Below are 113,456 nucleotides of genomic sequence, written 5' to 3' on the forward strand. Positions count from 1 at the left end.
GCTTGATGTGCGCGCCGACCTGCCGTTCGCCGTAGGCCAGGTGGGAAGGGACGAACAGCCGTCGCTTGCCGCCGACCTTCATGCCCATCAGGCCCTGGTCCCAACCCTTGATCACTCGTCCGGTGCCGATCACGCACTGGAATGGCCGGCCGCGCTCGTAGGAGGAGTCGAACAGCGTGCCGTCTTCCAGGGTGCCCTTGTACTGGGTGGTGATCAGCGCACCCTTCACCACCTCCTTGCCGTCGCCCAGGAGGAGGTCTTCGATTTGCAGTCGGTCGTTCATGGGGCGGTACCTGCGCGGTTTGCGGAAAGCCGCGATTCTGCCAGCAAGCGCGCCGCCTGTCGCCGAGCCGGCGGACCAGGGCATTGCCAGGCGGTCCGCGGCACGGGCATCATGCCCGCGCCTTTCCGCCGGGAAGGCTACCGCGTTCCGCGATGTCGCGCGCATCGCGGCTGGACACATATCTCAGGGATCATACGAGAACATATCCGCATGCAAAGACTGTCGCGTATCGGCCGCAACACCCTCGCCGTCTCCGTTTCCACCTTGCTCCTCAGCGCCTGCAACCAGGGCGACGATGCGCCGAAGCCTGCGGCGGTCGCGCCGCAACCGGCCGCACCGAGCATGGCTGCACTGAGCATCCCGCTATGCCTCAACGGCCAGTGCGCGGTGATCGACCAGGACGCCAAGCTGCTCGTGCCGTTCGACAACGACTACGACAATATCGTCGCCAGCGCCTACCAGGGCACCCTGATGGCGGCGCGCGAGGAGCGCTGGAACCTGATCCAGGCGAAGGACGGCAAGGTGTTGCGCGACGATATCGGCGAAGCCCTGTCGCTGCTCACCCCCAACCTCTATGGCTTCGTCCGCGATGGCAAGTACGGCGTGGTCGACGGCCAGGGCAAGGAAGTCCAGGCGCCGCGTTTCGACGACATCTACCCCAACAGTGCCAACGAATTCATCATCTACGAGATCGATGGCAAGCGCGGCATCCTCGATGCCAAGGGCAAGCAGCTCACCGAGGCGCTCTACGACACCACCCTGGTCAACGGCAGCGTCGCCGAACACGGCGGCTTGATCAGCGCCGAGCGTGGCGAGGAGAAGTGGATCATCAACCTCGCCACCGGCGAACAGAAGGCCGTGGCCTACGAGAGCCTGGGCGACCTCCACGACGGCGTGATGAGCGCCAGCGTCATCGGCAAGGGCTCCCAACTGGTGGATGCCAAGGGCGACGTGGTCGGTGGCGGCCAGAGCTACGATTACCTGGGCACCCCGGCCAACGGCCTGGTGGCGTTCCGCGAGAAGTACGACAGCCCCTGTGGCTACCTCGACTACCAGGGCAAGGTGGCGATCGCCGCCCAGTTCGCTGGTTGCGGCGCCTTCGGCAAGCAGGGCGGGCTGGCCCAGCAGCGCATGGAAGATGGCTCGTCGGGCAAGTACGGCCTGATCGATCGCAGCGGCGCCTGGAAGGTGCAGCCGCAGTACGATTCGGCCGACAGCGCCGGCCTCACCGCGCTTGGCTACACCGTCGACGTGCCCGGGCTGGCTGCCGTCGGCGTGAGCACCGGCCTGTTCAGCGCCGACTTCGGCATCTTCAACCTCGACGAAGGCAGCGAGTGGGTGAAGCCGGGTTATGCGCAGATCGGCGCGCTGGGCAACGACCTGTTCGTCGTGGCGAAGAAGGGCGGGCCGCAGAAGACCGTCAGCTTCATGGGTTCGGAAAGCCAGGTGCCGGCGGTGGGCCTGATGGACCGCAGCGGCAAGATGCTGCTGGAGCCGGGCGAACTGATCAGCATCCAGTCTGCGTATGACGGTCGTTTCCTGGAAGGTCTCGACGGTATGGACAACGCTGCCCGCACCGTGTTGCTCGATCGCCAGGGACGCACGCTGGTTCCGGCGCTCTGGCAGAAGCTGGAGGTGAATCCGCAGCAGGGCTACATCCTGGGCTACGAAGTCAGCGGTACTGGCGACGAGGCGACGGAAACCCTGCGCGCACTGTACGACCTGAACGGCAAGCCGCGCTTCACCGTGGCCACCACCGATTGCGGCGCCGAACAGTTGCTCGACGGCAATGGCAAGGCGATCTGGCCGCAGGACCCGACGCCGTATTGCCAGTCGGACGACGAGCAGGGCGACGAAGGCGAGCCGGAGCAGGAGCCGGCGCCCGCCGAAGAGAGCGAGGAAACCAGCGAGAGCTGAGTTCCCTGCGCGCGTCCGCCCCTTGTGGCGGGCGCGCGGTTCCGCTGTTTCGCCGTGGCTGGTGGCCACGGCCTTCCCTCACTGGCGATGCCAGAAGTCCGAATACTCCTCGAACGGGTAGCGCTCGCCGTCGTAGCGCAGCGTGCGCTTCACCGCGCGCAAGGGTTTGCCGTTCTCCATTTCGCCGTCGCTGACCCGCGAGGTGACGACCAGGTCGGCAAAGCCGTTGGAGCGTCCACGGCCGAGTTCCAGGGTCAGGTGCGAGACTTCCTGTTCGAACCCGGGCTCGGCGGAGCAGACCGAGCCTTTCAGCGTCCTCCACTGGTCCAGGTAAGTGTTGAGCACCGGCCGCAGCTTGCCGTCGCCGGCCGGCACCACCAGGGTCAGCAGGTTGTCGAAGCCGGCTTCCGGACAACTGGCGCCACGCGCCACGCTATGGAACACCACGCCGAAGGCGCGCACCGTCGGGCTCAGGCGGTAGCGCGCGGTGTCCAGCCAGAGGCTGTCGCTGCCGACGGCGACGGATGCGTCTTCTTCGAAGTCGCTGTCGTAGCGTTCGAGCAGCTTGCCGCTGCGGCTGTCGGCCTTGGCCAATAGCAGATGCGGCTGGCGTTCGCCTTCCACGGCGGTGTCGCCCGGATCCAGGTAGGCCATGGCGATCACCGTCTGCGCGGGGTCGTCCGGCCAGGGCTTGCAGGCCACGGCGAGGAACGGACCGGAAGATTCGTACGAAGGGGCTATCCAGCCATCGTGGCCGACCTGCCTGGCTACGGCGTCAAGCAGTCGGGACGCGCAGGGCTGCGGTTCGCGGGCTTCGGCCTGGCTGGCGAGTCCCAGCAGCAGGAGGCAGAGTCGGGCGGAGAGGCGGCGGTTACGGTCCATGTCGAAAGAGTCCTTTGGCGGAGGCGGGCACGGAAGGCGCCCGGCGCTGCGGGACATTCTAGCGGCTGCGCGGACCTTGCGACGCGGGCTGGCGAGGCGGACATATCGCGGTCGCGCTGTTCAGGCCAGGCCGTTTTCCCGGATGTAGAGAAAAAGTCCGGCATTGCTGTCCAGGCCAAGCTTGCGCATGGCGCTGCTCTTTTGCGCGCTGATGGTCTGCTTGCTGCGGCACAGTCGGATGGCGATTTCCCCGACCGCCAGGCCGCTGCCGTACAGGCGCAGCACTTCCACTTCGCGCGGGGTGAGTTGTTCGAGGCTGGCCAGCGGCTTGCCGTGCTCGGCTTCGCCCACTTCCAGCAGGTGTGCGATGGAGCCCGAGATGAATGGTCGACGGCCGGCGTGGCGGATCGCCTTGGGCAGATCGTCGAGCATGCCGCGTTTGCTCACCAGGCCGTGAATGCCCAGCTTGAGCAGGGATGAAACGAGTGCCGGGTTGCCGAGCATGGTGACGACGACGATCGGCAGGTCCGGATAGCGCCGCCGGACCTTCTGCACCAGGCGCAAGCCGTCGGCCTGCCGGCTGCCGGGCATCATCAGGTCGGTGATCAGCAGGTCGCAGGGGTGCGCTTCGAGCTGCGCCAGCAAGCCATCGGCGTCCTGGGCCTGGGCGACGATCCGCAGGTCGTCGTACGCACTCAGCAGATAGCGCATGCCGATCAGGGTGAGGGCGTGGTCGTCGACGAGGATGACGCGTGTTTTCATGAAATCGAACCCGATCGAGGTGGAGGTTTCCGCGGCGGCTACCGGCAACGCCGGCAGGCGGATAATCCGCCAGGAGGCAGCTCCGGACGGGCTCGAATTCTAGCGATGGTGTCTGTCGGTTTAATCAGGACTTTTCTGAATTCTAGTAGGAAATTTCCTATGTGTTTTCCCTGGGTTATTTCGAGGGGAGGCCGAGAAACATAGGGTCGTTGAACGGCTTTCGTGGAGTAGGGATTGAAATCGCTGTCAGTACATTTCTGTCAGTCTTGCTGGACATCGGAAGGGCGCGACGGCAGCGCGGGTTCCGCTGCCGTCGCCGTCCTTCAACCCAGTTCGCGGACTGCCCGCACCGCCTGGTCGATGGCGGCATGGGCGTAGGCATCCCAGGCCGCATCCGAGTTGGCGATGGTGACATTGCCGACCTTGCTTCGCGCCAGTTCCATCAGCGCTTCGCTTTCCGCCTCGTCGTCGTAGAGGGTATTCATGAAGTAGGAGTAGCCGTGCGACCAGCGGTTCACGGTGATGCCGGTGATGTCGCGACGGTGGTCAAAGCCCGCCGGGCCGAGCATGGCCTGGAGCTGGTCGCGGATGTCCTTTTCCAGTTGCTCGAAGCTCATCGCGTAGAGCTTGCTGCGGCCTACGCGAGCCTGGGTGCGGGCGTCCATGCCGGCGTTCGGGGTGGTCGGCACGTAGACCATGTGCACGCCGATCGGCTGCCGCGGGTCGCGTGGATGCCGGTAGCTGCCGAGGTCGACCGGGAAGTCCAGCTTGATCCGCGAGTAGGGCAGGGTCGGCGCGTAGATCTCGTGGATGCCGAGGGTCTTCCAGGCCTGCCAGTTGCGCAGCAATACCTTGGTGTACACCAGCGGGAACTTGACGTTCTGGCTCAGCGCGTGGGCCTGCTCCTCGGAGAGGTCGCGCAGCAGGTACGGCACCATCATGTTGTAGCAGGCCATCACGCAGTGCTTGCCGCGTACCCGGTGCAGGCGGCCGGCGCGGCTGTAGCCGACATCGACGCCGCCGGCGCGGTTGCGCACGCTGACGGCGGTGCTGTTCAGGCGCAGGCGCACCGGGTGCCCGGCGAGGTCCAGCTTCGAGTAGTCGAAGCGGGCCATGACGATGTCCTCCATGCCTCGGCCCGGCGCCACCGCGGGGATCAGGTCGCGCACCATGAGCCGAGCCAGCGAGGCGTTGCCGTCGGGGAAATGGTAGATGTACGGCTCGTCCATTTCCGCCTGGGCCTCCTCGCTGGGTTGCGGCAGGCCGAGGGCGTCGAAGCCGGGGAAGCCGGCGGCGTATGCATCGGCCGCCGGCAGGGCGTCGGCGCCGAGGGCAGAGAAGTCGTTGCTGCGGCCCTGGAAGTACTTCACCGAGGTTTCCGAGAGCCCGACGTTCTTGAGCAGGTAGTCGCGGTAGCTGGTCTTCGCCAGGTAGGTTTCCTTTTCTTCCACGCTCTTGCCGGCAAGATAGTCGCGAGGTGATTCGTACAGCGCGATGAGCGCCTCCCGGTCTTCGCGGCTCAGCGGGAAATCGCCGATGAAGGCGCTCCAGGAGCGGGCATTGAGACGATCGCGGGGGACCTCGTCGGCAACCATCGGCGTCGGGTCGCCGCTGACCAGCTTGTCCACGCCGAAGCTGGCCTTGTCGAAGAACACCGCGCGGGACAGGCCCAGGCCGGGGTAGAAGTCGGTGTCGAAGGCTGTCTCGAAGCGCTTGAACTCGACGCCCAGGCGTTTCAGCAGGTGTTTGGCGTCTTCGCTGTAGAGGGCGTTCGGCGATTGCAGCGACTCGCTGCCGCCGTAGCCGAGGATGGTGCGCCCGCCGGCCTGGAATTCGTTGCGCTTGGCATGGCCGCCGAAGTCGTCGTGGTTCTCGATGACGAGGATGCGCGCCGCGGGGTGCCGTTCGCGATAGAACCAGGCGGCGGCGAGGCCGCTGATGCCGCCGCCGACCACCACCAGGTCGTATTCCTCTTCGATCGGCAGGTGGTCGACATCGAAGGTCTTCTTCTCCCAGCCCATCTGGTGTGCGACTTCGAAGGCGCCCGGATGGCTACCGCGCAGGCCGGTGAGCGCGGGCGGATAGTAGCGGCCGCCGGGGGCGGCGCGGAGGATCTCGGCGGGGGTCAGGCCTGCGGCGATGGTCAGGGCTACGCCGTTCAGGAAGTCGCGGCGGGAGATGGTCATGGGAAGTCCTTTGCGAGGCAGTGGGTGGCTCGGGGGAGCCATGTTCACAGATTGCTGTTGCGAATGCGCGCGGAGCGGCTGGCGTCGGACGCCGACCCGCAGTCGCGGGCGGGCGCGGAGTTTAGAGGGCCATGCCGGCGCGTCGAAGGGCTTTCTGCTGGCACTAGGCCTCTATCTGGAAAAATGTGACATGCGTCGCGCTTTGCCACGGTGTCCGCGGAGGCCGGCAATATCTCGAAGCAAACTCCCGGCGGGCAGCGCGGACGCGAAGGGCTAGAGTCGGTCGAATCCGGTTGTTACCGAACGTCCTGGAGGTACCTCATGAATACCCGTGGTTTGCTCGACCAATTGCTCAAGTCCGGGCAGGAAATGTTGCAGAACAAGACCGGCGGCAAGCCCGGCGCCAGCGGCGGCGGACAGCTCGGCAGCCTGCTTTCCGGCGCCGGCGGCGGAGCCCTGGCGGCCGGCGCCATCGGCCTGCTGCTGGGAAACAAGAAGGCGCGCAAGTTCGGTGGCAAGGCGATCACCTACGGCGGCCTCGCCGCGCTCGGGGTGATCGCCTACAAGGCCTACAACAACTGGCAGCAGCAACAGAACGGCGCCGCGCCGCAGGCGCAGCCGCAGACCGTCGACCGCCTGCCGGAAGCCCAGGCCGAAGTGCATAGCCACGCGATCCTCCAGGCCATCGTCGGTGCGGCCAAGGCCGACGGCCACATCGACGAGCGCGAACGGCAGATGATCGAAGGCGAGGTGGCCAAGCTGACCAGCGACCGCGAGGTGCAGGGCTGGCTGGAGCGCGAGTTGAACAAGCCGCTGGACCCGGCCGAGATCGCCCGTGCCGCGAGCACCCCGGAGATCGCCGCGGAGATGTACCTGGCCAGCCTGCTGATGGTCGACGAGGAAAGCTTCATGGAGCGCTCCTACCTCGAGGAGCTGGCGCGGCAGCTGCGCCTGGAACCCTCGTTCAAGCTGGAGCTGGAGAACCAGGCCAGACAGGCGCTGCAGCGCCTGGCCTGAGACGGCGGAGCGTCGTTCCGCGGATAACCGCCGCCATCATGGCGGCGGCGTCGCCGAAGGGCCGAGCAGAACCTCCCGCTCGCGCTGGCACAGCTCCAGCAGGAAGTCCCAGACCACCCGCAGGCGCACCGAGCGGTGCAGCTCCCGCCGGGTGCTCATCCAGTACTCGCGCTGGATGCTTTCCTCGGGCAGCACCGGTACCAGCAACGGATCGCGGCTACCCATGAAGTGCGGCAGGATCGCCAGGCCGATGCCGGCCTGCGCCGCCTGCTGCTGGGCGACCACGCTGGTGCTGCGGAACACGACCTGCGGGTGGCGGCAGAAACTGTGGTGGAACATCAGTTCCTGGCTGAACAGCAGGTCGTCGACGTAGCCGATCCACTGGTGCCTGCCGAGGTCGTCGCGGTCGCGTAGCGGCGGCGCCTGTTCCAGGTAGGCGGGGCTGGCGAACAACGCCAGGCGATAGCGGGTCAGCAGGCGGGTGATCACCAGGTCGGCGCTCGGCCGGTCTAGGGAGATGGCGATGTCCGCTTCGCGGTTGGTGATGCTGACGAAGCGCGGCACCGAGACCAGCTCGACCTCCAGGCCCGGGTAGTGGCGCATCAATTGCGCCAGGCGCGGAGCGAGGAAGACGCTGCCGAGGCCTTCGGTGACGCCGATGCGGATCTGCCCCAGCGGCGAGATGCTCTGGCTCATTTCTTCCTGGGCGAGCAGCGCGGTGTTCTCCATCGCCTCGGCGTGCTTGAGCAGCGCCTGGCCGGCCGGAGTCAACTGGTAGCCGCCGGTGTGCTGGGCGAACAGTTGGGTGCCGAGGTCGCGCTCGATGTTCTCGATGTGCCGGGCCACCGTGGCGTGAGTGGTGCCGAGACGCTTGGCGGCGGTCAGCAGGCGACCGCTGCGCTGCAACTCGAGGAAGAAACGCAGGTCATTCCAGTCGAACATGGGGAGCGCCTTCTGCCGGGCCGAGGGGGCGTTGTTAGAAAACGAACAATAGCTGCCCCGAAACGTTTGTTTTTTTATCGCGAATGAACGACTAGCCTCAAGCCGTTCGAGACTTGCCGGTCATCCGCAGGTCCGACGGCCCATCACAAGAACGACAAGACGAGGCTCGCCATGCCCGAGGTACTGGATACCTACGACTACCTCATCGTCGGCGCCGGACCTGCCGGCTGCCTGCTGGCCAACCGGCTTTCCGCCGACCCTGCCAACCGTGTCCTGCTGCTGGAAGCCGGCGGTCCGGACAACTATCCCTGGATCCACATTCCCGTCGGCTACCTCTACTGCATCGGCAACCCGCGTACCGACTGGTGCTTCGACACCGACGAGGTCCCCGGGCTCAACGGTCGTTCCCTGAAGTACCCGCGCGGCAAGGTGCTCGGAGGATGCTCCTCGATCAATGGCATGATCTACATGCGTGGCCAGGCCCGCGACTACGACCAGTGGGTGGCCGAAGGCAATCCGGGCTGGAGCTGGAGAGAGCTGCTGCCGCTGTTCCGCAGGATGGAGGACCATTTCGCCGGGACCAGCGAAATGCACGGCGCCGGCGGCGAATGGCGGGTAGAACGCCAGCGGCTCTCCTGGAAGCTGCTCGATGCCTTCCAGCAGGCGGCGGCGCAGACCGGAATCGCCAGCGTCGAGGATTTCAACGGTGGCGACAACGAAGGCTGCGGCTACTTCCAGGTCAACCAGCGCGGCGGGGTGCGCTGGAATGCCTCGAAAGGCTTCCTGCGCGGCATCGCCCAGCGCGCCAACCTGACGGTTCTGACCCATGCCGAAGTCCAGCGGGTGCTCCTCGAGGACGGCCGCGCCAGGGCCCTGTCGGTCCGTTGGCAGGGCCGCGAGCAGCGCTTCGAGGCGCGCCGCGAGATCGTCCTGAGCGCTGGCGCGATCGGTTCGCCGTGCCTGCTGCAACGCTCCGGGATCGGCCCGCGGGACCTGCTGGAGCGGCTCGGTGCCGGGGTCGTCCACGAGTTGCCCGGGATCGGCGGTAACCTCCAGGATCACCTGCAACTGCGCATGATCTACAAGGTCGACGGCGTTCCCACCCTCAACCAGATCGCCGGCAGCCTATGGGGCAAGCTGGGCATGGGCCTGCGCTACCTGGCGAGCCGCAGCGGGCCGTTGTCGATGGCGCCGAGCCAACTGGGCGCCTTCGCCCGCTCCGATCCGCAGCAGCCCTCGGCCAACCTCGAATACCACGTCCAGCCGCTCTCGCTGGATCGCTTCGGCGAGCCGCTGCATGCCTTCCCGGCGTTCACCGCGTCGGTCTGCGACCTGCGTCCGCACAGCCGGGGAACGGTGCGCATCCGCTCGCTCGACCCGGGCGAGGCGCCGTCGATCCAGCCCAACTACCTGAGCGATCCGCGCGACCTGAAGGTCGCTGCCGACGCCATACGCCTGACCCGCCGCATCGCCGCCGCGCCGGCGCTGGCCGCCTTCCGTCCGCAGGAGTACAAGCCCGGCCCGGAATACCGCAGCGAAGAGGATCTGCAGCGCGCCGCGGCGGAGATCGGCACCACCATCTTCCACCCTGCCGGCACCTGCCGCATGGGCCAGGGGCCGCAAGCGGTGGTGGATGCGCAATTGAGGGTGCACGGAATCCCCGGCCTGCGTATCGCCGATGCCTCGATCATGCCCAGCCTGACCTCCGGCAACACCTGTTCGCCGGTGCTGGTGATCGCCGAGAAGGCGGCGCAGATGATTCTCGCCGAGCGCCGCCGCGAGGCCGCGCCGCAGGTCGTCGAAAGCGCCATGGCTACCGGCGGCAAGGAGGCGGTGGAGGCCTGAGGATCGCTACACCCCGTATCGCGTGGCGCCCGGCGCCGCAGCGGTCGACGCTGAAAACGGAAATGGCAGACAACAATAAGAGCCCCCACAAGGGGCGGGAGAGCCGCAATGACCGAGTACGCAACGACCCCTTCCTACACAGTGCCTGCGACCACGCCCCAGGAGGAGCGCAAGGTGATCTTCGCCTCCTCGCTGGGCACGGTCTTCGAGTGGTACGACTTCTTCCTCTACGGCGCCCTGGCGGCGGTGATCAGCAAGCAGTTCTTCGCCGGCGTCAACGACACCACCGCCTTCATCTTCGCCCTGATGGCCTTCGCCGCCGGCTTCCTGGTGCGGCCCTTCGGCGCGCTGGTGTTCGGCCGCCTGGGCGACATGATCGGGCGCAAGTACACCTTCCTGGTGACCATCCTGCTGATGGGGCTGTCGACCTTCGCCGTCGGCCTGCTGCCCACCTATGCCTCGATCGGTGTCGCCGCGCCGATCATCCTGGTCACCTTGCGCATGCTCCAGGGCCTGGCCCTGGGCGGCGAGTACGGCGGCGCGGCGATCTACGTCGCCGAGCACGCCCCGGCGAACAAGCGCGGTAGCTACACCAGCTGGATCCAGTCCACCGCGACCCTCGGCCTGTTGCTCTCGCTGCTGGTGATCCTGGCTTGCCGCCAGTTGACCGGCGACGAGTTCGAGACCTGGGGCTGGCGCCTGCCATTCCTGCTGTCCATCGTCCTGCTGGGCATCTCCACCTGGATCCGCCTGTCCATGCGCGAGTCGCCGGCGTTCCTCAAGATGAAGGCCGAGGGCAAGGTCAGCAAGGCGCCGCTGCGCGAGTCCTTCACCCAGTGGGGCAACCTGAAGGTGGTGCTGACCGCGCTGTTCAGCATCAATGCCGGCCAGGCGGTGACCTTCTACACGGCGCAGTTCTACGTGCTGTTCTTCCTCACCCAGGTGCTCAAGGTCGATGGCGGCACCGCCAACGGTCTGCTGATCGTCGCCCTGGTGCTTGGCGCGCCGTTCTTCATCGTCGCCGGCTGGCTGTCCGACCGCATCGGCCGCAAGCCGGTGCTGCTGGCCGGCCTGCTGCTCGCCACGCTGTTCTACTTCCCGCTGTTCAAGGGCTTGACCCACTACGCCAATCCGGCCATCGACCAGGCCAGCCGGCAGTCGCCGATCAGCGTGGTGGCCGACCCGGCGACCTGCACCTTCCAGTTCGACCCGGTGGGCAAGGCGACCTTCGACAGCCCCTGCGACAAGGTCAAGACCTTCCTGGTCAAGTCCGGCCTGCCCTACTCGACGGTGGCGGCGCCCGCCGGCAGCGACGTCAGGATACGGGTCGGCGAGACCGAGATCGCCGGCTTCGACGCCGAAGCGATGGCGGCCGCGGTGAAGGCGGCAGGCTACCCGCAGCAGGCCGACGGTAGCCAGGTGAACAAGCCGATGGTGATCGCCATCATCTTCGCCCTGGTGCTGATCTCCACCCTCTGCTACGGCCCGCTGGCGGCGCTGATGGTCGAACTGTTCCCGACCCGCATCCGCTATTCCTCGCTGTCCCTGCCGTACCACATCGGCAACGGCTGGTTCGGCGGCTTCCTGCCCACGGTCTCGTTCGCCCTGGTGGTGTACACCGGCGACATCTTCTACGGCCTCTGGTATCCGGTGCTGATCACCGGCGGCAGCCTGGTCTGCGCCTTGCTGTTCCTCCGCGAAACCCGCCATACCGATATCCACCGGTGACATCGCGCCCCGTTCCCGGCATGGGGACGGGGCGCACATTCCCTCCGTGATGTGCCTGTCTTCTCAGAAAAGTCTGGCTTGCCAGTTTTCTTTCTTTGTCTTTCTGCCACACTTCTGGCGTCAAAAAACGCCTTTCCAGCGCCTACAATAGCGGGAAAACCCTATGGCGCTGCTTGCCGGTGCCGGGGACGGCCTATACAGTCCGCGCGATTGACGGGCCGTTGTGGCGGCAGGAACGAATCCGGACTCGAGTCTTGGGGAAAAATGTGAAGAACTGGACTGTTCGCCAGCGAATCCTGGCAAGTTTCGCCGTGATCATCGCGATCATGCTGCTGATGGCCGCTACTGCGTACGTGAAGATGTTGACGGTGGAAAAGGGCGCCTACCGTGTCCAGGACGACGCCATGCCGGGGATGTACTTCATCACCCTGGTACGCAGTTCGTGGACCGACAACTACCTGCAGACCCAGGAACTGTTCGGCGTCACCGACGACCACGAGCTGAGCAAGGCCGAGGCTGACAGCATCCTTGCCAGCGAGGAGCGCCTGGACCAGCAGATCGCCTCCTACCAGAAGACCATGAACCCGGACGAGGCCCGCGACCACGAGCTGCTCGCCGGTTTCCTGGGTGTGCGCAAGGCCTACCTGGAGCAGCACGACAAGGTGCTCGAGCTGTATCGCGAGAAACGCTTCGAAGAAGCCGGCAAGCTCGTCGCCGGCCCGTTGACCGAGCACTGGCGCGACGGTCGCAAGTACCTCAACGAGCTGATCGAGCTGAACAAGGACATCGCCGATCGCGCCTCGGAGAACATCGTCAACGCGGTGGACGACGCCGAACTGAGCATGCTGGTGACCCTGTTGCTGGCGGTGGTGGTAGCCGGCATCTGCGGGTTCCTGCTGTTGCGGGCGATCACCCAGCCGATCCAGAAGATCGTCCGCAGCCTCGACCTGATGGCCGGCGGCGACCTCACCGCGCGCCTGAACCTTGGCCGCCGCGACGAGTTCGGCGCCATCGAGACCGGTTTCAATGGCATGGCCGAGGAACTCAAGGGCCTGGTGTCGCAGGCCCAGCGTTCTTCGGTGCAGGTCACCACCTCGGTCACCGAGATCGCCGCGACCTCCAAGCAGCAGCAGGCCACCGCCACCGAAACCGCTGCGACCACCACGGAGATCGGCGCCACTTCTCGCGAGATCGCCGCCACCTCGCGCGACCTGGTGCGGACCATGAGCGAAGTCTCCGGTGCCGCCGAGCAGACTTCGACCCTGGCCGGTTCCGGCCAGTTGGGCCTGGCGCGCATGGAGGAAACCATGCACCACGTGATGGGTGCGGCCGACCTGGTCAACGCCAAGCTGGCGATCCTCAACGAGAAGGCCGGCAACATCAACCAGGTGGTCACCACCATCGTCAAGGTCGCCGACCAGACCAACCTGCTCTCGCTGAACGCCGCCATCGAGGCGGAGAAAGCCGGCGAGTACGGCCGCGGGTTCGCCGTGGTGGCCACCGAGGTGCGCCGGCTGGCGGACCAGACCGCGGTCGCCACCTACGACATCGAGCAGATGGTGCGCGAGATCCAGTCGGCGGTATCGGCCGGGGTGATGGGCATGGACAAGTTCTCCGAGGAGGTCCGCCGCGGTATCGCCGAGGTCGGCCAGGTCGGCGAGCAACTGTCGCAGATCATCCAGCAGGTGCAGGCGCTGGCGCCGCGGGTGCAGATGGTCAACGAGGGTATGCAGGCCCAGGCTACCGGTGCCGAGCAGATCAACCAGGCGCTGGTGCAACTGGGCGAGGCCACCGGGCAGACCGTGGAGTCGCTGCGCCAGGCCAGCTTCGCCATCGATGAGCTGAACCTGGTGGCGAACGGGCTGCGCAACGGCGTATCCCGCTTCAAAGTCTGAGGCTGTGACCGTGTCCCGCTCCACCGGCGATCATCGACGCACCAGCAAGCTGTTCCTGCTGTTCCGCATGGAAGGCGACCGCTATGCCCTGGATGCCCGCGAAGTGGTCGAAGTGCTGCCGCTGCTGCGCCTGAAGCGCATTCCGGAGGCGCCGGAATGGGTCGCCGGGGTGTTCTCCCATCGCGGCGTCCTGGTCCCGGTGCTCGACCTCTGCGCAATGGCCTTCGGCCGCGCGGCGCTGGCCCGCACCAGCACGCGCATCGTGCTGGTCGAATACCGCGCCCGCCAGGAGCGGGAGCCGGTCTGGCTCGGGCTGATCCTCGAACAGGCCACCGATACCCTGCGCTGCGAACCGTCGGCGTTCCGCGACTATGGCCTGGACAACGGCGGGGCCCGCTATCTCGGCCCGGTCTATGAAGGACCACGGGGACTGGTGCAATGGGTGCGGGTCGAGGCATTGCTGCCCGACGAAGTGCGCGCCCTGCTGTTCCCGCCGGAGTGCGGCGAGGGGGCGGCATGAACGATCGCTTCGAACGCCTGCTCAAGAGCAGGATCGGCCTGGATGCCAGCTCGGTGGGCAGCGCGGTGATCGAGCGCGCGGTACGCCAGCGCATGAGCGGCCTCGCGCTGCACGACGAGGACGAATACTGGATGCGCCTGAACGGCTCGCCGGGCGAGGTGCAGGCGCTGATCGAAGCGGTGGTGGTGCCGGAGACCTGGTTCTTCCGCTACCCGGAGTCGTTCACCACCCTCGCCAGGCTGGCCTTCGAGCGCCTGCCGAGCCTGGGCGGCGGACGCGCGCTAAGGATCCTCAGCCTGCCCTGTTCCACCGGCGAGGAGCCGTATTCCATCGTCATGGCCTTGCTCGATGCCGGGCTCTCCGAGTACCTGTTCGAGGTCGACGCCCTGGACGTCAGCGCTCGGGTGATCGAGCGCGCCAGCCTCGGGGTGTACGGCAGGAATTCCTTTCGCGGCGATGAACTGGGGTTTCGCGACCGCCATTTCAGCGAGGTTGCCGATGGCTACCAGTTGGCCGAGCAGGTTCGCCGCAAGGTGCGCTTCCGCTGCGGCAATTTGCTCGATCCCGGGCTACTGGCGGGCGAGGCACCCTACGATTTCGTGTTCTGTCGCAACCTGCTGATCTATTTCGACCGCCCGACCCAGAGCGAGGTGGTCGAGGTGCTCAAGCGCCTGTTGCGGCCGGACGGCGCGATGTTCATCGGACCAGCCGAGGCGAGCCTGCTCAGCCAGCATGGCATGCAGCCGATCGGCGTGCCGCTGTCTTTCGTGTTCCGCCGGACCAGCGAGGCGCCCCGCGGCGCGCGGCCCAAAGCGGTGAGCGACGGAGCGCGCCCGGTCGTTGCCGCCGCCGTGGAGCGTGCGAGTATTCGGCCTCCGCCGCCGCCACCGGCGAAACCGCGCCAACGCCTGTCCAGCCTGGTTCCGCCAGCCAGCGGCCAGCCCCTCGCCAGTCCCGTCGGCGAGTTCGACGAAATCGCCCGCCTGGCGGATGCCGGCCAGCACCGCGAGGCGCGCGCCGCCTGCGAGCGCCAACTGGCCGCGCGTGGGCCGTCGGCCACGGTCTTCTACTGGCTCGGGCTGCTCAGCGATGTCGCCGGGCAGGAGCAGGAAGCCCAGGATTTCTACCGCAAGGCCCTGTACCTGGAGCCGCAGCACGCCGAGGCGCTGGCGCACCTGGCGGCGCTGCTCGCCGCCCGCGGCGACCATGCCGGCGCCCGGCGCCTGCAGCAACGCGCGGCCCGTGGAGTGAACAAAGATGGTTGAGGCGAGCCTGACCTTGCTCGATACCCAACAGGTGGATGACTGCTGGAACCGCATTGGCGTGCATGGCGACAAGTCCTGCGAACGCCTGGCCGAGCATGTCCATTGCCGCAACTGCGAGATCTACGCTGCCGCCGCGACCTCTCTGCTGGACCGCATCGCCTTGCGCCAGGACCAGCTCGACAGCGCCGAAACGATGGACAGCCAGCGCGAACAGAGCGACCTCGGCGAGACGCGCTCGATCCTGGTGTTCCGCCTGGGCGAGGAGTGGTTCGGTCTGGCCACCGGCAGCCTGGTGGAAGTGGCGCCGATGAACCCTATCCATTCCCTGCCGCACCAGCGCTCGCGCGCCCTGCAAGGGGTGACCAACGTGCGCGGCGCGCTGGTCGCCTGTCTTTCCCTGGGCGAACTGCTGGATCTCGAACCCGGCGCCGCGCCGGTCAGCGAGCGCCGGGTGGTTCCGCGCATGCTGATCATTTCCGCCGCCGGCGGTCCGGTGGTGGCGCCGGTGGAGGAAGTCGACGGCATCCATGCGATTCCGCTGGCGCGGATACTGCCGCCCAACCACGCCGACGGCCAGGCCTCGCGCCGGCACGTGGCCGGCGTGCTGCAATGGCGTGAGCGGAGCATCACCCTGCTCGACGAAGGCCCTCTCCTGCAAGCCGTAGCGCGGAGCCTGGCATGACCCCGGACCAGATGAGAGACGCGTCGCTGCTCGAGCTGTTCCGGCTCGAGGCGGAGGCCCAGACCCAGGTGCTCAACGCCGGCCTGATGGCGCTGGAGCGCAGCCCGACCCAGGCCGACCAACTGGAAGCCTGCATGCGCGCCGCGCACTCGCTGAAAGGCGCGGCGCGGATCGTCGGGCTGGACGCCGGCGTGCGCGTGGCGCACGTCATGGAGGATTGCCTGGTGGAGGCGCAGGACGGACGCCTGCTCCTGCAATCGGAACATATCGATGCGTTGCTCCAGGGCTGCGACCTGTTGCTGCGTATCGGCACCCCGCCCGCCGGCGACGCAGGCTGGGCCGAAGGCGCCGGGCGGGAAGAGATCGACGGCCTGGTGCAGCGCCTCGAAGGCCTGGTGCGCAGCGGCCTGCCGCTGGCCCGCGCGGAGCTGCCGGCGACGACTCCCGGCTTGCCGGAAGCGGCCCCCGAGGCGCCGCCAGCGACGACAACGACGAGGAGCCCGCCGGGCAGGCGGGCGGCGAACAGGCCGAGGAGCGCCGCAGCCGGGTCCTGCGGGTCACCGCCGAGCGCCTGGACCGGCTGCTGGATATCTCCAGCAAGTCGCTGGTGGAGTTCCAGCGCATCAAGCCGCTGGCCGATTCCCTGCAACGCCTGCGTCGCCTGCAGTCCAGCGCTAGCCGCGCGCTCGACGTGGTACGCGAGACGGTCCAGGAAACCGCCCTCGACCCGCAGGCCCAGGCCATGCTCGGCGAGGCGCGGCAACTGATCGGCGAATGCCAGCAGATGCTGGTGCAGCACATCGCCGATCTCGACGAGTTCGCCTGGCAGGGCGGCCAGCGCGCCCAGGTGCTCTACGACGCGGCGCTGGCCTCGCGGATGCGACCGTTCGCCGACGTCCTTAGCGGCCAGGCGCGGATGGTTCGCGACCTGGGCCGCTCGCTGGGCAAGCAGGTGCGCCTGCTGGTCGAGGGCGAAAGCACCCAGGTCGACCGGGATGTCCTGGAAAAACTCGAAGCGCCGCTCACCCACCTGCTGCGCAATGCCGTCGATCACGGTATCGAGGCGCCGGAAACCCGCCTCGCCGCCGGCAAGGCGGCCGAGGGCAGGATCACCATCCGCGCCCGCCACCACGCCGGCATGCTGGTCCTGGAACTGAGCGACGACGGCGGCGGCATCGATCTGCAGCGCCTGCGCGAGACCGTGCTCAATCGCCAGTTCGCCACCGCCGAGACCGCGGCGCAATTGAGCGAGGAGGAACTCCTGGCGTTTCTCTTCCTGCCCGGCTTCAGCATGCGCGAGCAGGTCACCGAGGTGTCCGGTCGCGGCGTCGGACTGGACGCCGTGCAGCACATGGTCCGCCAGTTGCGTGGCGGCGTGCGCATGGAGCAACGCCAGGGGCAGGGCACGCTGTTCCACGTCGAGGTGCCGCTGACCCTGTCCGTGGTGCGCAGCCTGGTGGTGGAGATCGGCGAGGAGGCCTACGCCTTTCCGCTGGCGCACATCGAGCGCATGTGCGAGCTGGAGGCGGAGGAGATCGTCCAGCTCGAAGGTCGCCAGCACTTCTGGTACGAGGGGCGCCATGTCGGCCTGGTCTCGGCTGCGCAACTGCTGCAGCGGCCCGAGAGCAGCCGCACCGAAGGGGCTATCCCGGTAGTGGTAGTGCGCGACCGCGATGCGGTCTACGGCGTCGCCGTGGAGCGTTTCGTCGGCGAGCGTACCCTGGTGGTGATGCCTCTCGATCCGCGCCTGGGCAAGGTGCGCGACGTTTCCGCCGGCGCCTTGCTGGACGACGGTTCGCCGGTGCTGATCCTGGACGTCGAGGACCTCCTGCATTCGGTCGGCAAGCTGCTCAGCAGCGGCCGCCTGGAGCGCATCGATCGCAGCCGACGGCAGGCCGGCGGGGCGCAACGCAAGCGCATCCTGGTGGTCGACGACTCGCTCACGGTGCGTGAGCTGGAACGCAAGCTCCTGCTCGGCCGCGGCTACGACGTGGCAGTGGCGGTGGATGGCATGGACGGCTGGAACGCCCTGCGCTCGGAGCATTTCGACCTGCTCATCACCGATATCGACATGCCGCGCATGGACGGTATCGAACTGGTCACCCTGGTGCGTCGCGACAGCCGCCTGCAGTCGCTGCCGGTGATGGTGGTGTCCTACAAGGATCGTGAGGAGGACCGTCGGCGCGGTCTCGACGCCGGCGCCGACTATTATCTGGCGAAGGCCAGTTTCCACGATGAGGCCTTGCTGGATGCCGTCGTCGTCCTGATCGGAGAAGCACAGGGTTGAGGATCGGAATCGTCAATGACATGCCGTTGGCCGTCGAGGCGCTGCGCCGCGCGCTGGCCTTCGAGCCGCAGCACCAGATCGTCTGGGTCGCCAGCAACGGTGCCGAGGCGGTGACCCAGTGCGCCGCCGATACGCCCGACGTGGTGCTGATGGACCTGCTCATGCCGGTGATGGACGGCGTCGAGGCAACTCGTCGGATCATGGCGGAAAGTCCTTGCGCGATCGTGATTGTTACCGTCGATATCGAGCAGAATGTGCACCGGGTTTTCGAAGCGATGGGATATGGGGCGCTCGATGCGGTGAACACGCCGGCGCTGGGCATCGGCAACCCGCAAACGGCGGCGGCGCCGTTGTTGCGCAAGATTCAGAACGTCGGCTGGCTGATCGGCCAGCGCGATAACCGTGGCAAGGTCCAGGTGGTGCCGCCGAAGGCCGGCGGGGCGCGCCAGCGTCTGGTGGCGATCAGCGCCTCGGCTGGCGGTCCGGCGTCGCTCGCGGTGTTGCTCAAGCAACTGCCGGCCAGTTTCAATGCCGCGGTGGTGCTGGTGCAGCATGTCGACGAGGTCTTCGCCGCCGGCATGGCCGAATGGCTGGCCAGCGAATCGAAGCTGCCGGTGCGCCTGGCGCGCGATGGCGAGCCGCCGATACCGGGGCAGATCCTGCTGGCGGGGACCAACAATCACATCCGCCTGTTGCGCAACGGTTCGCTGGTGTACACCGCCGAACCGCGTTCTTTCGTCTACCGGCCGTCCATCGACGTGTTTTTCGAGAGCGTGGCGAACTACTGGCGTGGCGACGCCGTGGGCGTGCTGCTGACCGGCATGGGCCGCGACGGCGCCCAGGGCCTCAAGCAGATGCGCGAGCGCGGCTTCCTCACCATCGCCCAGGACCAGGCCAGTTGCGCGGTCTACGGGATGCCGAAGGCCGCGGCGGCGATCGATGCCGCGGTGCAGATCCTTTCCCTGGAAAAGATCGCCCCGCGCCTGGCGGAGGTATTCGATTAGCCGGGCGCGAGTCCGGTCAGGCGCCAGGGTAGGCGCCGGCGCCCGCCGTGGCGGTGCGTGGAACAGCATTCAATTTGATACGAGGGGCCCCGGTCCCGGAGAGAAACATGCACAACCCTCATGAGAGCAAGACCGACCTGGGCGCCCCTCTGGACGGCGCGGTCATGGTACTGCTTGTCGATGATCAGGCCATGATCGGAGAGGCTGTGCGTCGCTCGCTGGCGAGCGAGGCGGGCATCGACTTCCACTTCTGTTCCGATCCGCAGCAGGCGGTGGCGGTGGCCAACCAGATCAAGCCGACGGTGATCCTCCAGGACCTGGTGATGCCCGGCGTCGACGGCCTCACGCTGCTCGCCGCCTACCGCGGCAACCCGGCGACCCGCGACATCCCGATCATCGTCCTGTCGACCAAGGAAGAGCCGACGGTGAAGAGCGCGGCGTTCGCCGCCGGCGCCAACGACTACCTGGTCAAGCTGCCGGACGCCATCGAGCTGGTGGCGCGGATCCGCTACCACTCGCGTTCGTACATCGCCCTGCAGCAACGCGACGAGGCCTATCGGGCGCTGCGCGAGAGCCAGCAGCAGTTGCTGGAGACCAACCTGGTGCTGCAGCGGCTGATGAACTCCGACGGCCTGACCGGGCTCTCCAACCGTCGTCACTTCGACGAATACCTGGAGATGGAGTGGCGCCGCTCGCTGCGCGAGCAGTCGCAACTGTCGCTGCTGATGATCGACGTGGACTATTTCAAGAGCTACAACGACACCTTCGGCCACGTCGCCGGCGACGAGGCCCTGCGCCAGGTCGCCGGGGCCATCCGCGAGGGCTGCAGTCGCTCCTCGGACCTGGCGGCGCGCTATGGCGGCGAGGAGTTCGCCATGGTCCTGCCGGGCACCTCGCCGGGCGGCGCGCGGCTGCTGGCGGAAAAGGTCCGGCGTACGGTGGAGAGCCTGCAGATCAGCCACGACCAGCCACGCCCGGGCTCGTACCTGACCGTCAGCATCGGCGTCAGCACCCTGGTGCCGGGCGGCGGCGGACAGACCTTCCGGGTTCTCATCGAGATGGCCGACCAGGCGCTCTACCAGGCCAAGAACAATGGCCGCAACCAGGTTGGCCTGATGGAACAGCCGGTGCCGCCAGCCCCGGCGGGCTGAGCGGCGCGCGGCGGCCATGCGTCGCCGGCCGGCATTAAATAGAGGCCGGCGTACTGCCCGCAGGGCGCAAGTGCAGTATACTTCGCAGCTTTTCGACGTTTTCCCGCGAGTGAGCGCCAGCCATGGAAATCAACCCGATCCTCAACAGCATCAAGGACCTCTCCGAGCGCACCCAGACCATTCGGGGGTATCTTTGACTACGATCAGAAGCATGATCGCCTGGTCGAAGTAAACCGCGAGCTCGAAGACCCCAACGTCTGGAACAACCCCGAATACGCCCAGAACCTCGGCCGCGAGCGCGCCCAGCTGGCGCAGGTGGTGGAAACCCTGGACGACCTGACCAGCGGCCTGGCCGATTCCCGCGACCTGCTGGACATGGCGGTCGAGGAAGACGACGAGGGCGCCGTCGACGACGTTGCCAACGAAGTCGAGCGTCTGCGCGAGATCCTCGAGAAGCTGGAATTCCGCCGCATGTTCAGCGGCGAGATGGACCCGAACAACGCCTACCTGGACATCCAGGCCGGCTCCGGCGGCACCGAGGCCCAGGACTGGGCCAACATGCTGCTGCGCATGTACCTGCGCTGGGCCGACAAGCACGGCTTCGACGCCACTATCATCGAGCTGTCCGAGGGCGAGGTCGCCGGCATCAAGGGCGCCACCGTGCACATCAAGGGCGAGTACGCGTTCGGCTGGCTGCGCACCGAGATCGGCGTGCACCGCCTGGTGCGCAAGAGTCCGTTCGACTCCGGCAACCGTCGCCACACCTCGTTCACCGCGGTGTTCGTATCGCCGGAAATCGACGACAACATCGAGATCGAGATCAACCCGGCCGACCTGCGCATCGATACCTACCGCTCCTCCGGCGCGGGCGGTCAGCACGTGAACACCACCGATTCGGCGGTGCGGATCACCCACGTGCCGACCAATACCGTGGTGGCGTGCCAGAACGAACGCTCCCAGCACGCCAACAAGGACACCGCGATGAAGATGCTGCGGGCCAAGTTGTACGAGCTGGAAATGCAGAAGCGTACCGCTGCGTCCCAGGCCCTGGAGGACTCCAAGTCCGACATCGGCTGGGGCCACCAGATCCGCTCCTACGTGCTCGACCAGTCGCGGATCAAGGACCTGCGTACCGGTATCGAGCGCAGCGACTGCGACAAGGTGCTCGACGGCGATCTAGACGAATACCTCGAAGCCAGCCTCAAACAGGGGCTGTAAAGTTGCTGCGCCTGGCCAGGCCGCGTTGGAAAATGGTTCGGACTGCTCGTTTACGATCGTGAACGCCGCGTCCTCGCCATTTCCCGCCTTGCCTGGCCGGCGTTCGCTACGCTTTTCGCCCCTGTTGCAATCCGTTTCCACAGGCAAGAGAGCCTAACCAGGAACCACCAAGACCATGAGCGACCAACAACTCGACCAGCACGAACTGCAACAGGAAGAAAACAAGCTGATCGCCCAGCGCAAGGAAAAACTTGCCGCCGTGCGCGAAGCCCGGGCCATCGCCTTCCCCAACGACTTCCGCCGCGACGCCTACTTCGCGGACCTGCAGAAACAGTACGCCGACAAGACCAAGGAAGAGCTGGAAGCCGCAGCGATCCCGGTCAAGGTGGCCGGTCGGATCATGCTCAACCGCGGTTCCTTCATCGTCCTCCAGGACAGCAGCGAGCGCCTGCAGGTCTACGTCAACCGCAAGACCCTGCCGGAAGAAACCCTGGCCGAGATCAAGACCTGGGACCTGGGCGACATCATCGGCGCCGAAGGCGTGCTGGCCCGCTCGGGCAAGGGCGACCTGTACGTCGACATGACCAGCGTGCGCCTGCTGACCAAGTCGCTGCGTCCGCTGCCGGACAAGCACCATGGCCTGACCGACACCGAGCAGCGCTACCGCCAGCGCTACGTCGACCTGATGGTCAACGAGGAAACCCGCCACACCTTCCGCGTGCGTTCCCAGGTCATCGCCCACATCCGCCGTTTCCTCAGCGAGCGCGGTTTCCTCGAAGTGGAGACCCCGATGCTGCAGACCATCCCCGGCGGTGCCGCGGCCAAGCCGTTCGAGACCCATCACAACGCGCTGGACATGGCCATGTTCCTGCGCATCGCCCCGGAGCTGTACCTCAAGCGCCTGGTGGTCGGCGGTTTCGAGAAGGTCTTCGAGATCAACCGCAACTTCCGTAACGAAGGCGTCTCGACCCGGCACAACCCCGAGTTCACCATGCTCGAGTTCTACCAGGCCTACGCCGACTACGAAGACAACATGGACCTGACCGAGGAACTGTTCCGCGAACTGGCCCAGGCGGTACTCGGTACCACCGACGTGCCCTACGGCGACAAGGTCTTCCACTTCGGCGAGCCGTTCGTGCGCCTGTCGGTGTTCGATTCGATCCTCAAGTACAACCCGGAGATCAGCGCTGCCGACCTCAACGACGTCGAGAAGGCGCGGGCCATCGCCAAGAAGGCCGGCGCCAAGGTCCTCGGCCACGAAGGCCTGGGCAAGCTGCAGGTGATGATTTTCGAGGAACTGGTGGAGCACAAGCTGGAGCAGCCGCACTTCATCACCCGCTACCCCTTCGAGGTTTCGCCGCTGGCCCGCCGCAACGACGAAGACCCGAGCGTCACTGACCGCTTCGAGCTGTTCATCGGCGGCCGCGAGATCGCCAATGCCTATTCCGAGCTGAACGACGCCGAGGACCAGGCCGAGCGCTTCATGTTGCAGGTCAAGGAGAAGGACGCCGGCGACGACGAGGCGATGCACTACGACGCCGACTTCATCAATGCCCTGGAATACGGCATGCCGCCGACCGCCGGCGAAGGCATCGGCATCGACCGCCTGGTGATGCTGCTGACCAACTCGCCGTCGATCCGCGACGTGATCCTGTTCCCGCACATGCGCCCGCAGGCCTGAGCGCCGCAACAGTCCATGGAAAAGCCGCCTTCGGGCGGTTTTTTCATGGCCGCGCGGTGTCCCGGCCGCCGGGCCAGGGGCCGATAGCCGCCGATCCGCCGGCTGACCACGGAAGGTGCGGGTGGGATCGGAGCTTCCCCGATAGCGGCCGATTGATTCCACGCGAAAAAGTCCGAACAATGCCCCATCGTCCGCGAGCGGAGGAAACACCGTGTCCCGAGTAGCTCCCAGAGACAGCGCCGCGCAGGCCGCCAGCGCGGTAGCCGAAAGCGTTCGTTACCAGGGCCGCAAGGCCAGCCGCCAGGGCAGCGAGCAGCGGCGCCAGGCGATTCTCGATGCCGCCATGCGCCTGATCGTCCGCGACGGCGTACGGGCCGTGCGCCACCGCGCGGTGGCCGCCGAGGCCCAGGTGCCGTTGTCGGCCACCACCTACTACTTCAAGGACATCGACGATCTCATCACCGACACCTTCGCCCTCTTCGTCGAGCGCAACGCAGAGGCGCTGTCGGCGTTCTGGAGCAGCGTGGAGGGCGACCTCCAGGAGATGGCCGCGGTGCTGGCCGACGACCCCGGCGCCCGTGGCTCGCTGGTGGAACGGATCGTCGAGCTGGCCGTGCAGTATGTCCAGGTCCAGCTCACCGAGCGCCGCGAGCACCTGCTGGCCGAACAGGCCTTCCGCCAGGAGGCGCTGCTCAACCCGCGCCTGCGCGAACTGGCCGATGCCCACCAGCGGATCCTCTCCCTCGGCGCCGTGCATTTCTTCCAGGTGCTCGGTTCCGGGCAGCCCGAGCAGGACGCCAAGGTGTTGACGTCGATTATTCTGCAGATGGAATATCAGGGCCTCGTGGACGGGGTCGAGCAACTGGCCGTGGACGAAATGCGCGCCATACTCAGACGGTACCTGAATCTGGTCATGGGCCTGTGACCTGAGCGTCAACCCCGCCATGGCGGGGTTTTTCATACCCGAACCTTCCCTCGGCCAGCCGGTCGCAGGTTGCGGAGGGTTCCTAAGGAGCGTGTGATGAAAGCCTGGCGTTGCCTGGTGGTCCTGAGTTTCCTGCTGTTGGGCGGTTGCCTGGTCACCTTCAAGGAGCCGATACCGCCGCGCGAGGCGGCGCCGAGCCACCTGCTCGGGACCTGGAGCCGCGAGAACGAGTGGAAGGAAGAACAATTCCTGGAGATCACCCGTTCCGGCAGCAATGTCTACCGCGCGCTCAGCTACGTGGACAGCAAGGACAATACCGAGAGCCTGGAGGACTACGGCTTCACCGTCTCCCACCAGGGCAAGCGCTGGTACCTGTCGGCCGGCCTGCCGAAGAGCCTGGGCGGCAACTTCGTCATCGCCGGCTTCGAGATCACCGACGGTGACGAGCTGGTGATCTACAACCTCGACGTCGAGCGCATCGTCGAGGACCTCGGCGCCGGCCAGCTCGACGGCGAGACCGTCGACAGCGAGCAGGGCAAGGGCGCGCTGGTGCGCAGCCCGTTGGAGAAGGTCTTCGCCTACCTGAACGATCCCGCCAATTCCGACGTGTTCGTCGAGGCCGCCCGCTTCCAGCGGGTCACCCAATGAGATTGCCGATGAGCCAGCGCAAGGCGCAGAACGACTACCAGAAGATCATCCGCTCCCTGTCCGATCGCATCGTCGAGGCGCAGACGCCGATCCGCGTGCTGGATGCGATCAAATGGGACGACGGGATCCGCCAGGACTTCCTCAAGGGCCGCGGCAAGCATGCGCCGAAGGTCGACCGCGGCTACTACGACAGCCGCCCGCTGGCCTTCGACGCCAGCGCCAAGAAGCAGGAATTCCAGAACATCGAGCGCGACATCACCCGCCAGTTGGGCCAGTTCAACCCGGTCGGGCAGATCATGCGGCGGATGTGCAAGGAATACCGGATGGTCATCCGCATGCTCGAGGCGCGCGGCACCCCGGACCTCGGGCTGATCTCCCAGGAACTCTACGGCTCGGCCTCGGACGCCTTCCATGCCGGTGATCCGACCCTGGCCGACCTCGGCCTGATGCTCTCCGACTACCTGAACAACATCGCCGACCGCGGCGATCTTAAGGACGAACCCAAGACCCTGACCGCCAAGGAGGTCGTGCCGATCCTCCAGGCGCGGCTGAACACCGTGTTCGGCGAGGAGGAGGGCACCATCCGCGTGTTCGAGTCCGACGGCATCGTCGCCGACGCGGCGGCCGGCGCCGACTACATCAAGGTGCGCGCCGACGCCCTGTTCAACGAGCGCGACGTGCGCGCGCTGGAGGTCCACGAGGGCCTGGTGCACGTCGGCACCACCCTGAACGGCCTGAGCCAGCCGATCTGCACCTTCCTCGCCAAGGGGCCGCCGTCCTCCACCGTGACCCAGGAAGGCCTGGCGATCCTGATGGAGGTGATCGCCTTCGCCTCCTACCCGACCCGCCTGCGCAAGCTGACCAATCGCACCCGGGCGATCCACATGGCCGAGGAGGGCGCCGATTTCCTCGACGTATTCCACTTCTACCGCGAGCAGGGCTACAGCCTGGAGGACAGCTACCAGAACGCCAGCCGGGTCTTCCGTGGCTCGACCCCGGATGGCCTGCCGTTCACCAAGGACCTGTCCTACCTGAAGGGCTTCATCCTCATCTATAACTACATCCAGCTCGCCGTGCGCAAGGGCAAGCTCGAACAGATCCCCCTGCTGTTCTGCGGCAAGACCACCCTGGAAGACATGCGCACCCTGCGCCAACTGGTGGACGAGGGCCTGGTGGCGCCGCCGAAATACCTGCCGCCGCAGTTCCGCGACCTCAACGCGCTGTCGGCCTGGATGTGCTTCTCGAACTTCCTCAACCACCTCAGCCTGGACCGCATCGAAGCGGACTACGCGAACATTCTCTGACCGCTCCCCGCCGTGCCGGTCTTTCCCGGTGCGCGCGGGCGGTCGGCCGGCAAGCAAGGAGAACGGCGATGGCCAGCCACGAACTCGACTACCGCATCCTCGGCGAATCCATGCAGACCGTGGAGATCGAACTCGACCCCGGGGAAACCGTGATCGCCGAGGCCGGGGCGATGAACTACATGACCGGCGACATCCGCTTCACCGCGCGGATGGGCGACGGCTCCGACGGCAGCCTGCTGGGCAAGCTGTGGAGCGCCGGCAAGCGCAAGCTCGGTGGCGAGTCGGTGTTCATGACCCACTTCACCAACGAAGGCCAGGGCAAGCAGCACGTGGCCTTTGCCGCGCCCTATCCGGGCAGCGTGGTGGCGGTGGACCTGGACGATGTCGGCGGGCGCCTGTTCTGCCAGAAGGACTCGTTCCTCTGCGCGGCCTATGGCACCCGGGTCGGCATCGCCTTCGCCAAGCGCCTGGGCGCCGGTTTCTTCGGCGGCGAGGGCTTCATCCTGCAGAAGCTCGAGGGCGATGGCCTGGTCTTCGTCCACGCCGGCGGTACGCTGATCCGCCGCCAGTTGAATGGCGAGACGCTGCGGGTCGACACCGGTTGCCTGGTGGCCTTCACCGATGGCATCGACTACGACGTGCAACTGGCCGGCGGCCTGAAGAGCATGCTGTTCGGCGGCGAAGGATTGCTGCTGACCACCCTCAAGGGCAGCGGCACCGTCTGGCTGCAGAGCCTGCCGTTCTCGCGCCTGGCCGGGCGCATCTACGACGCCACCTTTCGCGCCCGCGAAGAGGTAAGGACCAACAACGGATGAAGCGCCTGCTGATCCCGCTGCTGGTACTCGGCGCGCTGTTCCTCGGTGGTTGCAGTTCGCTGCTGTTCTATCCCGAGCCGGTGGTGCAGATCACCCCGGCGCGCGCCGGGCTGGAGTACCGCGACGTCACCCTGACCACCGCCGACGGCGTGCGCCTGCGCGCCTGGTGGCTGCCGGCGAAGAAAGGCGTGCCGGTGAAAGGCACCGTGCTCTACCTGCACGGCAACGGCGGCAACCTGTCCTGGCACCTCGGCGGCACCTGGTGGCTGCCCGCCGAGGGCTACCAGGTGCTGATGCTCGACTATCGCGGCTACGGCCAGTCGGAGGGCGAGCCGGGACTGCCGGAGGTCTACCGCGACATCGACGCGGCGTTCGCCTGGCTCGACCAGGCGCCGGAGGTGAAGGGCACCGAGCGCGTGCTGCTGGGGCAGAGTCTCGGCGGCGCGCTGGCGATCCACTACCTGGTCGAGCATCCGCAGCGCCAGGGCCAGTTCAAGGCGCTGGTGTTCGACGGGGTACCGGCGAGCTACCGCGGCATCGCCCGGCACATGCTGGACGGTTCCTGGCTGACCTGGCCGCTGCAGGTGCCGCTGTCCTGGCTGGTGCCCGACGACGACAGCGCCATCCATTCGGTGGCGCGGCTTTCTGGCGCACCCATGCTGTTCTTTCACAGTATCGACGATACCATTGTGCCCCTCGAGAACGGCATCGCCCTGTACCGCCAGGCGCGGCTGCCGAAGGTCCTGCAACTGACCCGAGGCGGCCACGTGCAGACCTTCGCCGAAGCGACCTGGCAGGAAGTGATGCTGCGCTTCCTCGACGATCCCCATGGCTTCACCGGCCTGCGCCGGCTGGCCGAAATCCCGAACCGCGAATCCGCGAAACCCGAAGGCAATCCATGAGCGACCGTAACGTACTCCCCTGCATCCTGACCGGCATCGGTACCATCTTCGTCACTGTCGGCGTGCTCTGGTACTACGGCTACCTGCATTTCGCCAAGCCGCAGGACGCCCTGTTGCTGGCCGATTTCACCATGCTGAAGAGCCTGCCCGGCGAAGATGTGAAGCTGTCCCTGGAGCCGGCCAAGCAGGTCGCGCAGTGCATCGATGGCGTCCTGGTGCTGTTCGACACCGAGCAGAAGGGCCTTTCCGGCGTGCTGGTGGACAACAGGAAGCACGCCGTGCGCTGCGCCGGACAGGAAGTCCCGCAGGAAGTGAAATGACCGAGGTCCGCGTCTGGCAGGGGGACATCACCCGTCTTGCGGTGGATGCCATCGTCAACGCGGCGAACTCCTCGCTGCTCGGTGGGGGCGGGGTCGACGGCGCCATCCACCGCGCCGCCGGTGCCGAGCTGGTGGCGGCCTGCCGCCTGCTGCACGGTTGCAAGACCGGCGAGGCGAAGATCACCCGCGGGTTCCGTCTGCCGGCGGCCCACGTGATCCACACCGTCGGCCCGGTCTGGCGCGGCGGCGACAACGGCGAAGCGGAGCTGCTGGCCAGCTGCTACCGGCGCAGCCTGGCCCTGGCCGAGCAGGCCGGGGCGACCAGCGTCGCGTTCCCCGCCATCAGCTGCGGCATCTACGGTTATCCCTTGGAGCAGGCCGCGGCCATCGCCGTCGAAGAGGTCTGCCGGCAACGCCCGGCGCACAGCAGCCTGGAGGAAATCGTCCTGGTTGCCTTCGATAGCTCGATGGCCGAGCGCTACCAGCGCTTGCTCGGCGAGCGGCCTGTGGCCCGCTGATACCTGGAAAGCTCGGGCCACGCCCATGAAAAAGCCCCGCCGGATGGCGGGGCTTTTGGCTTCCGTAGGGCCTATCAGCCGCTGACGGAGGAGCGTGGCGCGACCGGCTTGGCGTCGTTGGAAATGGTGACTTCCACCCGACGGTTCATGGCACGGCCGGAGCTGGTGCCGTTGCTGGCCACCGGATATTCCTTACCGTAGCCACGGGTGGCTACGCGTTCCGGGCTGATGCCGCGGCTGAGCAGGGCCATGCGCACCGAGTCGGCACGACGCTCGGACAGGCGCTGGTTGTAGTTGGCGGAACCGGTGCTATCGGTGTAGCCCTCTACGATCACCTGGCGCTCCGGGTTCTGCTGGAGGAACTCGGCCAGTTGCTGGATGTTGCGCATGGCGCCGGGCTTCAGGTCGGACTTGTCGAGATCGAACAGAACGTCGCCGAAGGTCACCATGGTGCCGCGCGAGGTCTGCTTGGCATTCAGTTGGCTACGCAGCTTGTCCAGTTGCGCGGTGCGCGCGTCGAGGCGGGCCTGGGCGCGCTGGGCGGAGGCGTTCTGCAACTGCGCCTCGGCATTGCGCAGGACGATGGTCTGCTTGGCCAGTTCGATGCGCTGGTTGGTCAGGTAGGCCAATTGGTCCACGTCGCGCTGGTCTTCGCCATCCTGATAGGCCTTGTCGGCCTTGGCCAGCCAGTCGCCGGCGTCCTTGGTTTCCAGGGCCGCGACCTTGGTCGCGTCGGGCTGCGACTGCAGCGCGGAGAAGTTGCTGCGGGCCTGTTCCAGGTTGGCGTTCGGCGGCGTGGAGCAGGCGGCCAGCGCCAGGGCCAGCAGGGATACGGCGGGGAGGGCAATGTACTTACGCATAGGGGTCATCCTTAATCACGAATCGACGAAAGAAGGGCGGAATCCGGCTTAGTGCTGCGTATCGCGCATGCCTTCCTCACGCAGTTCCATGACGCCCTGCTGGGCATCCTTCACGGCTTTCTGCGCCTTGGCGGCCTGGGTCTTGCGCTCGGCGACCCGGGCGTCCCACTCGGCCTGCTGCGCCAGGCGCTTGGCCTGGTCGTATTCCTTGTCGTTCATGGCGATGCGCGCCTGGCTCAGCTTGTCCTGGGCGGACTTCATCTCGACCGGGGCATATTCCGGGCCGCCGGCGCTTACCGCGTTATTCACCGCGGACTCGGTCACGGCGAACTGCTCGGTCGGCGGGTTGCCGGCGCAGCCGGCCAGGACCAGGCTGCTGCCTACGGCCAGCAGGGCCAGCTTGAGGCCACGCAGGGAACCGGTGTGTTGCTTGCTCATCGCTTTTTGCTCCATGGGAAATTTCCTCTGACAGGGATGCTGATTCCTTGGCTTTCATCTCTGGCCATTACCGTGGGCGCGTTTCCGGCCCTCCGGTCTTTTCTTCCTGCTCACTGAGCAAGCCTCTGCCAGGCCTCTGTTTCAGGGGCTTGGCGATTGGCCATGTACTTTTAGTGACTCCCCCGCTGGTTCAGGGGTTCAAAAAAAAATCTGAAATTTTCTGACTGAACAGTCGGCTTCCGGCGTGGTCGCAGAACGCCACCTCTGCTCACTAAAGCCCGTCCTACAGGGCTCTAGTCCACGAAACGCACAACTGCCGCAGCGCTCCAGGACGGAACACTCGGGCAGAAAAAAGCCCCACCTGAGTGGGGCTGGAGGAGGCCAGTGGGGCCTTTCAGAAACGCTTGCGCAACAGTCGCAGACCGTTGAACACCACCAGCAGGCTGGCGCCCATGTCGGCGAATACCGCCATCCACAGGGTGCCTTCGCCGGCCAGGGTAAGGGCGAGGAACACCGCCTTGATGCCCAGGGCCAGGGTGATGTTCTGGACCAGGATCGCGTGGGTGGTGCGCGACAGCCGGACGAATTGCGGCAACTTGCGCAAGTCGTCGTCCATCAGCGCGACGCCGGCGGTCTCGATGGCCGTGTCGGTGCCCGCCGCGCCCATGGCGAAGCCGATGTCGGCGCGGGCCAGGGCCGGCGCGTCGTTGATCCCGTCGCCGACCATGCCGACCCGCGAGCCGTCGGCCTGGCGCGCTTCCACTTCACGCAGCTTGTCCTCCGGCAGGAGGTTGCCGCGAGCTGCGTCGATGCCTACCTGGGCAGCGATGGCGGCTGCGGTGTGCGGGTTGTCGCCGGTGAGCATCAGGGTCTTCACGTCCAGCGCGTGCAGCTCGCGGATCGCCTCGCGGCTGCTGTCCTTGACCCCGTCGGCGACGGCGAAGAGGGCCCGCACGCGCTGCGGATCGCACAGCGCGATGACCGTCTTGCCCTGGCGCTCCAGGGCGTCCAGGCGCTCTTCCAGGGCCGGCGAGCAGAGGCCCAGTTCCTCCACCAGGCGATGGTTGCCGAGGTGGTAGAGGACGCCGTCGATGCGTCCGCTGACGCCTCGTCCCGGCAGGGCGGCGAGGTCCTCGACCACGCCCAGGGCAAGGCCGTCCTCTTCCGCTGCGTTGGCCACGGCGCGCGATACCGGGTGGTCGGAACGCGCGGCCAGGCTGGCGGCGAGCAGGCGCGCATCCGTCCCGTCAGCCTCCGCGATCGGCAGGTAGTCGGTCTGTTGCGGTTTGCCATGGGTGATGGTGCCGGTCTTGTCGAGGGCGACCCAGGACAGCTTGCGCCCGAGTTCGAGGAACACCCCGCCCTTGATCAGGATGCCCAGGCGCGCCGCGGCGGAAAGGCCGCTGACGATGGTCACCGGGGTGGAGATCACCAGCGCGCAGGGACAGGCGATCACCAGCAGCACCAGGGCGCGGTAGATCCAGTCCAGCCAGGCGCCGCCGAACAGCAGCGGCGGCAGCACCGCGGTGGCGAGGGCGATGAGGAATACCACCGGGGTGTAGACGCGGGCGAAACTGTCGACGAAACGCTGGGTCGGTGCGCGGGAACCTTGGGCTTCCTCCACGGCGTGGATGATCCGGGCCAGGGTGCTGTCGTCGGCGCGGCGGGTGACGCGGTACTCCAGCGCGCCCTCGCCGTTGATGCTGCCGGCGAACACCGGCTCGCCGACCTCCTTCTCCACCGGCAGGCTTTCGCCGGTGATCGGCGCCTGGTTGACGCTGGAGCGGCCGCTGGTCACCTCGCCGTCGAGGGCGATGCGTTCGCCGGGCTTCACGCGCACGGTGGCTTCCAGTTCCACTTGCTTGGCCGGCAGCTCCTTCCATTCGCCGCCGACCAGTACCGTGGCCTGTTCCGGAGCCAGTTGCAGCAGGCCGCGGATGGCGTTGCGCGCGCGATCCAGGGACTTCGCCTCGATCAGCTCGGCGATGGCGAACAGCACGCTGACCATCGCCGCTTCCGGCCACTGGCCGATGAGCACGGCGCCGGTCACGGCGATACTCATCAGGGCGTTGATGTTCAGGTTGCGGTTCTTCAGTGCGATCCAGCCCTTGCGGTAGGTCGGCAGGCCGGCGCCGAGGATGGCCAGCAGGGCGAGGCCGGCGACCACCCAGTCCGGCGCCAGGCCGAACCATTCGACGATCTCCGAGGCCAGCGCCATCGCGCCGGCCAGGGCCAGCGGCCACCAGGGCTTCGCCGGCGCTTGCGAGGGGCCGTCGGTATTTTCGCCGGCATCCAGCGGCACCGCCTGCATGCCGAGGCCGGCGATCAGCTTCTGCAGCGGCTCGACGCTGTCGAAGCGATGCTGGACGCGCAGCAGGCGCTGCATCAGGTTGAATTCCAGCGACTCCACTGCCGGCTGGCGACCGAGGGCGTCGCGGATCAGGCGTTCCTCGGTCGGGCAGTCCATCGCTTCGATGCGCAGGTCGCTCCAGCGCAACTCGGCGTTGCCGGCCAGGGTTCCGATGGCGGCCACCGCCGGGCGAGGCGCGTGGCGGTGCCCATGATCATGTCCGTGACCGTGACCGTGACAGCAAGTGTCGGCGTGTTCGTGGCTCATGGAAACAATTCCCGTTTGACGTGTTGGGTGCGATTGCACACCCTGTAGCAACTACAGAGTCAAGCGGTACTGCCAATTCGGGTAGCCGCGTCGGCGATTGGAGGAGGGTTGGCATGAAGATCGGTGAGCTGGCGAAGAGAACCGGTTGCCCGGTGGAGACCATCCGCTACTACGAGCGCGAAGGCCTGTTGCCCGAGCCCGCGCGTAGCGAAGGCAACTATCGGCAATACACCCTGGCGCATGTCGAGCGCCTGTCGTTCATCCGTCACTGCCGCTCGCTGGACATGACCCAGGAGGAAATCCGTACCCTGCTGGCGTTGCGCGACCGTCCCGAGGCGGATTGCGGCACCGCCAACCGGTTGATCGACGAGCACCTGCATCACGTCGAGGTGCGCATCGCCGAACTCCAGGCATTGCGCGAGCAACTGCGGGATCTCGGCTCACGCTGTACGGTCGCCGGCAACAGCCAGGCCTGCGGCATCCTCCGCGAACTGGAGCAGCCCGCGCCGCTGTCGCCTATCCCCGAGGAATGCGCCGAGGCCGGGCACATGCACGTTCCCGGCGTGCACCGCCGGCATGGCTGAAGTCGCGCTCAGTGACTGGAGGTGTCCTGTTGCGCGACCAGTTCGTGCAGGTACTTGCGCGAGAGCGACAGGAAGCGTGGGGTAGGGCCGACATCCTCATAGAGCGGATCGCCCTGTTCGTCGGTGGCCACCACCTGACTCCCCTTCACGTAGGGAAAGCTCGCCTCCAGTTCTTCCAGGGCGGCGCCGACCAGCTCGCCCAGTAGTTCCTCGACGCTGCGCCGCGGATACATCTCGTGCAGCGCGGCGAGGCGCGCGGCGCTTTCGATGTCCAGCGGGATGCTGTAGTGGTTGCGGGCCATGCGGCCCTTGGCGGTGTGTTCCCAATGGCGGACAAGCTCACGGATCTTCATGCTGACCTCTTCAGCCCGGTCGTGGCGGGCGTGTTGGGGGTGCCCTCGTGGGGCCGTGCCTCGGTGCGGGCACTTCCTTCAGACTAGACCCGATCGGCGCCGGCAGCCTCGCTTCCGGCCCGGCGGCGCCGTACTGGCACCCTGCGGGCTTGTAAGCGCGGGGGCGCCTGAGCCAAGCTGGTTTCCCACCCGCAGTGGAGACAGGTCATGCCGGAAATCGATGCGCGCCTGCGCGAGGACGTCCACCAACTGGGCGAATTGCTCGGCGACACCATCCGCGAGCAGTACGGCCCGCGGTTCCTCGACAAGATCGAGCTGATCCGCAAGGGCGCCAAGGCTGCCCGCCGCGGTTCCGCGGAGGGCGCCCAGCAGCTCACCGCCACCCTCGACGGGCTCGAGGAAGACGAACTGCTGCCGGTGGCACGGGCTTTCAACCAGTTCCTCAACCTGGCCAATATCGCCGAGCAATACCACCGTATCCGCCGGCGCCGGCCGAACGAGCCGGAACCCTTCGAGAACCTGGTGCTGGAAGAGCTGCTGGGGCGTCTCAAGGACGCCGGGCATGCCCCCGGGCAACTGGCTCGCCAGCTCGCCGGGCTGGAGATCGAACTGGTGCTGACCGCCCATCCCACCGAGGTGGCGCGGCGCACGCTGATCCAGAAATACGATGCGATCACCGCGCAGCTGGCGGCCAAGGACCATGCCGACCTGCTGCCGGAGGAGCGCAGTCGCATCCAGCAGCGCCTGCAGCGGCTGGTGGCCGAGGCCTGGCATACCGACGAGATCCGCAAGGTCCGGCCGACCCCGGTGGACGAGGCGAAATGGGGCTTCGCGGTGATCGAGCATTCTCTCTGGCAGGCCTTGCCGAACGTCCTTCGGCACGTCGACGAGGTACTCCTGCGCAGCACCGGCGAACGCCTGCCGCTGACCGCCGCGCCGCTGCGCTTCGCGTCCTGGATGGGGGGCGACCGCGACGGCAATCCCAACGTTACCGCCAGCGTGACCCGCGAGGTCCTGCTGCTGGCGCGCTGGATGGCCGCCGACCTGTACCTGCGCGATATCGACCAACTGGCCGCCGAGCTGTCCATGCAGCAGGCCTCGCCGCAGTTGCTGGCGCGGGTCGGCGATAGCGCCGAGCCCTATCGCGCCCTGCTCAAGCAATTGCGCGAGCGCCTGCGTGTGACCCGCAACTGGACCCACCAGGCCCTGGCCGGCGAGGTGCCGGCCGCGGAGGGCGTCCTGGAGCACAACCGCGACCTGGTCGAGCCGCTGCAACTGTGCCACGAGTCGCTGCACGCCTGCGGCATGGGCGTGATTGCCGATGGCGCGTTGCTCGACTGCCTGCGCCGCGCCGCCACCTTCGGCCTGTTCCTGGTGCGCCTGGACGTGCGCCAGGACTCGGCCCGCCATGCCGCCGCGCTGAGCGAGATCACCGAGTACCTGGAGCTGGGCAGCTACGACGAGTGGGACGAGAAGACCCGCCTGGAATTCCTTCTCGAGGAACTGAACAGCCGCCGCCCCCTGCTGCCGGCGCACTACCAGCCTTCGGCGGATACCGCCGAGGTGCTCGCCACCTGCCGGGCGATCGCCGCCGCGCCACCGGCGTCGCTGGGTTCCTACGTGATCTCGATGGCCGGCCAGCCGTCCGACGTGCTGGCGGTGCAACTGCTGCTCAAGGAAAGCGGCGTCGACTGGCCGATGCGCGTGGTGCCGCTGTTCGAGACCCTCGACGACCTGGACAACGCCGGCCCCTGCATGGAGCGCCTGCTGACGCTGCCGGGCTACCGTTCGCGGCTCTCCGGGGTGCAGGAAGTGATGATCGGCTACTCCGATTCGGCCAAGGACGCCGGTACTCTCACGGCGGCCTGGGCGCAGTACCGGGCGCAGGAGAAACTGGTGGAGATCTGCCGCCAGCACGAGGTCGAGCTGCTGCTCTTCCATGGCCGCGGCGGCACCGTCGGCCGCGGCGGCGGGCCGGCCCACGCGGCGATCCTGTCGCAGCCACCGGGTTCGGTGGCCGGGCGCTTCCGGGTCACCGAACAGGGCGAGATGATCCGCTTCAAGTTCGGCTTGCCGGACATCGCCGAACAGAACCTCAATCTCTACCTCGCCGCGGTGCTGGAGGCGACCCTGATGCCGCCGCCGGCTCCCGAGCCGGCCTGGCGCGCGCAGATGGACCGCCTGGCGAAGGACGCGCTGCTGGCCTACCGCAGGGTGGTGCGCGACGATCCGCAGTTCGTCGAGTATTTCCGCCTGGCCACGCCCGAGCAGGAACTGGGCCGTCTGCCGCTGGGCAGCCGCCCGGCCAAGCGCCGCGAAGGCGGGGTGGAGAGCCTGCGGGCGATTCCCTGGATCTTCGCCTGGACCCAGACGCGCCTGATGCTGCCGGCATGGCTTGGCTGGGAGACCGCCTTGCTGAACGCTATCGAGCGTGGCGAGGGCGCGCTGCTCGGGCAGATGCGCGAGCAATGGCCGTTCTTCACCACCCGCATCGACATGCTGGAAATGGTCCTGGCCAAGGCCGACGCGGATATCGCGCGGCTCTACGACGAACGTCTAGTGCCGCTCGAGCTGCGTCCGCTGGGGCGTCGTTTACGCGACCTATTGTCGCAGGCGGTGCGCGTGGTGCTGGGACTGACCGGGCAGTCGCTGCTGCTCGCCCACGCCAGCGAGACCCGCGAGTCGATCAGCGTGCGCAACAGCTATCTAGACCCGCTGCACCTGCTCCAGGCTGAGCTTCTGGCCCGTTCGCGGCGCTGCCGGGGCGACGCCTGCGGCGGCCTGGAGCAGGCGCTGCTGGTGACGGTCGCGGGGGTCGCCGCCGGACTGCGCAACACCGGATGAGGGAAGGCGGGGGGCAACTTTCGGTGTCTTGTGCGGTGGGGGGGCGCTGTGTATCTTGGACAGCCTTTTCGGCGCCATACAGTGCCGTTTCCTGCAAATACGAGATTGGCCCCACGAGGCGGATCCAGACTTTCGCTTACCAATTCTAAGGAGCATATCGATGCGTGTGATTCTGCTCGGGGCACCCGGTGCCGGCAAAGGCACCCAGGCACGGTTCATCACCGAGAAGTTCGGCATTCCGCAGATCTCCACCGGCGACATGCTGCGCGCCGCAGTCAAGGCCGGCAGCCCGCTCGGCCAGCAGGTGAAAGGCGTGATGGACAGCGGCGGCCTGGTATCCGACGACATCATCATCGCCCTGATCAAGGAACGCATCACCGAGGCCGATTGCGCCAAGGGCTTCCTGTTCGACGGCTTCCCGCGGACCATCCCGCAGGCCGAAGCGCTGAAGGACGCCGGCGTGACCATCGACCACGTGGTCGAGATCGCCGTCGACGACGAGGAGATCGTGTCGCGTATCGCCGGTCGTCGCGTGCACCCGGCCTCCGGCCGCGTGTACCACACCGAGCACAACCCGCCGAAGGTCGCCGGCAAGGACGACGTTACCGGCGAAGAGCTGATCCAGCGCGAGGACGACAAGGAAGAGACCGTGCGTCACCGCCTGTCGGTCTACCATTCGCAGACCAAGCCGCTGGTCGACTTCTACCAGAAGCTGTCGGCCGCCGAAGGCACCCCGAAATACCACAGCATCGCCGGCGTCGGCTCGGTCGAGCAGATCACCGCGAAAGTGCTTTCGGCCCTGAGCTGATCCGCAGCGCTGTAGCACCGACGGCCCGCTTGCGGGCCGTCGGCGTTTCCGGGGCGGCGAAGGCTGGTACAATCGGCGTCTTTTTCACCACGCGGAACCGTCGATGTCCACTCTGTTGGCCCTGGATACCTCCACCGAAGCCTGCTCCGTCGCCCTGCTCCACGAGGGGCGGGCGCTCAGTCACTACGAGGTGATCCCGCGCCTGCACGCCCAGCGCCTGCTGCCGATGGTCCGCGACCTGCTCGACGAGGCCGGCGTCGCCCTGTCCGCGGTGGACGCCATCGCCTTCGGGCGCGGTCCGGGCGCCTTCACCGGCGTGCGCATCGCCATCGGCGTGGTCCAGGGTCTGGCCTTCGCCCTGCAGCGCCCGGTACTGGCGGTCTCCGACCTGGCGATCCTGGCCCAGCGGGCCTACCGCGAGCAGGGTGCGGAGCGGGTCGCCGCGGCCATCGACGCGCGGATGGACGAGGTCTACTGGGGTTGCTACCAGTTGCAACAGGGCGAGATGCGCCTGGCCGGCAGCGAAGCGGTACTGCCGCCCGAGCGGGTCGCCGTACCGTGGGACGCCGCTGCCGCGGATTGGTTCGGCGCCGGCACCGGCTGGGGCTACGTCGAGCGCATGCCGCAGCGCCCGGCCGCGCTGGACGCGAGCCTGCTGCCGCATGCCGAGGACTTGCTCAGCCTGGCCGGCTTCGCCTGGGCGCGCGGCGAAGGCGTGGAGGCGGAACAGGCGCTGCCGGTGTACCTGCGCGACAACGTGGCGACGCCGAAAAAAGCGCCCTGAAAATGCCGCGCAGCGGTAATTGCCAAGCCTTTCGGGGCTGGCTAGAGTGTGGAGACTTCCCCGGGTTTTGATCATGCGTATCGACGGACTTTCTTCCTCTTCGTTGCCGCTGGAGCGCAGCGCCCGACCGGGCTCCGCGGTCACGCCGTATCGCGACGTGCAGCGCGAGGTCGAGGCGCGGCGCGAGCAGCCGGCGCCGGTTTCCGGCAGCCAGGGCTTCGAGCAGGCGCCGCAGGCGCGCAAGGTCCAGGCCAGTTCGGCGGGCGGCGACAGCCTGCCGGTGAGCGCCCGCGACCTGCTGGCGTTCCAGCGCCCGGTAAGCAGCCATGCGGCGATGGCCCTGGCCAGCTACAACTCCACCGCCAGCCTCAACATCGACGCCGGCGCCGAGGATGTCCTCGGCCTCGACCTCTACGCCTGAGCGGCTCCGCGCGCTCCCGTGGTTTCCCTTCCTTATTTCCTCGGTTGTCCATCCTGGAACGAGGCGGCCTGGCGCGGCAGCTTCTATCCGCGCGAATTGCGTTCCGCCGACTACCTCGGACACTACGGCGGCATCTTCAACGCGGTCGAGGGCAATACCACCTTCTATGCCCGGCCTTCGGCGGAAACCGTGCGGCGCTGGGCCGAGACGATGCCGGCGGGGTTCCGCTTCTGTGCCAAGTTTCCCCGCGATATCAGTCACGAAGGCGACCTGCGCGAACGGCTCGGGGCCGCCGGCGACTTCCTCGAGCTGCTGGCGCCGCTTGGCGAAAGGGTCAGCCCGCTGTGGCTGCAACTGTCGGCGGCGTTCACCCCGCAGCGCCTGGGCGAACTGCTGTATTTCCTCGATGAGCTGAGTCCGCGACGGATTGCCGTGGAAGTACGCCACCCGGCGTTCTTCGATAAAGGCGAGGACGAGCGCCTGCTCAACCGCCACCTGCGCGAGCGTGGCGTGGAGCGCATCTGCCTGGATTCGCGGGCGCTGTTCAGTTGCCGTTCGGACGATCCGGCGGTGCTCCACGCCCAATCGAAGAAGCCGCGCCTGCCGATCCGTCCGGCGGCCTTCAGCGATACGCCGCAGGTGCGTTTCATCGGCGGTCCCGACCTGCCGGCCAACGAGGTGTTCCTTTTGCCCTGGGTCGACAAGGTGGCCGACTGGATCGAGGCCGGCCTGACTCCATATGTATTCCTGCATACCCCCGACAATCACCTGGCGGCCCAGCAGGCCCAGCGTTTCCATGCGCTGCTGCGCCAGCGCCTGCCAGGCTTGCCGGCGCTACCCGAGCCGATCCCGGTCCCGGAAGTGGAGCAACTGGGCCTGCTCTGAGCGCGGTGCTCGACGCTCCGCCGGCCTGCGCCTAGGCTAGGGAGTCCTTTCCCCGCCACGGAGCCCGCCGCCATGACCAGCCAACGCCAACGCGCCGAACGTTTCCGCGACCTGCACCAGGGGCCCGGCATGCTGGTCCTGCCCAATCCCTGGGATGCCGGTTCGGCGAAGATGCTCGCCAGCCTCGGCTTCGACGCCCTTGCCACTACCAGCGCCGGCCTGGCGTTCTCCCTGGGCCGGCGCGATGCGGAAGGCGCGGTGAGCCGGACCGAGGCGCTGGAAAACGCCCGGGCGATCGTCGCCGCCACCGATCTGCCGGTCGCCGCCGACCTGGAAAACGGCTACGGCGATGCTCCGCAAGACTGCGCCACGACCATCCGCCTGGCCGCCGAGGCCGGCCTGGTCGGTGGTTCCATCGAGGATGCCAGCGGGCGCGCCGGACAGCCCATCTATGAGTTCTCCGCCGCGCTGGAGCGGGTCGCTGCCGCGGTCGAGGCGGCCCGTGCGTTGCCATTCCCATTCACCCTCTGCGCCCGCGCGGAGAATTTCCTGCATGGTCGCGAGGATCTCGACGACACCCTGCGGCGCCTGCGCGCCTATGCCGATGCCGGCGCCGATGTGCTCTACGCGCCTGGCTTGAACCGCCGCGAACAGATCGTCGCGGTGCTCGAAGCGGTGGCACCGAAGCCGGTCAACGTACTGGTCGGTTCGCCGCGCCTGGAGCTGTCGCTGGACGAGCTGGAAGCCCTCGGCGTCAAGCGCGTGAGCCTGGGCTCGAACCTTGCCCGGGTCGCCTTCGGCGCTTTCCATGAGGCGGCGCAGGCGCTGGCGCGGCGCGACCTGGAAGCGACCCGTGCGGCGATGCCTTTCGACCGTATCAACGACCTGTTCCGCTGAACCCGTGCGCCGCCTGGCCTGGTTGCTGCCATTGCTGCTGCTGGCGGGGGCCGTCGGCGCCCTGCGCTACCAGTGGCTCGATCTGCCGGCGCGCTGGAATCCCTGGCTGCCGCTGGACGTGCGCGAACCGCCGAACCTGCTGACCCGCTATAAACTATGGCGGCTGGCCGACGACCGGAGCCTCTGCGACGCCGCCCTGGCCACCTCGCAACTGCGCTACCAGCGGGTCGCCGACGATCCGCCATCGGCTACCTGCCCGTTGAGCAACAGCCTGCGCGTGCGTGGGGCGGCATTGGAGTTGAGCAGCAGCTTCCTCGCCAGTTGCCCGTTGGCAGTGAGCTATGCATTGTTCGAGCGGCACGTGCTGCAACCGGCAGCCCTGGATATCTATGGCCAGCCGGCGACGCGGGTCGAGCATATCGGCAGCTTCGCCTGCCGCAACGTCTACAACCGCGAGAACGGCCGGCGCAGCCAGCATGCTTCGGCCAATGCCCTGGACATCAGCGGTTTCCGCCTGGCCGGCGGGAGGCGAATCCGCCTGGCCACGGACTGGACCGACCAGGGCGCCGACGGGCGCTTCCTGCGCCGCGTGCGGGACGGCGCCTGCGCCAGTTTCAATGCGGTGCTGGGGCCCGACTACAATGCCGCCCACCGGGATCACTTCCACCTCGACATGGGCCTATGGAAGGTCTGCCGGTGAGCGCGCGCGGGCCAACTCTGGCAAAATCCGCGCTTTCCACGACGATTGCCCGACCATGACCGATTCCACCGCTCCTCGCCTGCATGTCCAAGCCCTGTCCGCCGCTTGCGCCGAGGCTGCGCGGCGCTGGGCGGAGCGACTTGGCCTGCCGTTGGCGGCGGACGACGAGGCGGAGTTCGCCGTGCAGGTCGGCGAGCAGGGCTTGCAGGTCTTGCAACTGGGGGCGGACTCCCCCGGTCCGGTGCGGGTCGATTTCGTCGAAGGCGCCAGCGCCCACCGGCGCAAGTTCGGCGGCGGCAGCGGGCAGATGATCGCCAAGGCAGTCGGCGTCCAGCCAGGCATCCGCCCGCGCGTCCTGGATGCCACGGCCGGCCTGGGCCGGGATGGGTTCGTCCTCGCCAGCCTGGGTTGCGAGGTAACCCTGGTCGAGCGCCAGCCGCTGATCGCCGCCCTGCTCGAGGATGGCCTGGAGCGCGCCGGGCGCGATCCCGACGTGGCGCCGATCGCCGCGCGGATGCGTCTGCTCGGCGGCAACTCGGCGGACCTGATGCGCGCCTGGGACGGCGAGGCGCCGCAGGTGGTCTACCTCGACCCGATGTTTCCCCATCGCGACAAGAGCGCATTGGTGAAGAAGGAAATGCGTCTGTTCCGGCCGCTGGTCGGCGACGATCTCGACGCTCCGGCGCTGTTGCAGGCGGCCCTGGCCCTGGCCAGCCACCGGGTGGTGGTGAAGCGCCCGCGCAAGGCGCCGATCATCGAAGGGCCCAAGCCCGGCTATAGCCTGGAAGGCAAGTCCAGCCGCTACGACATCTACCCGAAGAAGGCCCTGGGCAAGGGCTGAGTGTCGACACCGCAGGGAGGCGGCGAGCATGCAGCAGACCATCGATTGTCCGATTCGCCGGCGCCTGGCGCACCTGCCCTGGGCCAACGACGGGCGTGCCGGCGCCCGCCACTGGCTGGAGATGCAGCGCGATCCGCTGGCCTGGTTGCAGAAGATGCACGTCGCGCAGCCGGACCTCGCGGTCGCCCGCATGGGCCCGCAGCGCCTCTGGTGCCTGTTCCATCCGCAGGCGGTGCAGGAATTGATGGTCGATTGCCGCGATGACCTGCAACGCTGGCAGCCGGCGCTGTGCATGCTGAAACAGTGGAACGGGCGCAGCTTCATGATGCGCGAGGGCGCCCCCGCCCAGGCCCGGCGCAAGGAGGTACGGCCGCACCTGGCGCCGCCGCCGGCCAGCGAGGTTCGCCGCCTGGCCGCGGAGTGGGGCGAGCGGGTGGAGGAGGGGCGAGAATACGACCTCGACCTGGAAATGGCTGCGTTCAGCGTCACCCTCAGCGGTCACGCGCTGTTCGACGTCGACCTGCAACCGTCGGCCTATCGGATCGCCAAGGCGGTGCGCCTGCTGTCGCGGGTGGCATTGCTGGAAATGAGCACCGGCCTGCCGCTGGGCCACTGGTTTCCGAGCAAACTGTGTCCGCGCAAGCGCTGGGCGCTGGGCCAGTTGCGCGAGGCGGTGGGCGAGGTGGCGGAGCGCTCGCCGCGGCCGCTGGCGGACCTACGCGATGAACTCTGCACCCTGCTCATGGCGTCCCACCAGTCCACCGGCGTGACCCTGACCTGGAGCCTGTTGCTGCTGGCCCAGCGTCCCGAGTTGCTCGCGCGGCTACGCGCCGAGCTGGCGGGAGTGAATTGGACGGCGATCCGCTCGGTCGCCGACCTGCGCGATTGCGCGCTGCTCAGGGCGGTCCTGCAGGAGTGCCTGCGCCTGTACCCGCCGGCCTACGGCCTGGCGCCGCGGCAGGTGACGGCGGACATCGAGGTGTTCGGCCAGCGGCTGAAGCGCGGCGACGTGACCATGGTCTCCAGCTGGATCACCCAGCGCGATCCCCGTTGGTTCGAGGCGCCGCTGGAGTTCCGTCCCGAGCGCTTCCTCGAACCGGCGCGCTGGCCGCGCGGCGCCTACTTCCCCTTCGGCCTCGGCGACCGCGCCTGCCCCGGCACCGCGATGGCGATGATCGATCTGGCGGCGGCGCTGGCCTACTGGGTCGAGCACTGGGACATCATGCACGACGGCGACCTGGCGCCGCGCGGCTGGTTTTCCCTGCGTCCGCAGCGAGCGCGGGTGCGTTTCCGCCGTCGCGCCTGAGCCGCGTCAGCCGCCCGCGGCGAAGGCGCGCAGGAACAGCGCCACCACTTCTTCCACGTGCCGCTCGCCTTCGGCCTCGTCCAGCGGTTCGGCGCAGCCGATCAACAGGCGGTAATTGGCGCAGCCCTTGACCAGCATGAAGAAGTGTTCGGCGGCGTGGCGCGCGTCCGGGAACGCCAGCTTGCCGCTGCGGCGGGCCTGCTCGAGGAGGCGTTCCATTTCGTCGATCACCTGCTTCGGCCCGGCCTCGAAGAACAGCTCGGAAAGCTTGGGGTTCTGCCCGGCCTGCGCGGCCATCAGGCGGGTCAGGGCGATCGCCTCGTGGCTGTTGATCAGCCGGTGGAAGCCGCGGGCGATATTCAGCAGGACCTTTTCCAGCGGCGCGCCTTCGGCCAGCTGGAAGTACAGGGCGGGAAGCTGCTCGGCGCACTTGGCCTTCACCGCTTCGCTGAACAGGGTTTCCTTGTCGGTGAAGTGGCTGTAGACGGTGAGCTTGGAAACGCCGGCTTCCGAGGCGATGGCTTCCATGCTGCTGCCGTCGTAGCCGTTGCAGAGGAACAGGCGCTTGGCCGCCTCGAGAATGGCTTCCCGTTTGGCCGGGTCCTTGGGCCGGCCGGGACCGACGGAGGAGGTGGGTTCTGACATGCGCTTATACAATTGAAATACTGGACTGATGGGTTCTGTATTTTTACTATACCGCCCAGTATAAGAACTCGAACGCAGTTTGCGGAAGGTGTCACATGTACCGCCATATCCCGCTCGTCGCCCTGTCCCTGCTTTCCTCCCTGTTCCTCGCCGCCTGCGGCAACGGCACGCCGCCGCCAGCCGCGGCGCGTCCGGCGATCGTCGTCCAGCCCCAGCCGGCGGGGGAGGTGAGCCAGGCCTTTCCCGGCGAGATCCGCGCCCGCCACGAGCCTGAGCTGGCCTTCCGCATCGGCGGCAAGGTCATCCGCCGGCTGGTGGAAGTCGGCGAGCGGGTGAAGAAGGACCAGCCCCTGGCCGAACTCGATCCCCAGGACGTGCGCCTGCAACTGGAGGCGGCGCGGGCCCAGGTCAGTGCCGCCGAGGCCAACCTGCAGACCGTGCGCGCCGAGTACCGGCGCTACCGCACCTTGCTCGACCGCAACCTGGTCAGCCATTCCCAGTTCGAGAACATCCAGAACAGCTACCGCGCCGGCGAGGCGCGATTGAAGCAGATCCGCGCCGAATTCAACGTCGCCGACAACCAGGCCGGCTACGCCGTGCTGCGCTCGCCCCAGGATGGCGTGATCGCCAGCCGGCGCGTCGAGGTGGGCCAGGTGGTGGCGGCCGGGCAGACGGTCTTCAGCCTGGCCGCCGACGGCGAGCGCGAGGTGCTGATCGGCCTGCCGGAACACAGCTTCGAACGTTTCCGCATCGGCCAGCCGGTGTCGGTCGAACTCTGGTCGCAACGCGACAGACGCTTTGCCGGGCATATCCGCGAACTCTCGCCCGCGGCCGATCCGCAATCGCGTACCTTCGCCGCCCGGGTGGCCTTCGACGACCGCGCGACTCCGGCCGAACTGGGCCAGAGCGCGCGGGTCTACGTTGCCGCCGCCGAGGCGGTGCCGTTATCGGTTCCCTTGTCGGCGCTGACCGCAGAGGCCGGTCAGGCGTTCGTCTGGGTGGTCGAACCGGGCAGCTCGACCCTGCGCCGGCAGCCGGTGCGCACCGGTCCCTATGCCGAGGACCGGGTGCCGGTGCTCGAAGGCCTGAAGGCTGGCGACTGGGTGGTGGCCACCGGGGTCCAGGTGCTTCGCGAAGGGCAGCAGGTGCGTCCGATCGACCGGGCCAACCGCACGGTGAAACTGGCGGCCAAGGAGTAGTCGCATGTCCTTCAACCTTTCCGCCTGGGCGTTGCAGAATCGCCAGATCGTCCTGTACCTGATGATCCTGCTTGGCGCGGTTGGCGCGCTGTCCTACAGCAAGCTGGGGCAGAGCGAAGACCCGCCGTTCACCTTCAAGGCCATGGTGGTGCAGACCAACTGGCCGGGTGCCAGCGCCGAAGAGGTGGCCCGGCAGGTCACCGAGCGTATCGAGAAGAAGCTGATGGAAACCGGCGACTACGATCGCATCGTGTCCTTCTCCCGCCCCGGCGTCTCGCAGGTGACCTTCATGGCCCGCGAGGACATCCATTCCAGCGAGATCCCCGAACTCTGGTACCAGATCCGCAAGAAGATCAGCGACATTCGCGCCACCTTGCCGCAAAGCATCCAGGGCCCGTTCTTCAACGACGAGTTCGGCACCACCTACGGCAACATCTATGCGCTCACCGGCAAGGGCTTCGACTATGCGGTGATGAAGGACTATGCCGACCGCCTGCAACTGCAATTGCAGCGGATCAGGAACGTCGGCAAGGTCGAACTGATCGGCCTGCAGGACGAGAAGATCTGGATCGACCTGTCCAACACCAAGCTGGCCACCCTCGGCCTGCCCCTGGCGGCGGTGCAGAAGGCGCTGGAGGAACAGAACGCGGTAGCCTCCTCCGGGTTCTTCGAGACCGCCAGCGACCGCGTGCAATTGCGCGTTTCCGGGCGTTTCGATTCGGTGGAGGAGATCCGCGACTTCCCCATCCGCGTCGGCGACCGCACCTTCCGCATCGGCGACGTGGCCGAGGTTCGCCGCGGCTTCAACGATCCGCCGGCGCCGCGCATGCGCTTCATGGACGAGGACGCCATCGGCCTGGCGGTAGCGATGAAGCCGGGCGGCGACATCCTGGTGCTGGGCAAGGCCCTGGAAACCGAGTTCGCCCGCCTGCAGCAGTCGCTGCCGGCCGGACTGGAACTGCGCAAGGTGTCCGACCAGCCGGCGGCGGTACGTACCGGGGTCGGCGAGTTCATCCGGGTGCTGGCCGAGGCGCTGGTGATCGTCCTGCTGGTGAGCTTCTTCTCCCTCGGCCTGCGCACCGGCCTGGTGGTGGCGCTGTCGATCCCGCTGGTGCTGGCGATGACCTTCGCCGCCATGCATTACTTCGGCATCGGCCTGCACAAGATTTCCCTCGGCGCCCTGGTGCTGGCGCTGGGATTGCTGGTGGACGACGCGATCATCGCGGTGGAGATGATGGCGGTGAAGATGGAGCAGGGCTACGACCGTCTCAAGGCGGCCGCCTTCGCCTGGACCAGTACCGCCTTCCCGATGCTCACCGGCACCCTGATCACCGCCGCCGGCTTCCTGCCGATCGCCACCGCGCAGTCCGGTACCGGCGAATACACCCGCTCGCTGTTCCAGGTGGTGACCATCGCCCTGGTGGTCTCCTGGTTCGCCGCGGTGGTCTTCGTTCCCTACCTGGGGGCCAAGCTGCTGCCGGACCTGGCCAGGTTGCACGCGGAGAAGCACGGCGGCAGCGCCGATGGCTACGATCCCTATGCTACGGCCTTCTACCAGCGCTTCCGGCGTCTGGTGGAGTGGTGCGTGCGCTACCGCAAGACGGTGATCGTCCTGACCCTCGCCGCCTTCGTCGGCGCGCTGCTGCTGTTCCGCCTGGTGCCGCAGCAGTTCTTCCCGCCCTCGGCGCGCCTGGAGCTGCTGCTGGACATCAAGCTGGCCGAGGGCGCCTCGCTGCGCTCGACCGGCGAGGAAGTCCAGCGCCTGGAAAAAATGCTGCAGGGCCATGACGGCATCGACAACTACGTGGCCTACGTCGGCACCGGCTCGCCCCGCTTCTACCTGCCGCTGGACCAGCAGTTGCCGGCGGCCAGCTTCGCCCAGGTGGTGGTGCTGGCCAAGGACCTGGAGAGCCGCGAGGCGCTGCGCAAGTGGCTGATCGAGCGGATGAACGAGGACTTCCCGCACCTGCGCAGCCGCATCAGTCGCCTGGAGAACGGGCCGCCGGTGGGCTATCCGGTGCAGTTCCGGGTTTCCGGCGAGGACATCCCGCAGGTTCGCGAACTGGCGCGCAAGGTCGCCGACAGGATGCGCGAGAACCCGCACGTGGTGAATGTGCACCTGGATTGGGAAGAGCCGAGCAAGGTGGTGTACCTGAGCATCGACCAGGAGCGCGCCCGTGCCCTGGGGGTGAGCACCGCCAGCCTGTCGCAGTTCCTGCAGAGCGCGCTGACCGGTTCGCATGTGAGCTTCTTCCGCGAAGACAACGAGCTGATCGAGATCCTCCTGCGCGGCACCGAGCAGGAGCGTCGCGACCTGTCGTTGCTGCCGAGCCTGGCGGTGCCGACCGAGAATGGCCGGAGCGTGGCGCTGTCGCAGATCGCCACGCTCGAATACGGTTTCGAAGAGGGGATCATCTGGCACCGCAACCGCCTGCCGACGGTCACCGTGCGCGCCGATATCTACGACGATTCGCTGCCGGCGACCCTGGTCGCGCAGATCGCCCCGACCCTGGAACCGATCCGCGCCGAGCTGCCGGACGGCTACCTGCTGGAGGTGGGCGGAACGGTGGAGGACGCGGCGAAGGGCCAGAGTTCGGTGAACGCCGGCGTGCCGCTGTTCATCGTGGTGGTGTTGAGCCTGCTGATGGTGCAGTTGCGCAGCTTCTCGCGGATGGCGATGGTATTCCTCACCGCACCGCTGGGCCTGATCGGCGTGACCCTGTTCCTGCTGCTGTTCCGCCAGCCGTTCGGCTTCGTGGCGATGCTCGGGACCATCGCCCTGGCCGGCATGATCATGCGCAACTCGGTGATCCTGGTGGACCAGATCGAACAGGACATCAGCCATGGACTGGATCGCTGGCACGCCATCATCGAGGCTACCGTGCGGCGTTTCCGGCCCATCGTGCTGACCGCGCTGGCGGCGGTGCTGGCGATGATCCCGCTGTCGCGCAGCGTGTTCTTCGGGCCGATGGCGGTGGCGATCATGGGCGGGCTGATCGTCGCCACCGTGCTCACCCTGCTGTTCCTGCCGGCGCTCTATGCCGCCTGGTTCCGCGTGAAGAAGGACGAGGCGCGGGCCTGACGGGAGAAGGGGACGGGGCGATCGCGCCCCGTCCGTCGACTCACCTGGCCGCGCCGAAGACCTTCTTGGCCAGGCCGGTGGCGGCCGCCGCCGGGTTCTGGCGGATGCTCTTCTCCTGCCTGGCGATCATCTCGAAGAGCCCGTCGAGGGTCTGTTCGGTGACATAGCCCTCGACGTTGGCGCTCTTCGCATCGACCACCCCAAGGGTCGCCGCCTGGCTGGCGAAGGCGTTGTACTGCTTGACCAGGCCGACCTCGTCGGTGGCCTGCTTGACGATCGGCAGGAACTTCGCGCGCAGCTGTTCGCGGCTGGACTTGTCCAGGTATTCGGTGGCGGCGTCGTCACCGCCCTTGAGGATGCCCTTGGCGTCGGCCACGGTCATCTTCTTCACCGCCTCCACCAGCAGGCCCTGGGCCTGCGGCACGGCAGCCTCGGCGGCGCGGTTCATGCTCGCCTCGAGCTGGTCGACCTGGGCGCCCATGCCGAACTGCTTCATCAGCTTCGCCGCCTTGCCCAGCTTGCCGGGCAGTTCGATGCGCACGTCCGGGTTGTTGTTGAAGCCGCCCGGCTGGCCAAGCTGGCGGACGGCGATCTGCGCGCCCTGGGTCAGGGCGTCCTTCAGGCCGCTGGAGGCGTCGTTCTGCGACAGGTCGGTGAGGGACAGGGCGAGGGCGTTGGCCGAGAGCAGCAGGCCGGCGCAGAGGGCAGTGAGTCGGAACATGACAGCGTCCTTGATGTGGAACGTACGGGGTATCCGGCCGCTCGTCGAGAGGTGGATCGGCAACCGGTAGCGAATAGGAGGTGGAGTGTACTGGAGGGAACCGCCGATTCGCACCGGCGGCTTGCCGCGGTGTGCTTCAGCGCGCCGATTCGACCTGCACGCGATAGGGCTGCGGGTCGCTGCCGTCGAGTTTCACCGAGTGGCGGGTGGTGTTGATGAACAGCAAGCGGCCGTTCAGCTCGATGCGCGCGCTCACCGCGTAGCTGTGGCCCGGCTTGACCTGCTTCGGGTCGTACTCCAGGTGGAACGCCAGCGGCACCTGGCTGGTGATCTCGCGGGTCTGGCTGGCCAACTGCACCGAAGGGGCGTCGGCCAGGGACACGTCTTCCAGGCTCACGCTCAGGCGCGCCGAGGGCGGCAGGGCGATACGCTCGCGGTAGAAGACCTCACCATCGAAGCTGGCGTTCGAAGTCGATTGCTGGGTACCGCAGCCGGCGAGGATGCTGGCGGCGAGCAGCAATGGCAGTTTTTTCATGGGAGCCTCCTTTCAGACGGAACAAAAAACGAGCGGGCCTCTGACCCGGGAAACCAGCATAGGTTGCCGGGCCGGAACAGGGAAAGGTCGCAGGATATTTCAGCGGAGCGGCGCCCGTCCCTCGCAGGGCGGGCGCCGGGTCTCAGTTGGCGGCTGCGTCGTTGCTTTCGGCGGCGGCTTCCTCGGCGGGACGCTCCAGCGCCACCTGGCGGATCGACAGGCGGATCTCCGCCGGCAGCACGCGCTTGGCGGCGCCTTCGGCCAGTTCGCCGAGCAGTTCGTGGTAGCTCAGTTTGCCGGCCTCGTCCTTGCGCAGCACACGCAGGTCGAGAAGGGTCTGGATGAAGTGGCGGAACAGGCTCTTGTCGAAGAACTCCGGGGCGTTCAGGCCATGCAGGATCGACAGGCGCTGGGCCATCACGGTGCAGAGGTTCTCCAGTTCCTCGGCGGTCAGGGCGTTCTGCCCGGCGTTGAGCAGCAGGGCGATGGCCATGTAGAAGCGCTGCAGGGTCTGGGTCACCGAACGAGCGAGGAGGATCAGCAGCACGTATTGCCGCGAGCTTGGCGCCGGGCGGATGAAGGTGTCGTTCTCCTGGCGCAGCAGGTCCTGTTGCACCAGGGCCGCCAGCCACTGGTCGATCACCGCGTCGAGTTCGTCCAGGCTCCAGCGGATGAACAGTTCCGCCTGCAGGTAGGGATAGAGCGCGCGGGCGAAGCGCAGCAACTGTTCGCGGCTGATCCGCGAGTTGCTCTGGAAGAAGCTGGCGATCAGCGCCGGCAGGGCGAAGACGTGGAGGACGTTGTTGCGGTAGTAGGTCGCCAGCACCGCGTTCTGTTCGTCGAGATAGAGGATGCGGCCCAGCGCGTCCTTCTGCTCGGCCAGCAGGTTCATGCTCTTCACGTACTCGATCAGGGCCTGGCCGTCGCCGTCCGGCAGGGTCGCGCTGGGCGAGTAGGGCACCTTGCGCAGCAGCGCCAGGTAGAGGTCGAGGATTCGCGCCAGGGCGCTTTCGTCGAGGGCCTGGCGGCTGGTGGAGAGCAGCGCCAGGGCGACCAGGTTGACCGGGTTGATCGCCGCCGCGTCGTTGAGGTGGCGAGCGACGTCCTTGGCCAGCAGGTTGGTGGTCTGCGGCAGCCAGTCGGGGCGGTATTCCGGGCCGAGGTCCTGGTCCTGCCAGTCGGGCTGGTGGCGGTCGAGGAACTGGTCGAGATGGATCGGCTCGCCGAAGTTCACCCAGACCTGGCCGAAACGCTGTTTCAGGGCGCCGACCACCTTGAACAGGTCGAAGATCGACTCCTTCTTCTTGGTCGCGCCGCGCAGTTCGCCGAGGTAGGTGCGGCCTTCCAGCACGCGTTCGTAGCCGATGTAGACCGGTACGAAGACGATCGGCCGGCGCGAGTCTCGGAGGAAGCTGCGCAGGGTGATGGCGAGCATGCCGGTGCGTGGGTGGAGCATGCGCCCGGTGCGCGAACGGCCACCCTCGACGAAGTACTCGGTGGAGAAGCCGCGGGAGAACAGGGTGTGCAGGTACTCGTTGAACACCGCGGTGTAGAGCTGGTTGCCCTTGAAGCTGCGGCGCATGAAGAAGGCTCCGCCGCGGCGCAGGATCGAGCCGATCACCGGCATGTTCAGGTTGATCCCGGCGGCGATGTGCGGCGGGGTCAGGCCGTTGCGGAACAGCAGGTAGGAGAGCAGCAGGTAGTCGATGTGGCTGCGGTGGCAGGGCACGTAGACGATCTCGTTGCCCTGGGCCACGTCCTGCACCCGCTCGATGTGGTTGACCTTGACCCCTTCGTACAGCTTGTTCCAGAACCAGCTGAGAATGACTTCGAGGAAGCGGATCACCGGATAGGAGAAGTCCGAGGCGATTTCATTGGCGTAGCGCAGCGCGATGCCTTCGGCCTTCTCCTGGGATATCCGTTCGCTCTCGCATTCCTCGTTGATCGCCTGGCGTACCAGCGGCGCGCGCAGCAGGCCCTTGACCAGGTTGCGGCGGTGCGACAGGTCGGGACCGATTACCGCGGTCTTCAGGTTGCGGAAGTGCACCCGGAGGATACGGTTGACCATGCGCAGCGTGCGTTCGTGGCCCTTGCCCTGTTCCACCAGCTCGCGCAGGTGGATCGGCGCGGAGAACTGCACGCGGGTCTTGCGTCCGAGAATCAGGATGCGCGCCAGCTTGCGCAGGCGCCCGGTGACCGCCCAGTTGTCGGCGAACAGCAGCTTCCAGGGGCTCGATTCGCTGTCCGGCGATTGTCCCCAGAACACGCTGACCGGAATGATCTGCGCGTCGTCGAGACCGTTCTGGCCGACCGCGGCGAGCATGCGCACCAGGGTCGGCGAGGCGCCGCGCTTGTCCTGGCGGCCCAGCCAGTCGGGTTCGGGCGTCAGGTAGAAGAACGCCGCCGGCTCGATGGCGTCGCCTACCGCTACCGGCATCACCGGACGCGGCAGCCCGGCCTTGCGGCATTCGGTATCCACTACCGCGAGATCGCTGACCGAAGGCTGCTGCAGCACGTAGAGTACCGGCTTGCTGCGGTCGATCTTCAGGGTGAAGGCCGATTGGTTGATGGTTTCCGAGCGTACCCAGAGGTACAGCAGGCGGCGCAGGGCGCCAAAACCAAAGCGGCGGAAAGGGTAGCGGGGCATACGGTGTCTACTGGCAGTTGATCGGGACCCGGCGTGACGGGCGCGGCTAGTTTGCCGCAATCCCCGGAGGGCCGCAAAAGAACGCAACGCGTCCTACGGCGAACGGCGGCGAACAGGTTGCGAATGTAGAACCTTCGGCAAGCGTTCGGGTTCTGTCACGTTTTGCCAAGGTTCTCCCGACGCCCCGTATTGCCAGGCGGCGGGGCGCTTCGGCTATAGTCCCTGCGCGTTTTTCGCGGCCCTGGCCGGACATGGCGGCGGCCGCCGGAACAGGTAGGGGACCATGATCGAAACAAGAAACCTCGGCAAACGCTTCGGCTCGCGGGTGGCGGTGGACGACCTGTCCTTCCAGGTGGAGACGGGGGAGGTACTGGGCTTCCTCGGTCCGAACGGCGCCGGCAAGTCCACCACCATGAAGATGCTCACCGGCTTCCTGCCGCCCAGCGCCGGCACCGCGAGCATCTTCGGCTTCGACATCCGCAACCGCACGCTGCAGGCGCAGCGGCTGATCGGCTACCTCCCGGAAGGTTCGCCCTGCTACGCGGAAATGACCGTGCAGGGCTTCCTCGATTTCATCGCCGAGATCCGTGGCTACCGTGGTGCCGGCAAGCGCGAGCGGGTCGCCCGGGCACTGGGGCTGCTGGAACTGGACGAGGTGCGCCGGCAGACCATCGAAACCCTCTCCAAGGGCTTCCGCCGGCGTGTCGGCCTGGCCCAGGCGATCCTCCACGAACCGCGGGCGCTGGTGCTCGACGAGCCCACCGACGGGCTCGATCCGAACCAGAAGCACCAGGTCCGCGAACTGATCCGCGGCCTCGCGCAGGAGCGCATCGTGATCATCTCCACCCATATCCTCGAGGAAGTCTCGGCGCTGTGCAGCCGCGCCCTGGTGATCGGCGGCGGGCGGCTGCTGGCGGACAGCACGCCGCTGGAGCTGGCCAGCCGCTCGCGCTACCACCAGGCGGTGACGCTCTACAGCGACGAGCCCCTGGATGCCGTGGCGCTGGCGGTGCTGCCGGGCGTGGCGGGCATCGAGGAGAACCCCGCCGAAGGCAGCCTGACCGTCCTGGCGCAGCCGGGCGCGGTGATCTTCCCCCAGGTCAGCGGGCTGGTCGCCGAGCGCGGCTGGCGGATCCGCGAACTGGACGTGGAGCGCGGCCGGCTCGACGAGGTATTCCGCAACCTGACCCGGGGGACGGAGGCATGAAGCAACTGCCGGTGATCTTCAAGCGCGAGCTGGCGAGTTATTTCGCCACGCCGCTGGCCTATGTGTTCATCGTGATCTTCCTGGTCCTGGCGGGCGTGTTCACCTTCTACCTGGGCAACTTCTACGAACGCAACCAGGCCGACCTGGCCTCCTTCTTCGCCTTCCATCCCTGGCTCTACCTGTTCCTGGTTCCCGCGCTGGCCATGCGCCTGTGGGCGGAGGAGCGCAAGTCCGGCTCGATCGAGCTGCTGATGACCCTGCCGCTGACCCGCTTCGAAGCCGTGGCCGGCAAGTTCCTGGCCGCCTGGGCGTTCGCCGGAATCGCGCTGCTGCTGACCTTCCCCATGGTGCTCACGGTGAACTACCTGGGCGAGCCGGACAACGGTGCGATTCTCGCCGGCTATCTGGGCAGTTGGCTGCTGGCCGGCGGCTACCTGGCCATCGGTTCGTGCATGTCGGCCCTGGCGAAGAACCAGGTGATCGCTTTCATCCTCGCCGTGGCCGCCTGCTTCCTGTTCATGCTCAGCGGCTTTCCGCTGGTGCTCGATGCGTTCAGCCAGTGGGCGCCGCAGTGGTTGCTCGATGCGGTGGCCTCGCTGAGCCTGCTGACCCGCTTCGATGCCGTCAGCAAGGGCGTCATCGACCTGCGCGACCTGCTGTATTTCGTCAGCCTGATCGTCGCCTGGCTGGCCGCCACGGCGGTGGCGGTCGACCTGAAGAAAGCCGAATGAGGGGGAGTCGATGAAACGCGTGTTGTCCTCTGGCGCCGGGCTGTTGCTGATCGCGCTGGCGTTCCTGGCCTTCAACATGGTCTCCGGCCTGCTGTTCAGCGGCGCGCGGCTCGACCTGACCGAGCAGAAGCTCTACACCATCAGCCCCGGCACCAAGCGGATCCTGGCCGGCCTCGACGAGCCGATCAACCTGTACTTCTTCTATTCGGATAGCGGTGCCCGGGAACTGGTGCCGCTGCGCAACTACGCCAGGCGCGTCGAGGAACTGCTGCGCGCCTACGAGCGCGAGGCGAACGGCAGGATTCGCCTGCAGGTGATCGATCCCGAGCCGTTCTCCGAGAACGAGGACAAGGCCACCGAGTTCGGCCTGCAAGGAATTCCCCTGCAGCAGGGCGGCGACAACCTGTACTTCGGCCTGGCCGGCAGCAACGCCCTGGACGGAGTCCAGGTCATACCCTTCTTCCCGCTCGATCAGGAGGAGTTCCTCGAATACGACATCAGCCGCCTGGTGCAGACCCTGGCCCAGCCGCAGCGGCCGGTGGTCGGCCTGATGTCGTCGCTGCCGCTCAATGGCGGCTTCGACATGGCCAGCCGGCAGCCGACCTCGCCGTGGATGGTCATGGAGGAAATCCGCCAGCAATTCGACCTGCGCAGCCTCAAGAGCGATGCCACGGAAATCCCGCCGGAGGTCTCGGTGCTGCTGCTGGTGCATCCCAAGCAGTTACCCGAGCAGACGCTATACGCCATCGACCAGTTCGTCCTGCGCGGGGGCAAGCTGCTGGCGTTCGTCGACCCCTTCAGCGAGGCCGACAGCGGCAGCGATTTCGCCGCTACGCTGGATGGCGACAAGTCGTCCGACCTCGCGCCGCTGTTCGAGGCCTGGGGGCTGCGCCTGCTGCCGGGCAAGGTGCTCGGCGACGGCGCCTATGCGATGTCCATCAGTCTTGGCCGGGACCAGCGTCCGGCCCGGCATCCGGCCTGGCTCAGCTTGCCGCGCGAGGCGCTGGACCAGGACGACATCGCCACTGCCGGCCTGGAAAGCCTGACCCTGGCGACGCCCGGCATCCTCGAAAGGCTCCCCGGAGCGAGCACCAGCTTCACGCCTTTGCTGCAAAGCTCGGCCCAGGCGATGCCGTTCGATGCCTCGCGCTTCGGCCTGCTGCGTGACCCCGGCGATCTGATGCGCGAGCTGCGCCCGAGCGGCCGGCGGCATACTCTCGCCGCCCGTATCCAGGGGCCGGCGAAGAGTGCCTTCGCGGAGGGCATCGAGGGGCATCGCGAAGGCCTGAAGGAGGCGCGCAACATCAATGTCATCGTCGTGGCCGATACCGACCTGCTCAGCGATCGCATGTGGGTCCAGGTGCAGGACTTCTTCGGCCAGCGCGTGCCGCAGCCCTGGGCCGACAACGGCGCGCTGGTGGTCAACGCGCTGGACAACCTGTCGGGCACCGACGCGCTGATCAGCGTGCGCTCCCGCGGCCGGTTCAGCCGGCCGTTCGTGGTGGTCGAGCGCCTGCAGCGCGAGGCCGAGACGAGCTTCCGGCAAAAGGAGGACCAGCTCAAGCAGCGCCTCGCCGATACCGAGCAGCAACTCGCCGCCCTCCAGCAGGGCGCCGCCCCGGAGAAGGCCGTCGAACTGACGCCCGAACAGCAGGCCACGGTGCGCCAGTACATGCAGGAGAAGCTGCGCATCCGCAAGGAGCTGCGCGAGGTGCAGTACCAGTTGAACGCCGATATCGACGCACTGGGCCGCACCCTGAAGCTGGTCAATATCGCCCTGGTTCCCTCGTTGCTCACGGTCGGCGTGCTGCTCGGCTGGCTCTGGCGGCGCCGGCGCATGGCCCGGGGAGGGCATTGACGCATGCGGCGCAATACGCTGATCGTCCTGCTGGCGCTGGTGGCGGCGCTGGCCGGAACCTTCGCCTGGCTGCAGCGCGAGCGCGCAGCCGAGGTACCTGCCTTGCCGGTGGCAGAGCGCTGGCTGCCAGAACTGGACAGCGCGACGCTGAGTGGCCTGCACGTGCAGTTTGCCGACGGTTCGCCGGATATCCGGGTCGAGCGGCGTGCGGGCGCGTGGGTCCTGCCGGCCAAGGCCGGCTATCCGGCCGACCGGCTACGCTTGTCGGCGCTGCTCGAGGCACTGGCAGAGGCGCGCAAGGTCGAGGCGAAGAGCGCCAACCCGAAGAACCACGCGCTGCTTGGCCTGGCGGAGCGTGGCGAGGGGCAGGCGCTACGCCTGAGCCTGCAGCGGCAGTCCAGCGAGCCTCTGGTGCTGCTGGTAGGCAAGGATGCGCAGCATGGCGGTAGCTTCGTACGACGACTGGGCGATCCGCAGGCCTGGCTGATCGACAAGCGCCTGCCGTTGCCGAACAACGAACTGGAGTGGCTCGACCGGCGGATCGCCACGCTGCCCTTCGCCCGGGTGCGCGAACTGCAACTGCGCTATCCGAAGGGCGAGCGCCTGGATCTCTATCGCGACGACGCCGGGCAGCCGAACCTGCAGGTCCGGCAATTGCCCTCAGGGCGCAAGCTGGCCTATGAGGCAGCGGCCAACGGCGCGGCGGCGCTGTTCGCCGACCTGCGTTTCGCCGATGTAGCGCCGCTGGCGCAGGTGGGATTCAGACAGGCGCCATTGCTCCTGGTGTTCAGCCTGCGGACGTTTTCCGGCGCGCGCCTGGATGGCGAGATTCGGCGCCAGGGCGAGCAATACTGGTTGTTGCCGAAGAGCGTCGAGGGCTTCGCCGAGGGCGAGGTCGCCGCCCATCCTGACTGGGCCTATCGGATCGAAGAGGACCGCTACCGCGCCCTGGCCCGGCACCTGCCGGAACTGCTGGCGCGCTGAGCGGGCTCAGCCGGCGGTCTGGCCGGCCAGTTCGCGCATGCGTTGCAGCACGGCGTTCAGGCCGTTGCTGCGCGAGGGCGACAGTTGGCGGGAAAGACCCAGGCAGGTGAACCAGTCGTTGAGGTCCAGGCGCGCCAGTTCGCGAGTCTCGATGCCGTCGACCCGTGCCAGCAGCACCGCCAGCAGGCCGCGGATCAGGCGCGCGTCGCTGTCGGCACGGAAGCGCCAGTGGCCGTCGCGCTGCTCGCCGAGCAGCCAGACCAGGCTTTCGCAACCGTGCACGCGATGCTCTTCCTGGCGTTCGTGTTCCGCGAGCGGCGCCAGGCGCTCGCCCCATTGCAGCAGCAGACGCGCACGCTGTTCCCAACTGGCGGTGTGACCGAAGGCGTCCAGTGCCTCCTGGGCCTGTTCGGGGAGAACCGGGTTCATCGCAGCAACTCCAGTGAGCGGTCGAGGGCCAGGAAGAAGCGCTCCAGGTCGTCGGCATCGTTGTACAAGCCCAGCGAGACACGCAGGGCGCCGGGTACCTCGAGGCGTTGCAGCAGCGGCATCGCGCAATGGTGGCCGGCGCGCACCGCGATGCCCTGTTCGCCGAGCAGGTGGGCGAGATCTGCGGCGTGCACGCCGTCGACGCAGAAGCTGGCCAGCGCCGCCTGCGGTTCGCCGAGCAGGCTGACGCCGTCGCGCGCCAGCAGGCCGGCGAGCAGGCGGGCGTGGAGGGCGCCTTCGTGGGCGGCGACTTCGGCTTCGTCCAGGGTGGCCAGCCAGTCGATGGTCGCGCCCAGGCCGATCGCCGCGGAAACCGCCGGGGTGCCCGCCTCGAAGCCGAGCGGAGCGGCATGGAAGCTGGCTTCGTGGAAGCCGGTGTGGCGTACCATCTCGCCGCCGAACTGCCAGTGCGCCAGTTGCTCCAGGGCCTGTGGGCGACCCCAGAGCACGCCGATGCCGTCGGGGCCGTAGAGCTTGTGGCCGGAGAATGCGTAGAAGTCGCAGCCCAGGCCCGGCAGGTCGTGGCGTCCGTGGACGCTGCCCTGGGCGCCGTCGACCAGGGTCCAGGCACCGCGCTCGCGGGCCAGCTGGATCAACTCCACCACCGGTTGCCAGGTGCCGAGAACGTTGGACAACTGGCTGATCGCCAGCAGGCGGGTACGCTCGCCGATGATATGGCGAGCCTGCTCCAGGTCGATCACCCCGCGCTCGTCCAGCGGCAACACGCGCAGGACCAGGCCGCGGCGCAGGGCCAACTGCTGCCAGGGAAGCAGGTTGGCATGGTGTTCCAGGGCACTGACCAGCAGTTCGTCGCCAGGACGGAAATGCCGCTCCAGCCCATAGGCCACCAGGTTGATCGCCTCTGTGGTACCGCGGGTGAACAGCACCTCGGCCGGGTTGCCGGCGTGCAGCCAGTGGGCGACGCGGCTGCGCGCGGCCTCGAAGGCCCGGGTGGCACGCTCGCCGGGGACATGTTGGGCGCGGTGGACGTTGGCGGCGCCGCCAAGGTAGTAGCCGTTCAGGGCGTCGAGTACGGCCTGTGGCTTCTGGGTGGTGGCGGCGCTGTCGAGGTAGGTCAGGCCTTCCGCGGCGAAGGCGGAAAAGGCCGGAAAGTCGGCGCGCCAGGGAGACGGCAGGGACATGGCGGACACTGTGCGAGGACGGTTACAGGGGAAAGGGTAGCGCACCCGGCGGCGCTGGCGAGCGCCGTCGGGCGAGCGGGGAGGCGAGCTGGGCTCAGTTGTGCGCGTGCAGCGCTTCGTTCAGCTCGATGGCGGTCTTGTTGGTCTTGCACTCCACCGCACCGTTCTGCGAGTTGCGGCGGAACAGCAGGTCGGGCTGACCGGCCAGGTCGCGGGCCTTGACCACTTTCACCAGAGCGTTCTGCTCGTCGAGCAGGGCGACCTTGGTGCCGGCGGTGATGTACAGGCCGGCCTCGACGATGTTGCGATCGCCCAGCGGGATGCCGATGCCGGCGTTGGCGCCGATCAGGCAGCCTTCGCCGACGCTGATGACGATGTTGCCGCCACCGGAAAGGGTGCCCATGGTCGAGCAGCCGCCGCCCAGGTCCGACCCCTTGCCGACGAACACGCCGGCGGATACGCGGCCTTCGATCATGCCCGGGCCTTCGGTGCCGGCGTTGAAGTTGACGAAACCTTCGTGCATCACCGTGGTGCCTTCACCGATGTAGGCGCCCAGGCGCACGCGGGCGGTGTCGGCGATGCGTACGCCGGCCGGGACCACGTAGTCGGTCATCTTCGGGAACTTGTCGACGGAGAAGACTTCCAGCAGCTTGCCCTTCAGTCGCGCTTCCAGTTGCAGTTCGGCCAGTTCGGCCAGGTCCACCGCGCCGATGTTGGTCCAGGCCACGTTCGGCAGGAGCGGGAAGATGCCGCTCAGGTTCACAGCGTGCGGTTTGACCAGGCGGTGGGAGAGCAGGTGCAGCTTGAGGTAGGCCTCCGGGGTGGAGGACGGCGCGGCGTCTTCCGCCAACAGGGTGGCGACCAGCGGCTTCTGGCTTTCCGCCAGGCGCGAGAGCAGGGCCGACTGAGCGGCGTCGATACCCTTCAGGGCGTCGGCCAGCTGGTAGGCCTGCTGCGAAGTGAAGGTCAGCGCCTGGTTGCCGGCTGCGTAGCCAAGGATCGGTGCGACGGCAGCGACGATTTCGCTCGAAGGCTTGAGCAGCGGCAGCGCGTAGAACACTTCCAGCCAGGCTTCCTGGCGGTTCTGGGTGCCGACGCCGAAGGCCAGGCTGAACAGGGATTGCGACATGTGGGTTTCCTCGAAACGGAGTGTAACGGTCAGGCCGGACGGCGGCTGAGCAGCAGGCCCAGCCCCGCGCTGCCGAGCAGCGCGGCGCAACCGCGGTTGAACAGACGCCGGGCCCGCTGGCCGGCGAGCAGCCGGCCGAGGTGGAGCCCGGCATAGGAATAAAGAGCGATGGCCAGCCATTCGAGCAGCAGGAATGCCGCGCCGAGCTGGGCGAACTGGGCGCCCAGCGGTTGGCCGGGATCGACGAACTGCGGCAGGAAGGCGGTGAAGATCAGGATCGCTTTCGGGTTACCCGCCGCCACCAGGAACTCCTGGCGCCCCAGGCGCCAGAGGCTGGGACGCGCCGGGCTGGCTTCGTTCGCCAGTGGCTGCGCATCGGCCCGCCACAATTGCACCGCAAGCCACAACAGGTAGGCAGCGCCGAGCAGCTTGATCGCCAGGAACAGCCAGGCCGAGGTGTGCAGCACCAGCGCCAGCCCGGAGGCGGCCAGGGCGAGCATGCCGGCGAATGCCAGCAGGCGCCCGCCGCCGGCCAGCGAGGCGGTGGCGAAACCGTGCCGCGCGGCGTTGTTCAGCGACAGCAGGTTGTTCGGCCCCGGCGCCAGGTTGAGGGCGAAGCAGGCGGGTACGAACAGGGCCCAGGCGATGCTCATGCGGCCTCCCGTTCAGGCCAGCGCGGCGGCGTAGGCGTCGGGCTTGAAGCCGACCAGCGTCCTGCTGCCCAGTTCCAGCACCGGGCGCTTGATCATCGACGGCTGGGCCAGCATCAGCTCGATCGCCTTGGCTTCGTCGAGATCGGCCTTCTGCGCTTCGTCGAGCTTGCGGAAGGTAGTGCCGGCGCGGTTGAGGACGGTCTGCCAGCCGTGCTCCGCGCACCAGCGCTGCAGGTGTTCGCGGTCGATGCCGACGGCCTTGTAGTCGTGGAAGTCGTAGGCGACCTTGTGCTCGTCGAGCCAGGTCCGAGCCTTCTTCATGGTGTCGCAGGCTTTGATGCCGTAGAGAACGTAGGTCATTGCTTCTCCCGAGGCCCGGGTCTTCCCGGGCCCTGCCGATAGGTCGCCGAAAGGTGATCGCCGGATTATGCCACGTCGTTCCGCCCCTGTGCGGTCTCGGGGCTATCGCGCTCGGGAGCGGCGTGACGGCAGATAGCCGTGGACGGGCGGGCGGACAGGGAGCCGGGCTGTTTCCCTGGCCGGGAACGGAGAGAGCGCAGGTTGAACAGGTCGATTCGGCTCGCTGGAGAGCATCCTTACCGGTACTTTCGGAATGCTCCGGTCCGCGCTGTACAATCCTTCCCCCGCCGAGGAGATTTCCCATGAGTTGCATCGGTCGCCAGATAGACCAATTACGCCTGCAGATACCGGGCTTCGCCTGCAAACCCGGCTGCCACGATTGCTGCGGGCCGGTTACCGCCTCGTCGGAAGAGATGGCCCGCCTGCCGCTGAAGAGCGAGGCCGAACACGACGCCGCCCTGGCCGAGTGGAACTGCGTCCATCTCGGACCGAACGGCTGCGAGGCCTATGAGGAACGTCCGCTGATCTGCCGGCTGTTCGGCACCACGCCGAACCTGCCCTGCCCGGAGGGGCAGGGGCCCGAAGTGCCGGTGGCGGAGCAGGTGGAGCGACAGGTGCATGCGCTGATCGCCAGCACTCGCCAGGTGCTGGTGTAGCGGCCTGCCCGCCGCTAGGTTTCCGCGGTCTCGGTGGCGCGGGACTGCAGGGCCGGTTCGAAGGCTGGTTCGGGCGGCGTTTCCTCTAGGGGCATCGGCTCGTCCGCAGAGAGTTTCTGGAGAACCGCGGCGATCCGCTCGATGCTCTCTTCGAGCTCGAGCACCCGGTTGACCATGTACAGGATCATCTCCGGCGAACTCAGGTGCGCCAGCCGCATGGTCGCCTGCAAGTCGTCGTGGCGGTTGTCCCGGTCGGCCATCAGTGTTTCCGCCAGGCTCTTCAGCAACAGCATCTCGGCGCGCCTCATGGGCCGCTGCTCCGCGATTCCGCGGTAGGGGAAAAAGCTCGTTCCATCTCGCGACCTACCCGAAACGACTACATCCAAAGGTGTAATTCTACATTGCCATCACTTCGATCGTCGGACAATAGCCGCGTTCCAGACGCCTTGCACAGGTGACGAACGGGACTCGAAGCGGCCTGGTCTGCATGGCCGGGTGATGGGCGAGTTCCTTGATGCGGGGCGGCGGCTGTTTGGCGCAGGACAAAAAAAGCCCCGCCGGGTAGGCGAGGCTCAGGGGGAGAACAGCGTGCGGGGGCTCGCTGTCCGGGATGAATCGTCGTGGTGCGCTTAGCCGCAGGGCTGCTGCGGACCGCCGGTCATGCTCTCGACGCTGTCCAGCACGGCATGGCCCTTGCCGACCTTCTGCACGTCGTCGACGTCGCGCATGATGCTGCCGCCGTCGCTCATCTGGTTGCGGGTCTTGATCAGGTTGGTGGTGATGTCCAGCAGGCTGCGACCGGTAGCGATCAGGTCATTGGTGGCGCTGGGGGTGCAAGGGGTGTTGGCGGAGGCGACCTGGGCCTGACCGGGTTGCCCGGGCTGGGTGGTGCGGTAGCCCTGGGTCAGTGCGTTCTGCTGGAGGCAGCCGGAGGTGGCGGCGAACATCGAGGCGAGCAGCAGTGCGGAAGTAAGTCCCTTGCTTGTCATGGCGGCATTCCTTTGTCTGAGTGGGCGCTGCACCCCGTACTCCTTCGGGGCGTCGTCCTGGCCGACGCTGCGGCGGGCCTGGACTGAAGGGGAGTGTAGGAGCGTCTCGCACCGCTATGAAATAGCTCGGATGTACTAGTGCGGGAACCTTGGCCGGGCGCCCCGGTCGTCGCCGCGGAGGGGGCGGACGCGCGGGGTAGAGCGGCGGGGCTAGGAAAGACCGTACGGATTGTGCGAATGTCGGATAGCTGCCTACCGATCGCGATGGTGCAATCGGCGCAGTCGCATCGTCCAGGGACGAAGCCGGAGATCCCCGCCCTCATGCAAACCGTGTACACCGTTCTGACCCTGCTGCTGGTCGTCGGCGCCACCCGCCTGGCCGCCCAGTTGCTGCCCTTGCCGCTACCGCTGATCCAGATCGCCGCCGGGGCCCTGCTGGCCTTGCCGTCCCTCGGGCTGCACATTGCCCTCGACCCGGAACTGTTCCTCTTCCTGTTCATTCCGCCGCTGCTGTTCGTCGACGGCTGGCGCATTCCCAAGCGGGAAGTCTGGCGGATGCGCTGGCCGATCCTGATGATGGCGTTCGGCCTGGTGTTTTTCACCGTGGTCGGCGCCGGCTATTTCATCCATCTGCTGATCCCGGAAATTCCCCTGGCGGCTTCCTTCGCCCTCGCCGCCGTGCTGTCGCCCACGGACGCCCTGGCGGTCTCGGCGATCACCCAGGGGCGGCTGCCCAAGCGCCTGATGCACCTGCTGGAGGGCGAGGCGCTGATGAACGATGCCTCTGGCCTGGTGGCATTCAAGTTCGCCATCGCCGCGGCGATGACCGGCGTGTTCTCGCTGGTAGACGCCAGCCTCAACTTCCTCCTGGTCGCGGTCGGCGGCCTGGCCATCGGGGTGTTCCTCAGCTGGTCGCTGGGCCGCATCCGCGCCTGGATGATCTCCCGTGGCTGGGACGACCCGGCGACCCACGTGGTACTGATGCTGTTGCTGCCGTTCGCCTCCTACATGGTGGCGGAACACCTGGGCGTCTCCGGGATTCTCTCGGCGGTGGCGGCCGGCATGATGCAGAGCTGGGTCGACCTGCTGCCGCGGCAGACTTCCACGCGCCTGCTCAACCGCAGCGTCTGGTCGATGCTGGAGTTCGCCTTCAACGGCGTGGTGTTCCTGCTGCTCGGCCTGCAGTTGCCGGACATCATGAAGTCGGTGGCCAACCACCACGGCGACCTGCTCTGGCGTTCCTCGCTGCTGCTGGCCTATGTGGCGGCGATCACCGCCGTGCTGATGCTGATCCGCTACGGCTGGGTCTATGGCTACTGGAAGCTGTCGCTGCGCATCGACCGCTGGCGCGGCAAGAGCCCGCCCGGGCTGAGCGGCATCTCCCTGCGCCGTCTCTCCGCCCTCAGTGCATTGAGCGGCGTGCGTGGTGCGGTGACCCTGGCGGCGGTGCTGTCGGTACCGATGAGCCTGATGGATGGCAGCGCCTTCCCGCAGCGCGACCTGATCATCTTCATCGCCACCAGCGTGATCCTGATTTCCCTGATCGGCGCGACCATCGGCCTGCCGCTGCTGCTGCGCGGGCTGCCGGCGAGCAACAATGGCGCCCACGAGCGCGAGCGGCGCGAGGCCTGGCGCAAGACCGCGGAGGCGGCGATCCGGGCCCTGGAGAGCGAGGAACTGCCGCAGGTGGAAGGCAACGATGCGGCGAATACTTCGCGGGTCGCCGAGGCGCGTGCGCAGATCATGGCTGAATACCGCCAGTCGCTGGATACCGCACCGACCACCGATGAGGCCCGCGACCAGGCCCAAGCCCTGGAGATCGCCGACAAGGCCTTGCGCCTGAAGGCGTTGCGCGCGCAGCGCCTGGAACTGTACCGGCAGCGGCGTAACAACGAGATCGACGACGAGACACTGGGCGATATCCTGCGCGAGCTGGACCAGCAGGAAAGCTGGCTGACCAATCGCTTCGCCCGCTGGGTGTGAACGAAAAGGGATCGCCGCGGCGATCCCTTTTCGTTTCTCCGCGCAGGCTTCAGCGCGCCCGCAGGTAGTCGCGGATGCGCTCGGCGGCTTCGACGCACTCGGCCAGTGGTGCCACCAGGGCCATGCGCACGCGGTTGGCGCCGGGGTTCTCGCCGTCCACCTCGCGCGACAGGTAGGAACCCGGCACCACCGTCACGTGCTGCTGCTCGAACAGTTCGCGGGTGAATACGGTGTCGTCCACCGGGGTGCGTGCCCACAGGTAGAAACTGCCGTCCGGGCGCTGTACGTCGAGCACGCCGTCGAGGATCGCCAGCACGGCGTCGAATTTCTCGCGGTAGAGGCTGCGGTTGGCGCGCACATGGACCTCGTCGTTCCAGGCGGCGATGCTCGCCAACTGGGTCTGCACCGGCATGGCGCAGCCGTGGTAGGTGCGGTAGAGGAGGAATTTCTTCAGGATCTCCGCGTCGCCGGCGACGAAGCCCGAGCGCAGGCCGGGCAGGTTGGAGCGCTTGGACAGGCTGTGGAACACCACGCAGCGGCTGAAGTCCGTGCGGCCCAGCTCGGCGCAAGCGTTGAGCAGGCCGGGCGGCGGGGCGTTTTCGTCGAAGTAGAGTTCGCTGTAGCACTCGTCGGCGGCGATCACGAAGTCGTAGCGGTCGGCCAGGGCGATCAGCTTCTTCAGGGTCTCCAGCGGTACCAGGGCCCCGGTGGGGTTGCCCGGCGAGCAGAGGAAGAGAATCTGGCAGCGCTGCCAGGTCGCCTCGTCGACCGCGTCGAAATCGGGGTTGAAGCCGTTTTCCTCGCGGCAGGGCAGGTAGTGCGGCACGGCTCCGGCGAGCAGCGCCGCGCCTTCGTAGATCTGGTAGAACGGGTTCGGGCTGACCACCAGGCCGGGCGCCTCGCCGGGCTCGCTGCGGCGGACCACGGTCTGGGTGAAGGCGAACAGCGCCTCGCGGGTACCGTTCACCGGCAGTACGTGGCGCGCCGCATCCAGCCAGCCGGCCGGTACCGAGAAGCGCCGCTCGCACCAGCGCGCGATGGCTTCGCGCAGGGCCGGCAGGCCGAGGGTGGTCGGGTAGACCGCAAGCTGGTCCAGGTTCTCCGCCAGGGTTTCGGCGACGAAGCTCGGCGAGCGGTGCTTGGGCTCGCCGATGGACAGTGCGATCGGCTTCAGCGTCGCGGGCGGCCGGGCGCCGCCGAGCAGGGCGCGGAGCTTCTCGAAGGGGTAGGGCTGCAGGTTGTCGAGTGCGGTATTCATGGCGTTGGCAAGGCTTCTCAGAAGTTTATCCGGGTAGGCAGGGTGTCCCGTCCGTTGTCTTGTGACAGCTGCTCGACCAGGGCGGCCTGCAGGCGTTTGCACAGGTCGGGGTCGGCGAGCGGCTGGTTGCGCGCATCGGTGATGTAGAAGACGTCCTCCACGCGCTCGCCGAGGGTGGCGATCTTGGCGTTCTGCACCGACAGGTCGAAATCCAGGAAGATGCCGCCGATCCGCGCCAGCAGGCCGGGGCGGTCGGGGGCGATGACTTCGAGCACCGAGACCTGGCGCAGCGCGTCGGTGGAGATGGTCACCTGCGGGGCGAAGGCGAAGTGCTTGAGCTGGCGCGGCACCCGGCGCTGGATGATGGTTGGGTAGTCGTCGGGGTTCTTCAATGCGTCGATAAGCCCCTCGCGGATCTCGGCGATGCGCTCCGGGTTGTTGCCGATGGAGTCGCCGTCGGCGTCGAGCACGATATAGGTATCGAGGGTGAACTGGCTGGTGGAGGTGATGATCCGCGCGTCCTGGATGCTCAGGTTGAGCTGGTCCATGGCGGCCACGGTGACCGCGAAGAAATCGTGCTGGTCGGCGGCGTAGATGAAGATCTGCGAACCGCTCTCGAACTCGCGCTGGGTGGTTTCCTTTATCAGCACCAGCGGCGTGCCGTCGTCCGGGTGCTGGAGGATCGCCTCGGTGTGCCAGGCCACGTCGCCGGCGGTGTGGCGCAGGAAGTAGTCGTCGCCGAGCTGGCTCCATAACTGCTCGGCATCGTCCTGGTCGATGCCGTTGCGTACCAGTTGGTCGAGGGCCGCGGTCTGCGTCTGGCGGATCTGCTCCTCGCGGTCCACCGGGTTCTCCAGGCCGCGGCGCAGGGCGCGCTTGGTCTCGGTGTAGAGCTGCCGGAGCAGGCTGGCGCGCCAGGAGTTCCAGAGCGTCGGGTTGGTGGCGTTGATGTCGGCCACGGTGAGCACGTACAGGTAGTCGAGGTGGGTCTGGTCGCCGACCAGTTGGGCGAAATCGAAGATCACCTGCGGGTCGGAGAGGTCCTTGCGTTGCGCGGTGGTCGACATCACCAGGTGGTTCTGCACCAGCCAGGACACCAGTTGGGTGTCCCAGAGCGGCAACTGGTGGCTCTGGCAGAAGGCCTCGGCGTCCACCGCACCGAGTTCCGAGTGGTCGCCGCCACGGCCCTTGGCGATGTCGTGGTAGAGGCCAGCGATGTAGATCAGTTCCGGCTTGGGCAGACGATCGATGATCTTGCTCGCCAGCGGATATTTCTCGGCCATCTCCGGCCGATTCAGCTTGCGCAGGTGCTTGATCAGGTTGAGGGTGTGGGCGTCCACCGTATAGATATGGAACAGGTCGTGCTGCATCTGCCCGATGATATGGCCGAACTCCGGCAGGTAGCGGCCGAGGATGCCGTAGCGGTTCATCCGCCGCAGGTTGCGGTGGATACCCTGGCTGCTCTTGAACAGCTCGATGAACAGGCTGGTGTTGCGGATGTCGTGGCGGAACTCGTCGTCGATCAGGTGTCGGCTGTCGCGCAGCAGGCGAATGGTGTCGGCGCGCACGCCCTTGATTTCCGGGTGCTGTGCCATCAGCACGAAGATTTCCAGGAGGGCGAACGGGGTGCGCTTGAAGACGTTCGGGTGCGTCACCTCGATGTAGCCGTCGCGCAACTGGAAGCGACTGTTCAGCGGTTGGATCTGCACCGGCTGCTCGCAGGGCAGGATGACTTCCTCGAAGTGCTGGATGATCAGGTCGTTCAGCTCGGAGATCGCCATCACCACCCGGTAGTACTTCTGCATGAAGCGTTCGACCGCCAGCTTGACGTCGTTGTCTTCGTAGCCGAACAGACGGGCGATGCTGCGCTGGTGATCGAACAGCAGGCGATCCTCGGCGCGCCCGGCGAGCATGTGCAGGGCATAGCGGACCCGCCAGAGGAACTCCTGGCTGGAAGCCAGCATGCTGCACTCGCTTTCCACCAGGAAGCCTTCGCGCACCAGGGCGTGCAGGTTGAGGCTGCCGAACTGGCGGCGGGCCATCCAGAGGATGGTCTGGATGTCGCGCAGGCCGCCGGGGGAGCCCTTGACGTTGGGCTCGAGGTTGTACTCGGTGTCGTTGTACTTGGCGTGGCGGCGCTGCTGTTCGTGGCGTTTGGCCAGGAAGAACTCCTTGCTCGGCCACATGTGCGCGCTGCCGGTAACCTGCAGCATGCGCTGGCGCAGGCTGTCAGGGCCGCAGATGGTGCGGCACTCCATGAGGGTGGTGATCACCGTCAGGTCGGCGCGTGCTTCCTCCGCGCACTGCTGCACCGAGCGCACGCTCTGGCCGACTTCCAGGCCGATGTCCCAGAGCAGGGTGAGGAAGCCTTCGATCGGTTCGCGGAAGCTCTCCTGGTCCTCGCTGTCGAGGAGGATCAGCAGGTCGACGTCGGAGTAGGGGTGGAGTTCGCCGCGGCCGTAGCCGCCCACGGCGACCAGGGCGATGTCGGCGTCGTCTCCCCAGTCGAAGCGCTGCCAGGCCTGTTGCAGGATCTGGTCGACGCACCAGGCGCGATCTTCGATCAGGCGGCGGATGTCGCGGCCGCTGTTGAAACGGTTGTCGAGCACTTCGCGGAATTGCCGGATGGCCTTCTTGAAGGCGGCGATCGGGCTGGACTTCAAGGCCAGTTCCGCCTGGAACTGCCCGCGATCGAACAATTCGGGATCCACCTGCGGCATGCGGCCTTCCTTTATCTGCTAGCGGTTGGGTTCGATACGCGAGCGCCCCGTCCTGGTGCGTTTTTGCGCTGTATTGGTGCGCGCGCTGCGCCGAATCGGGGCGTCGGCCCCGCCGGAATGGGACGGGGCGTCGAGGCGCACGGCTGGCAGCAAAAGCCGGGCCGGATCAGGCTGCCGAGGTGCGCGGGAAGGTTTCGTCGTTGCGCAGGGTGAGGATCTCGTAGCCATCGGCGGTGACCAGCACGGTGTGCTCCCATTGCGCGGACAGCTTGCGGTCCTTGGTGATCGCGGTCCAGCCGTCGCCGAGCAGGCGGGTCTCCGGGCGGCCCTGGTTGATCATCGGCTCGATGGTGAAGATCATGCCTTCCTTCAGCTCGATGCCGGTACCCGCACGACCGTAGTGGAGGACCTGCGGCTCCTCGTGGAACACCTTGCCGATGCCATGGCCGCAGTATTCGCGGACCACCGAGAAGCCGTTCTTTTCCGCGTGCTTCTGGATGATTTCGCCGATATCGCCCAGGTGCGCGCCCGGACGCACCACGGAAATGCCCTTGTACATGCATTCCTGGGTGATCTGGCAGAGGCGGTCGGCCCATTCCGGGGTCTTGCCGACCAGGAACATCTTGCTGGTGTCGCCGTGGTAGCCGTCCTTGATGACGGTGATGTCGACGTTGAGGATGTCGCCTTCCTTCAGCGGCTTCTCGTTGGGGATGCCATGGCAGACCACATGGTTGATCGAGGTGCAGATCGACTTGGGAAAGCCCTTGTAGTTCAGCGGGGCGGGAATCGCCTTCTGCTCGTTGACGATATAGTCGTGGCAGATGCGATCCAGCTCCTCGGTGGTCACGCCGGGCTTGATGTGTTCGCCGATCATTTCCAGCACTTCGGCGGCCAGGCGGCCGGCGATGCGCATCTTCTCGATATCGTCCGGCGTCTTGATGGTGACGGTCATGTGAATTCTCTTCGGGCGTGCAAGCACGCATGAATAATAAGGAATACGCGATTCTAGCAGACCTGACCGACCGATCTACTCCCGCCCGGCCATCCGCGGCGGGTTTCACTGCGTCCACGGTTATGGTATAAAGCGCCCCGCTCCGAGGCTGCGGCCTTTTCCGGAGCACAAACCCACACATGCATCGACACGATGGCCTGGGTGCCCGCAAGGGTTGGTCATTGGGATGCGTGGAGGCCTAACCCGACTTATCGAGGAACTATCATGTCCCAAGTCAACATGCGCGATATGCTGAAGGCCGGTGTGCACTTCGGCCACCAGACCCGTTACTGGAACCCGAAAATGGGCAAGTTCATTTTCGGCGCGCGCAACAAGATCCATATCATCAACCTCGAAAAGACCCTGCCGATGTTCAACGAGGCCCTGACCTTCGTTGAGCGCCTGGCCGCTGGCAAGAACAAGATCCTGTTCGTCGGCACCAAGCGTTCCGCCGGCAAGATCGTTCGCGAGGAAGCCGCTCGTTGCGGCATGCCGTACGTCGACCATCGCTGGCTGGGCGGCATGCTCACCAACTACAAGACCATCCGTCAGTCGATCAAGCGCCTGCGCGACCTGGAAACCCAGTCCCAGGACGGCACCTTCGACAAGCTGACCAAGAAAGAAGCCCTGATGCGCAGCCGTGACCTCGAGAAGCTCGAGCGCAGCCTGGGCGGCATCAAGGACATGGGCGGCCTGCCGGACGCTCTGTTCGTGATCGACGTCGACCACGAGCGCATCGCCATCACCGAAGCCAACAAGCTGGGCATCCCGGTCATCGGCGTTGTCGATACCAACAGCAGCCCGGAAGGCGTCGACTATGTAATTCCCGGTAACGATGATGCCATCCGCGCCGTGCAACTCTACCTGAACTCGATGGCCGAAGCGGTAATCCGCGGCAAGCAGGGCGCTGCCACCAGCGCCGACGAGTTCGTCGAGGAAGCGCCGGCCGAATCCGCCGAAGGCTGATTCCGGGACGTTCAGACGTCCGACGGTGCGCAGGAAGGGGGCTAGGCCCCCTTTTTGCCACCTTTGAGTTTCTGCCCGGCAGGCCGGGCACAAAGGTTTTTTGAGAGCTACCACTCAAGAGGATTTCGAAATGGCAGAAATTACTGCAGCCATGGTTAAAGAACTGCGCGAGCGTACCGGCTTGGGCATGATGGAGTGCAAGAAGGCGCTGACCGCCGCTGGCGGCGACATCGAGAAGGCCATCGACGACATGCGCGCTGCCGGTGCGATCAAGGCTGCCAAGAAGGCCGGCAACATTGCCGCCGAAGGCTCGATCGCCGTCAAGATCGCTGCCGACAACAAGGCCGCCGTGATCATCGAAGTCAACTCCCAGACCGACTTCCTGGCCCTCCAGGACGACTTCAAGGGCTTCGTCGCCGAGAGCCTGGAAAAGGCCTTCAACGAGAAGCTGACCGACGCCGCTCCGCTGGTCGAAGCGCGTGAGGAAGCTCGTCTGGCCCTGGTCGCCAAGACCGGCGAGAACGTCAACATCCGCCGCCTGACCCGCGTCGAGGGCGATGTGGTCGGCGCCTACCTGCACGGCCACCGCATCGGTGTCGTGGTCAACCTGAAAGGCGGCAACCCGGAACTGGCCAAGGACATCGCCATGCATGTCGCTGCCAGCAACCCGCAGTTCCTGAGCGCTTCGGAAGTTTCCGAAGAAGCGATCGCGAAAGAGAAGGAAATCTTCCTGGCGCTGAACGCCGACAAGATCGCCGGCAAGCCGGAGAACATCGTCGAGAACATGGTCAAGGGCCGCATCAGCAAGTTCCTCGCCGAAGCGAGCCTGGTCGAGCAGCCTTTCGTGAAGAACCCGGAAGTGAAGGTCGGCGACCTGGCCAAGCAGGCCGGCGCCGAAATCGTTTCCTTCGTTCGTTACGAAGTGGGCGAAGGCATCGAGAAGGCCGAAGTGGACTTCGCTGCCGAAGTTGCCGCTCAAGTAGCCGCCACCAAGCAGTAACAAAGACGGTTTCGACTGTCGCCCCGGAAGAGGCTGCCCGCTGATGCGTGCGGCCTCTTCGTCAAATGGGGAAGCGTTCGGGGCAGCTTCCGCGTTGCCGGCCCGCTCGGTGGGCTCGCACGCAACGCAGGCGCAAAGTCGTCTCCGCCCACGACGGCCCGGCCGTCACGTATTTTTATCGCCGCAGGAGAAAAGGTCATGGCTCAGCAACTGAGCGCTCGTCAACCTCGCTATAAACGCATTCTTCTAAAGTTGAGCGGCGAAGCCCTGATGGGCTCGGAGGAGTTCGGCATCGATCCCAAGGTGCTGGACCGCATGGCGCTGGAAATCGGCCAGTTGGTCGGGATCGGCGTGCAGGTCGGCCTGGTCATCGGCGGCGGCAATCTGTTCCGCGGCGCGGCGCTGTCCGCGGCCGGCATGGACCGGGTGACCGGCGACCACATGGGGATGCTGGCCACCGTGATGAACGGCCTGGCGATGCGCGATGCGCTGGAGCGCTCGAACATCCCCGCGCTGGTGATGTCGGCGATCTCCATGGTCGGTGTGACCGACCACTACGACCGCCGCAAGGCCATGCGCCACCTCGGCGGTGGCGAGGTGGTGATCTTCTCCGCCGGTACCGGCAACCCGTTCTTCACCACCGACTCGGCGGCTTGCCTGCGCGCCATCGAGATCGACGCCGACGTGGTCCTTAAGGCTACCAAGGTCGATGGCGTGTACACTGCCGACCCGTTCAAGGACCCGAATGCCGAGAAGTTCGAGCGCCTGACCTATGATGAAGTGCTCGACCGCAAGCTCGGCGTGATGGACCTGACCGCCATCTGCCTGTGCCGTGACCAGAACATGCCGCTGCGGGTGTTCAACATGAACAAGCCGGGCGCATTGCTGAATATTGTTGTTGGTGGTGCCGAAGGCACCCTGATCGAGGAGGGTTGAGAATGATCAACGAGATCAAGAAGGAAGCGCAGGAGCGCATGGGCAAGACCCTGGAAGCGCTGGGCCATGCCTTCGCGAAGATTCGTACCGGTCGCGCGCATCCGAGCATCCTGGATAGCGTGATGGTTTCCTATTACGGGGCCGATACGCCGCTGCGCCAGGTCGCCAACGTCACCGTGGAAGACTCCCGTACCCTGGCTCTGGCCGTGTTCGACAAGAGCATGATCCAGGCGGTCGAGAAGGCCATCATGACCTCCGACCTGGGGCTCAACCCGGCCACCGCCGGCACCACCATCCGCGTACCGATGCCGGCCCTGACCGAGGAGACCCGCAAGGGCTACACCAAGCAGGCGCGTGCCGAGGCTGAGCAGGCGCGGGTTTCCGTGCGCAACATCCGTCGCGATGCGCTGGCCCAGTTGAAGGACCTGCAGAAGGAAAAGGAAATCAGCGAGGACGAAGAGCGCCGCGCCGGCGACGACGTGCAGAAGCTGACCGACAAGTTCATCGGTGAGATCGAGAAGGCACTGGAAGCCAAAGAAGCGGACCTCATGGCTGTCTGAGGCCGGGCTGACGTCATGGAAAAGACCCGGAAGGATGTGTGCGTGCCACGCCACGTGGCCATTATCATGGACGGTAACAATCGCTGGGCGAAGAAGCGTCTTCTGCCCGGCGTCGCCGGCCACAAGGCCGGTGTCGATGCCGTCAGGGCGGTGATCGAGGTCTGCGCCGAGGCAGGGGTCGAGGTCCTCACCCTGTTCGCGTTCTCCAGCGAGAACTGGCAGCGTCCGGCGGACGAAGTCAGCGCGCTGATGGAGCTGTTTCTCGTGGCCCTGCGCCGCGAGGTGCGCAAGCTCGACGAGAACGGCATCCGCCTGCGCATCATCGGCGATCGCACGCGTTTCCATCCGGAGTTGCAGGCGGCCATGCGCGAAGCGGAAGCCGCCACTGCCGGCAATACCCGTTTCCTCCTCCAGGTCGCCGCCAACTACGGCGGCCAGTGGGACATCGTCCAGGCCGCACAGCGCCTGGCGCGCGAGGTCCAGGGCGGGCACCTGGCGGCGGACGATATCTCCGCCGAGCTGCTCCAGGGTTGCCTGGTGACCGGCGACCAGCCGCTGCCCGACCTGTGCATCCGCACCGGCGGCGAGCATCGCATCAGCAATTTCCTCCTCTGGCAGCTGGCCTATGCCGAGCTGTATTTCTCCGACCTGTTCTGGCCCGACTTCAAGCACGCGGCGATGCGGGCTGCCCTGGCGGATTTCTCCAAGCGCCAGCGCCGCTTCGGCAAGACCAGCGAGCAAGTCGAGGCCGAGGCCCGTCCGTCATGCTGAAACAACGGATCATCACGGCGCTGGTGCTCCTGCCCATCGCGCTGGGTGGTTTTTTCCTTCTCGAAGGGGCGTTCTTCGCCCTGTTCATCGGCGCGGTGGTGAGCCTGGGGGCCTGGGAATGGGCACGCCTGGCCGGCTATGAACAGCAGTTCGGCCGCGTTGCCTACGCGGCGACGGTCGCCGTGCTGATGGTCGCTCTCTACCATCTGCCGCAGCTTGCCGGAGCCGTGCTGCTGCTGGCGTTGGTCTGGTGGACGCTGGCCACCGTGCTGGTGCTCACCTACCCGGAAAGCGTCGGCTACTGGGGCGGACGCTGGCGCCGCCTGGGCATGGGCCTGCTGATCCTGTTGCCGGCCTGGCAGGGGCTGGTCCTGCTCAAGCAGTGGCCGCTGGCCAATGGCCTGATCATCGCCGTGATGGTGCTGGTCTGGGGCGCGGATATCGGCGCCTACTTCTCCGGCAAGGCCTTCGGCAAGCGCAAGCTGGCGCCGCGGGTCAGCCCCGGCAAGAGCTGGGAAGGCGTTTACGGCGGCCTGGCGGCCAGCCTGGCGATCACCCTGGCGGTCGGTCTCTACCGCGACTGGTCCCTCGGCGCGCTGCTCCTGGCCCTGCTCGGCGCGGCGCTGGTGGTGTTCGTCTCGATCGTTGGCGACCTCACCGAAAGCATGTTCAAGCGCCAGTCCGGAATCAAGGACAGCAGCAACCTGCTGCCCGGCCACGGTGGCGTGCTGGATCGCATCGACAGCCTGACGGCAGCCATCCCGGTATTCGCGGCCCTGCTCTGGGCCGCCGGCTGGGGTGCGCCATGAGTCGACCGCAGCGGATCAGCGTGCTCGGCGCGACCGGCTCGATCGGCCTGAGCACCCTGGACGTCGTCCAGCGTCATCCCGATCGTTACGAAGCCTTCGCCCTGACCGGCTTCAGCCGCCTGGCCGAACTCGAGGCGCTGTGCCTCAGGCACCGCCCCGTCTATGCGGTGGTGCCGGAGCAGGCCGCGGCGATCGCCTTGCAGGGCTCGCTCGCCGCGGCGGGTATCCGCACCCGGGTGCTGTTCGGCGAGCAGGCGTTGTGCGAAGTGGCCAGCGCGCCCGAAGTGGACATGGTAATGGCGGCCATCGTCGGCGCCGCCGGGCTGCCGTCGACCCTGGCGGCCGTCGAGGCCGGCAAGCGCGTACTGCTGGCCAACAAGGAAGCGCTGGTGATGTCCGGCGCGCTGTTCATGCAGGCGGTCAAGCGCAGCGGCGCGGTGCTCCTGCCGATCGACAGCGAGCACAACGCGATCTTCCAGTCGCTGCCGCGCAATTATGCCGATGGCCTGGAGCGGGTCGGCGTGCGCCGGATCCTCTTGACCGCCTCCGGCGGCCCGTTCCGCGAGACGCCGCTGGAGCAACTCGCTTCGGTGACGCCGGAGCAGGCTTGTGCGCACCCGAACTGGTCGATGGGGCGGAAGATTTCCGTCGATTCCGCCAGCATGATGAACAAGGGGCTCGAACTGATCGAGGCGTGCTGGCTGTTCGACGCCCAGCCGAGCCAGGTCGAGGTGGTGATCCACCCGCAGAGCGTGATCCACTCGATGGTGGACTACGTCGACGGCTCGGTGATCGCCCAGCTCGGCAATCCGGACATGCGCACGCCGATTTCCTATGCCATGGCCTGGCCGGAGCGAATCGATTCCGGCGTTTCGCCGCTGGACATGTTCGCCGTCGGTCGCCTGGATTTCCAGCGCCCCGACGAGCAGCGCTTCCCCTGCCTGCGCCTGGCGAGCCAGGCCGCGGAAACCGGCGGCAGCGCCCCGGCCATGCTGAATGCCGCGAACGAGGTGGCCGTGGCCGCATTTCTCGAGCGGCGCATCCGCTTCAGCGACATCGCGGTTATCATCGAGGACGTGCTGAACCGCGAGGCGGTGACCGCAGTCGAATCGCTCGATCAGGTCCTGGCCGCCGATCGCCGCGCCCGTTCGGTCGCCGGGCAATGGTTGACCCGACACGCCGGCTAGTCTTCGGACGGCCTGGAGGTAGGAGATGAGTGCGCTTTACATGATCGTCGGTACCCTGGTGGCCCTGGGCGTGCTGGTGACGTTCCACGAATTCGGCCACTTCTGGGTCGCGCGACGCTGCGGGGTGAAGGTCCTGCGCTTCTCCGTCGGCTTCGGCACGCCGCTGGTGCGCTGGCACGACCGGCACGGCACCGAGTTCGTGGTGGCGGCCATTCCGCTGGGCGGCTACGTCAAGATGCTCGACGAGCGCGAGGCGGAAGTACCGGCCCATCTGCTCGAACAGTCCTTCAATCGCAAGACGGTCCGTCAGCGGATCGCCATCGTCGCGGCTGGTCCCATCGCCAATTTCCTACTGGCGATTCTGTTCTTCTGGGTCGTCGCCCTGCTCGGTAGTCAGCAGGTGCGCCCGGTCATCGGTTCCGTGGCGCCGGAGAGCCTGGCCGCCCAGGCCGGCCTGGAGGCCGGACAGGAACTGCTGGCGGTGGACGGCGAGCCCGTCACCGGCTGGAGCGGGGTCAACCTGCAGCTGGTTCGCCGTCTCGGCGAGAGCGGTACGCTGGAAGTGCGGGTGCAGGAAAAGGGCTCGAATGTCGATTCCACCCACCAGGTGCGTCTGGATGGCTGGCTGAAGGGCGAGGACAATCCCGATCCCATCGCCTCGCTGGGCATCCGGCCCTGGCGGCCGGCCTTGCCGCCGGTGCTGGCCGAACTCGACCCCAAGGGGCCGGCGCAGGCCGCCGGGCTGAAGCTCGGCGACCGTTTGCAGAGCATCGATGGCATCGCCGTCGACGACTGGCAGCAGGTGGTGGATAGCGTCCGTGCCCGTCCCGGGCAGCGCGTCCAGCTCAAGGTGCTGCGCGACGGCGAAGTGCGAAATGTTGCCCTGGAGCTGGCGGTGCGCGGCGAGGGCAAGGCCCGGAGCGGCTACATGGGGGCGGGGGTCGCCGGTACCGAATGGCCGGCGGAAATGCTCCGCGAAGTGAGCTACGGACCGCTGGAGGCGGTGGGTCAGGCGCTTTCCCGAACCTGGACCATGAGCCTGCTAACGCTCGACTCCATAAAGAAAATGTTGCTCGGCGAGCTCTCGGTAAAAAACTTGAGCGGGCCGATAACCATTGCTAAAGTGGCGGGCGCTTCAGCCCAGTCTGGCGTGGGGGATTTTCTCAATTTCCTGGCCTATCTGAGCATTAGCTTGGGGGTTCTCAACCTGCTGCCGATCCCTGTCCTCGATGGCGGGCATCTGCTGTTCTATCTGGTTGAGTGGGTGCGCGGGCGCCCATTATCCGAACGGGTACAGGCTTGGGGGATGCAGATCGGCATCAGTCTGGTCGTTGGCGTGATGTTGCTCGCTCTGGTCAACGATCTGAGTCGTCTGTAGTCATGTTGAATTCGAATCTGCCGCCCTTTGCGGCAGATTCTCTATTTGTCAGTTGGAAAAAAAGGACTCCATGAAACGCTTTCTGCTACCCGCGCTGCTGTCAGCGCTGATGATCGCCGAGGTTCACGCCGAGTCCTTCACTGTTTCCGATATCCGGGTCAATGGCCTGCAGCGCGTGTCCGCCGGTAGCGTGTTCGCCGCCCTGCCGCTGAACGTCGGCGAGACCATCGACGACCAGGCCCTGGTCCAGGCCACCCGCTCCCTGTTCAAGACCGGTTTCTTCCAGGACATCCAGCTCGGCCGCGATGGCAACGTGCTGGTAGTCACTGTAGTCGAGCGCCCGTCGATCTCCAGCATCGAGATCGAGGGCAACAAGGCGATTTCCAAGGAAGACCTGCTCAAGGGCCTGAAACAGTCCGGCCTGGCCGAGGGCGAGATCTTCCAGCGCGCCACCCTCGAAGGCGTGCGCAACGAGCTGCAACGCCAGTACGTGGCCCAGGGCCGCTACTCGGCCGAGATCAACGCGGAAGTGATCCCGCAGCCGCGCAACCGCGTCGCGCTGAAGATCAACATCAACGAAGGCACGGTCGCCGCGATTTCCCACATCAACGTGGTGGGCAACACCGTCTTCTCCGAAGAAGACCTGACCGACCTGTTCGAACTGAAGACCACCAACTGGCTGTCGTTCTTCAAGAACGACGACAAGTACGCCCGCGAAAAGCTCTCCGGCGACCTCGAGCGCCTGCGCTCCTATTACCTGGACCGCGGCTACATCAACATGGATATCGCCTCCACCCAGGTATCCATCACCCCGGACAAGAAGCACGTCTACATCACCGTCAACATCAACGAGGGTGAGAAGTACACCATCCGCGACGTGAAGCTGACCGGCGACCTGAAGGTGCCGGAAGAGGAAGTGAAGCGCCTGCTGCTGGTACAGAAGGGCCAGGTGTTCTCGCGCAAGGTGATGACCACCACCTCCGACCTGATCACCCGTCGCCTGGGCAACGAGGGCTACACCTTCGCCAACGTCAACGGCGTGCCGGAAGCCCATGACGACGACAAGACCGTCTCGGTGACCTTCGTCGTTGACCCGGGCAAGCGTGCCTACGTCAACCGCATCAACTTCCGCGGCAACACCAAGACCGAAGACGAAGTGCTGCGCCGCGAAATGCGCCAGATGGAAGGCGGCTGGGCCTCCACCTACCTGATCGACCAGTCCAAGGCCCGTCTGGAGCGCCTCGGCTACTTCAAGGAAGTCAACGTCGAGACCCCGGCGGTTCCCGGCACCGACGACCAGGTCGACGTCAACTACAGCGTCGAAGAGCAACCGTCCGGCTCGATCACCGCCAGCGTCGGCTTCGCCCAGAGCGCCGGCCTGATCCTCGGTGGCTCGATCAGCCAGAACAACTTCCTGGGTACCGGCAACAAGGTCAGCATCGGCCTGACCCGCAGCGAATACCAGACCCGCTACAACTTCGGCTTCGTCGACCCCTACTGGACCGTCGACGGCGTCAGCCTCGGCTACAACGCCTTCTATCGGAAGACCGACTACGACGAGCTCGACGTCGACGTCGCCAGCTACTCGGTGAACAGCCTGGGCGCCGGCATGAGCATCGGCTACCCGATCAGCGAGACCTCGCGCCTGACCTATGGCCTGAGCGTGCAGCGCGACCAGATCGACACCGGCCGCTACACCGTGGACGAGATCTACGACTTCCTCGACAAGGAAGGCGACAACTTCACCAACTTCAAGGCTTCCATCGGCTGGTCCGAATCGACCCTGAACAAGGGCGTGCTGGCCACCCGTGGTCACTCGCAGAGCCTGACCCTGGAAACCACCCTGCCGGGCAGCGACCTGTCGTTCTACAAGATCGACTACCGCGGGCAGGTCTTCGCCCCGCTGACCGACAACTACACCATGCGCTTCCACACCGAGTTGGGCTATGGCGACGGCTACGGATCCACCGAGCGCCTGCCGTTCTACGAGAACTACTACGCCGGCGGCTTCAACTCGGTGCGGGGCTTCAAGGACAGCACGCTGGGGCCTCGTAGTACTCCGAGCCGTGGAGAGGCGGAAGGTGGTCGACCTGGAACCGTCAGGGATCCAGACCAGGATCCCGAAGCCTTCGGTGGTAACATCCTGATCACCGGCGGCGCCGAGCTGCTGTTCCCGCTACCGTTCGTCAAGGACCAGCGCCAGTTGCGTACCGTGCTGTTCTGGGACGTGGGTAGCACCTTCGATACCGATTGCCCGACCAAGACCACTCAGAACTGCGACGGCATCAAGACCGACAACCTCGCCAGTTCCGTGGGCGTCGGCCTGACCTGGATCACCGCGCTGGGCCCGCTGAGCTTCAGCCTGGCGACGCCGATCAAGAAGCCGGACAACGCGGAAACCCAGGTCTTCCAGTTCTCCCTGGGCCAGACCTTCTGATTTGTACGTAGTACCGAGTAACGAAACCATGCTTTGTGCAGGAGTGCATCGTGCGTAAGTTCACCCAGTTCGTCCTGATCACCGCAGCCATCATGGCGGCTCCTTCGGCGTTCGCTGAAATGAAGATCGCGGTGCTCAACTACCAGATGGCGCTGCTCGAGTCCGATGCCGCCAAGCAATACGCCGTGGATGCCGAGAAGAAGTTCGGCCCCCAGCTGAACAAGCTGAAGAACCTCGAACGCGACGCCAAGGCGCTGCAGGACAAGCTGGTTTCCAACGGCAGCAAGATGTCCCAGGGCGACCGCGAGAAGGCCGAGCTGGACTTCAAGCAGAAGGCCCGTGACTTCCAGTTCCAGTCCAAGGAACTGAACGAGTCGAAGGCCGCCGCCGACCGCGACATGTTGAAGAAGCTCAAGCCGAAGCTGGACCAGGCCGTCGAGGAAACCATCAAGAAAGGCGGCTACGACATGGTCATCGAGCGTGGCGCCGTGGTCGACGTCAAGCCGCAATACGACATCACCCGCCAGGTGATCGAGCGGATGAACCAGCTGCGTTGATGATGAGCACCTTGTCCTACACCCTGGGCCAGCTGGCCGCGCATGTCGGCGCGGAACTCCGTGGCGACGCGGACCTGCCGATCCAGGGCCTGGCGACCTTGCAGGAGGCCGGACCGGCTCAGCTGAGCTTCCTGGCCAACCCGCAGTATCGCAAGTACCTGCCCGAAAGCCGTGCCGGCGCCGTCCTGCTGACGGCTGCCGACGCCGACGGGTTCGCCGGTACCGCGCTGGTGGTGGCCAACCCCTACCTGGCCTATGCCAGCCTATCGCACCTGTTCGATCGCAAGCCGAAGGCGGCCGCCGGTATCCATCCCACCGCCATCGTCGCGGCGGACGCCGAGGTCGATCCGAGCGCCAGTGTCGGCGCCTATGCGGTGATCGAGAGTGGCGCCCGCATCGGCGCTGGCGTCAGCATCGGCGCGCACTGCGTAATCGGCGCCCGTAGCGTGATCGGCGAAGGCGGCTGGCTGGCGCCGCGGGTCACGCTCTACCACGACGTCACCATCGGCGCGCGGGTGAGTATCCAGTCGGGCGCGGTGATCGGCGGCGAAGGTTTCGGTTTCGCCAACGAGAAGGGCGTCTGGCAGAAGATCGCCCAGATCGGCGGGGTGACCATCGGTGACGACGTCGAGATCGGCGCGAACACCACCATCGACCGTGGAGCACTGTCCGATACGCTGATCGGCAACGGTGTGAAGCTGGACAACCAGATCATGATCGCGCACAACGTGCAGATCGGCGATCATACCGCCATGGCCGCTTGCGTCGGCATTTCCGGCAGCGCCAAGATCGGCAGGCATTGCATGCTCGCCGGCGGCGTTGGCCTGGTCGGCCATATCGAGATCTGCGACAACGTTTTCGTGACCGGCATGACCATGGTGACCCGCTCGATCACCGAGCCGGGATCGTATTCCTCCGGTACCGCCATGCAACCGGCGGCCGAATGGAAAAAAAGCGCCGCGCGCATTCGTCAACTGGACGACATGGCGCGTCGACTTCAGCAGCTGGAAAAACGCCTGGCTGCCGTGACCTCAAGCGGTGACGCTTCATCTGATGCGTAATTGACGTTTTTTGCGTCACCCTTTTCTGAACAGGCTCCCCCTAACATGATGGACATCAACGAGATTCGCGAATACCTGCCTCATCGCTATCCTTTCCTGCTGGTGGATCGGGTGGTAGAGCTGGACATCGAGGGCAAGCGCATTCGCGCCTACAAGAATGTCAGTATCAATGAGCCGTTCTTCAACGGACATTTCCCCGAGCACCCGATCATGCCGGGCGTGCTGATCATCGAGGCGATGGCCCAGGCGGCCGGTATCCTCGGTTTCAAGATGCTCGACGTGAAGCCCGCCGACGGCACCCTTTACTACTTCGTCGGTTCGGACAAGCTGCGCTTCCGCCAGCCGGTCCTGCCGGGCGACCAGTTGCAACTGCACGCCAAGTTCATCAGCGTGAAGCGCAGCATCTGGAAATTCGACTGCCACGCTACCGTCGACGACAAGCCGGTATGCTCGGCTGAAATCATCTGTGCGGAACGCAAACTATGAGTTTGATCGATCCTCGCGCCATCATCGATCCGAGCGCCAGGCTGGCGGCTGACGTCCAGGTGGGCCCGTGGTCCATCGTCGGGGCGGAAGTGGAGATCGGTGAAGGGACGGTGATCGGTCCGCACGTGGTGCTCAAGGGCCCCACGAAGATCGGCAAGCACAACCGCATCTACCAGTTTTCCAGCGTCGGCGAGGACACTCCCGACCTGAAATACAAGGGCGAGCCGACGCGCCTGGTGATCGGTGACCACAACGTGATCCGCGAAGGCGTGACCATCCATCGCGGAACCGTCCAGGATCGCGCGGAAACCACCATTGGCGACCACAACCTGATCATGGCCTATGCGCACATCGGCCATGACAGCGTGATCGGCAACCATTGCATCCTGGTGAACAACACGGCGCTGGCCGGGCATGTCCACGTGGACGACTGGGCGATCCTGTCCGGCTACACCCTGGTGCACCAGTACTGCCGGATCGGCGCGCACAGCTTTTCCGGCATGGGCAGCGCCATCGGCAAGGACGTCCCGGCCTACGTGACGGTCTTCGGCAACCCGGCCGAAGCCCGCAGCATGAACTTCGAAGGCATGCGTCGGCGCGGCTTCAGCAGCGAGGCCATCCATGCCCTGCGGCGTGCCTACAAGGTGGTCTATCGCCAGGGACATACCGTCGAGGAAGCCCTGGCCGAGCTGGCCGAAAGCGCTGCCCAGTTCCCCGAGGTCGCGGTGTTCCGTGATTCCATCCAGAGCGCAACCCGCGGCATCACCCGCTGAGCCATGGCTGACGGATTACGCGTAGCCCTGGTCGCCGGCGAGGCCTCCGGCGACATCCTCGGGTCCGGACTGATGCAGGCGCTGCGGGCGCGGCACCCGGATATCGAGTTCATCGGCGTCGGTGGGCCGCGCATGGAGGCCGAAGGGCTGTCCAGCTATTTCCCCATGGAGCGCCTGTCGGTGATGGGCCTGGTCGAAGTGCTGGGCAGGCTGCCGGAGTTGTTGCGACGGCGCAAGCGCCTGATCCGCACGCTCATCGAGGCCCGGCCGGATGTGATGATCGGCATCGACGCTCCCGACTTCACCCTCGGCGTCGAGCACAGGCTGCGCCAGGCTGGCCTGCGCACCGTGCATTACGTCAGCCCTTCGGTGTGGGCCTGGCGGCAGAAGCGGGTGCTGAAGATTCGCGAGGCCTGCGACCTGATGCTGGCATTGTTCCCCTTCGAAGCACGTTTCTACGAAGAGCATGGGGTGCCCGTGCGTTTCGTCGGCCACCCCCTGGCCAACACCATTCCCCTGCAGGCGGATCGCGCTGCGGCCCGCGCGCGGCTCGGATTGCCGGCGGACGGACAGGTGGTGGCGCTGATGCCGGGCAGTCGCGGCGGCGAGGTCGGCAAGCTCGGCGCCTTGTTCCTCGACACCGCCCAGCGCCTGCTCGTCGAACGGCCGGGCCTGCGTTTCGTGCTGCCCTGCGCCAGCGCTGCACGGCGCGAACAGATCGAGCAGATGCTCCAGGGCCGCGAGCCTCTGCCGCTGACGCTGCTCGACGGCGCTTCCCATGAAGCGCTTGCCGCCTGCGATGCGGTGCTGATCGCCTCCGGTACCGCGACCCTCGAGGCGCTGCTCTACAAGCGGCCCATGGTGGTGGCTTATCGGGTCGCCGGGCTGACGTACCGGATTCTCAAGCGCCTGGTGAAAAGCCCTTACATCTCCCTGCCGAACCTGCTGGCCGGGCGCCTGTTGGTGCCGGAACTGATCCAGGACGCCGCCACCCCGCAAGCGCTGGCCGCAACCCTCTCGCCGCTGCTGGACGACGGCTCGCAGCAGGTGGAATTCTTCGATGCCATCCATCGGGCCTTGCGCCAGGATGCTTCGGCACAGGCGGCGGAAGCCGTCCTGCAACTGGTGGAGCGCCGCTGATGCAACTGGGCCTGGATTTCAATCTGGTGGAGGATCTGGTCGCGGGCGTCGACGAGGTTGGTCGCGGTCCGTTGTGCGGTCCGGTGGTCACCGCCGCGGTGATTCTCGACCCGAGCCGCCCGATCCTCGGCCTGAACGACTCGAAGAAGCTCAGCGAAGCTCGTCGCGAGGCGCTGTTCGAAGAGATCCGCGAGAAGGCCCTGGCCTGGTGCATCGCCCGCGCCGAGGTCGAGGAGATCGACCGGCTGAACATTCTGCATGCCACCATGCTCGCCATGCAGCGCGCGGTCGAAGGCCTCAGCGTGACTCCGCGGCTGGCCCTGATCGACGGCAATCGCTGTCCGAAACTGGCGGTGCCCAGCGCGCCGGTGGTCAAGGGCGACAGCCAGGTACCGGCAATCGCCGCGGCGTCGATCCTGGCCAAGGTCAGTCGCGACCGGGAAATGGTCGAGCTGGACCGGGTCTATCCGGGCTATGGCATGGCTGGGCACAAGGGCTATCCGACCGCTGTCCATCTCGAGGCGCTTTCCCGTCTCGGCCCGACGCCGATCCATCGACGCTCGTTTGCTCCGGTTCGCGAATTGCTGGATGTCCCTGTTCAATAATTGAGCGGATGTCGCGTGACTGACCGTATCCGTCGCCTGGTGACAAGCGGTGAGCGGCGTCAATAGCGGAAAGTCCTGCCCCTTCCTGCCAGGTACCATTCACAGCGAAATTTCCTTCGGCTCGCACGTCATTCCGTGTGTGTCCGAAACACGCGGCCTTCTACCCGGGAGGTCGGCTGACAACAATCCGCCATAAGCGGAACAGGGGAGTTATCCATGCAAGAATTCGCCACTCAGGTCGTCGACCTGCTCAACGGCCTTATCTGGGGCAAGATCCTCATCTGGCTGCTGGTCGGTTGCGGCCTGTACTTCACTGTGCGCCTGGGATTGATCCAGTTCCGCCACTTCGGCCATACCTTCAGCGTGCTCAAGGGCAGCCGCCAGTCGGACGACTCGGGAATCTCCTCGTTCCAGGCGCTCTGCACCTCTCTGGCGGCGCGGGTCGGTACCGGCAACGTCGCCGGCGTGGCGGTAGCGATCACGCTCGGCGGTCCCGGCGCAGTGTTCTGGATGTGGGCGATCGCCCTGGTGGGGATGGCGACCGGCTTCGTCGAGGCGACCCTGGCCCAGTTGTTCAAGATTCGCGACGACAAGGGCCAGTTCCGTGGTGGCCCGGCCTACTACATGGAGAAGGGCCTGGGCGCGCGCTGGATGGGCATCCTGTTCTCGATCTTCCTGATCATCGCCTTCGGTTTCGTCTTCAACTCGGTGCAGGCCAATACCATCACCGGTGCCATGCAGGGCGCCTTCGGCGTGCCGACCTGGATCAGCGGCATCGCCGTGGTGATCCTCACCGCGTTGATCATCTTCGGCGGCCTGCGCTCCATCGCGCGCTTCTCCGAGCTGGCGGTACCCTTCATGGCGGTGGCCTACCTGCTGCTGGCGGTGGGCATCATCCTGTTCAATCTCAGCGAACTGCCGGGCGTCCTGGAGATGGTGGTGAAGAGTGCCTTCGGCTGGCACGAGGCCGCCGCCGGCGGCATCGGCGCGGCGATCCTCAACGGCTTCAAGCGCGGCTTGTTCTCCAACGAAGCAGGCATGGGCTCGGCGCCCAACGCCGCCGCCTCGGCCACGCCCTATCCGCCGCACCCGGCGTCCCAGGGCTACGTGCAGATGGCCGGCGTGTTCATCGATACCCTGCTGATCTGCACCGCTTCCGCCGCCATCATCCTGCTGGCCGGACCGCAGGAAGGCGAGGGCATCATGCTGGTGCAGAATGCCCTGACCAGCCAGGTCGGCGACTGGGGCCGCTACTTCCTGGCGGTGATCATCCTGTTCTTCGCCTTCACCTCGATCGTCGCCAACTACTTCTATGCCGAGAACTGCCTGGTATTCCTCGAGCACAACCACCTGGCGGGCCTGTTGATCTTCCGCCTGATCGTGCTGGCGATGGTGATGTTCGGCGCGCTGGCTTCGCTGCCGTTCGTCTGGAACCTCGCCGACGTGTCGATGGGCCTGATGGCGATCACCAACCTGATCGCCATCCTGCTACTGTCCAACCTCGCGATCAAGCTGGCCAAGGACTACAACGCCCAGCGCAAGGCCGGCAAGCTGCCGACCTTCGACGCCAGCCAGTTCCCCGAAGTCCAGCAGAAGCTCGAACCGGGTATCTGGGACGACCGCCGCGCCTGAGCGCGGGGCGGGCGACGTTTCTCGGCGCAGCCGAGGCGCATCGTCCGCTCTTGAACCTGTAGCTTTGCCACCGGGCCCGGTACAATCCGGGCCTTGTCGTTTTTGCGTTATTTCTGCTCCGGGGCCTTCATGACCGTATCCTTCGTTCACCTGCGTCTGCATACCGAATTCTCCCTGGTCGACGGCCTGGTCCGGGTCAAGCCCCTGGCCAAGGCAGTGGCAGGGCTGGGCATGCCGGCGGTGGCGGTCACCGACCAGAGCAACATGTGCTCGCTGGTGAAGTTCTACAAGACCGCCATGGGCGCCGGCATCAAGCCGATCTGCGGGGCCGACATCTGGCTCGCCAGCCGCGAGGAAGATGGCCCGCTCAGCCGCCTGAGCCTGCTGGCGATGAACGCGAAGGGCTATCGCAACCTCACCGAGCTGATTTCCCGCGGCTGGAGCGAAGGCCAGCGCAATGGCGAGATCATCATCGAGCGCGACTGGGTCAAGGAGGCGGCGGAAGGCCTGATCGCGCTGTCCGCGGCCAAGGAAGGCGAGATCGGCCACGCGCTGCTCGACGGCGAGGAGGCCAAGGCCGAGGCGCTGTTGCGCGAGTGGATGGAGGTGTTCCCCGAGCGCTTCTACGTCGAAGTGCAACGTACCAGCCGGGTCAACGACGAGGAGCACCTCCACGCGGCGGTGGCTCTGGCGTCACGCTGTAACGCGCCGCTGGTGGCGACCAACGACGTGCGCTTCATCAAGCAGGAAGACTTCGAGGCCCACGAGACCCGCGTCTGCATCGGCGAGGGGCGGACCCTCGACGATCCGCGGCGGCCGCGTACCTATTCGGACCAGCAATACCTGAAGTCGCCGGCGGAAATGGCCGAGCTGTTCAGCGACCTGCCGGAAGCGTTGGAAAACACCGTCGAGATCGCCAAGCGCTGCAACATCGAGGTGCAGCTGGGCAAGTACTTCCTGCCGGACTTCCCCACGCCCAATGGCATGGGCATCGACGACTACCTGCGGCACGCCTCCTTCGAAGGTCTCGAGGAGCGCCTGGAGGTGCTGTTGCCGAAGGACACCCCGGACTACGAGGCCAAGCGCCAGGTCTATGTCGATCGCCTGAACTTCGAACTCGATATCATCATCCAGATGGGTTTCCCCGGTTACTTCCTCATCGTGATGGACTTCATCAAGTGGGCGAAGAACAACGGCGTACCGGTAGGCCCCGGGCGGGGCTCGGGCGCCGGCTCGCTGGTGGCCTACGTGCTGAAGATCACCGACCTCGATCCGCTGGCCTATGACCTGCTGTTCGAACGTTTCCTCAACCCGGAACGGATCTCCATGCCCGACTTCGACGTCGACTTCTGCATGGAGGGCCGCGACCGGGTGATCGACTACGTGGCCGACGCCTACGGGCGCAACGCGGTGAGCCAGATCATCACCTTCGGCACCATGGCGGCGAAGGCGGTGGTACGCGACGTGGCGCGGGTCCAGGGCAAGTCCTACGGTCTCGCCGACCGGCTGTCGAAGATGATTCCGTTCGAAGTCGGCATGACCCTGGATAAGGCCTACGAGCAGGAAGAAATGCTCCGCGACTTCCTCAAGAGCGACGAGGAAGCCGCCGAGATCTGGGAGATGGCCCTCAAGCTGGAAGGCATCACCCGCGGTACCGGCAAGCACGCCGGTGGCGTGGTGATCGCGCCGACCAAGCTGACCGACTTCTCGCCGATCGCCTGCGACGAGGAAGGCGGCGGACTGGTGACCCAGTTCGACAAGGACGACGTGGAGGCGGCCGGCCTGGTGAAGTTCGACTTCCTCGGCCTGCGGACCCTGACCATCATCAAGTGGGCGATGGAGATCATCAACCGCGAGCAGGCCAAGAAGGGCCTGGAGCCGGTGAACATCGACTTCATCCCGCTGGACGACAAGCCGACCTATTCGCTGCTGCAGAAGGCCGAGACCACTGCGGTGTTCCAGCTCGAATCGCGCGGCATGAAGGAGCTGATCAAGAAGCTCAAGCCGGACTGCCTGGAAGACCTCATCGCACTGGTGGCGCTGTTCCGCCCGGGTCCTCTGCAGTCGGGCATGGTGGACGACTTCATCAACCGCAAGCACGGTCGCGCCGAGCTGTCCTATCCGCACCCCGATTACCAGTACGCCGGCCTGGAGCCGGTGCTCAAACCCACCTACGGCATCATCCTGTACCAGGAACAGGTGATGCAGATCGCTCAGGTCATGGCCGGCTATACCCTCGGTGGCGCGGACATGCTGCGCCGGGCGATGGGCAAGAAGAAGCCCGAGGAAATGGCCAAGCAGCGCGGCGGTTTCATCGAGGGTTGCAAGAACAACGGCATCGATGCCGATCTCGCGGGCAACATCTTCGACCTGGTGGAAAAATTCGCCGGCTACGGCTTCAACAAGTCACACTCGGCAGCCTACGGCCTGGTCTCCTACCAGACCGCCTGGCTGAAGACCCACTTCCCGGCGCCGTTCATGGCCGCGGTACTCACCGCGGATATGCAGAACACCGACAAGGTGGTGACGCTGATCGAAGAATGCCGGCACATGAAGCTGCGCATCGTGGCGCCGGACGTGAACAACTCCGAGTTCCGCTTCACCGTCGACGACGATGGCCGGATCGTCTATGGCCTGGGTGCGATCAAGGGCGTCGGCGAGGGGCCGGTGGAGGCGATCACCGAATGCCGCGCCGAAGGCGGGCCGTTCAACACCCTGTTCGACTTCTGCGACCGCGTCGACCTCAAGCGCATCAACAAACGCACCCTGGAAGCGCTGATCCGCGCCGGTGCGCTGGATCGCCTGGGGCCGCACTACCACGACGAGCTAAAGGCCTACCAGGCTACCGTCGACCTCAACCGCGCCGTGCTGCTGGCGGCGATGGAGGAAGCGATCCAGGCCGCCGAGCAGACCGCGCGCAGCCACGACAGCGGGCACATGGACCTGTTCGGCGGAGTCTTCGCCGAGCCGGAGGCGGATGTCTACGCCAACCACCGCAAGGTCAAGGAGCTGACCCTCAAGGAACGCCTGAAGGGCGAGAAGGACACCCTCGGCCTGTACCTGACCGGCCATCCGATCGACGAGTACGAAGGCGAGGTGCGGCGCTTCGCCCGCCAGCGCATCGTCGAGCTGAAGCCGGCGCGCGATACCCAGACGGTGGCCGGGCTGATCGTCAACCTGCGGGTGATGAAGAACAAGAAGGGCGACAAGATGGGCTTCGTCACCCTCGACGACCGCTCCGGACGGATCGAGGCCTCGCTGTTCTCCGAAGCCTTCGCCGCGGCCCAGTCGCTGCTGCAGACCGATGCGCTGGTGGTGGTCGAGGGCGAGGTCAGCCAGGACGACTTCTCCGGCGGACTGCGCCTGCGCGCCAAGCGCGTGATGAGCCTGGAGGAAGCGCGTACCGGCCTGGCGGAGAGCCTGCGGATGAAGCTGCACGCCGACCTGTTGAAGGGCGACCGCCTGCGCTGGCTGGGCGAGCTGTTCAACCGCCATCGCGGTTCCTGCCCGATCACCCTGGACTACACCAGCGCCGACGCCAAGGCCCTGCTGCAGTTCGGCGAGAGCTGGCGGGTGGATCCGGCGGACGATCTGATCCAGGCATTGCGTGACCAGTTCGGGCGCGACAACGTCTTCCTCAATTATCGTTAATCGCGATGGGCGATAACGCCGTTGTTCCGCGCTCTGCGGCGGGAAAACGCGGATCGCCCTTGCTCCCGGCTCGACCCCTGGCGCCCGATCCCGTAAGGTAGGGCGCCAAACGGAAACGGCCCACTAGAATCTGCGCACGACGGAAGCCTATGAACCCGAACTTTCTTGATTTCGAACAGCCGATCGCCGACCTGCAAGCCAAGATCGAAGAGCTGCGCCTGGTGGGCAACGACAATGCGCTGAACATCAGCGACGAAATCTCGCGTCTGCAGGACAAGAGCAAGGCGCTCACCGAAAATATCTTCGGCAATCTGTCCAGTTGGCAGATCGCCCAGCTCGCGCGCCATCCCAAGCGTCCCTATACCCTCGACTACATCGGTTACCTGTTCAGCGATTTCGAGGAACTGCACGGCGACCGGCATTTCGCCGACGACCCGGCGATCGTCGGCGGCGTTGCCCGCCTCGACGGTTCCCCGGTGATGGTCATCGGCCACCAGAAGGGCCGCGAAGTCCGTGAGAAGGTCCGGCGCAACTTCGGCATGCCGCGTCCGGAAGGCTATCGCAAGGCCTGCCGCCTGATGGAAATGGCCGAACGCTTCAAGATGCCGATCCTGACCTTCATCGACACGCCCGGCGCCTACCCGGGGATCGATGCCGAGGAACGCGGCCAGAGCGAGGCGATCGCCTGGAACCTGCGGGTGATGGCGCGACTGAAGACGCCGATCATCGCCACCGTGATCGGCGAGGGCGGTTCCGGCGGCGCGCTGGCCATCGGTGTCTGCGACCAGTTGAACATGCTGCAATACTCCACCTACTCGGTGATCTCGCCGGAAGGCTGCGCCTCCATCCTCTGGAAGACCGCCGAGAAGGCGCCGGAAGCCGCAGAGGCCATGGGCATCACCGCCGAGCGCCTGAAAGGCCTGGGCATCGTCGACAAGGTCATCGACGAACCGCTGGGCGGCGCCCATCGCGATCCGGCGAGCATGGCCGAATCGATCCGTGGCGAACTGCTGGCGCAACTGAAGATGCTCCAGGGCCTGGAAATGGGTGAGTTGCTGGAGCGTCGTTACGACCGCCTGATGAGCTACGGCGCGCCGTAAACCATCCGGCGCACTGGTACGATCGACAAGCCCGGCATTCGCCGGGCTTGTCGCATGAGGAGCGCAAGCATGCCGGCGGTGCCGCTCGAATCCCGTCTGTTACAGGCCCTGGCGCCCTGGCGCGAAGCGGGGGGCTGGTGCGTGGCGTTTTCCGGCGGGCTGGATTCCACGGTGTTGCTGCATCTGCTCGCCCAGTTGGCCCGGAGCGAAGCCTTGCCGGCGCTGTCGGCGCTGCATGTCCACCATGGCTTGCAGGCTGCGGCGGACGGTTGGCCGGCGCACTGCCAGGCGGTCTGCCGGTCGCTGGGTATCCCGCTGCGGGTCGAGCGGGTGCAGGTCGCCGTTGGCGGCAGCATCGAGCAGGCGGCGCGCGACGCCCGCTATCGCGCATTCCAGGCGAGCCTGGGCGAGGGACAGGTGCTGCTCACCGCGCAGCACCTCGACGACCAGGCCGAGACCCTGCTGTTCCGCCTGTTGCGTGGAGCGGGCCTGCGCGGCCTGGCGGCGATGCCGGCGAGCCGGCCGCTGGGCGGCGGCCGCCTGTGCCGCCCCTTGCTCGGGGTTTCCCGCGCCGAACTGGAAGCCTATGCGCAGACGCACCGGCTGGACTGGGTGGAGGATCCTTCCAACCAGGATCCGCGCTTCTCGCGCAACTACCTGCGCCGGGAGATCATGCCGCGTCTCGCCTCCCACTGGCCGCAGGCCGTCGCCGGCATGGCGCGCTGCGCGGCGCATCTGCGCGAGGCCGAAGACCTGCTGGCTGAACTGGCCGCCATCGACCTCCGGGCCTGCCGCCAACCCTCGGAACTGGATTGGCCGGACTGGCTGGATCTGCCCCGGATCGCCCTGGAGCCTCTGCGCCGCCTCAGCGCTGCGCGCCAGCGCAACCTGCTGCGGGCCTGGCTGGGACAGCTGACGCGGTTGCCGGACAGCGACCACTGGGCCGGCTGGGAGTCGTTGCGCGATGCCGGCGACGATGCCGACCCGATCTGGCGCCTGGAGAGCGGCGAGTTGCGTCGCGGCGCGGGGCGGATCTGGTGGTTGCCGGCGGACTGGCGTGCAGCGGCGGGACCGTTCGTCTGGGAGCGTCCCGCTCATCCATTGCTTCTTCCCGGCAATGGTCGGCTGGCGTTGCTCGGCGAGGTTCCGGCGGGGCCGTTGCGCGTCGACTACCGGCGGGGTGGGGAGGTGCTGGCCCTGGCCGGGCGCGGTCGCCGCGACCTCAAGCGATTGCTCAACGAAGCGGGCGTACCGAGCTTCCTGCGCGGTCGTTTGCCGCTGCTCTTCCGAGCCGACGAACTGCTCGCGGTGGCCAACATTCCTGGCCTGGACAGTCCCCGCGAGGGGGGCTGGCGACTGTCCTGGAGCCCGCCGACGAACGACCCGGGTTTGAGCTAGTAAGCCGTTTCCAGTAGACTACGCTCCCGTCTTGTACTGCTCCCGCCGATTCCCTCCGGAATCAGCAGGAGTTTGCTTTGCCCACGGATTTGTCCGTGGCGGGAGCTGGCCTCCCTTCTCCGAATCCCCGGCGGTTGATCCCGCCTAAACGCTGACTTCTAGGGTTTTTCATGACGCGCTACATCTTCGTCACGGGTGGTGTTGTTTCTTCATTGGGGAAAGGCATCGCTTCGGCTTCTCTGGCTGCGATCTTGGAAGCGCGTGGCCTGAAGATCACGATGCTCAAGCTGGACCCTTACATCAACGTGGACCCGGGCACCATGAGCCCGTTCCAGCACGGTGAGGTCTTCGTGACCCAGGACGGCGCCGAGACCGACCTGGACCTGGGCCATTACGAGCGCTTCGTTCGTACCACCATGACCCAGAACAACAACTTCACCACCGGCCGCGTCTACATGGACGTGTTGCGCAAGGAGCGCCGCGGCGACTACCTGGGCGCCACCGTGCAGGTGATCCCGCACATCACCGACGAGATCAAGCGGCGCATCATCAAGGGCGCCGGCGATGCCGACGTCGCCCTGGTGGAGATCGGTGGCACCGTCGGCGACATCGAGTCGCAGCCGTTCCTCGAGGCGATCCGCCAGCTGCGCGTCGAGATCGGCGCCAAGCGCGCGATGCTGATGCACCTGACCCTGGTCCCGTACATCGCCACCGCCGGCGAGACCAAGACCAAGCCGACCCAGCACTCGGTCAAGGAGCTGCGCTCCATCGGCCTGCAACCGGACGTGCTGGTCTGCCGTTCCGACCACCCGATCGACGTCTCCTCGCGGCGCAAGATCGCGCTCTTCACCAACGTCGAGGAGCGCGCGGTGATCGCCCTGGAAGACGTCGACACCATCTACCGCATCCCGTCGGTGCTGCATGCCCAGGGCCTGGACGACATCGTCGTCGAGCGCTTCGGCCTGGAGTGCGGGCAGGCCGACCTGTCCGAATGGGACCGGGTGGTCGATGCCAAGCTCAACCCCGAGCGTGAAGTCACCATCGCCATGGTCGGCAAATACATGGAACTGCTGGACGCGTACAAGTCGCTGATCGAGGCGATGACCCACGCCGGCATCCAGAGCCGCACCAAGGTCAACCTGCGCTACATCGACTCCGAAGACATCGAGCAGCAGGGCACCAGCCTGCTGGAAGGCGTCGACGCCATCCTGGTCCCGGGCGGCTTCGGCCTGCGCGGCGTGGAAGGCAAGATCAGCACCGTGCAGTACGCCCGCGAGAACAAGATCCCCTACCTGGGCATCTGCCTGGGCATGCAGGTCGCGGTCATCGAATACGCCCGCAACGTGCTCGGCTGGAGCGACGCCAACTCCACCGAGTTCGACAAGTCCAGCGGCCATCCGGTGGTCGGCCTGATCACCGAATGGCAGGACGCGACCGGCGCCACCGAGATCCGCACCGAAGCTTCCGACCTGGGCGGCACCATGCGCCTGGGCGCCCAGGAGTGCCAGCTGCAGACCGGCACCCTGGTGCACGACTGCTATGCCAAGGACGTGATCGTCGAGCGCCATCGCCATCGCTACGAAGTGAACAACAACCTGCTGCCGCAACTGGAACAGGCCGGCCTGAAGATTTCCGGCCGCTCCGGCGACGGCGCCCTGGTGGAAGTGGTCGAGGCCCCGGAGCATCCGTGGTTCGTTGCCTGCCAGTTCCACCCGGAATTCACCTCCACACCGCGTGATGGCCACCCGCTGTTCAGCGGTTTCGTCAACGCCGCGCTGAAATATTCCGGGAAGGCCTGAGCATGGCACAGAAGATCGTTCGCGTCGGCGATATCCAGATCGGCAACGACCTGCCGTTCGTGCTGTTCGGCGGCATGAACGTGCTGGAGTCGCGCGACCTGGCCATGCAGGTCTGCGAAGAATACGTACGGGTTACCGAGAAACTCGGTATCCCCTATGTGTTCAAGGCCAGCTTCGACAAGGCCAACCGTTCCTCGATCCACTCGTTCCGTGGCCCGGGCCTGGAAGAGGGAATGAAGATCTTCGAAGAGATCAAGAAGACCTTCAAGGTGCCGGTCATCACCGATGTCCACGAGCCGTTCCAGGCCCAGCCGGTGGCCGAGGTCTGCGACATCATCCAGCTGCCGGCCTTCCTCTCGCGGCAGACCGACCTGGTGGTGGCGATGGCCAGGACCAACGCGGTGATCAATATCAAGAAGGCCCAGTTCCTCGCGCCCCAGGAGATGAAGCACATCCTGACCAAGTGCGAGGAAGCCGGTAACGACCGCCTGATCCTCTGCGAGCGCGGCTCCTCCTTCGGATACAACAACCTGGTGGTCGACATGCTCGGCTTCGGCATCATGAAGCAGTTCGAGTACCCGGTATTCTTCGACGTCACCCACGCCCTGCAGATGCCCGGCGGTCGCGCGGACTCCGCCGGCGGCCGGCGCGCCCAGGTCACCGACCTGGCCAAGGCCGGGCTCAGCCAGAAGCTCGCCGGGCTGTTCCTCGAGGCCCATCCGGACCCCGAGCACGCCAAGTGCGACGGTCCGTGCGCGCTGCGCCTGAACAAACTCGAAGCCTTCCTGTCCCAGCTCAAGCAACTGGACGAGCTGATCAAGAGCTTTCCTGCAATCGAGACTGCCTAGTCTCCTCAGACCGCCCCGTTCATTCACTTCGGAGTGTTAACAAGAATGGCAAAGATCGTCGACATCAAGGGCCGTGAGGTCCTGGACTCCCGCGGCAACCCTACCGTTGAAGCGGACGTGATCCTGGACAACGGCATCGTCGGCAGCGCCTGCGCGCCTTCCGGTGCTTCCACCGGTTCCCGCGAGGCCCTCGAGCTGCGCGATGGCGACAAGAGCCGTTACCTGGGCAAGGGCGTGCTGAAAGCCGTGGCCAACATCAACGGCCCGATCCGCGACCTGCTGCTGGGCAAGGACGCGGCCGACCAGAAAGCCCTCGACCACGCGATGATCGAGCTGGACGGCACCGAGAACAAGGCCAAGCTGGGCGCCAACGCGATCCTCGCGGTGTCCCTGGCTGCCGCCAAGGCCGCCGCACAGGCCAAGGGCGTACCGCTGTACGCGCACATCGCCGACCTCAACGGCACTCCCGGCCAGTACTCCATGCCGGTGCCGATGATGAACATCATCAACGGCGGCGAGCATGCGGACAACAACGTCGATATCCAGGAATTCATGGTCCAGCCGGTCGGCGCGAAGAACTTCGCCGAGGCGCTGCGCATGGGCGCCGAGATATTCCATCACCTCAAGGCCGTGCTGAAGGCCCGTGGCCTGAACACTGCCGTCGGTGACGAAGGCGGCTTCGCGCCGAACCTGTCGTCCAACGAAGATGCCCTGGCCGCCATCGCCGAGGCCGTCGAGAAGGCCGGCTACAAGCTGGGCGACGACGTGACCCTGGCCCTGGACTGCGCCTCCAGCGAGTTCTTCAAGGACGGCAAGTACGACCTGGAAGGCGAAGGCAAGGTATTCGACGCCGCCGGTTTCGCCGACTACCTGGCCGGCCTGACCCAGCGCTACCCGATCATCTCCATCGAGGACGGCATGGACGAGTCCGACTGGGCCGGCTGGAAAGGCCTGACCGACAAGATCGGCGCCAAGGTCCAACTGGTCGGCGACGACCTGTTCGTGACCAACACCAAGATCCTCAAGGAAGGCATCGAGAAGGGCATCGGCAATTCGATCCTGATCAAGTTCAACCAGATCGGTTCGCTCACCGAGACCCTGGAGGCCATCCAGATGGCCAAGGCCGCCGGCTATACTGCGGTGATCTCGCACCGCTCCGGCGAAACCGAGGACTCGACCATCGCCGACCTGGCCGTGGGTACCGCCGCCGGTCAGATCAAGACCGGTTCGCTGTGCCGCTCCGACCGCGTGTCCAAGTACAACCAGTTGCTGCGCATCGAAGAGCAACTGGGCGCCAAGGCGCCGTACCGTGGTCGCGCGGAATTCCGCGGCTGAGCCTAGTCTGGTACGGTGAAGGGGTGGCAAGAGCCACCCCTTTTCTTCTCAAGGAGTTCGAGGCTTGAGGTTACGTAGCCCCTACTGGCTGTTCGTGGTGCTGATCCTGGCGCTGGCGGGCCTGCAATATCGCCTGTGGGTCGGCGATGGCAGCCTGGCGCAGGAGCGCGACCTGCAGAAGCAGATCGCCGACCAGCATGGCGAGAACGAGCGCCTGCTGGAGCGCAACCGGATTCTCGAAGCCGAAGTCGCCGAGCTGAAGAAAGGCACCGAGACCGTCGAGGAGCGTGCGCGGCACGAGCTCGGCATGGTCAAGGACGGCGAAACCCTCTACCAGCTCGCCAAGTGAGCTGACGACCCTTCTCCCGATGACGACTTCCGACCTTCCCGCCTTCTGGACGGTGATCCCCGCCGCCGGCGTGGGTTCGCGCATGCGCGCCGACCGCCCGAAGCAATATCTCGATCTTGCCGGTCGCACCGTGATCGAGCGCACCCTCGATTGTTTCCTCGAACACCCGATGCTTAGGGGCCTGGTGGTCTGCCTGGCCGAGGACGATCCCTACTGGCCCGGGCTGGACTGCGCCGCCAGCCGGCATGTGCAGCGCGCCGCCGGGGGCGCCGAGCGCGCCGGCTCGGTGTTGAACGGCTTGCTGCGCCTGCTGGAGTTGGGGGCACAGGCCGACGACTGGGTGCTGGTGCATGACGCCGCGCGGCCGAACCTGACCCGCGGCGACCTCGACCGCCTGCTCGAAGAACTCGCCGAAGATCCGGTCGGCGGGCTGCTGGCGGTGCCGGCGAGGGACACCCTCAAGCGCTCCGACCGCGACGGCCGGGTCAGCGAAACCATCGACCGCTCGGTGGTCTGGCTGGCCTATACGCCGCAGATGTTCCGCCTCGGCGCCCTGCACCGGGCGCTGGCCGATGCGTTGGTGGCCGGCGTGGCGATCACCGACGAGGCTTCGGCGATGGAGTGGGCCGGCTATGCGCCGAAGCTGGTGGAAGGGCGCGCCGACAACCTGAAGATCACCACCCCGGAAGACCTGCTGCGCCTGCAGCGCAGTTTTCCGCACTGAACCCGGGCACAAGAAAGCCGACCCGAGGGTCGGCTTTCTTGTCGTTGCAGGCTCGCTCGTTCAGCTTTCCAGCGGCACCTCTATGAGGAAGCGGAACAGCGCGCCATGCTGCTCCACCGCCAGGCATTTGTAGCCCTGGCGCTGGGTATCTTCGGGAATCCCGTGGACCGATTGCGAGCAGTCGGTGACCACTTCCAGGCGTTCGCCCGGCTGCATGGTCGCCAGGGTTTCCAGGGTGGCGATGGCGTTGTACGGGCAATGTTCGCCGCGCAGGTCAAGCGACAGGGTCGGTTTGTCGATCTGGCTCATGGTTCGGTTTCCGCGGTCGGGTGAATCGGGAGGCGTTCAGTTGCACCAGCAGCAGGCACAGGGCCAGGCCGGCGAAGGTCAACAGCAGGCCGTTGCCGGGCCCGAAGCTTTCCAGCAGGTCGAGCTTGGGATAGGGCAGGGCGAGGCGGGTACCCAACTGGTCCCAAAAGATCGCCACCAGGGTTCCGCCGATGACGTTGCCGATGCCGACCACCCAGAAGTGCACCTGGCCCTCCATCGAGCGGTACATCCAGCCGGTCTCGCAACCGCCGGCGAGGACGATGCCGATGCCGAAGAGAATGCCGCCGATGATCGCATTCGGGCCCATCCAGAAGATCTTCGGCGCGACGCCCAGGCGGATCGCGGCGAAGGTACCGATGCAGGCGGCCGCCATGCCGAGCAGGATGCCGAAGGCGGCGCGGGTCCGGCCGGTGGTCCAGAGGTCCCGTGCGGCGCTGGTGAAGCAGATCTGCGCGCGCTCGATCAGGCCGCCGAACAGCAGGCCGAACAGGCAGGCCATGCCCAGCACCAGCGATACCTCGAAGCGCCAGGCGGCGAACAGCGCGGCGAGCGCCAGCACCGCCAGGCCCAGGCGGGCCTGCAGGCGTGTGCGTCGGGCCAGGCTTTCGGCGTCGGGCAGGGCGCTGGCCGTGGCGCCGACTTTCAGCGGCGTGCGCAGGAACGGCAGCAGGCTGATCTTCACGCCGATCCAGGCGCCGCCGACGGTGGCGAACATGAAGGCCCAGGCGTGCAGGGAAAACATCGGGATACCGGTGAAGAACGCCGCCAGGTTGCAGCCCATCGCCAGGCGCGCGCCGAAGCCGGCGACGATACCGCCGACCAGGCCCTGCAGCAGGCGGCGTTTGCTGGTCGGCCAGCGCAGGCTGACGTTGCCGGCCCAGAGGGCGCAGCACAGGGCGCCGAGGAACATGCCGATGATCATCACTCCGTCGATCCGGTCCAGCGGCGTGCCTTGAAGGCCGATCAGCCTGAAGTAGCTCCAGTCCTGTGGCTGGTAGCCGAACCAGGACAGCACGTGGCCGCCCCAGCGGGTGAATTCGCCGGTCACCGCCCAGAAGGTGCCGGTGAGCGCGAAGTAGTAGGCGGAGGCGACGCCGAGGGCGACCAGCGCCGGCAGCGGCGACCAGAACCTCACCAGGTAGCGTTGGCGAAACGCATTGAGGGCAGACATGCGACTTCCTTGAATCGATAGCGGGTGGAGCGGGAAACCGCCAAGTCTATCGCAGCGGCGAAACGCCTTACTGCTTCAGCGCAGGTTTTTCTCCCCGGCGAGTCCCGGATGGGATTGCGCCAGGCCTTCCTTGAGATAGTCCACCAGTTGCCGGACTTTCGGCGACAGGTGCCGCTGCTGCGGGTACAGCGCCCATACCGCGGTATTCGGCGGCTGGTGGCCTTCCAGCAGGGAGACCAGGCGGCCGCTGCGCAGATGCTCGATCACATAGTAGTCAGGCAACTGGCACAGGCCGAAGCCGCGCAGGGCGGCGTCGAGCACCGCCTGGCCGCTGTTGCAGCGCCAGTTGCCCTGGACCCGGTGCTGGGTTTCCCGGCCGTCCTCGAGGAAGCTCCACAGGTCGCTGCTGCCGATCAGGCAATTGAACTGGCCGAGTTCCGTCGGCGACTGCGGAGTACCGTGGCGGCGCAGGTATTCCGGGGTGGCGCAGAGGTACATGAGGCGTGGCGCCAACCGTGTGGCGACCAATCGCGAATCGCTCAGGCGGCCGAGGCGGATGGCCAGGTCGAAGCCCTCGTGGAGCAGGTCCAGTTGGCGGTTGGACAGCTCGATGTCGACCCGCAGTTGCGGATAGTCGGCCATGAAGGCATTCACCAGCGGCACGATGAAACGTTCGCCGTAGGCCACCGCGCAGGTCATGCGCAGCAGGCCCTTGGGCTCCGCGGAGAGGTCGCTGACCGCGCGCAGGGCTTCGTCGCGGGCGTCCTGCAGGCGCTGGCAATGTTGCAGGAAGGTCTGTCCGGCTTCGCTCAGCGACACTCGCCGGGTGCTGCGGTAGAGCAGGCGGGTCTGCAGGCGCTCCTCCAGGCGGGCGACCTGGCGGCTGATGTGCGACGAGGAAACGCCCATGCGTTCGGCTGCCGCGGTGAACTGCCCGGTTTCGGCGACAGCGACGAATTCGTCGAGTCCTTCCCAGCGATTCATCTGGATTGTCCCTGTATGGCAATAATGTTTTGATTATTGCCTGATTATTCCTTGAAACGCGGTTTTCTACACTTTCCGTTTCAGTGGGTCGCTTAGCGGCCCGCCGGCTTCCATCGTTCAGGAGTTCCCAGATGATCAAGTCCCGTGCCGCCGTCGCCTTCGCCCCCAACAAGCCGTTGGAAATCGTCGAGGTGGATGTGGCGCCGCCGCAGAAGGGCGAGGTACTGGTGCGCATCGTCGCCACCGGCGTCTGCCATACCGACGCGTACACCCTGTCCGGCCAGGATTCCGAGGGGGTGTTCCCGTGCATTCTGGGCCACGAAGGTGGCGGCATCGTCGAAGCGGTGGGCGAGGGCGTGACCTCCCTGCAGGTGGGCGACCATGTCATCCCGCTGTACACCGCCGAGTGCGGCAAGTGCAAATTCTGCCTGTCCGGCAAGACCAACCTCTGCCAGGCCGTGCGCGCCACCCAGGGCAAGGGCCTGATGCCCGACGGCACCAGCCGTTTCTCCTACAAGGGCGAGCCGGTCTTCCACTACATGGGCTGCTCGACCTTCTCCGAATACACCGTGCTGCCGGAAATCTCCCTGGCGAAGATTCCCAAGGACGCGCCGCTGGATAAGGTCTGCCTGCTTGGTTGCGGCGTCACCACCGGGATCGGCGCCGTGCTGAATACCGCCAAGGTGGAAGAGGGCGCTACCGTTGCCATCTTCGGCCTGGGCGGTATCGGCCTGGCGGCGATCATCGGGGCGAAGATGGCCAAGGCCGCGCGCATCATCGCGGTCGACATCAACCCGGGCAAGTTCGACATCGCCAGGGAGCTGGGCGCCACCGACTTCATCAATCCGAAGGACTACGACAAGCCGATCCAGGACGTCATCGTCGAACTGACCGATGGCGGCGTCGACTACTCCTTCGAGTGCGTCGGCAACGTGCAGTTGATGCGCGCCGCGCTGGAATGCTGCCACAAGGGCTGGGGCGAGTCGGTGATCATCGGTGTCGCCGGCGCCGGCCAGGAAATCAGCACCCGGCCGTTCCAACTGGTCACCGGCCGCGTCTGGCGCGGTTCGGCGTTCGGCGGGGTGCGCGGGCGCAGCGAGTTGCCGAGCTATGTCGAGAAGGCGCAGAAGGGCGAGATCCCGCTGGATACCTTCATCACCCACACCATGGGGCTGGAGGACATCAACGAGGCCTTCGAGCTGATGCACGAAGGCAAGAGCATCCGCACCGTCATTCATTACTGACAAGCCGTCGCGGCGGGCCCTGCGGCTCGCCACGACCGTTTCACGGAGGTCACGTGAAGGATTCCTTCGAACTGATCGGCAGCCAGAAGTCCTTCGGCGGCTGGCACCAGCGTTACCGTCATTTTTCCCGGACCCTGAACTGCGAGATGGTCTTCGCCATCTACCTGCCGCCCCAGGCCGAGCCGGAGGCGGCGCTGCCGGCCCTGTACTGGCTGTCCGGGCTGACCTGTACCGACGAGAACTTCATGCAGAAGGCCGGCGCCCAGCGGGTCGCCGCCGAACTGGGATTGGTACTGGTGGCGCCGGATACCAGCCCGCGCGGCAGCGGTGTCCCCGGCGATCCCGACGGCGCCTGGGACTTCGGCCTGGGCGCAGGCTTCTACCTGAACGCCACGCAGGAGCCCTGGGCCGCGCACTACCGCATGCACGACTACGTGGTGCACGAGTTGCCGGCGCTGATCGAGGCGCATTTCCCGGTGTCCCGGCGGCGCGGCATCAGCGGGCACTCGATGGGTGGGCATGGCGCGCTGGTCTGCGCGCTGCGCAACCCGGGGCGCTACCTGTCGCTGTCGGCCTTCGCGCCGATCTGCCATCCGAGCGATTGCCCCTGGGGCCAGAAGGCGTTCTCTCGCTACCTGGGCGAGGACCCGGCGGCCTGGCGCGAGTGGGATGCCTGTGCGTTGCTCGAGGGTGCGTCCGAACGCTTGCCGATCCTGGTCGACCAGGGCGAGCGCGACGACTTCCTCGCCGTCCAGCTCAAGCCGGAAGCGCTACGCAATGCGGCGGACAAGGCCGGCCACCCGCTGGAGCTGCGTCTGCAACCAGGCTACGACCACAGCTACTACTTCATCGCCAGTTTCATCGAGGATCACCTGAGCCACCATGCCCAGGTTCTCAACGGTTGATCCGCGATACCTGAAGCCTGCCCCGATCCGGGGTAGAATCACGCCCTGATTCCAACCAGGGCGTTTTTTCATGCGAATTGGCCATGGCTACGACGTGCATCGCTTCGGCGAGGGCGACTTCATCACCCTCGGCGGTGTGCGCATTCCCCACAAACATGGGCTGGTCGCCCACTCCGACGGCGACGTGTTGCTGCACGCCTTGTCCGATGCGCTGCTCGGCGCGGCGGCGCTGGGCGACATCGGCAAGCACTTCCCGGACACCGACCCGCGGTTCAAGGGCGCCGACAGTCGCGCGCTGCTGCGACACGTGGTCGCCATCGTCGCCGAGAAGGGCTGGAAGGTCGGCAACGTCGACGCCACCATCGTCGCCCAGGCACCGAAGATGGCGCCGCACATCGAAACCATGCGCGGGTCGATCGCCGAGGACCTCGGCGTCGCGGTCGACCAGGTCAACGTCAAGGCCACCACTACCGAGCGGCTAGGTTTCACCGGACGCGAAGAGGGCATTGCTGTACATGCGGTCGCTTTGCTGATGGCCCGATGAGCGTTCTCGGCGAACTCGACCTGCTCGGGCCGCGCGCCCATGGGGCAGCCTGCGGCGAGGCGGTGCTCAAGGCCGTGGCCGAGGACTTCCAGGTCGACGAGGTGCTGGACATTCCCCTCAGCGGTGAAGGCGAGCACCTCTGGTTGTGGGTGGAAAAGCGCGGATTGAACACCGAGGAGGCGGCCCGTCGCCTCGGCCGCGCCGCCGGCGTGCAGCAGAAGAACGTCAGCTACGCCGGGTTGAAGGACCGCCAGGCCCTGACCCGGCAATGGTTCAGCCTGCACCTGCCGGGCAAGGCCGATCCCGACCTGGGCGCAGCCGAGGGCGCGGACCTGCGGATTCTTCGCCGCACCCGTCATTCGCGCAAGTTGCAGCGAGGCGCGCATGCCGCCAACGGCTTCACCCTGCGTCTGACCGGGCTGCGGGCGGAGCGTGCCGTTCTCGACGCGCGCTTGGAACGTATCGCCGCGGACGGCGTGCCCAACTATTTCGGCCTGCAACGCTTCGGCCACGGCGGCGGCAACCTGGTCGACGCGCGCAGTTGCGCGGAACAGGACCTGCTGCCGGCGAACCGCAACCTGCGTTCGCGCTTCCTTTCCGCCGGGCGCAGCTACCTGTTCAACCGCCTGCTCGCCGAGCGGGTCGCGGAGGGTAGCTGGAACCGGGCAGCGGTTGGCGACCTGCTGGCCTTCACCGACAGCCGCAGCTTTTTCCTCGCTGGCGAGGAAGAATGCCGCGATGCCCGTCTGGCCGCCCTCGACCTGCACCCCACCGGACCGCTCTGGGGCGAGGGCGATCCGCCGAGCGGCGCCGGCGTCCTCGACCGCGAGCTGGCCCTGGCCGGGAGCGAGCCGGCGCTCTGCCGCTGGCTGGCGAAGGCGGGCATGGCGCACGAACGGCGCATCCTGCGGCTCCCCATCCAGGGGCTGGCGTGGCATTATCCCGAACCTGATGTTCTGCAACTGGAATTCGTCCTGCCGGCCGGTTGTTTCGCCACCGTAGTGGTGCGTGAAATCCTCGACCTGGTACCGACAGGGCAGACGGAAAACCCATGCGCATACTGATTGCCAACGACGACGGGGTGACCGCACCCGGTATCGCCGCGCTTTACGACGCGCTGGCGGATCATGCCGATTGCGTAGTGATCGCCCCCGACCAGGACAAGAGCGGCGCCAGCAGTTCCCTGACGCTGGACCGCCCGCTGCACCCGCAGCGCCTGGACAACGGATTCATCAGCCTCAACGGCACGCCGACCGACTGCGTGCACCTGGGCCTGAACGGCTTGCTGGAGGAATTGCCGGACATGGTGGTCTCGGGTATCAACCTGGGCGCCAACCTCGGCGATGACGTCCTCTATTCCGGTACCGTGGCGGCGGCCATCGAAGGGCGCTTCCTGAAGGGGCCGGCCTTCGCCTTCTCGCTGGTCTCGCGGTTGACGGACAACCTGCCCACCGCCATGCACTTCGCCCGCCTGCTGGTCTCCGCCCACGAGCGCCTGGCCGTGCCGCCGCGTACCGTGCTCAACGTCAATATCCCGAACCTGCCGCTGGATCGCGTACGCGGTATCCAGCTGACCCGCCTCGGGCACCGCGCCCGTGCCGCCGCACCGGTGAAGGTGGTCAATCCGCGCGGCAAGGAAGGCTACTGGATCGCCGCGGCCGGCGATGCCGAGGACGGCGGGCCGGGGACGGATTTCCACGCGGTCATGCAAGGCTACGTGTCGATCACTCCGTTGCAGCTGGACCGTACCTTCCACGAAGCCTTCGGCGGCCTCGACGAGTGGCTGGGAGGACTGACGTGATGTCCGAAGACCTGCATCGCCGGGGTATCGGCATGACCTCCCAGCGTACCCGAGAGCGCCTGATCCAGCGCCTGTACGAAGAAGGTCTGTCCAACGCCCACGTGCTCGAGGTGATCCGCCGCACGCCGCGTCATCTGTTCGTCGACGAGGCGCTCTCGCATCGCGCCTACGAAGACACTGCCCTGCCGATCGGCCACAACCAGACCATTTCCCAGCCGTTCATGGTGGCGCGGATGACCGAGTTGCTGCTGGCGGCCGGCCCGCTGGACAAGGTCATGGAGATCGGTACCGGGTCCGGCTACCAGACCGCGGTGCTGGCGCAACTGGTCGAGCGGGTCTTCTCCGTCGAGCGGATCCAGGCGTTGCAGGACAAGGCCAAGGAGCGTCTTGCGGAGCTAAACCTGCGTAATGTTGTCTTTCGTTGGGGCGATGGCTGGGAGGGCTGGTCGGCGTTGGCTCCCTACAATGGAATCATCGTCACCGCGGCGGCCACGGAAGTCCCGCAGTCGTTGCTGGACCAGTTGGCGCCGGGGGGCCGTCTGGTGATCCCGGTCGGTGGCGGCGAGGTCCAGCAACTGATGCTGATCGTCCGCACCGAGGACGGGTTCAGCCGCCAGGTACTCGACTCGGTACGTTTCGTCCCGCTGCTCAACGGCCCGATCGCCTGAGCCGGCGGCCGGCGTCGCCGGCCCGATTGAACGAAAGCGAAGAAGATGGATAAGGGGGAAGGATTGAGGCTAGCAGCGACCCTGCGGCAATGGACTCGGCTCTACGGTGGCTGCCACCTGTTGCTCGGGGCCGTCGTCTGTTCCCTTCTCGCCGCCTGTTCGTCGTCGCCTCCCGGCGGGGTCAAGGTCGTCGATCGCAACGGTTCCGCGCCTGCCGCTGCGCGGCGTACGCCGGTCACCAGCGGGCAGTACATCGTGCGCCGCGGCGACACCCTGTATTCCATTGCCTTCCGCTTCGGCTGGGACTGGAAAGCCCTGGCCGCGCGCAATGGCATCGCGCCGCCCTATACCATCCAGGTCGGTCAAGCTATCCAATTTGGTGGGCGGGCACCGGCGCAACCGTCCGTCGCGAAAAACACGCCGGTCGTCGCTCCGCCCGTGGCGACCAAGCCTACCCCGGTTCCACCCGCTGTTAGTACGTCGGTACCTGTCAAGCCCGCACCGGCTCCGGCCTCGACCACGACCCCACCCAGCAGCGGCGCGACTCCCGTCGTCGCGGGGCCTGCGGTGGGCGGTTGGGCATGGCCTGCGAGCGGTACTCTGATCGGCCGTTTTGCCTCAAACGGAAGTTTGAATAAAGGGATTGATATAGCCGGTCAATTGGGCCAGCCTGTCCTGGCTGCGTCTGGTGGGACCGTTGTATACGCCGGTAGTGGTTTGCGGGGCTACGGCGAGTTGGTCATCATCAAACACAACGAGACCTACGTGAGTGCCTACGGTCACAACCGCAGGCTGCTGGTGCGGGAAGGGCAACAGGTCAAGGTAGGGCAATCGATTGCCGAGATGGGCTCCACAGGAACCGATCGGGTGAAGCTGCACTTCGAGATTCGCCGCCAGGGTAAGCCTGTCGATCCACTGCAATATTTGCCACGTCGCTGACCGGGAGTTCGCCCGCCCACATCATGTAGGTGAGCGGGTCCGGGCGTGTCCAGCGGGAAAGGAATCGCCCGGGCTTGAGTCGAACTCATGCAAGGGATAACGACATGGCACTCAAAAAAGAAGGGCCGGAGTTTGACCACGATGATGAAGTGCTCCTCCTGGAGCCCGGCATCATGCTGGACGAGTCGTCTGCCGACGAGCAGCCTTCTCCCCGGGCAACTCCAAAAGCCACCACTTCCTTCTCTTCCAAACAACACAAGCACATCGACTACACGCGCGCGTTGGACGCAACGCAGCTGTATCTCAACGAAATCGGTTTCTCGCCCCTGTTGACGCCCGAAGAGGAAGTCCACTTCGCTCGTCTGGCGCAGAAGGGCGATCCCGCTGGTCGGAAGCGGATGATCGAGAGCAACCTGCGGTTGGTGGTGAAGATCGCCCGGCGCTATGTCAATCGCGGACTGTCCCTGCTCGACCTGATCGAGGAAGGCAACCTAGGCCTGATCCGCGCCGTGGAGAAGTTCGATCCGGAGCGCGGATTCCGGTTCTCGACCTACGCCACCTGGTGGATCCGCCAGACCATCGAACGGGCCATCATGAACCAGACCCGGACCATTCGCTTGCCGATCCATGTGGTCAAGGAGCTCAACGTCTACCTGCGTGCGGCGCGGGAACTGACCCACAAGCTCGACCACGAACCTTCACCCGAAGAAATCGCCAACCTGCTGGAGAAGCCGGTCGCCGAGGTCAAGCGCATGCTCGGCCTGAACGAACGGGTGACTTCGGTGGACGTCTCTCTTGGTCCGGACTCGGACAAGACCCTGCTGGATACGCTCACCGACGATCGCCCCACCGATCCGTGCGAGCTGCTGCAGGATGACGATCTCAGCGAAAGCATCGACCAGTGGCTGACGGAACTCACCGACAAGCAGCGTGAGGTGGTGATTCGCCGCTTCGGCTTGCGCGGGCACGAAAGCAGCACGCTGGAAGAGGTCGGCCAGGAAATCGGCCTGACCCGCGAGCGGGTTCGTCAGATCCAGGTCGAGGCGCTGAAGCGCTTGCGGGAGATCCTGGAGAAGAACGGCCTGTCGAGTGACGCGCTGTTCCAGTGACGGAAATCCTCAGGCCCACGGAAGACCCGGCGTTCGCCGGGTTTTTTGTGTCTGCTCTTGTAAGCATTAACTTACACAGTGTGTGAGCCTAAGTAGATAAATGCCCGGGAGGTTTGCCAAAAACACTCGGTGAATTTAAGTAAATTATTGAAAATAAAGGAATATATTTTTCTAAAATGACTGCCGAAGAAGCTTCGCTGGGTTTTCTGGCAGGTTGCGGGAGCACAGGGAATCGCTAATATCACTCCTGCGTACAGGGAACACGCAACCCCGAAGGATCGGGGAAGGGACGTCGCCAGGGAGGCGATTCATCAGGATGATGACGAGGGACTGAAGAGTGGGCGGGGTAATACCCCGCCCCTTTTTTTTGCCTGCCGTTTTACTCGTCGCCAAAGAAAAGGCCCGCTGTTTGCGGGCCTTGGCGTATCAGCGCTCCAGATGCTGGAGCTTGCCGGCGACGCCGTCCCATTCCTCAGCGTCGGGCAGGGCATCCTTCTTCTCGGTGATGTTCGGCCAGACTTCCGCCAGCTCGCTGTTCAGCTCGATGAATTCCTGCATGTTCTCCGGCACTTCGTCTTCGGAGAAAATCGCCTGGGCCGGACATTCGGGCTCGCACAGGGCGCAGTCGATGCACTCGTCCGGATGGATGACCAGGAAGTTGGGTCCTTCGTAGAAGCAGTCTACCGGGCAGACTTCCACGCAGTCGGTGTATTTGCACTTGATGCAGTTGTCGGTGACGACGAAGGTCATTTTCTAGTTCTCTCCTCAGGCGGGCGGCTAAGCGCGCGCGATTCTAGCAGCTTGTGCGGTAGTCCGTCAGACCCGCATCTTCCATGCATATAACAGATCGAGAGCTTGCCGCGGGCTGATATCGTCGGGATTGATCCTCGACAATTCATCGATCACCGGGTGCGGCAGGCTGGCGAACAGGTCGCTCTGCATCGGCGAGGCGGGCTTGCCGCTCTGCTGGCTCGGCATCTCGTGCGGCAGGCTGGTGGTTTCCAGGCGCTTGAGGTGTTCGCGGGCGCGCTGGATTACCGGGGCCGGCACGCCGGCCAACTGGGCCACGGCGAGGCCGTAGCTCTGGCTCGCCGGTCCCGGCAGTACATGGTGCAGGAACACGATGCGTTCATTGTGCTCGGTCGCGTTCAGGTGCACGTTGGCTACCGCGGGCTGGCTTTCCGGCAGTACGGTCAGCTCGAAGTAGTGGGTGGCGAACAGGGTGAAGGCGCGAGTCCGGGCCAGGTCCTCGGCCGCTGCCCAGGCCAGCGACAGGCCGTCGAAGGTGCTGGTGCCGCGGCCGACCTCATCCATCAGCACCAGGCTCTTGTCAGTGGCGTTGTGCAGGATGTTGGCGGTTTCGCTCATCTCCACCATGAAGGTCGAGCGGCCGCCGGCAAGGTCGTCGGACGAGCCGATGCGGGTGAAGATGCGGTCCACCAGGGACAGCTCGCAGCGCGCAGCCGGAACGAAGCTGCCGATGTGCGCAAGCAGCACGATCAGCGCGGTTTGCCGCATGTAGGTGGATTTACCGCCCATGTTCGGACCGGTGATCACCAGCATCCGGGTGTCGGCATCCAGCGCCAGGTCGTTGGCCACGAACGGTGTCTCCAGCACCTGCTCGACCACCGGATGGCGGCCCTGCTCGATGTGCAGGCAGGTGTGTTCGACGAACCGCGGGCGATTCAGGTCGAGGTTCAGCGCGCGTTCGGCGAGATTCGCCAGCACGTCCAGCTCCGCCAGCGCCGAGGCGCTGTCCTGGAGCGGAGCGAGATGGCCGATCAGGCGTTCCAGCAGCTCTTCGTAGAGTGCCTTCTCGCGGGCCAGGGCGCGGCTCTGGGCCGACAGCGCCTTGTCCTCGAAGGCCTTCAGTTCCGGCGTGATGAAGCGCTCGGCGCCTTTCAGGGTCTGCCGGCGGATGTAGTCGGCCGGCGCCTGTTCGGCCTGCACCCGTGGCAGCTCGATGAAGTAGCCATGGATGCGGTTGTAGCCGACCTTCAGGTTGGGCAGGCCGGTGCGGGCCTTCTCGCGCGCTTCCAGGTCCATCAGGAATTGCCCGGCGTTTTCGCTCAGCGCCTGCAGCTCGTCCAGCTCGGCGTCATAGCCGGTCTTGATCACGCCACCGTCGCGGATCACCGCCGGCGGGTTGTCGATGATCGCCTTGGCCAGCAGTTCGGCGAGTTCGGGATAGGTGCCGATGGTGGTGGCCAGCGCCTGCAGGTGCGGCGCTTCCAGTTCGGTCATGGCGTTCTGCAGGTCCGGCAACGCCGCCAGCGCGTCGCGCAGGCGCGCCAGGTCGCGAGGGCGGGCGTTGCGCAGGCCGATGCGGGCGAGGATGCGTTCGAGGTCGCCGATTTCCTTGAGCTGCGGTTGCAGGTTCTCGAAGCGATAGCGTTCCAGCAGGCAGGCGATGGACTCCTGGCGGGCTTCCAGCACCGCGCGGTCACGCAGCGGACGGTTCAGCCAGCGGCTCATCAGGCGGCTGGCCATGGCGGTCTGGCAGCGGTCGACCACCGATTGCAGGGTGTTCTCGCGGCCACCGCTGAGGTTGATATCCAGCTCCAGGTTGCGGCGGCTGGCACCGTCGAGGATCACCGTGTCATCGAGGCGGTCGTGGCGCAGGCTGCGCAGGTGCGGCAGGGCGGTACGCTGGGTTTCCTTGGCGTAGGCGAGCAGGCAGCCGGCGGCGCCGATGGCCAGGGTCAGGTTCTGGCAGCCGAAGCCTTTCAGGTCCTGGGTGCCGAATTGCTGGCAGAGGCTCTTGTGCGCCGAGTCGCGATCGAAGTCCCACGGCGCGCGGCGACGTACGCCGCGGCGCTTCTCCGCCGGCAGGCCCTGTGGCCAGTCGTCGGGAATCAGCAGCTCGGCCGGGTTGAGGCGCTCCAGTTCGGCCAGCAGGGTTTCCCAGCCTTTTATCTCCTGGACGCTGAAGCGGCCGCTGGTGATGTCCAGCACGGCGAGGCCGAACAGGCGCTCGTCGCCGAGGATTGCCGCCAGCAGGTTGTCGCGGCGTTCGTCGAGCAGCGCCTCGTCGCTCACCGTGCCGGGGGTGATGATCCGCACCACCTGGCGCTCCACCGGCCCCTTGCTGGTGGCCGGGTCGCCGATCTGCTCGCAGATCGCCACCGACTCGCCGAGCTTGACCAGCTTGGCCAGGTAGCCCTCCGCCGAATGGAAGGGAATGCCTGCCATCGGGATCGCCTTGCCGCCGGACTGGCCGCGCGCGGTCAGGGTGATGTCGAGCAGCTTGGCGGCCTTCTTCGCGTCCTCGTAGAACAGCTCGTAGAAGTCGCCCATGCGATAGAACATCAATTGGTCGGGGTGCTGATGCTTCAGTTTGAAGTACTGCTGCATCATTGGCGTGTGCTGAGAGAGGTCGGTCATACGGGCCTTCGGAAGCGGGCTTTGGACGGTGCAAAAGAGGGCAATGTTAACCCGATTCACCGGCCTGTGTCGGGTCCGTTCGGAACCGGCGCGGACCCTCAGGTCCGCGCCTGTGCGGGCTGCTTTCAGCGTGCCGCGGTATAGCTGGCGCCGAGCTTCTGCCGACCGTCGGGCAGGTTGATCTGCGCCGGGTCGAGACGCCAGACCCGCGCCGCGGCGATGTCGCCGAGGAGCAGGCTGTAGGTCGGGTCGAACGAAGTGCTGGAGAAGATCAGGTAGTCCTCGTTCACCGGCGCGGCGTCGGAATTGTCGCCCTGGCAGTGGTTGAGCGGCAGGATCGCCGGGGTGCCGGGCGGGCTGTTGGGTACGACCATGGCCAACTGGTCGTTGCCGGCCGGCTGGGTGCGCGAGAGGAAGTAGGCGGTATAGTCGCGTACCACCGGGTAATAGTCGCGGCCCCCCGCGGCCGGGGTGGCGAGGGCGCTGACCTGGCCGTTCTCCAGGTTTCTGCGCACCACCCGCAGGCTGTCGCCGGCTCCTGTCGCGTAGACCACGTACTTGCCTGAGGGGGTGAGGAACGGCATCGACTCCTCGGTGCTCCAGCCGTCGCCGGTCACGGCTTTCCAGGCGCTCACGCCGACGCTGCCATCGCCATTGAAGACCAGGGTGGCGAGGCGGATGTCGCCCTCGTGCTTGAGCACGACCTGGCGGCCGTCGAAGGAGAACTTCGGATCCTCGTTGCGACCGCCGATGGCCGCGGTCAGGTTGCTCGGCGCCTGGGTACCGCCGATGGCCCAGGCGAACACGTGCCAGGCGCCATTCTGGCGGCCCATGAAGGTCAGGTAGCGGCCGTCCGGGGAGAAATGCGCATTCATCGGGTCCTCGATGTTCCAGCCGGGCTGGTTGAGCTGGCGGGTGCTCTTGCTCTTGAAGTCGTGCAGGTAGAGGTTCGAGGAGCCGTCCCCGTACTCCATATAGCTGTGGTAGACCAGGCGCCCGCCGAGCGCGGGCAGGCTGCTGGCGGGTTGCAGGGCCAGGTTGGCGGTGCAGGCCGCATGGGCGGGGAGGCTGGCTACGGGGGAGAGGAGCAGGGCGAGGGAGAGCAGAGAGACCTTGAGTGGCGCGATGTTCATGGGGGGCCTTTCCTTGGACGGTGATGGAGCACGCATGTTCGCGCATTCGCTGCCTTCGCGCGGTTGCGCTTGTCCGAAAGCTGCTTCTGAATGGAAAAGCCGATGGTGTAGGGTAGTCCCTTTCCGTTTCTACCCTGGAGAACAGTGATGACCCTGATGGAGTCCGACCTGACCGCACTGGCCGCCCGCCTCGGCGAAAGCCTTCGTTACCTGGGCGAGCAGGTCAGCACGGCGGAATCCTGCACCGGTGGCGGCATCGCCGAGGCGATCACCCGCATCCCGGGGAGTTCGGGCTGGTTCGAGGCTGGCTACGTGACCTACTCGAACCGCCAGAAGACCCTCCAGCTGGAGGTGCCCGAGTCGCTATTCCTGGCAGTCGGCGCGGTCAGCCGGGAAGTGGTCGAGGCCATGGTGCGCGGCGCCCAGCGGCACAGCGGGGCGCGTTTCGCGGTGGCGGTGAGCGGTGTCGCCGGGCCCGACGGCGGCTCGCCGGAAAAGCCGGTAGGCACGGTCTGGCTGGCCTGGGCCGACGGCGAGCGGCTGGTCAGTGAGCGCTGCCAGTTCAACGGCGACCGCGACGCCGTGCGCCGGCAGACGGTGGCGACCGCGCTGACCGGCCTGCTGCGCATGAGCAACGGCGAGAACCCGGGCTAGCCGCGCCTGCGGGCAACCGTTCGGAACATTCTTCCCGTCGGGGGTAGGCGAGCGACTTGCCCTGTGGAATAATACTGTCTACTTATACAGTTGTTCGTGGCCGTCCGGCCGCCCTGACTTCGCGAGGACTTCAATGGACGAGAACAAGAAGCGCGCCCTGGCCGCGGCCCTGGGACAGATCGAACGCCAATTCGGCAAAGGCGCGGTCATGCGCATGGGCGACCATGAGCGCCAGGCGATCCCGGCCATCTCCACCGGCTCCCTGGGCCTGGACATCGCCCTCGGCATCGGCGGCCTGCCCAAGGGCCGGATCGTCGAGATCTACGGTCCGGAATCCTCGGGCAAGACCACCCTGACCCTCTCGGTGATCGCCGAGGCCCAGAAACAGGGCGCCACCTGTGCCTTCGTCGACGCCGAGCACGCGCTCGATCCCGACTATGCCGGCAAGCTGGGCGTCAACGTCGACGACCTGCTGGTCTCCCAGCCGGACACCGGCGAGCAGGCCCTGGAAATCACCGACATGCTGGTGCGCTCCAACGCGGTCGACGTGATCATCGTCGACTCCGTGGCCGCGCTGGTACCCAAGGCCGAGATCGAAGGCGAGATGGGCGACGCCCACGTCGGCCTGCAGGCACGCCTGATGTCCCAGGCGCTGCGCAAGATCACCGGCAATATCAAGAACGCCAACTGCCTGGTCATCTTCATCAACCAGATCCGCATGAAGATCGGCGTCATGTTCGGCAACCCGGAAACCACCACCGGCGGTAACGCACTGAAGTTCTACGCCTCGGTCCGCCTGGACATCCGTCGTACCGGCGCGGTGAAGGAAGGCGACGAGGTGGTGGGTAGCGAAACCCGCGTCAAGGTGGTGAAGAACAAGGTTTCCCCGCCGTTCCGCCAGGCCGAGTTCCAGATCCTCTACGGCAAGGGCATCTACCGTACCGGCGAGATCATCGACCTGGGCGTGCAATTGGGCCTGGTCGAGAAGTCCGGCGCCTGGTACAGCTACCAGGGCAGCAAGATCGGCCAGGGCAAGGCGAACGCCGCCAAGTACCTGGAAGACAATCCGGAGATCGGTTCGGTGCTGGAGAAGACCATCCGCGACCAGCTGCTGGCCAAGAGCGGTCCGGTGAAGGCCGACGCCGAAGAAGTGGCTGACGCCGAAGCCGATTGAGGCCAATGGCGACCGTGCTCGATACGCCCGTCGCCGTGCGGCGGGCGGCCATGGATCTGCTGGCGCGCCGTGAGCACGGGCGCGCCGAGCTTTCCCGCAAGTTGCGCCAGCGTGGCGCGTCTGCCGAGTTGATCGACCCTGCCCTCGACCGCCTGGCCGAGGAAGGTCTGCTCGACGAATCCCGCTATCTCGAAAGCTTCATCGCCAGTCGCGCCCGTAGCGGCCATGGGCCGTTGCGCATCCGTGAGGAACTGGCGCAACGCGGTCTGCCGCGCGCCGATATCGAAAGGGCGCTGGGTGCCTGCGAGGTCGACTGGAGTGCGCAATTGCGCGAGGTCTGGCGCCGCAAGTTCGCCCGCCTGCCGCAGGACGCCAGGGAAAAGGCCCAGCAGGGCCGCTTCCTGGCGTACCGGGGTTACTCCATGGAGTCGATCAGCCGCCTGTTGAACGGTCGCAGCGACGATTGAGCGCGTGCCGGAGCGGCAGCTTCAGTCCCAGTTTTCCGGCAGGTTGATGTAGTCCAGCAATTCCCGCAGACGCCCCTGGTCGCGCCCGTTGAACACGAAGGCGAGGCGGGTCAGGTTGCGGAACTCCGGTTCGTCCTGTTCCTGCTCGCTGTAGGCCTGCTGCTGGAAGCCGCCGCTCAGGCAGAGGCTGGCGAAGTGTTCGTGCAGGTGCGCCAGCGCGGCTTCGTTCAGGGCGTGGTTCAGGCGAATAACGAACGTGCCTTTCAGCCAGCGGCTGGAGTGGAAGTTGCGGTAGAACTGGGCGATTTCCTTCACCGCGTCTTCGGCCGAATGCACCAGGCGCATCAGGCGCATGTCGGCCGGCAGGATATAGTGATTCTCCAGCAACTGTTCCTGCATGAACTCCAGGGCGTGTTCCCAGTAGCGGCCGCCC

The 113,456-nt window shown here is 66.4% G+C and carries 102 protein-coding genes and 1 pseudogene (2 of these 103 only partly in view); 73 read left to right on the forward strand and 30 right to left on the reverse strand.

From position 1 onward, the window contains the following. On the reverse strand, positions 1-283 hold the 5' portion of the coding sequence (locus M6E97_RS02870; protein WP_003092567.1) for an FKBP-type peptidyl-prolyl cis-trans isomerase. 59 nt of this gene lie to the left of the window's left edge; 283 of the gene's 342 nt are visible here — the first part of the coding sequence; it begins with the start codon at positions 281-283; its stop codon lies off the left edge, out of view. A 210-nt stretch (positions 284-493) separates the two neighbouring features. Between M6E97_RS02870 and M6E97_RS02875 the strand changes: the two genes are divergently transcribed. Next, positions 494-2,200 (forward strand): WG repeat-containing protein, encoded by a 1,707-nt coding sequence (locus M6E97_RS02875; protein ID WP_034005017.1) that lies wholly within the window; start codon positions 494-496, stop codon positions 2,198-2,200. Positions 2,201-2,278: 78 nt separating this feature from the next. Here the strand turns inward: M6E97_RS02875 and M6E97_RS02880 are convergent, their stop codons facing one another. The 3 genes from M6E97_RS02880 to M6E97_RS02890 form a co-directional block, all read right to left on the reverse strand. After that, entirely contained in the window at positions 2,279-3,082 is an 804-nt protein-coding gene (locus M6E97_RS02880) for a hypothetical protein (RefSeq protein WP_034005019.1), read from the reverse strand. 120 nt (positions 3,083-3,202) lie between these two features. After that, on the reverse strand, positions 3,203-3,844 hold the full coding sequence (locus M6E97_RS02885) for a response regulator transcription factor (protein ID WP_034005033.1): 642 nt from the start codon (positions 3,842-3,844) through the stop codon (positions 3,203-3,205). Positions 3,845-4,167: 323 nt separating this feature from the next. Beyond that, entirely contained in the window at positions 4,168-6,030 is a 1,863-nt protein-coding gene (locus M6E97_RS02890; RefSeq protein WP_034005021.1) for an NAD(P)/FAD-dependent oxidoreductase, read from the reverse strand. A gap of 321 nt (positions 6,031-6,351) precedes the next feature. Between M6E97_RS02890 and M6E97_RS02895 the strand changes: the two genes are divergently transcribed. Beyond that, a complete protein-coding gene (locus M6E97_RS02895) occupies positions 6,352-7,047 on the forward strand; it encodes a tellurite resistance TerB family protein (RefSeq protein WP_003092554.1) in 696 nt (231 codons plus the stop codon). A 36-nt stretch (positions 7,048-7,083) separates the two neighbouring features. On the opposite strand, the gene M6E97_RS02900 is transcribed toward M6E97_RS02895, so the two are convergent. Continuing rightward, positions 7,084-7,989 (reverse strand): LysR family transcriptional regulator, encoded by a 906-nt coding sequence (locus M6E97_RS02900; protein ID WP_003092552.1) that lies wholly within the window; start codon positions 7,987-7,989, stop codon positions 7,084-7,086. A gap of 171 nt (positions 7,990-8,160) precedes the next feature. Between M6E97_RS02900 and M6E97_RS02905 the strand changes: the two genes are divergently transcribed. The 18 genes and pseudogenes from M6E97_RS02905 to M6E97_RS02990 all read left to right on the forward strand — a co-directional run bounded on the left by M6E97_RS02905 (position 8,161) and on the right by M6E97_RS02990 (position 28,697). Further along, complete coding sequence (locus M6E97_RS02905; RefSeq protein ID WP_034005022.1) at positions 8,161-9,834, forward strand: GMC family oxidoreductase; 1,674 nt, start codon at positions 8,161-8,163, stop codon at positions 9,832-9,834. A gap of 108 nt (positions 9,835-9,942) precedes the next feature. Next, entirely contained in the window at positions 9,943-11,562 is a 1,620-nt protein-coding gene (locus tag M6E97_RS02910; RefSeq protein WP_003092547.1) for an MFS transporter, read from the forward strand. Between the two features lie 266 nt (positions 11,563-11,828). Continuing rightward, the gene (wspA, locus tag M6E97_RS02915; protein ID WP_003092544.1) at positions 11,829-13,457 is read left to right on the forward strand and encodes a Wsp signal transduction system chemoreceptor WspA; all 1,629 of its coding nucleotides are present in this window, start codon (positions 11,829-11,831) and stop codon (positions 13,455-13,457) included. Between the two features lie 4 nt (positions 13,458-13,461). Continuing rightward, positions 13,462-13,977, forward strand: a complete 516-nt coding sequence (locus M6E97_RS02920; RefSeq protein WP_022579730.1) for a chemotaxis protein CheW — start codon at positions 13,462-13,464, stop codon at positions 13,975-13,977. Continuing rightward, on the forward strand, positions 13,974-15,242 hold the full coding sequence (locus M6E97_RS02925) for a CheR family methyltransferase (protein ID WP_034005023.1): 1,269 nt from the start codon (positions 13,974-13,976) through the stop codon (positions 15,240-15,242). Before M6E97_RS02920 ends, M6E97_RS02925 begins: the two co-directional genes overlap by 4 nt. After that, positions 15,235-15,924: a chemotaxis protein CheW gene (locus tag M6E97_RS02930; RefSeq protein ID WP_009313515.1), complete on the forward strand. Its 690-nt coding sequence runs from the start codon at positions 15,235-15,237 to the stop codon at positions 15,922-15,924. Before M6E97_RS02925 ends, M6E97_RS02930 begins: the two co-directional genes overlap by 8 nt. Beyond that, positions 15,921-18,211 (forward strand): annotated as a pseudogene (wspE, locus tag M6E97_RS02935) (Wsp signal transduction system sensor histidine kinase WspE). The gene M6E97_RS02930 and the pseudogene wspE overlap by 4 nt, the downstream one beginning before the upstream one ends. After that, positions 18,208-19,215, forward strand: coding sequence for a Wsp signal transduction system protein-glutamate methylesterase WspF (gene wspF / locus M6E97_RS02940; protein ID WP_073651842.1), 1,008 nt, complete (start codon positions 18,208-18,210; stop codon positions 19,213-19,215). Before wspE ends, wspF begins: the two are co-directional and overlap by 4 nt. Before the next feature lie 107 nt (positions 19,216-19,322). Beyond that, positions 19,323-20,366 carry a Wsp signal transduction system regulator diguanylate cyclase WspR gene (gene wspR, locus M6E97_RS02945; protein ID WP_003092531.1) on the forward strand — a complete coding sequence of 348 codons (1,044 nt, stop codon included), beginning with the start codon at positions 19,323-19,325 and terminating at the stop codon, positions 20,364-20,366. 122 nt (positions 20,367-20,488) lie between these two features. Beyond that, positions 20,489-21,584, forward strand: a protein-coding gene (gene prfB / locus M6E97_RS02950; RefSeq protein WP_010895661.1) for a peptide chain release factor 2 whose coding sequence is annotated in 2 segments (ribosomal slippage) — positions 20,489-20,560 and positions 20,562-21,584 — 1,095 coding nt in all. Because the reading frame shifts where the segments join, the coding sequence is not laid out codon by codon here. A gap of 175 nt (positions 21,585-21,759) precedes the next feature. Then, on the forward strand, positions 21,760-23,265 hold the full coding sequence (gene lysS, locus M6E97_RS02955) for a lysine--tRNA ligase (RefSeq protein WP_003092523.1): 1,506 nt from the start codon (positions 21,760-21,762) through the stop codon (positions 23,263-23,265). Positions 23,266-23,476: 211 nt separating this feature from the next. Next, positions 23,477-24,190, forward strand: a complete 714-nt coding sequence (locus M6E97_RS02960) for a TetR/AcrR family transcriptional regulator (RefSeq protein ID WP_003092520.1) — start codon at positions 23,477-23,479, stop codon at positions 24,188-24,190. A gap of 96 nt (positions 24,191-24,286) precedes the next feature. Beyond that, positions 24,287-24,838: a hypothetical protein gene (locus M6E97_RS02965; protein WP_021265174.1), complete on the forward strand. Its 552-nt coding sequence runs from the start codon at positions 24,287-24,289 to the stop codon at positions 24,836-24,838. Positions 24,839-24,846: 8 nt separating this feature from the next. After that, the gene (locus M6E97_RS02970; protein ID WP_003092515.1) at positions 24,847-26,142 is read left to right on the forward strand and encodes a flavohemoglobin expression-modulating QEGLA motif protein; all 1,296 of its coding nucleotides are present in this window, start codon (positions 24,847-24,849) and stop codon (positions 26,140-26,142) included. 68 nt (positions 26,143-26,210) lie between these two features. Beyond that, entirely contained in the window at positions 26,211-26,957 is a 747-nt protein-coding gene (locus M6E97_RS02975) for a TIGR00266 family protein (protein ID WP_003092512.1), read from the forward strand. Next, positions 26,954-27,859, forward strand: coding sequence for an alpha/beta hydrolase (locus M6E97_RS02980; protein ID WP_023100860.1), 906 nt, complete (start codon positions 26,954-26,956; stop codon positions 27,857-27,859). Before M6E97_RS02975 ends, M6E97_RS02980 begins: the two co-directional genes overlap by 4 nt. Next, positions 27,856-28,179 (forward strand): hypothetical protein, encoded by a 324-nt coding sequence (locus M6E97_RS02985; RefSeq protein WP_003092509.1) that lies wholly within the window; start codon positions 27,856-27,858, stop codon positions 28,177-28,179. Before M6E97_RS02980 ends, M6E97_RS02985 begins: the two co-directional genes overlap by 4 nt. After that, entirely contained in the window at positions 28,176-28,697 is a 522-nt protein-coding gene (locus M6E97_RS02990; protein WP_003110623.1) for an O-acetyl-ADP-ribose deacetylase, read from the forward strand. The genes M6E97_RS02985 and M6E97_RS02990 overlap by 4 nt, the downstream gene beginning before the upstream one ends. A 74-nt stretch (positions 28,698-28,771) precedes the next feature. On the opposite strand, the gene M6E97_RS02995 is transcribed toward M6E97_RS02990, so the two are convergent. The 3 genes from M6E97_RS02995 to M6E97_RS03005 form a co-directional block, all read right to left on the reverse strand. Further along, on the reverse strand, positions 28,772-29,557 hold the full coding sequence (locus tag M6E97_RS02995) for an OmpA family protein (protein ID WP_003092499.1): 786 nt from the start codon (positions 29,555-29,557) through the stop codon (positions 28,772-28,774). A gap of 48 nt (positions 29,558-29,605) precedes the next feature. Beyond that, positions 29,606-30,010: a DUF4398 domain-containing protein gene (locus M6E97_RS03000; protein WP_003092495.1), complete on the reverse strand. Its 405-nt coding sequence runs from the start codon at positions 30,008-30,010 to the stop codon at positions 29,606-29,608. Between the two features lie 379 nt (positions 30,011-30,389). After that, positions 30,390-32,612, reverse strand: coding sequence for a heavy metal translocating P-type ATPase (locus tag M6E97_RS03005; RefSeq protein ID WP_003092492.1), 2,223 nt, complete (start codon positions 32,610-32,612; stop codon positions 30,390-30,392). A gap of 113 nt (positions 32,613-32,725) precedes the next feature. On the opposite strand from M6E97_RS03005, the gene cadR reads away from it, so the two are divergent. Then, positions 32,726-33,196, forward strand: a complete 471-nt coding sequence (gene cadR / locus M6E97_RS03010; RefSeq protein WP_003117472.1) for a Cd(II)/Pb(II)-responsive transcriptional regulator — start codon at positions 32,726-32,728, stop codon at positions 33,194-33,196. An 8-nt stretch (positions 33,197-33,204) separates the two neighbouring features. On the opposite strand, the gene M6E97_RS03015 is transcribed toward cadR, so the two are convergent. After that, positions 33,205-33,549: a hypothetical protein gene (locus M6E97_RS03015; protein ID WP_033958374.1), complete on the reverse strand. Its 345-nt coding sequence runs from the start codon at positions 33,547-33,549 to the stop codon at positions 33,205-33,207. Positions 33,550-33,756: 207 nt separating this feature from the next. Here M6E97_RS03015 and ppc point away from each other — a divergent pair, with 207 nt between their 5' ends. The 9 genes from ppc (at position 33,757) to M6E97_RS03060 (ending at position 43,035) form a co-directional block, all read left to right on the forward strand. After that, positions 33,757-36,393: a phosphoenolpyruvate carboxylase gene (gene ppc / locus M6E97_RS03020; protein ID WP_023100862.1), complete on the forward strand. Its 2,637-nt coding sequence runs from the start codon at positions 33,757-33,759 to the stop codon at positions 36,391-36,393. Positions 36,394-36,553: 160 nt separating this feature from the next. Next, positions 36,554-37,201: an adenylate kinase gene (gene adk / locus M6E97_RS03025; RefSeq protein ID WP_003092485.1), complete on the forward strand. Its 648-nt coding sequence runs from the start codon at positions 36,554-36,556 to the stop codon at positions 37,199-37,201. Between the two features lie 103 nt (positions 37,202-37,304). Continuing rightward, a complete protein-coding gene (gene tsaB / locus M6E97_RS03030; RefSeq protein WP_003092483.1) occupies positions 37,305-37,985 on the forward strand; it encodes a tRNA (adenosine(37)-N6)-threonylcarbamoyltransferase complex dimerization subunit type 1 TsaB in 681 nt (226 codons plus the stop codon). Between the two features lie 73 nt (positions 37,986-38,058). Further along, positions 38,059-38,406, forward strand: a complete 348-nt coding sequence (locus tag M6E97_RS03035; RefSeq protein WP_003098661.1) for a hypothetical protein — start codon at positions 38,059-38,061, stop codon at positions 38,404-38,406. A gap of 18 nt (positions 38,407-38,424) precedes the next feature. Continuing rightward, positions 38,425-39,291 (forward strand): DUF72 domain-containing protein, encoded by an 867-nt coding sequence (locus tag M6E97_RS03040; RefSeq protein WP_023875006.1) that lies wholly within the window; start codon positions 38,425-38,427, stop codon positions 39,289-39,291. 72 nt (positions 39,292-39,363) lie between these two features. Beyond that, entirely contained in the window at positions 39,364-40,188 is an 825-nt protein-coding gene (locus tag M6E97_RS03045) for an isocitrate lyase/PEP mutase family protein (protein WP_003129903.1), read from the forward strand. A gap of 4 nt (positions 40,189-40,192) precedes the next feature. After that, on the forward strand, positions 40,193-40,888 hold the full coding sequence (locus tag M6E97_RS03050; protein WP_033991070.1) for an extensin family protein: 696 nt from the start codon (positions 40,193-40,195) through the stop codon (positions 40,886-40,888). Positions 40,889-40,943: 55 nt separating this feature from the next. Beyond that, on the forward strand, positions 40,944-41,729 hold the full coding sequence (locus tag M6E97_RS03055) for a class I SAM-dependent methyltransferase (RefSeq protein WP_003129905.1): 786 nt from the start codon (positions 40,944-40,946) through the stop codon (positions 41,727-41,729). A 28-nt stretch (positions 41,730-41,757) separates the two neighbouring features. Beyond that, the gene (locus M6E97_RS03060; RefSeq protein WP_034005026.1) at positions 41,758-43,035 is read left to right on the forward strand and encodes a cytochrome P450; all 1,278 of its coding nucleotides are present in this window, start codon (positions 41,758-41,760) and stop codon (positions 43,033-43,035) included. A 6-nt stretch (positions 43,036-43,041) separates the two neighbouring features. Here M6E97_RS03060 and mexL read toward each other — a convergent pair whose 3' ends face one another. Further along, on the reverse strand, positions 43,042-43,680 hold the full coding sequence (gene mexL, locus M6E97_RS03065) for an efflux system transcriptional repressor MexL (protein ID WP_003098648.1): 639 nt from the start codon (positions 43,678-43,680) through the stop codon (positions 43,042-43,044). 95 nt (positions 43,681-43,775) lie between these two features. On the opposite strand from mexL, the gene mexJ reads away from it, so the two are divergent. Together mexJ and mexK are read left to right on the forward strand one after the other, a co-directional pair. After that, positions 43,776-44,879 (forward strand): multidrug efflux RND transporter periplasmic adaptor subunit MexJ, encoded by a 1,104-nt coding sequence (mexJ, locus tag M6E97_RS03070; RefSeq protein ID WP_003129909.1) that lies wholly within the window; start codon positions 43,776-43,778, stop codon positions 44,877-44,879. 4 nt (positions 44,880-44,883) lie between these two features. Beyond that, complete coding sequence (gene mexK / locus M6E97_RS03075; RefSeq protein WP_033938372.1) at positions 44,884-47,961, forward strand: multidrug efflux RND transporter permease subunit MexK; 3,078 nt, start codon at positions 44,884-44,886, stop codon at positions 47,959-47,961. 40 nt (positions 47,962-48,001) lie between these two features. On the opposite strand, the gene M6E97_RS03080 is transcribed toward mexK, so the two are convergent. From M6E97_RS03080 to plsB, 3 genes are all read right to left on the reverse strand, one after another. Next, the gene (locus M6E97_RS03080; protein ID WP_033938373.1) at positions 48,002-48,682 is read right to left on the reverse strand and encodes a DUF4197 domain-containing protein; all 681 of its coding nucleotides are present in this window, start codon (positions 48,680-48,682) and stop codon (positions 48,002-48,004) included. Positions 48,683-48,818: 136 nt separating this feature from the next. Further along, entirely contained in the window at positions 48,819-49,217 is a 399-nt protein-coding gene (locus tag M6E97_RS03085) for a YbaY family lipoprotein (protein ID WP_003119337.1), read from the reverse strand. 142 nt (positions 49,218-49,359) lie between these two features. Then, the gene (gene plsB / locus M6E97_RS03090) at positions 49,360-51,864 is read right to left on the reverse strand and encodes a glycerol-3-phosphate 1-O-acyltransferase PlsB (RefSeq protein WP_031685465.1); all 2,505 of its coding nucleotides are present in this window, start codon (positions 51,862-51,864) and stop codon (positions 49,360-49,362) included. A 283-nt stretch (positions 51,865-52,147) separates the two neighbouring features. On the opposite strand from plsB, the gene M6E97_RS03095 reads away from it, so the two are divergent. Genes M6E97_RS03095 through M6E97_RS03110 form a run of 4 tightly spaced genes read left to right on the forward strand, consistent with a single transcriptional unit; the run spans position 52,148 to position 56,644 of the window. Then, positions 52,148-53,071, forward strand: coding sequence for an ABC transporter ATP-binding protein (locus tag M6E97_RS03095; protein ID WP_023875009.1), 924 nt, complete (start codon positions 52,148-52,150; stop codon positions 53,069-53,071). Next, positions 53,068-53,802, forward strand: a complete 735-nt coding sequence (locus M6E97_RS03100) for an ABC transporter permease (RefSeq protein WP_003092451.1) — start codon at positions 53,068-53,070, stop codon at positions 53,800-53,802. Before M6E97_RS03095 ends, M6E97_RS03100 begins: the two co-directional genes overlap by 4 nt. A gap of 10 nt (positions 53,803-53,812) precedes the next feature. Next, entirely contained in the window at positions 53,813-55,660 is a 1,848-nt protein-coding gene (locus M6E97_RS03105; protein WP_003119340.1) for a GldG family protein, read from the forward strand. A 3-nt stretch (positions 55,661-55,663) separates the two neighbouring features. Next, a complete protein-coding gene (locus M6E97_RS03110; RefSeq protein WP_031755517.1) occupies positions 55,664-56,644 on the forward strand; it encodes a DUF4340 domain-containing protein in 981 nt (326 codons plus the stop codon). 6 nt (positions 56,645-56,650) lie between these two features. Here M6E97_RS03110 and M6E97_RS03115 read toward each other — a convergent pair whose 3' ends face one another. The 5 genes from M6E97_RS03115 to M6E97_RS03135 form a co-directional block, all read right to left on the reverse strand. Next, entirely contained in the window at positions 56,651-57,073 is a 423-nt protein-coding gene (locus tag M6E97_RS03115) for a SufE family protein (protein WP_003092439.1), read from the reverse strand. Then, positions 57,070-58,275, reverse strand: coding sequence for a cysteine desulfurase (locus tag M6E97_RS03120; RefSeq protein WP_033938380.1), 1,206 nt, complete (start codon positions 58,273-58,275; stop codon positions 57,070-57,072). The genes M6E97_RS03115 and M6E97_RS03120 overlap by 4 nt, the downstream gene beginning before the upstream one ends. 94 nt (positions 58,276-58,369) lie before the next feature. Then, positions 58,370-59,404, reverse strand: a complete 1,035-nt coding sequence (gene dapD / locus M6E97_RS03125; RefSeq protein ID WP_003092431.1) for a 2,3,4,5-tetrahydropyridine-2,6-dicarboxylate N-succinyltransferase — start codon at positions 59,402-59,404, stop codon at positions 58,370-58,372. Between the two features lie 29 nt (positions 59,405-59,433). Then, positions 59,434-60,057 (reverse strand): LysE family translocator, encoded by a 624-nt coding sequence (locus tag M6E97_RS03130; RefSeq protein WP_003109344.1) that lies wholly within the window; start codon positions 60,055-60,057, stop codon positions 59,434-59,436. A 12-nt stretch (positions 60,058-60,069) separates the two neighbouring features. After that, positions 60,070-60,417 (reverse strand): ArsC family reductase, encoded by a 348-nt coding sequence (locus M6E97_RS03135; RefSeq protein WP_003092424.1) that lies wholly within the window; start codon positions 60,415-60,417, stop codon positions 60,070-60,072. A gap of 302 nt (positions 60,418-60,719) precedes the next feature. Between M6E97_RS03135 and M6E97_RS03140 the strand changes: the two genes are divergently transcribed. Then, positions 60,720-61,073, forward strand: coding sequence for a YkgJ family cysteine cluster protein (locus tag M6E97_RS03140; RefSeq protein ID WP_003129930.1), 354 nt, complete (start codon positions 60,720-60,722; stop codon positions 61,071-61,073). Positions 61,074-61,087: 14 nt separating this feature from the next. Here the strand turns inward: M6E97_RS03140 and M6E97_RS03145 are convergent, their stop codons facing one another. Continuing rightward, positions 61,088-61,381, reverse strand: coding sequence for a hypothetical protein (locus tag M6E97_RS03145; protein ID WP_003098613.1), 294 nt, complete (start codon positions 61,379-61,381; stop codon positions 61,088-61,090). A gap of 321 nt (positions 61,382-61,702) precedes the next feature. Then, a complete protein-coding gene (locus M6E97_RS03150) occupies positions 61,703-62,062 on the reverse strand; it encodes a hypothetical protein (RefSeq protein WP_003092416.1) in 360 nt (119 codons plus the stop codon). Between the two features lie 237 nt (positions 62,063-62,299). Here M6E97_RS03150 and M6E97_RS03155 point away from each other — a divergent pair, with 237 nt between their 5' ends. After that, positions 62,300-64,045, forward strand: coding sequence for a Na+/H+ antiporter (locus tag M6E97_RS03155; RefSeq protein WP_003109341.1), 1,746 nt, complete (start codon positions 62,300-62,302; stop codon positions 64,043-64,045). A gap of 49 nt (positions 64,046-64,094) precedes the next feature. Here the strand turns inward: M6E97_RS03155 and dapC are convergent, their stop codons facing one another. From dapC to map, 3 genes are all read right to left on the reverse strand, one after another. Then, positions 64,095-65,303: a succinyldiaminopimelate transaminase gene (gene dapC / locus M6E97_RS03160; RefSeq protein ID WP_003092403.1), complete on the reverse strand. Its 1,209-nt coding sequence runs from the start codon at positions 65,301-65,303 to the stop codon at positions 64,095-64,097. Positions 65,304-65,320: 17 nt separating this feature from the next. Beyond that, complete coding sequence (locus M6E97_RS03165; RefSeq protein ID WP_003113862.1) at positions 65,321-68,023, reverse strand: [protein-PII] uridylyltransferase; 2,703 nt, start codon at positions 68,021-68,023, stop codon at positions 65,321-65,323. Between the two features lie 166 nt (positions 68,024-68,189). Continuing rightward, entirely contained in the window at positions 68,190-68,975 is a 786-nt protein-coding gene (map, locus tag M6E97_RS03170) for a type I methionyl aminopeptidase (RefSeq protein WP_003092395.1), read from the reverse strand. 264 nt (positions 68,976-69,239) lie between these two features. Here map and rpsB point away from each other — a divergent pair, with 264 nt between their 5' ends. The 24 genes from rpsB (at position 69,240) to ispD (ending at position 96,516) form a co-directional block, all read left to right on the forward strand. Then, positions 69,240-69,980, forward strand: a complete 741-nt coding sequence (gene rpsB / locus M6E97_RS03175; RefSeq protein ID WP_003092394.1) for a 30S ribosomal protein S2 — start codon at positions 69,240-69,242, stop codon at positions 69,978-69,980. A 130-nt stretch (positions 69,981-70,110) separates the two neighbouring features. Further along, the gene (gene tsf / locus M6E97_RS03180) at positions 70,111-70,980 is read left to right on the forward strand and encodes a translation elongation factor Ts (RefSeq protein WP_003092393.1); all 870 of its coding nucleotides are present in this window, start codon (positions 70,111-70,113) and stop codon (positions 70,978-70,980) included. A gap of 198 nt (positions 70,981-71,178) precedes the next feature. Continuing rightward, positions 71,179-71,916, forward strand: coding sequence for a UMP kinase (gene pyrH / locus M6E97_RS03185; protein ID WP_003092391.1), 738 nt, complete (start codon positions 71,179-71,181; stop codon positions 71,914-71,916). 2 nt (positions 71,917-71,918) lie between these two features. Beyond that, a complete protein-coding gene (gene frr, locus M6E97_RS03190) occupies positions 71,919-72,476 on the forward strand; it encodes a ribosome recycling factor (protein ID WP_003092390.1) in 558 nt (185 codons plus the stop codon). A gap of 15 nt (positions 72,477-72,491) precedes the next feature. Then, positions 72,492-73,247, forward strand: coding sequence for a polyprenyl diphosphate synthase (gene uppS / locus M6E97_RS03195; RefSeq protein ID WP_003113863.1), 756 nt, complete (start codon positions 72,492-72,494; stop codon positions 73,245-73,247). After that, positions 73,241-74,056 carry a phosphatidate cytidylyltransferase gene (gene cdsA, locus M6E97_RS03200; RefSeq protein WP_023099294.1) on the forward strand — a complete coding sequence of 272 codons (816 nt, stop codon included), beginning with the start codon at positions 73,241-73,243 and terminating at the stop codon, positions 74,054-74,056. The genes uppS and cdsA overlap by 7 nt, the downstream gene beginning before the upstream one ends. Beyond that, the gene (gene ispC / locus M6E97_RS03205; RefSeq protein WP_003109337.1) at positions 74,053-75,243 is read left to right on the forward strand and encodes a 1-deoxy-D-xylulose-5-phosphate reductoisomerase; all 1,191 of its coding nucleotides are present in this window, start codon (positions 74,053-74,055) and stop codon (positions 75,241-75,243) included. Before cdsA ends, ispC begins: the two co-directional genes overlap by 4 nt. 25 nt (positions 75,244-75,268) lie before the next feature. Then, complete coding sequence (gene rseP / locus M6E97_RS03210) at positions 75,269-76,621, forward strand: sigma E protease regulator RseP (RefSeq protein ID WP_003129940.1); 1,353 nt, start codon at positions 75,269-75,271, stop codon at positions 76,619-76,621. 70 nt (positions 76,622-76,691) lie between these two features. Then, entirely contained in the window at positions 76,692-79,058 is a 2,367-nt protein-coding gene (gene bamA / locus M6E97_RS03215; protein WP_003129941.1) for an outer membrane protein assembly factor BamA, read from the forward strand. Positions 79,059-79,108: 50 nt separating this feature from the next. After that, the gene (locus M6E97_RS03220) at positions 79,109-79,615 is read left to right on the forward strand and encodes an OmpH family outer membrane protein (protein WP_003098586.1); all 507 of its coding nucleotides are present in this window, start codon (positions 79,109-79,111) and stop codon (positions 79,613-79,615) included. Next, positions 79,615-80,676, forward strand: a complete 1,062-nt coding sequence (gene lpxD / locus M6E97_RS03225) for a UDP-3-O-(3-hydroxymyristoyl)glucosamine N-acyltransferase (RefSeq protein ID WP_003117487.1) — start codon at positions 79,615-79,617, stop codon at positions 80,674-80,676. Before M6E97_RS03220 ends, lpxD begins: the two co-directional genes overlap by 1 nt. Before the next feature lie 45 nt (positions 80,677-80,721). Continuing rightward, the gene (fabZ, locus tag M6E97_RS03230) at positions 80,722-81,162 is read left to right on the forward strand and encodes a 3-hydroxyacyl-ACP dehydratase FabZ (RefSeq protein WP_003092375.1); all 441 of its coding nucleotides are present in this window, start codon (positions 80,722-80,724) and stop codon (positions 81,160-81,162) included. After that, on the forward strand, positions 81,159-81,935 hold the full coding sequence (lpxA, locus tag M6E97_RS03235; RefSeq protein WP_003092373.1) for an acyl-ACP--UDP-N-acetylglucosamine O-acyltransferase: 777 nt from the start codon (positions 81,159-81,161) through the stop codon (positions 81,933-81,935). Before fabZ ends, lpxA begins: the two co-directional genes overlap by 4 nt. 3 nt (positions 81,936-81,938) lie before the next feature. Next, positions 81,939-83,075, forward strand: a complete 1,137-nt coding sequence (lpxB, locus tag M6E97_RS03240) for a lipid-A-disaccharide synthase (RefSeq protein WP_003092372.1) — start codon at positions 81,939-81,941, stop codon at positions 83,073-83,075. Continuing rightward, on the forward strand, positions 83,075-83,680 hold the full coding sequence (gene rnhB, locus M6E97_RS03245; protein WP_003092371.1) for a ribonuclease HII: 606 nt from the start codon (positions 83,075-83,077) through the stop codon (positions 83,678-83,680). Before lpxB ends, rnhB begins: the two co-directional genes overlap by 1 nt. A 216-nt stretch (positions 83,681-83,896) precedes the next feature. After that, positions 83,897-85,312: an alanine/glycine:cation symporter family protein gene (locus tag M6E97_RS03250; protein ID WP_003138024.1), complete on the forward strand. Its 1,416-nt coding sequence runs from the start codon at positions 83,897-83,899 to the stop codon at positions 85,310-85,312. A 129-nt stretch (positions 85,313-85,441) separates the two neighbouring features. Beyond that, a complete protein-coding gene (gene dnaE, locus M6E97_RS03255; protein WP_003098578.1) occupies positions 85,442-88,963 on the forward strand; it encodes a DNA polymerase III subunit alpha in 3,522 nt (1,173 codons plus the stop codon). 149 nt (positions 88,964-89,112) lie between these two features. After that, on the forward strand, positions 89,113-90,063 hold the full coding sequence (gene accA / locus M6E97_RS03260; protein WP_003109333.1) for an acetyl-CoA carboxylase carboxyl transferase subunit alpha: 951 nt from the start codon (positions 89,113-89,115) through the stop codon (positions 90,061-90,063). Between the two features lie 69 nt (positions 90,064-90,132). Then, positions 90,133-91,461 carry a tRNA lysidine(34) synthetase TilS gene (gene tilS / locus M6E97_RS03265; protein WP_003109332.1) on the forward strand — a complete coding sequence of 443 codons (1,329 nt, stop codon included), beginning with the start codon at positions 90,133-90,135 and terminating at the stop codon, positions 91,459-91,461. Between the two features lie 170 nt (positions 91,462-91,631). After that, positions 91,632-93,260 carry a CTP synthase gene (locus M6E97_RS03270; protein WP_003092366.1) on the forward strand — a complete coding sequence of 543 codons (1,629 nt, stop codon included), beginning with the start codon at positions 91,632-91,634 and terminating at the stop codon, positions 93,258-93,260. A 2-nt stretch (positions 93,261-93,262) separates the two neighbouring features. Next, positions 93,263-94,108 (forward strand): 3-deoxy-8-phosphooctulonate synthase, encoded by an 846-nt coding sequence (gene kdsA, locus M6E97_RS03275; RefSeq protein WP_003092365.1) that lies wholly within the window; start codon positions 93,263-93,265, stop codon positions 94,106-94,108. A gap of 45 nt (positions 94,109-94,153) precedes the next feature. Continuing rightward, positions 94,154-95,443 (forward strand): phosphopyruvate hydratase, encoded by a 1,290-nt coding sequence (eno, locus tag M6E97_RS03280; RefSeq protein ID WP_003092364.1) that lies wholly within the window; start codon positions 94,154-94,156, stop codon positions 95,441-95,443. A gap of 64 nt (positions 95,444-95,507) precedes the next feature. Further along, positions 95,508-95,792, forward strand: coding sequence for a cell division protein FtsB (gene ftsB, locus M6E97_RS03285; protein WP_049310785.1), 285 nt, complete (start codon positions 95,508-95,510; stop codon positions 95,790-95,792). Positions 95,793-95,811: 19 nt separating this feature from the next. Beyond that, entirely contained in the window at positions 95,812-96,516 is a 705-nt protein-coding gene (gene ispD, locus M6E97_RS03290; RefSeq protein ID WP_003092359.1) for a 2-C-methyl-D-erythritol 4-phosphate cytidylyltransferase, read from the forward strand. Positions 96,517-96,576: 60 nt separating this feature from the next. Here the strand turns inward: ispD and yedF are convergent, their stop codons facing one another. The 3 genes from yedF to gfnR form a co-directional block, all read right to left on the reverse strand. Beyond that, positions 96,577-96,825 carry a sulfurtransferase-like selenium metabolism protein YedF gene (yedF, locus tag M6E97_RS03295; protein ID WP_033938381.1) on the reverse strand — a complete coding sequence of 83 codons (249 nt, stop codon included), beginning with the start codon at positions 96,823-96,825 and terminating at the stop codon, positions 96,577-96,579. Then, positions 96,791-98,017, reverse strand: coding sequence for a selenium metabolism membrane protein YedE/FdhT (gene yedE / locus M6E97_RS03300; protein ID WP_052150741.1), 1,227 nt, complete (start codon positions 98,015-98,017; stop codon positions 96,791-96,793). Before yedE ends, yedF begins: the two co-directional genes overlap by 35 nt. A gap of 75 nt (positions 98,018-98,092) precedes the next feature. Next, positions 98,093-99,001: a glutathione-dependent formaldehyde neutralization regulator gene (gene gfnR / locus M6E97_RS03305; protein ID WP_003092354.1), complete on the reverse strand. Its 909-nt coding sequence runs from the start codon at positions 98,999-99,001 to the stop codon at positions 98,093-98,095. A gap of 131 nt (positions 99,002-99,132) precedes the next feature. Here gfnR and M6E97_RS03310 point away from each other — a divergent pair, with 131 nt between their 5' ends. The 8 genes from M6E97_RS03310 to rpoS all read left to right on the forward strand — a co-directional run bounded on the left by M6E97_RS03310 (position 99,133) and on the right by rpoS (position 106,211). Then, positions 99,133-100,245 carry an S-(hydroxymethyl)glutathione dehydrogenase/class III alcohol dehydrogenase gene (locus M6E97_RS03310; protein WP_003124150.1) on the forward strand — a complete coding sequence of 371 codons (1,113 nt, stop codon included), beginning with the start codon at positions 99,133-99,135 and terminating at the stop codon, positions 100,243-100,245. 53 nt (positions 100,246-100,298) lie between these two features. Continuing rightward, positions 100,299-101,150: an S-formylglutathione hydrolase gene (fghA, locus tag M6E97_RS03315; RefSeq protein ID WP_033938392.1), complete on the forward strand. Its 852-nt coding sequence runs from the start codon at positions 100,299-100,301 to the stop codon at positions 101,148-101,150. 70 nt (positions 101,151-101,220) lie between these two features. Then, a complete protein-coding gene (gene ispF, locus M6E97_RS03320) occupies positions 101,221-101,694 on the forward strand; it encodes a 2-C-methyl-D-erythritol 2,4-cyclodiphosphate synthase (protein ID WP_003092346.1) in 474 nt (157 codons plus the stop codon). Further along, the gene (truD, locus tag M6E97_RS03325; protein WP_009313546.1) at positions 101,691-102,758 is read left to right on the forward strand and encodes a tRNA pseudouridine(13) synthase TruD; all 1,068 of its coding nucleotides are present in this window, start codon (positions 101,691-101,693) and stop codon (positions 102,756-102,758) included. Before ispF ends, truD begins: the two co-directional genes overlap by 4 nt. Next, positions 102,746-103,495 (forward strand): 5'/3'-nucleotidase SurE, encoded by a 750-nt coding sequence (surE, locus tag M6E97_RS03330; RefSeq protein WP_003092341.1) that lies wholly within the window; start codon positions 102,746-102,748, stop codon positions 103,493-103,495. Before truD ends, surE begins: the two co-directional genes overlap by 13 nt. Positions 103,496-103,527: 32 nt before the next feature. After that, entirely contained in the window at positions 103,528-104,163 is a 636-nt protein-coding gene (locus M6E97_RS03335; RefSeq protein ID WP_003098558.1) for a protein-L-isoaspartate(D-aspartate) O-methyltransferase, read from the forward strand. A gap of 45 nt (positions 104,164-104,208) precedes the next feature. Beyond that, positions 104,209-105,102, forward strand: coding sequence for a peptidoglycan DD-metalloendopeptidase family protein (locus M6E97_RS03340; RefSeq protein WP_023436003.1), 894 nt, complete (start codon positions 104,209-104,211; stop codon positions 105,100-105,102). Between the two features lie 104 nt (positions 105,103-105,206). Continuing rightward, on the forward strand, positions 105,207-106,211 hold the full coding sequence (gene rpoS, locus M6E97_RS03345) for an RNA polymerase sigma factor RpoS (protein WP_003113871.1): 1,005 nt from the start codon (positions 105,207-105,209) through the stop codon (positions 106,209-106,211). A gap of 426 nt (positions 106,212-106,637) precedes the next feature. Here the strand turns inward: rpoS and fdxA are convergent, their stop codons facing one another. From fdxA to M6E97_RS03360, 3 genes are all read right to left on the reverse strand, one after another. Then, positions 106,638-106,961, reverse strand: coding sequence for a ferredoxin FdxA (fdxA, locus tag M6E97_RS03350; RefSeq protein WP_003092272.1), 324 nt, complete (start codon positions 106,959-106,961; stop codon positions 106,638-106,640). Positions 106,962-107,027: 66 nt separating this feature from the next. After that, positions 107,028-109,595: a DNA mismatch repair protein MutS gene (gene mutS, locus M6E97_RS03355; RefSeq protein WP_003113873.1), complete on the reverse strand. Its 2,568-nt coding sequence runs from the start codon at positions 109,593-109,595 to the stop codon at positions 107,028-107,030. Between the two features lie 125 nt (positions 109,596-109,720). Beyond that, positions 109,721-110,728 (reverse strand): TolB family protein, encoded by a 1,008-nt coding sequence (locus tag M6E97_RS03360; RefSeq protein ID WP_003098486.1) that lies wholly within the window; start codon positions 110,726-110,728, stop codon positions 109,721-109,723. Between the two features lie 147 nt (positions 110,729-110,875). Between M6E97_RS03360 and M6E97_RS03365 the strand changes: the two genes are divergently transcribed. The 3 genes from M6E97_RS03365 (at position 110,876) to recX (ending at position 113,023) form a co-directional block, all read left to right on the forward strand. After that, positions 110,876-111,382 (forward strand): CinA family protein, encoded by a 507-nt coding sequence (locus tag M6E97_RS03365; RefSeq protein ID WP_003129950.1) that lies wholly within the window; start codon positions 110,876-110,878, stop codon positions 111,380-111,382. A 133-nt stretch (positions 111,383-111,515) separates the two neighbouring features. After that, positions 111,516-112,556 (forward strand): recombinase RecA, encoded by a 1,041-nt coding sequence (gene recA / locus M6E97_RS03370; RefSeq protein WP_003092260.1) that lies wholly within the window; start codon positions 111,516-111,518, stop codon positions 112,554-112,556. Between the two features lie 5 nt (positions 112,557-112,561). Beyond that, positions 112,562-113,023, forward strand: a complete 462-nt coding sequence (gene recX, locus M6E97_RS03375; protein WP_003119355.1) for a recombination regulator RecX — start codon at positions 112,562-112,564, stop codon at positions 113,021-113,023. Positions 113,024-113,044: 21 nt separating this feature from the next. Here the strand turns inward: recX and M6E97_RS03380 are convergent, their stop codons facing one another. Next, positions 113,045-113,456, reverse strand: the end of a protein-coding gene (locus M6E97_RS03380; RefSeq protein ID WP_003092255.1) for an LOG family protein. It continues 659 nt past the right edge of the window; only the last 412 of its 1,071 coding nucleotides appear in the window; its start codon lies off the right edge, out of view; its stop codon occupies positions 113,045-113,047.

This window comes from Pseudomonas sp. B111 (assembly GCF_026428275.1).
GTDB lineage: Bacteria > Pseudomonadota > Gammaproteobacteria > Pseudomonadales > Pseudomonadaceae > Pseudomonas > Pseudomonas aeruginosa.

Excerpts from the sequence above, each read along its gene's own strand:
- M6E97_RS02875 (WP_034005017.1), top strand. The coding sequence starts at position 494 with ATGCAAAGACTGTCGCGTATCGGCCGCAACACCCTCGCCGTCTCCGTT.
- M6E97_RS02880 (WP_034005019.1), bottom strand. The coding sequence starts at position 3,082 with ATGGACCGTAACCGCCGCCTCTCCGCCCGACTCTGCCTCCTGCTGCTG.
- M6E97_RS02885 (WP_034005033.1), bottom strand. The coding sequence starts at position 3,844 with ATGAAAACACGCGTCATCCTCGTCGACGACCACGCCCTCACCCTGATC.
- M6E97_RS02890 (WP_034005021.1), bottom strand. The coding sequence starts at position 6,030 with ATGACCATCTCCCGCCGCGACTTCCTGAACGGCGTAGCCCTGACCATC.
- M6E97_RS02895 (WP_003092554.1), top strand. The coding sequence starts at position 6,352 with ATGAATACCCGTGGTTTGCTCGACCAATTGCTCAAGTCCGGGCAGGAA.
- M6E97_RS02900 (WP_003092552.1), bottom strand. The coding sequence starts at position 7,989 with ATGTTCGACTGGAATGACCTGCGTTTCTTCCTCGAGTTGCAGCGCAGC.
- M6E97_RS02905 (WP_034005022.1), top strand. The coding sequence starts at position 8,161 with ATGCCCGAGGTACTGGATACCTACGACTACCTCATCGTCGGCGCCGGA.
- M6E97_RS02910 (WP_003092547.1), top strand. The coding sequence starts at position 9,943 with ATGACCGAGTACGCAACGACCCCTTCCTACACAGTGCCTGCGACCACG.
- M6E97_RS02925 (WP_034005023.1), top strand. The coding sequence starts at position 13,974 with ATGAACGATCGCTTCGAACGCCTGCTCAAGAGCAGGATCGGCCTGGAT.
- M6E97_RS02930 (WP_009313515.1), top strand. The coding sequence starts at position 15,235 with ATGGTTGAGGCGAGCCTGACCTTGCTCGATACCCAACAGGTGGATGAC.
- wspR (WP_003092531.1), top strand. The coding sequence starts at position 19,323 with ATGCACAACCCTCATGAGAGCAAGACCGACCTGGGCGCCCCTCTGGAC.
- lysS (WP_003092523.1), top strand. The coding sequence starts at position 21,760 with ATGAGCGACCAACAACTCGACCAGCACGAACTGCAACAGGAAGAAAAC.
- M6E97_RS02965 (WP_021265174.1), top strand. The coding sequence starts at position 24,287 with ATGAAAGCCTGGCGTTGCCTGGTGGTCCTGAGTTTCCTGCTGTTGGGC.
- M6E97_RS02970 (WP_003092515.1), top strand. The coding sequence starts at position 24,847 with ATGAGCCAGCGCAAGGCGCAGAACGACTACCAGAAGATCATCCGCTCC.
- M6E97_RS02975 (WP_003092512.1), top strand. The coding sequence starts at position 26,211 with ATGGCCAGCCACGAACTCGACTACCGCATCCTCGGCGAATCCATGCAG.
- M6E97_RS02980 (WP_023100860.1), top strand. The coding sequence starts at position 26,954 with ATGAAGCGCCTGCTGATCCCGCTGCTGGTACTCGGCGCGCTGTTCCTC.
- M6E97_RS02985 (WP_003092509.1), top strand. The coding sequence starts at position 27,856 with ATGAGCGACCGTAACGTACTCCCCTGCATCCTGACCGGCATCGGTACC.
- M6E97_RS02990 (WP_003110623.1), top strand. The coding sequence starts at position 28,176 with ATGACCGAGGTCCGCGTCTGGCAGGGGGACATCACCCGTCTTGCGGTG.
- M6E97_RS02995 (WP_003092499.1), bottom strand. The coding sequence starts at position 29,557 with ATGCGTAAGTACATTGCCCTCCCCGCCGTATCCCTGCTGGCCCTGGCG.
- M6E97_RS03000 (WP_003092495.1), bottom strand. The coding sequence starts at position 30,010 with ATGGAGCAAAAAGCGATGAGCAAGCAACACACCGGTTCCCTGCGTGGC.
- M6E97_RS03005 (WP_003092492.1), bottom strand. The coding sequence starts at position 32,612 with ATGAGCCACGAACACGCCGACACTTGCTGTCACGGTCACGGTCACGGA.
- cadR (WP_003117472.1), top strand. The coding sequence starts at position 32,726 with ATGAAGATCGGTGAGCTGGCGAAGAGAACCGGTTGCCCGGTGGAGACC.
- M6E97_RS03015 (WP_033958374.1), bottom strand. The coding sequence starts at position 33,549 with ATGAAGATCCGTGAGCTTGTCCGCCATTGGGAACACACCGCCAAGGGC.
- ppc (WP_023100862.1), top strand. The coding sequence starts at position 33,757 with ATGCCGGAAATCGATGCGCGCCTGCGCGAGGACGTCCACCAACTGGGC.
- adk (WP_003092485.1), top strand. The coding sequence starts at position 36,554 with ATGCGTGTGATTCTGCTCGGGGCACCCGGTGCCGGCAAAGGCACCCAG.
- tsaB (WP_003092483.1), top strand. The coding sequence starts at position 37,305 with ATGTCCACTCTGTTGGCCCTGGATACCTCCACCGAAGCCTGCTCCGTC.
- M6E97_RS03035 (WP_003098661.1), top strand. The coding sequence starts at position 38,059 with ATGCGTATCGACGGACTTTCTTCCTCTTCGTTGCCGCTGGAGCGCAGC.
- M6E97_RS03045 (WP_003129903.1), top strand. The coding sequence starts at position 39,364 with ATGACCAGCCAACGCCAACGCGCCGAACGTTTCCGCGACCTGCACCAG.
- M6E97_RS03055 (WP_003129905.1), top strand. The coding sequence starts at position 40,944 with ATGACCGATTCCACCGCTCCTCGCCTGCATGTCCAAGCCCTGTCCGCC.
- M6E97_RS03060 (WP_034005026.1), top strand. The coding sequence starts at position 41,758 with ATGCAGCAGACCATCGATTGTCCGATTCGCCGGCGCCTGGCGCACCTG.
- mexL (WP_003098648.1), bottom strand. The coding sequence starts at position 43,680 with ATGTCAGAACCCACCTCCTCCGTCGGTCCCGGCCGGCCCAAGGACCCG.
- mexJ (WP_003129909.1), top strand. The coding sequence starts at position 43,776 with ATGTACCGCCATATCCCGCTCGTCGCCCTGTCCCTGCTTTCCTCCCTG.
- mexK (WP_033938372.1), top strand. The coding sequence starts at position 44,884 with ATGTCCTTCAACCTTTCCGCCTGGGCGTTGCAGAATCGCCAGATCGTC.
- M6E97_RS03080 (WP_033938373.1), bottom strand. The coding sequence starts at position 48,682 with ATGTTCCGACTCACTGCCCTCTGCGCCGGCCTGCTGCTCTCGGCCAAC.
- M6E97_RS03085 (WP_003119337.1), bottom strand. The coding sequence starts at position 49,217 with ATGAAAAAACTGCCATTGCTGCTCGCCGCCAGCATCCTCGCCGGCTGC.
- plsB (WP_031685465.1), bottom strand. The coding sequence starts at position 51,864 with ATGCCCCGCTACCCTTTCCGCCGCTTTGGTTTTGGCGCCCTGCGCCGC.
- M6E97_RS03095 (WP_023875009.1), top strand. The coding sequence starts at position 52,148 with ATGATCGAAACAAGAAACCTCGGCAAACGCTTCGGCTCGCGGGTGGCG.
- M6E97_RS03100 (WP_003092451.1), top strand. The coding sequence starts at position 53,068 with ATGAAGCAACTGCCGGTGATCTTCAAGCGCGAGCTGGCGAGTTATTTC.
- M6E97_RS03105 (WP_003119340.1), top strand. The coding sequence starts at position 53,813 with ATGAAACGCGTGTTGTCCTCTGGCGCCGGGCTGTTGCTGATCGCGCTG.
- M6E97_RS03110 (WP_031755517.1), top strand. The coding sequence starts at position 55,664 with ATGCGGCGCAATACGCTGATCGTCCTGCTGGCGCTGGTGGCGGCGCTG.
- M6E97_RS03115 (WP_003092439.1), bottom strand. The coding sequence starts at position 57,073 with ATGAACCCGGTTCTCCCCGAACAGGCCCAGGAGGCACTGGACGCCTTC.
- M6E97_RS03120 (WP_033938380.1), bottom strand. The coding sequence starts at position 58,275 with ATGTCCCTGCCGTCTCCCTGGCGCGCCGACTTTCCGGCCTTTTCCGCC.
- dapD (WP_003092431.1), bottom strand. The coding sequence starts at position 59,404 with ATGTCGCAATCCCTGTTCAGCCTGGCCTTCGGCGTCGGCACCCAGAAC.
- M6E97_RS03130 (WP_003109344.1), bottom strand. The coding sequence starts at position 60,057 with ATGAGCATCGCCTGGGCCCTGTTCGTACCCGCCTGCTTCGCCCTCAAC.
- M6E97_RS03135 (WP_003092424.1), bottom strand. The coding sequence starts at position 60,417 with ATGACCTACGTTCTCTACGGCATCAAAGCCTGCGACACCATGAAGAAG.
- M6E97_RS03140 (WP_003129930.1), top strand. The coding sequence starts at position 60,720 with ATGAGTTGCATCGGTCGCCAGATAGACCAATTACGCCTGCAGATACCG.
- M6E97_RS03145 (WP_003098613.1), bottom strand. The coding sequence starts at position 61,381 with ATGAGGCGCGCCGAGATGCTGTTGCTGAAGAGCCTGGCGGAAACACTG.
- M6E97_RS03150 (WP_003092416.1), bottom strand. The coding sequence starts at position 62,062 with ATGACAAGCAAGGGACTTACTTCCGCACTGCTGCTCGCCTCGATGTTC.
- M6E97_RS03155 (WP_003109341.1), top strand. The coding sequence starts at position 62,300 with ATGTCGGATAGCTGCCTACCGATCGCGATGGTGCAATCGGCGCAGTCG.
- dapC (WP_003092403.1), bottom strand. The coding sequence starts at position 65,303 with ATGAATACCGCACTCGACAACCTGCAGCCCTACCCCTTCGAGAAGCTC.
- M6E97_RS03165 (WP_003113862.1), bottom strand. The coding sequence starts at position 68,023 with ATGCCGCAGGTGGATCCCGAATTGTTCGATCGCGGGCAGTTCCAGGCG.
- map (WP_003092395.1), bottom strand. The coding sequence starts at position 68,975 with ATGACCGTCACCATCAAGACGCCGGACGATATCGAGAAGATGCGCATC.
- rpsB (WP_003092394.1), top strand. The coding sequence starts at position 69,240 with ATGTCCCAAGTCAACATGCGCGATATGCTGAAGGCCGGTGTGCACTTC.
- tsf (WP_003092393.1), top strand. The coding sequence starts at position 70,111 with ATGGCAGAAATTACTGCAGCCATGGTTAAAGAACTGCGCGAGCGTACC.
- pyrH (WP_003092391.1), top strand. The coding sequence starts at position 71,179 with ATGGCTCAGCAACTGAGCGCTCGTCAACCTCGCTATAAACGCATTCTT.
- frr (WP_003092390.1), top strand. The coding sequence starts at position 71,919 with ATGATCAACGAGATCAAGAAGGAAGCGCAGGAGCGCATGGGCAAGACC.
- uppS (WP_003113863.1), top strand. The coding sequence starts at position 72,492 with ATGGAAAAGACCCGGAAGGATGTGTGCGTGCCACGCCACGTGGCCATT.
- cdsA (WP_023099294.1), top strand. The coding sequence starts at position 73,241 with ATGCTGAAACAACGGATCATCACGGCGCTGGTGCTCCTGCCCATCGCG.
- ispC (WP_003109337.1), top strand. The coding sequence starts at position 74,053 with ATGAGTCGACCGCAGCGGATCAGCGTGCTCGGCGCGACCGGCTCGATC.
- rseP (WP_003129940.1), top strand. The coding sequence starts at position 75,269 with ATGAGTGCGCTTTACATGATCGTCGGTACCCTGGTGGCCCTGGGCGTG.
- bamA (WP_003129941.1), top strand. The coding sequence starts at position 76,692 with ATGAAACGCTTTCTGCTACCCGCGCTGCTGTCAGCGCTGATGATCGCC.
- lpxD (WP_003117487.1), top strand. The coding sequence starts at position 79,615 with ATGATGAGCACCTTGTCCTACACCCTGGGCCAGCTGGCCGCGCATGTC.
- fabZ (WP_003092375.1), top strand. The coding sequence starts at position 80,722 with ATGATGGACATCAACGAGATTCGCGAATACCTGCCTCATCGCTATCCT.
- lpxA (WP_003092373.1), top strand. The coding sequence starts at position 81,159 with ATGAGTTTGATCGATCCTCGCGCCATCATCGATCCGAGCGCCAGGCTG.
- lpxB (WP_003092372.1), top strand. The coding sequence starts at position 81,939 with ATGGCTGACGGATTACGCGTAGCCCTGGTCGCCGGCGAGGCCTCCGGC.
- rnhB (WP_003092371.1), top strand. The coding sequence starts at position 83,075 with ATGCAACTGGGCCTGGATTTCAATCTGGTGGAGGATCTGGTCGCGGGC.
- M6E97_RS03250 (WP_003138024.1), top strand. The coding sequence starts at position 83,897 with ATGCAAGAATTCGCCACTCAGGTCGTCGACCTGCTCAACGGCCTTATC.
- dnaE (WP_003098578.1), top strand. The coding sequence starts at position 85,442 with ATGACCGTATCCTTCGTTCACCTGCGTCTGCATACCGAATTCTCCCTG.
- accA (WP_003109333.1), top strand. The coding sequence starts at position 89,113 with ATGAACCCGAACTTTCTTGATTTCGAACAGCCGATCGCCGACCTGCAA.
- tilS (WP_003109332.1), top strand. The coding sequence starts at position 90,133 with ATGCCGGCGGTGCCGCTCGAATCCCGTCTGTTACAGGCCCTGGCGCCC.
- M6E97_RS03270 (WP_003092366.1), top strand. The coding sequence starts at position 91,632 with ATGACGCGCTACATCTTCGTCACGGGTGGTGTTGTTTCTTCATTGGGG.
- kdsA (WP_003092365.1), top strand. The coding sequence starts at position 93,263 with ATGGCACAGAAGATCGTTCGCGTCGGCGATATCCAGATCGGCAACGAC.
- eno (WP_003092364.1), top strand. The coding sequence starts at position 94,154 with ATGGCAAAGATCGTCGACATCAAGGGCCGTGAGGTCCTGGACTCCCGC.
- ispD (WP_003092359.1), top strand. The coding sequence starts at position 95,812 with ATGACGACTTCCGACCTTCCCGCCTTCTGGACGGTGATCCCCGCCGCC.
- yedF (WP_033938381.1), bottom strand. The coding sequence starts at position 96,825 with ATGAGCCAGATCGACAAACCGACCCTGTCGCTTGACCTGCGCGGCGAA.
- yedE (WP_052150741.1), bottom strand. The coding sequence starts at position 98,017 with ATGTCTGCCCTCAATGCGTTTCGCCAACGCTACCTGGTGAGGTTCTGG.
- gfnR (WP_003092354.1), bottom strand. The coding sequence starts at position 99,001 with ATGAATCGCTGGGAAGGACTCGACGAATTCGTCGCTGTCGCCGAAACC.
- M6E97_RS03310 (WP_003124150.1), top strand. The coding sequence starts at position 99,133 with ATGATCAAGTCCCGTGCCGCCGTCGCCTTCGCCCCCAACAAGCCGTTG.
- ispF (WP_003092346.1), top strand. The coding sequence starts at position 101,221 with ATGCGAATTGGCCATGGCTACGACGTGCATCGCTTCGGCGAGGGCGAC.
- truD (WP_009313546.1), top strand. The coding sequence starts at position 101,691 with ATGAGCGTTCTCGGCGAACTCGACCTGCTCGGGCCGCGCGCCCATGGG.
- surE (WP_003092341.1), top strand. The coding sequence starts at position 102,746 with ATGCGCATACTGATTGCCAACGACGACGGGGTGACCGCACCCGGTATC.
- M6E97_RS03335 (WP_003098558.1), top strand. The coding sequence starts at position 103,528 with ATGACCTCCCAGCGTACCCGAGAGCGCCTGATCCAGCGCCTGTACGAA.
- M6E97_RS03340 (WP_023436003.1), top strand. The coding sequence starts at position 104,209 with ATGGATAAGGGGGAAGGATTGAGGCTAGCAGCGACCCTGCGGCAATGG.
- rpoS (WP_003113871.1), top strand. The coding sequence starts at position 105,207 with ATGGCACTCAAAAAAGAAGGGCCGGAGTTTGACCACGATGATGAAGTG.
- fdxA (WP_003092272.1), bottom strand. The coding sequence starts at position 106,961 with ATGACCTTCGTCGTCACCGACAACTGCATCAAGTGCAAATACACCGAC.
- mutS (WP_003113873.1), bottom strand. The coding sequence starts at position 109,595 with ATGACCGACCTCTCTCAGCACACGCCAATGATGCAGCAGTACTTCAAA.
- M6E97_RS03360 (WP_003098486.1), bottom strand. The coding sequence starts at position 110,728 with ATGAACATCGCGCCACTCAAGGTCTCTCTGCTCTCCCTCGCCCTGCTC.
- M6E97_RS03365 (WP_003129950.1), top strand. The coding sequence starts at position 110,876 with ATGACCCTGATGGAGTCCGACCTGACCGCACTGGCCGCCCGCCTCGGC.
- recA (WP_003092260.1), top strand. The coding sequence starts at position 111,516 with ATGGACGAGAACAAGAAGCGCGCCCTGGCCGCGGCCCTGGGACAGATC.
- recX (WP_003119355.1), top strand. The coding sequence starts at position 112,562 with ATGGCGACCGTGCTCGATACGCCCGTCGCCGTGCGGCGGGCGGCCATG.